Origin of the sequence: Komagataeibacter xylinus (genome assembly GCF_009834365.1) — a bacterium.
Classification (GTDB): Bacteria; Pseudomonadota; Alphaproteobacteria; order Acetobacterales; family Acetobacteraceae; genus Komagataeibacter; species Komagataeibacter xylinus_D.
Window position 1 is genome coordinate 1,835,001 of sequence record NZ_CP041348.1, and the last position, 115,343, is coordinate 1,950,343.

Below are 115,343 nucleotides of genomic sequence, written 5' to 3' on the forward strand. Positions count from 1 at the left end.
GAAGAAGCAGAACGGAATGGAAAGTCCGGCCAGAGCGGGTGATAGCCCCGTATGCGTAGTGTCAGGAACAGTCCTTGAGTAGGGCGGGACACGTGAAATCCTGTCTGAACATGGGGGGACCACCCTCCAAGCCTAAATACTCCCTGGTGACCGATAGTGAACAAGTACCGTGAGGGAAAGGTGAAAAGCACCCCGACGAGGGGAGTGAAATAGACCTGAAACCGAATGCCTACAAGCAGTCGGAGCCTCTTATGGGGTGACGGCGTACCTTTTGTATAATGGGTCAGCGAGTTTCTGTTTGCAGCAAGCTTAAGCCGTTAGGTGTAGGCGCAGCGAAAGCGAGTCTGAACAGGGCGACGAGTTGCTGGCAGAAGACCCGAAACCGAGTGATCTAGCCATGGCCAGGCTGAAGGTGCGGTAACACGCACTGGAGGGCCGAACCCACGCCTGTTGAAAAAGTCGGGGATGAGCTGTGGCTAGGGGTGAAAGGCCAATCAAACTCGGAAATAGCTGGTTCTCCGCGAAATCTATTGAGGTAGACCGTCGAGTATTACCCCGGGGGTAGAGCACTGGATGGGCTAGGGGGGCCCAAAGCCTTACCAAACCTAACCAAACTCCGAATACCCGGAAGTATGAGCTCGGCAGACAGACAGTGGGTGCTAAGGTCCATTGTCGAGAGGGAAACAGCCCAGACCACCAGCTAAGGCCCCCAAATCGTGGCTAAGTGGGAAAGGATGTGAGGATTCCAAAACAACCAGGAGGTTGGCTTAGAAGCAGCCATCCTTTAAAGAAAGCGTAATAGCTCACTGGTCTAATAGAAACCTTGCGCCGAAAATGTAACGGGGCTCAAGCCACGTGCCGAAGCTGTGGGTGCATTCTATGAATGCGCGGTAGCGGAGCGTTCCGTAGGTCTGTGAAGGAGACGGGGTGACCCTCTCTGGAGATATCGGAAGTGCGAATGCTGACATGAGTAGCGACAAACAGTGCGAGAAACACTGTCGCCGAAAGTCCAAGGGTTCCTGCGCAAGGTTAATCCGCGCAGGGTGAGCCGGCCCCTAAGGCGAGGGCGAAAGCCGTAGTCGATGGAAACCGGGCAAATATTCCCGGGCCTGCCAGAAGTGACGAATACAATATGTTGTCGGGTCTTATCGGATTGATCCGGCTTTTGGAGTATTCCAGGAAATAGCTCTGGCATATAGACCGTACCCGAAACCGACACAGGTGGACTGGTAGAGAATACCAAGGCGCTTGAGAGAACGATGCTGAAGGAACTAGGCAAATTACTTGCGTAACTTCGGGATAAGCAAGACCCGTCAGTGGGCAACCATCGGCGGGTGGCACAGACCAGGGGGTAGCGACTGTTTAGTAAAAACACAGGGCTGTGCGAAGTCGAGAGACGACGTATACGGCCTGACGCCTGCCCGGTGCCGGAAGGTTAAGAGGAGGTGTGCAAGCACCGAATTGAAGCCCCGGTAAACGGCGGCCGTAACTATAACGGTCCTAAGGTAGCGAAATTCCTTGTCGGGTAAGTTCCGACCTGCACGAATGGCGTAACGACTTCCCCGCTGTCTCCAGCATCGGCTCAGCGAAATTGAATTCCCCGTGAAGATGCGGGGTACCCGCGGTCAGACGGAAAGACCCTATGAACCTTTACTGCAGCTTTGCAGTGGCATCAGAGACATTCTGTGTAGGATAGGTGGGAGGCTTTGAAACCGGGGCGCCAGTTCCGGTGGAGCCATCCTTGAAATACCACCCTGACTGTTTCTGATGTCTAACCGAGGCCTGTTAGCCAGGTCCGGGACCCTGCATGGTGGGCAGTTTGACTGGGGCGGTCGCCTCCCAAAGTGTAACGGAGGCGCGCGATGGTGGGCTCAGGCCGGTCGGAAACCGGCTGTCGAGTGCAATGGCATAAGCCCGCCTGACTGTGAGAGTGACAGCTCGATCAGAGACGAAAGTCGGCCATAGTGATCCGGTGGTCCCGCGTGGAAGGGCCATCGCTCAACGGATAAAAGGTACTCTAGGGATAACAGGCTGATCTCCCCCAAGAGTCCACATCGACGGGGAGGTTTGGCACCTCGATGTCGGCTCATCACATCCTGGGGCTGGAGCAGGTCCCAAGGGTTCGGCTGTTCGCCGATTAAAGTGGTACGTGAGCTGGGTTTAGAACGTCGTGAGACAGTTCGGTCCCTATCTGCCGTGGGTGTTGGAGACTTGAGAGGATTTGTCCCTAGTACGAGAGGACCGGGATGAACATACCTCTGGTGCACCGGTTGTCGCGCCAGCGGCACAGCCGGGTAGCTAAGTGTGGACGGGATAACCGCTGAAAGCATCTAAGCGGGAAACCCACCTCAAAACAAGGTCTCCCCAAGGGCCGTGATAGACCATCACGTCAATAGGCCAGGTGTGGAAGCGCAGTAATGCGTGCAGCTGACTGGTCCTAATCGCCCAATAGGCTCATTCCAAGGCCCCTTAAAAGGGCAACACACATGCACAGCAGTCATCCACTCTCAACACAAAATCATACACACCAACCCATCCACTTCCAGTCCAACCCCATACCGGGGAGACTGGATGACCTGGTGGCCATGGCGGGGAATGATCCACCCGATCCCATCCCGAACTCGGCCGTGAAAACCCCCAGCGCCCATGATACTGTGCCTTAAGGCACGGGAAAGTCGGTCGCCGCCAGGTCTTCCAGTCTCCCCCACAACCGCGGGGTGGAGCAGCCCGGTAGCTCGTCAGGCTCATAACCTGAAGGTCATAGGTTCAAATCCTATCCCCGCAACCATATATAAGTGTCTGAAAAGACAAGAGAAAAGCCACCCTTAAGGGTGGCTTTTTTTGTGCCCAAATCCGTCGTAGGATGCACATAGGATGCAAATGGGAGTGAAAATGCAGCGTAGTTTGGGCTGATCGCAGGTGTTTCACGATCGCGTGTTGGGTGTGATGGAACCCGGCGACGGTCAGTGGTGCGATCCCATGTTACGGTGGATCATGGTGTCTGATCCTCTCGATTCCGCGCTGGCAGGAGAGTCCCGTTGAGCGGCGCGGCTGCGTCGTCCGAGGCGCTGGCCGGCCTCGTGGAGCGGGTGACGTTCCACAACGCCGAAAATGGTTTCTGCGTCCTGCGCGTGAAGGTGCGGGGGCAGCGCGACCTGGTCACCGTTGTCGGCCATGCCGCCATGATCTCGGCGGGCGAGTTCGTGCAGATGTCGGGCCGCTGGTTCAACGATCACACCCACGGCCTCCAGTTCAGGGCCGAGTTTCTCAAGGTCAGCCCGCCGACTACGGTCGAGGGCATCGAACGCTATCTCGGTTCCGGCATGATCCGGGGCATCGGCCCCGTCTATGCGAAGAAGCTGGTGAAAGCGTTCGGCGAGGCCGTGTTCGATCTGATTGAACAGGAGCCCGGCCGTCTCCGGAAAGTGACGGGCATCGGCCCGAAGCGCGCGGAGCGGATTGTGGCTGGCTAGGCGGACCAGAATGTGATCCGTGAGATCATGCTGTTCCTGCACAGCAATGGCGTCGGCACCTCGCGGGCGGTGCGGATATTCAAGACCTACGGGCAGGACGCGGTCAGACTGATCAGCGAGAACCTCTATCGGCTGGCGAAGGACATTCGGGGAATCGGATTCAAAACCGCCGACCAGATCGCCCGGAAGATGGGGATCGCGCCCGATGCCATGATCCGGGTGCGGGCAGGGATCTCCTACGCCCTTGGCGAGGCGATGGATGAAGGGCATTGCGGCCTGCCGGTCGGGGAACTGCTGACCAGCACGGCCGAACTGAACTGCCCCGGGTTTACCGGAGAGCGATTTGTTCAGCGCTCAGGCTGCGATATCAAGTCTGCTCTGATCTGCATAGAAGGCGCGTTCGGCTTCGGCGGGAGGCCTGTAGCCAATTGGTGCCAATAGGCGTCGATTATTATACCAGTCCACCCATCTGAGTGTTTCCCATTCGACCTGCGCCATGGATTTCCATGGCCCCAGATGATGGATAACTTCGGCCTTGTATAAACCGTTGATCGTCTCCGCCAGTGCATTATCATAACTGTCACCGACCGTGCCGACCGAGGCATCGATGTCAGCCAGCGCCAGGCGTTCGGTATATCGGATCGACAGATATTGTGATCCACGGTCCGAATGATGGATCAGCACCTTATTTCCTGCAGGCTTTCGTTGCCAGATGGCCTGTTCAAGGGCATCGAGCACGAACTGGGTGGTCATGGAGGTCGAGACCTTCCAGCCCACGATCCTGCGGGCGAATACATCAATGACAAACGCCACATAGACCATGCCATTCCGGGTCTGGACATAGGTGAAGTCCGAGACCCGGAGCTGGTTGGGAACCTCGGCCCGGAACTGCCGGTTGACCCTGTCATCGGGACAGGGACGCGCCGTATCCGGACGGGTCGTGATGACCTTCCTGCCCCGGATCACCCCCTTCAGGCCCATCTGCCGCATCAGGCGCTCGACAGTGCAGCGCGCGACCTTCCGTCCTTCGCGCTGCAGGCTGTGCAAGACTTTGCGCGCACCATAAACATTACGGTTGTCGTGCCAGATCCGACGGATATGCGCCATCAGATCCCTATCACATTGTGCTCGTATGCTGGCTCTGGCCGGATCTCTCGCTATGGCCGCCTGATGATAAAACGTGGAAGGGGCAATCGGCAGAACGCGACAGATTGGCTCGACCCCATAATCGGTACGACAGGCTTCAATAAACGCGATCATTTGCGAAACGGGCGGTCGAGCTCCGCCTGCGCAAAATAAGCCGAAGCTTTCTTGAGGATCTCATTGGCCTGACGCAGTTCACGAACCTCACGCTCCAATGCCTTGATCCGTGCCGTCTCGGCTGTGGTCGGTCCCGGTTGTGCACCAACATCTCGCCGCGCCTGCTTCCACCAGTCGTGCAGGCTGTCTCCCGAACAGCCAAGCTTGCCACCAATCTCCCGACAGGCTGCCGAAATGCTCGGGTAATCCGATCGATGTTCGTCCAGAAGGCGCACGGCGCGCTCACGGAACTCAGGTGAATAACGCGATGCCTTCTTCTTCTCTACCATAGGGTTCATCCTCCGAGAGTTTTACTCTCCGGCAAACCCGGGGCAGTTCACTGCCGCACGCGCAGACGTGTAAGCATGTTGGCGCGCGCTCTTGCTATGATCAAAGTCCTGATAACACAAACGGACATTGTCATGCGGGACGATACCCTTTTTTCACTTGCCGGAAGGCGGGCGCTTGTGACCGGAGCCTCCCGTGGCATTGGCCTGACCCTGGCGCGTGGCCTTGGCCGACATGGGGCAAAAATTGTGCTGAATGGCCGCCATCCCGAACCGCTGGAGGCTGCCCGCGCCATGCTGGAACGTGAAGGCGTGGATGCCGCGATTGCACCCTTTGACGTGACTGATCAGGATGCCGTCATTGCGGGGGTTGAAAAGATAGAGGCCAAATGCGGGCCAATTGATATCCTGATCAACAATGCGGGTATCCAGCGCCGTGCACCGCTGGACCAGTTCAGCCGGACGGACTGGGATGCCCTGATCGCCACGAACCTTAACGCCGTTTTCTTTGTCGGGCAGGCCGTAGCAAAACATATGCTGCCGCGTGGGCGGGGAAAGATCGTCAATATCTGTTCGGTGCAGAGCGAACTGGCACGACCGGGCATCGCGCCTTATACCGCAACCAAAGGGGCGGTCAAAAACCTGACCAAGGGCATGGCAACGGACTGGGCCCGTCATGGCCTGCAGGTCAACGGGCTTGCGCCGGGCTATTTTAAAACGGAAATGAATGAAAAGCTTGTGGCGGACCAAGCCTTTACCCAGTGGCTGTGCCAGCGCACACCTGCCGGTCGGTGGGGGAATGTGGAGGAACTGGTCGGGGCGGCTGTCTTCCTGTCTTCCGATGCCTCAAGTTTTGTCAACGGGCACGTGCTCATGGTTGACGGGGGCATAACCGCTTCCGTGTAAACGGAAGCGGGGCGTTTTGTCCATTTCCGCCAGTAAGGTCAGGCGGAAATGGGTATCGTCCTTTCAACTGTTCAGGGATAGCAGGATCTTGGCTGCCTGCCTGCGGTCTGGCGCCAGCGCAAAGGCTGCGGCAAAGTCGCTCAGGGGAAACTGCTGGGTGACCAGAATATCGGCAATTTCAGGCCGTTCAGCCAGTAAGGCAAGGGCTGCATCGAATTCCGTATCGAACCGGAACGTGCCCCTGAAATCAAGTTCACGGCTGATGATCTGGGCAATCGGCACAGCTATGTCTCCCGGCGGGAACATGCCAACCTGCACCAGTATGCCGCCGTGGCGTGTGCGGGCTATGGCCGCAGGCAGGGCGGCTGGCACGCCTGTGGCTTCAAACAGGATATCAAATTCTTCCTCCACCACGGTATGACGGGTATTGTAGCACCGGCTTGCGCCCAGCCGGGTTGCGCACTGGAGTGGAAAATCCTCCAGGTCGGTTGCCACAATCCGTTTTGCTCCGTGATGTACCAGTCCCGCCACGATTAACAGCCCGATTGGTCCGGCCCCCTGCACCATCACGCTACGTCCGCGCATATCGCCCGCGCGCGCAATGGCATGGAGGGCCACGGATAACGGTTCGGCAAGGCAGGCCCGGCGGAGCGTCAGGCCGGGAGGAAGGGAATGGAGCTGTGTCGCCTTGACCGTCATTGCCCGACGGAAGCCGCCGTCGGTATGGGGATTACGTGCTGCACTTCCCAGAAAACGCATGTTGCGACACAGGTTGCGCTGTTCGCGCGCGCATTCGGGGCAGTGACCACAGGGCTGAGCTGGATGAATGGCCACGGCCTGGCCTGCGGAAAAACCTTTTACATCGCAGCCCAGCGCATCAATGGTGCCCGAGACTTCATGCCCAAGAACCATGGGGGTATGCAGCACGGATGCTCCGACACCCCCATGGGCAAAATAATGCAGGTCCGAACCGCATATGCCGCCCCAGACCATATTCATCCGCACTTCATCGGGGCCGGGTTGAGGCAGGGGGGTGGGGTCCAGCCTCAGGTCATGCGGTGCATGGATAACCAGTGCTTCGGTCAGGCAGGAACCGATGTTTATATGATTTGCTTCAGTGTACACGTTCAGGATGCTCCCTGCCTGTAACAGGGCCACCGCTGCGCAGGCACGGCGGGCCATTTACAGGGTTTTGTTGAACCGGCATGACGGTTCTGGGCAGTGCATGGCAAAAGATAAGCGCGTGCTCACCCTAACGAGGCAGCAGAGGGTCTGGTTGCCGACATGAAAAGGATGATGTCTGTTACCATCCCGTCCGCACCACCTGCACCCTGCCGGGTGGAGCGGTTACATGGCGGCATGGCAAAGGCGGTACCTGTTCTTATAAGGCCGTGCGATAGGGGGCGATGCCGCGTCCTTCATTGTTGATATCAACTCGGTGGCCAACCATGGGCAGGGCACGGTGATGGCAGTCTTCGCGGGTGCATGCACGGCATCCCGGCCCGATGGGAATGATCATCCGCGGATCATTCAGATCCAGTCCCGCGGAATAGACAAGGTGTTCGGCATCGGTAATGGAACAGCCCAGAACCACGGCGGTCAGACGGGGGCGGTCAAGGTAGGATATGCTGCTGCGCCCGACAGTGCGGGCTATATTGAGATAGAGGGCACCATCGGTAGTCTGTGAAAGCTGGACCTGGACCTGCTGGGGCGTGCTGAATGCACGGAAAATGTTCCATAACGGGCACGGGCCGCCAAAGCGGGACTGAGTAAAGCGGTTTGCACTGAAACTCTTGAGGATATTGCCGGCAATATCCGTTTTGAGAAAGTAAAAGGGTATGCCCTGGCTCCCCGGGCGCTGCATGGTGCTGAGCCGATGGCATGCCTGTTCGAAACTGACCCCGAAATGGCGTTGCAACCGTTCCAGGTCATGGCGGACCTCACGTGCGGTAACCCGAAAGCGCTCATAAGGCAGAAGCAGCGCTCCGGCAAAATAATTGGTCAGATACACGCGCGCCAGTCCGCGCGCCTCACTTTCGCGCAGGCGGGAACGACGGATGGTACGTGCAAACACGGCCTGATGCTCGATCTGCCCCAGCGCCTGCGCCATCCAGAACGTGCTGCTCTCTGCGGGCAGGATGCGGGAAAGGAATATGGTGCGGGCCCGTCGGTCCATCCGCCACATCAGGCCCCGTTGCCCCAGGCTGAGATCGGTTTCCGTGCGTATGCCATGGTGGTCCAGAAGGTAGCGGGTAAGCTGTTCCCGGGGGCTTCCTTCATCCAGTCGCATCATCTCGAACTGGCGTTCGGCCGTGCGGTCGACTTCATCAAAATAGTTGCGCTGCAACTGCACCCAGTCATTGACGGCCTCGTAAGGCTCCACCCGATCCGGGGCATCATGGGATGGTGCGGCCGCGCCAACCAGTGGTGCCGCAGTATGTTCCTGCCGTAGCAGATAGGCACGATAGAGCCGGACAAACTCTGCGCAAAGGTCAGGTGCTGCACGCATGGCAGCCTGAATGCTGTCCAGCCTGATGGCGTTCGTATCGAATACGGGGTCGGTCAGTATTTCACGCAGTGCCTGTATGCCACGTGTTTCTTCAGTATCACTGAAATAATCCGCCCCTACCGAAAATATGTCACACAGGGCATCGAGCAGAGGCAGGGGCAGGGGGCGTATGTCGTGTTCGATCTGGTTCAGGTAACTGGCCGATATGCCAAGGCGCAGTGCGAGCGCGCTCTGTGTCATGCTCACACGGTTGCGTTGATGACGGATGCGTGACCCGGTAAAGATTTTGGTGGCGGCTTTTCTCATCTTCGCAATCTTTGCAATTCGCGGCGCGGCGTTTGCCCCTTTAAACGGCAAAACATCTTCCGCCCGCAACCGGGATTTGTCACAGTTCGTGGTAACAAAAGCAAACAAGAGCATCGCTTATGAAATGCCATGACCGGGCGCAGCCCCATACACACAGCAGCTTTGTCGTGGAACGGACAGTGTGCCGGCTCGGGTTTTGGCTCTGGCGCGGGCTGACTGTCCGGCAGGTGGGCACGCGCCCGTCATTGTGTTTTTTTCGCGTAAATTACGCGTCGCCTCTCTTTTAATTTATCGCTGCATCGTGCGTTAAGCGTGCCGGAGCAGTTAAACGACGGGGAACAGGTCCATGACCAGCAGGGTTTATGACGATGTGTTCGTTCTGCCTGCCATCGATGCGCGGCAGCATTATATGCAACCGGCCGATGACGCGGCCTCGCTGCCTTTCGATCCGCTGCCACACCATGTTTCTCCCATGCTGAATATCTCCGCCCTGTGCATTGACCGCCATCTGGGCGATCATGCGGACAAGGCGGCGATGGTCTGGACAGGATCGGGCGCACGACCGGAGGAACGGGTTTCCTATCAGGCGCTGCATGAGGAAGTCTGCCGTCTTGCCAACGCCCTGCTGGATCAGGGCGTGCAGCGTGGTGACACGGTTGCGATCCATATGCCATTGATGATGGAAAGTATAGTTGCAGTACTGGCCTGCATCCGTATTGGTGCGGTGCATGTCGTGCTGGCCGGGGTGTCCGATGTTCCATCTCTGGGTGAACGGCTGGTGCAATGTGGCGCTGCTGTCGTTCTGACAGGGCATGAAACATCACTAAAGGCCAGACTGGACAGCGCCCTGCTTGGTGCGGGTTCGCGTTGCCAGGTGCAACTGGTTCTGGTCGTGGCACCTGCCGGGGCAGGCCTGCCGATGAAGCCGGGCCGCGATCATCGCTATGATGCGGTTGTGGATTGGTACGAGCCTGATTTTCCTCCTGCAGTCATGTTTTCGGATGATCCGCTGTTTGTGCTCTATCCATCGCGCAGGCCGGGCCGGGAGCGCGGCGTGACATATACGGTAGGGCAGTACAGCCGCCTGACCCGCTACGCAATGGAAATGCTGGCGCCACAGGGCAACGAAGAAATTCCTTACAGTCTCCTCAATATGGCATGGAATGCGGGGCAGAGCGCGCTTGTGATCAGCGTGCTGGCAAAAGGGGGCACCATTACCGACCATCGGTGATGGCCTTCAGCCCCGGAATATCTGATCGGAGCCGGCATGCTCACGATTTTGTTTTCAGCCTGACAAAACTGGCCCGATGGGGCAGCGTTTTCAGTCAAGCATCACCTGTTACTGATGCTCTGAAATAAAAAATAAATAAAAATCCAACGTTCAGTTTTTTTCCATATCTGATGACACAAGACACGCTCCCTGCGGGGGCAGGCGTGTCTATTATGGAGAGGGCCTGCAATTGTCCCTGATTATCCAATGAACAGCCCTATCGGTTGGGCCCTGATTGGCGCAAGCAATGTTGCCCGGCAGTGGATTGTCGATGCCATTCGTGCGCAGCCAGACAGTCAGATCCTGAATGTGCTGAGTTCGAATGAAGAGCGAGGCGCCCGGTTTGCAACGGAAAACGGCATCCCTGCCCATACAACGGATATCGACGCGATCCTGTCAGACGGGAACGTGGATGCCGTGTATATCAGTACTGCCAACCAGTTTCATTGTAGCCAGACACTTGCTGCAGCCAGCGCCGGAAAAAATATCCTGTGTGAAAAACCGGTTGCCCTGAGTGTGGATGACGCCCGGAAAATGATGACCGCCTGCCATGATGCAGGCGTGGTTCTGGGGGTCAACCACCACCTGCGCTGCAATGCCATGCACCAGAAACTGCGGCAGCTTCTGGCAGCGGGGGAGATCGGACGGCTCAATGCCGTGCGGGTCTTTCATGCCAATTTCCTGCCTCAGGCCCTGCAGGGGTGGCGTATCAACGACCCTAACGGGGGTGGGCTGATACTCGACAGCACGATCCATGACATCGACACGCTGCGCTTCCTGATCGGGAGCAATCCGACGCATGTCATGGCCATGACGCAGAGCGGTCGTCTTGCCCATGATGGCGTGGAGGACGGCATCATGGTTGTCATGCGCTTTCCCGGTGACGTGCTGGTGCAGATCCATGGTTCCTATACCGTTCCCTTCTCTGAAGGCGGGGTCGAGTTCTATGGCAGCCACGGCGTGCTGATCGGTCGGGACTGCATGAGCCAGCGGGCCGCGGGGCGACTGTTCATGCGTCATGCCGATGGTGAAAGGGAAATACCGGTTCACCATCACAATCTCTATCACCACGCACTTGCTGCATTCAGCAATGCGGTGCGTGGCACGGGGCAACCCGCCGCAACCGGCGAAGATGGCCTTGCTGCCCTGGCCATAGCGCTGGCCATTCGTGAATCGGCCCTTACGGGCCGTCAGGTCGAAGTGGAAATCCCATGACACAAGCAGCATTCGGGGCCATCGGCGCAAATGGCCGGATAATGTCCCCCCCGGTCCGCCTTGCCCTGACGGTAAGCGAACTGCGTCGCGCGGCATGGACATGCTCGTTGGGAAGTGCGCTGGAATATTATGATTTCGCACTCTACAGCCTGGCCTCGGCACTGGTCTTCGGTCCACTTTTCTTTCCCTCGGCCACGCCGGTCACCAGCCTTATCGCCAGCTTTGCCACCTATTTTGTCGGATTTGCCGTGCGGCCCATAGGCGGAATCGTTTTTGGCCGGCTTGGGGATCATATCGGCCGCAAAAGGGTTCTGCTGATGACGGTAACCCTGATGGGGCTTTCCAGCACGGCCATCGGACTGATTCCCACCTATCAGGCAATAGGGATATGGGCACCCATCCTGCTGATTACGGCCAGAATGCTCCAAGGGCTTGGAGCAGGAGCAGAGCAGGCGGGTGCTGCCGTGATGATGACGGAATACGCTCCGCCCGGTCAGCGCGGCTTTTACGCCTCGCTGCCGTTCCTGGGCATCCAGATCGGCACGATCATCGCGGCACTGGTCTATTGCAGCCTGCTGTTCGGGGTGACGGACATCACCCATTCATGGGTATGGCGGCTGCCGTTTCTGGTGAGCGCCGTAATTCTGGTGGTTGCGCTTTACATGAGGCTGAAACTCAAGGAATCCCCCACGTTCGAGATCATTCAGCGCGAGGTGGCGGAAGAGCGTGAGTCGCTTGGTTCTCTCCTGCGGAGTTCAGGGCGCACGATCCTGGCGGGAATTGGCGTAAGAATGGCTGAAAATGGCGGTTCGTCCATCTATCAGGTGCTGGCGGTCAGCTATCTTGTCAATACGATGGGCCTGCCCGGGCTGTGGGGAACCACATCGCTGATCACGGCTGCCGTCATCGGTGGCTTTACCGTGCCCGCAGCAGGCATGCTGAGCGACAGGTTCGGACGGATAAGGACATACCGCACCTTTGCAATCCTGCAGGCCGTAACGGCGCTGCCGGTATGGTATGCCTTCAGCACCGGGCGCCCCCTGCTGGCTGTCATTGGCCTGTCCGTGGCGCTGGGTGTGACCACGTGGGGCATGTTCGGAACGCAGGCCGCAATGCTACCCGAAATGTTTGGCGCCCGGCACCGTTACATGGCCGTGTCGATGTCGCGTGAAGTCTCGGCGGTTATTGGCGGTGGCCTGACCCCGCTGGTCGGTTCGTGCATCATCAGGTGGATTGCGACCTTTTCCCCGCACGCGGTGCATCCAGGCCAGATGTCATGGCTGCCCATTTCGGTCTATGTCATATTTCTTGCCGGTATTACCATCGGAACGACTTTTATTATTCCGGAATGTCGTGATCGTGATCTCGTTGAGCAACATGATATTCTATAGTTAAAATTTATTTCATTATGGGGAATTTGTACATGAACTTTGTCATGTCATCTGATGTCGCGCACCTGCTGCAATCCGTGCGGAATGGAACGGCAACACCTCCCGCCCAGGTGCCTGACAGCCTGATTCCACGCTCCATTGAGGAAGCTTATGCCATACAGGATGAGGTTGGGCGTCATCTCGGGCCGATCGCAGGATGGAAGGTCGGATCGGAAACCCCTGATTCAGAACCGTTCTGCGCGCCCATCCACGCCGCCACCGTGTTCAGCGATGGCGCTGACATTCCGGCCGACCTCTGCCGCCACCGGGGCGTGGAAGCCGAAATTGTCTATCGGTTCGATCGTGCCCTGCCACCGCGTGCTGAGGAATGGGCCCGCGACGAGGTGCTCGACGCCATCGGCACAATCCATCCAGCCATCGAGATTCTGGACAGCCGTTTTGAAAAACCCGGTTCACAGCACAGGCTTCTGCATACGGCGGACCAGCAGAGCCATGGCGCCCTGATCGTGGGGCACGGCGTGACGCAATGGCGTCAGTTCACGCCGGTGATGCAACAGGTGAACCTGTCCATCAATAACCAGAGTGTGGCCGATCATGCTGGTGGCAATTCCGCAGGCGATCCCCTGCGCCTGCTGGTGTGGCTGGCCAACCATGCCTCGCGGCGGGAAATTGGTATCTGGGCTGGCAGTGTTGTTACAACCGGTTCGACAACCGGAACGATTTTTGTTGGGCATGATACCGAAGTCATGGCCTGCTTTCCCGGTATTGGCAGCGTGCATGCCCATCTTTCCTGAACTGGAATCCTGATATTATGAAACCCGAAATTCTGCTGATTGAACCCATGATGCCCGAAATTGAAAGGCAGCTTGATGCGGCCTATACCGTGCATCGTTTTACCTCGGTTGCGCAATTGAAGGATATTGCGGCCAATATACGCGGCATTGCGACGGGGGGCGCCACCGGTGTGCCACAGGCCGTCATGAACAGTCTGCCCGCCCTTGAAATCATAGCCATAAACGGAATTGGCACGGATGCCGTAAATCTGAAACAGGCCAGGGAGCGTAATATCCATGTTACCACTACGCCGGGCGTCTTGACTGATGATGTGGCGGATATGGCCATCGGGCTTGTCCTGTCGCTTCTGCGCGGGCTGCCCGGAGGGGACCGGTATGTCCGTGACGGAGCATGGGGCGATCAACCTGCCCTGCCGCTCGGGCGCAAGGTCACCGGCAAGAAACTCGGGATCATAGGCATGGGCCGGGTCGGGCGTGCGATTGCGCACCGCGCCCAGGCTTTTGCCATGCCTGTATCCTATACTGACCTGCGGGATTTTGAACTGAAGGATTATGCTTTTGTACCTGATCTGCTGACATTGGCGCGGAACAGTGAAATTCTGGTCATTGCGGCATCGGGTGGTGGGGGATCACGGCATCTGGTCAACCGGGAGGTTATGGAAGCGCTGGGGCCTGATGGTTTTCTGGTCAATGTTGCCCGTGGTTCGGTTGTGGATGAACAGGCGCTGATACAGGTGCTTGACGCGGGAACACTCGGTGGTGCGGCGTTGGATGTGTTCGAGCATGAACCCGACGTGCCTGCGCCGCTCCGTCATTCCGCCCGCGTGGTACTGCAGCCGCATCGTGCTAGCGCAACTGTTGAGACGCGGCTGGCCATGGGGGATCTGGTCGTAAAAAATCTTGCGGCCCATTTTGCGGATCAGGCACTGCTGACTGCCGTGATCTGAGCCGACGTACTGCTCGTGTGAGATACGCCCCGTAGCCGGGCGTATCTATCATAAACTGAAGACATCCCAGATGGCGGGCATGCTTCATGCATCTATATTTATGAATTTAATAAATAAATATTCAAAAACTGAGTATTTATTCATGAAAAATTCAAATGGAACAGGATGGATGCGTGCGTTATTGACGGTTATTATAACATTCCGCCGTCTCAAACAGGTTTTTACAACGGAAGCCCTGATCATCATCATCGTGGGGATGATGCAGTGCGGCCAGGCAGCGGCGCAGACTTTTCAGGACAACTCAAACAGTGACGCCAGGCTACGTGTGGCAACGCCGCTCATGGCCCATCCGTCACACGGGCCTGTGGTTCCGCCGTTTTCCCGGCCGGAAGCCCTGTTTACGGACCCGTTCGGCATGACATCATGGCTGCGTGCACGTGGCATTGCATTGACAATGGATAACACAAATGAATACACGGCCGCCATTTCAAAGCCGACGCCCGGTTATTCGAATTACAAGCAGGGATCAAGTAACGCAGGGCAGATGAATACCGCCCTTCATATCAATTGGGAAAAGATCATCGGCCTGAAAGGTTTTGCCACCCATGCGCTTTTCACCAGTCGTTATGGTACGACTGCCAACCGTATGATGGGAGACTGGCTTGCACACTCATCAGAAATATATGGAGGAGGGGGCAATGTAGTTGTTCATCTGGTTACGGCATATGGGGAAGAAAACCTGCTGGGTGGCCGCGTCAGTATTGCTGGCGGAAGACTGACTGAAATGAGTGAATTCAGTGCCAGTTCGCTGTTCTGCAATTTTCAGAACAACGGTTTCTGCGGGCGACCCAAGGCCGCGATCGATAATCAGTATATTACGTCCTATCCGGCTGGAGAATGGGGCTTTCGTGTCCGTGGGCGTCCATCGCGCTACATTTACATACAGGCCGGTGTTTATTTTGCCGAACGTGGAATTTACGCGAATAGCCAGCATCGCACCGGTTTTCATTTCAATTCATCCAATATTGTAGGGCAGCTGGCGCCGGTTGAGCTGGGTTGGGAGCCTCTGTTGGGGCACCAGCATAAACTGCCGGGACATTATAAGATTGGCGGCCAGGTAATCTCTGCCCCCAACCCCGACAATTACTATGATGATCAGGGGCGCCCTTATGCTCTTTCTGGCAGGACGGCCCGTAATCACCAGCAGACATGGAGTACATGGTTTGAAGTTGACCAGAAAGTCCTTCACCATTCCTACTCCAATGCCGAAGGTGGACTGACCGCAATGAGTGGGGTGATCTATAATGATCCGCGCACATCATTGCGTAATTACGAAGCTTATGTGGCATTTGTGGATCGCGGTTTTATCAGAAGTCGTCCTTATGATTCCTTTGGTGTTGTCATGACCTATGTAAAAATTGCTCCTGGTGTTTCAGATACGGATATGCTGGACTTGAGTATGGTTCCCGCCAAAACGGCACCTAACCATGCTACGGGTGTCCAGGGTCACGAAACCATATTTGAGACAAATTACCAGATTCATGTCATGCGCGGTGTGGTATTTGCTCCGGACTTCCAGATCTATTTCCGCCCTAATGCACAGAAAAATCTGAAGAACGTGGAGTTTGTGGGGTTCAAATCACAGATACAGATTCTGTAACCAGTCCGAGATCATATTTATAAAATACATACTTTTTTCTTATGTGGAGTGGGTGAGACAATTCCCGGATGTTACAAAAAACAGGTCGATTATGGCTCTGAAAGAGCTGCGCTCCGGGCAGCCTTCCTGCTTTCAGGATTTTGTCCTGGTTACTTTATAAATAAGGAATAGAAAATTTCACGATTGCTGACATGATGGTCTGCCTGAAACGGAACTGGCTTTATGTCATCCATTTTACTGGATTTATTTATCCCTTTGCTGTCAGAATATGGATGTCTGGCATGTTCGACCGGTTTAGGAACGATGACTTTCTGTTTCGTTCCCGGTTACGACAGAGCCGGGCTGACTGTTTTCTCATGATGATATTCGGTGGGATACGCCATGTATGATACTGCACAGGATACGGTTTCACTCTCACATAGATTTGGTGAGGCGGGACGACCGTGTGTACTGATTGTTATGGGGGTATCAGGTTGTGGCAAGAGTACACTTGCCCAACTGATGGCTGAACGGATGGGCTGGCCCCTTATCGAAGGAGACGACCTGCATCCCCCCGCCAATATTGCCCGCATGAGCAACGGCATTCCGTTGACCGATATGGATCGTGCGCCATGGCTTGATCTTATCGCTGGCCGAATACGGTCATGGCGTGATGCAGGTCAATGCGGCATCGTGACGTGCTCGTCGCTCAAGCGCAGTTACCGCAGACAGATCGGCGCTGACAGCGCGGATGTCTGCTTTGTCTATCTGAAAGGTAGCAAGGAAGACATCATGCCCCGCCTTGACCAGCGTACCGGCCACTTCATGCCGGTTGCCATGCTCGACAGTCAGTTCGCCACGCTGGAGGAACCCGACATGCACGAGGAAGTGGTCATGGTGCTTGATGTCAACGCCCCGCAGGTGCAACTCGCTGAACTGGCCTGCGCACATCTGGCTCAGGGGCTGTTTGAAAAGCCAGGCTCAATAATATCCTGAAATTATAAAAGTTTTTGGTGAAGCTTTTTCCAAAAAGCTTCAGAAGACGCCGCCTTTTTGAAAAAAGGCGACACTCAAAAACTTTTCTTATTTTTTTATCAATGATTTGTTTTTAAACAATCTCTCAGCTTTCTCTTTGAAAACATGGCGTGTCGTGACCGGTATGACTTCAATACCCGATACCGACACGCCTAAAACCCTGGTTCCGGCCCTGAAATGGGATGCCGCGGCCATAGCGCCCACGGATCATCCAGCCGAATGTCCGTTCTACTGATCTCGCGAAAATCAGTTGCCCGCTTCCGGCCACGCCGGTGCGCAGGCGGCATCAGAGGGGCTATACGCTCCCATTCTTCATCGGTCAGTTTGGTCCTGCGCGCCCGTCACACGCCATACGACGACACCCCTACATCATCGGCGACCAGCAGCGCGCCCGAGTTGTCAATCGTGAGACCCACCGGCCGACCGTGCACGTGCGCTTCGTCTGGTGTCAGGAAACCCGTCAGCACATCAACCGGCGTGCCGGACGGCTTGCCGTCAGCGAACGGTACGTAAATAACCCTGTCGCCACTCCTGGGACGACGGTTCCACGACCCATGCTGCGCGACAAACAGTCCATGATGCCATGCATCTGGAAATTGGGTCGCATCCCGGGAGAAGGCAATGCCGAGTGAAGCCGTGTGCGGACCGAGCGCATAATCAGCCACGATTGCCTGCGCTACTAGATCCGGACGCTGTGGCGAGAGCCGCGTATCAACATGCTGGCCATAATAGCTGTAAGGCCAGCCATAGAATGCCCTTCCTTTACCGATGTGATGTAGTCGGGCACGATATCGCTGCCAATCTCGTCACGTTCATTGACCGCTACCCACAGTGCACCGGTTTCGGGCTCAAAGGTCAGGCCGTTCGGGTTGCGCAGCCCTGTCGCATAGGGTGTCAGTTTTCTTGTGTTCAGGTCCAGCCTGTCTATTCGTGCCCGTCCTTCCTCGGCCTGCATGCCATTATCGGCGACATTGCTGTTGGAGCCTACGGTCACATACAGGAAACGTCCATCCGGGCTGGCGAGCAGGTTCTTTGTTCAATGATGGTTGTAGCCTGCCGGCAGATTCGTAACCTTGGTTCCTGGCGCGTCTATCCGCGTGTCGCCCTCATGATAGGGAAAACGGAAAATGGCGTTGGCATTGGCGACATAGAGATCATTGCCCACCAGGGCCATCCCGAAGGATGAATAGAGATGGTCAAGGAACACCGTGCGGGTATCCGCCGATCCGTTGCCCCTGGTGTCACGCAGCAGGATGATCCGGTTCGGGCTGGCCGCGCCCGCGCCGACCTTTCCCATCACGAATCCCGCGACCCGATTTTTGAGGGTCAAGATATCCGTTTTGGGTGAGTTGCTCTCGGCTACCAGAATATCGCCGTTCGGTAGTCGGTAGAGCCATTGGGGGACGGTCGAGATCCTTCGCATAAGGTGCAACCGCCAGCCCCTGAGCGGGTGCAGGCGCCTGCCCATCCGCCCAGCCTGCAGGCGATGTCATTCCGGGAACTGGCTGGCGGGAAAAGGACATGCAATGTATCGTTCAGGCGACTGTGAAAATGGGCAAAAGCTGTTTCGCATTCAGGAAAAGAATGTTTCTCATCGTATAAGGTTGCAGAAAAAAGCTGTCTCAGGCATGTCCGTTTTGGTCCAGCGCTCTTGGGAAGAGCCTGCCGGCCCAGACGTCTCCCCTGATCAGACAGACACATACGCGCCACCCTTACGACCCGACCGAAAATGAACTGATCTATTTCAGTTGGTTATTGATTGATCGGTAGCGGTAACCTGATGAGATCATGATGGCCTGGGCTGAAATCATCCGCCCTGTCATCAGGCGCGTGGCTGTTATGCTGACACATTGTTTCATGCTGTGATATGATCGTATGCATTTTTTTGTATTTATTTTCATTCACCTATATTTTATATTATTAATCAATAAAGGTGCCAGGAATTGTATATAATAATAACTGATCGCCATTCCGTATATAAATACTGAACATAGGAAATAAACATGCCTGTTGAGCAGATGCGTAAGAATATGTCGGAAAATGCCGGTTTTATCGCGGCCCTGGATCAGAGCGGTGGGTCCACGCCGGGGGCGCTGCGGCATTACGGCATACCCGACAGCGCCTACAGCACCGATGCCCAGATGTTTGCCCTCATGCATGAAATGCGGGTCAGGGTCATTACCGCCCCGGCCTTTACGGGCAAGAAGATCATCGCCGCCATTTTGTTCGAGCAGACCATGAACGGACTGGTCAAAGACACGCCCGTCCCTACCTATCTGTGGCAGGAAAAGGGGGTTGTCCCGTTCCTGAAGGTGGACAAGGGACTGGAACCCGAAGCGGGCGGCGTGCAGGTGATGAAACCCATTCCCACCCTTGAAGCCATGCTGGACCAGGCGGTGAGCAAGGGCATTTACGGCACGAAGGCGCGCTCGGTCATCCGTCTGCCCGAGCGCGAGGGCATTGCCGCCATCGTGAAGCAGCAGTTCACTCTGGCCGAGCAGGTTGCGGCACGTGGCCTTGTTCCCATCATGGAACCAGAAGTCCTGATCAAAAGCCCGGACAAGGCAGGGGCGGAAGCCCTGCTGCATGATGAACTGCACCGTGGGCTGGATGCTCTGCCGGGTGACTATCAGGTGATGATCAAGGTCTCGATCCCTGAAAAGGCCGATCTTTACCTTGACCTGATCAAGCATCCGCGCGTGCAGCGCGTGGTGGCGCTGTCCGGTGGGTACCCGCGTGATGAAGCCTGCCAGCGGCTGGCGGCCAACCATGGCATGATCGCCAGCTTCTCGCGTGCGCTGCTGCAGGACCTGCGCTACACCATGACGGATGCGGAATTCGATGCAGCCCTGGCAAAAGCCATCGAACAGATTTTCAAGGCATCGACGCAGAAGGGTTGATACCCGTCCTTCTTTGTCCCCGACAGAAAACGGCTTCCGGTGCATTCCGGAAGCCGTTTTTTTGTCCGCCTGCCGTGCCCTTCAGGCAGACGGACGTGTGGATACCGTTCCATCCTGCGGCATGGAACGTGCACCCAGGTCTCGCAGCGGCCACCCGGCAAGCAGGTGAGATTCAATATTTTCCAGCGAAACCCCTTTTGTTTCCGGCACGTAAAACAGCGTGATCACGATAAACAGCGCATTCATACCAGCAAACAGCCAGAAGGTATGGGCTTCCCCCAATGTGTCGAGCACGCTGAGGAAGGTATTGCTGACTGCCCAGTTGGTCGCCCAGTTGGTAAAGGTGGAGCAGACAATGCCAAAGTCACGACCGCGCAGAGGCTGGATCTCGGCGCATAACGTCCAAACCAGTGGCCCGGCGCCAATGGCGAAGCCCAGCACAAACACCAGCAGCGACCCGACCATGGCGATCTGAGCCGTGGTGTCATGCCCGCCATATTCAACCAGGCCGCCTGCCAGCAGCATGCTGCCTGTCATGATGGCGCAGCTGAGCAGCAGCAGCGGCCGCCGGCCCCAGCGGTCCACCGTCACGATCGCGACGCAGGTGGCGACAAGGTTGATCAGACCGATCAGCGCCGTGGCCCAGCCTGCGGCGGATGCGCCGAAATCGGCGGCCTGAAAGACTTTGGGCGCATAATACATCAGCACGTTGATGCCGGTAAGCTGCTGCATGATCTGCAACACGATGCCCAACCCGACCGAGCGGCGGAAGTTGGCGTTGTTGCGGAAAAACGAAAACCCTTCCGACCGGCCCCGGGTCAGTTCCGTGGCAATATCGGATATTTCCCGGTCAGCCTGCTGCGGGCTTGGCCGCAGGTAACGCATCACCGTGCGTGCACGCAGCCTTTCCCCCCGCATCATGAGCCAGCGCGGGCTGTCAGGCAGGAACAGACAGCCGATGAGAAAGATGGTTGCGGGCACCGTCATGAGTCCCAGCATCCACCGCCAGTGCGCACCATTTGCGAGCATGCCATCGGTTACGTAGGACAGGAAAATGCCGCCTGTCATCATCAACTGGTAACACGCGATCATGGACCCCCGCTGCGCCACGGCCGAGACTTCGGATATGTAAAGGGGGGCCGTAAAAGCCGCGATCCCCACCGCGAAGCCAAGGAAAATCCGACCGATGATGAGAACGGCGACGGACGGGGCCAACGCGCTGATCAGGGACCCGAGCAGAAAAAGAACGGACGAACCCAGCAGCGCGCGCCTGCGACCAAAGCGGAAAGAGATTGTCCCGGCAATTAGTGACCCCACGGCCGCCGCCGCCATCATGGAGGAGACGATCCATTCCTGCATGCGTGGCGATGCATTGAAATCCGTGCCGATAAAGCGCAGCGCACCCGCGATCACCCCGGTATCCAGCCCGAACATGAGACCGGCAAGGGCCGCCAGTACCCCCACCACAATGGCATGTCCCGTAGTCGATGCGGCAGGGGAGGATGCCTGACCCTGTGGGCGGGCATGTGTCATGGCGCGGGAAACCAGATCTTCTTCGGGCATGCGTGACACCTTTTCTTTTTATTTATTGGAATGCGGCTGTTCCGCTACATGATTGATGGGAAAGCTCCAGCCCGACCATCATGAACGGTCGGGTCATTACAGACGCTGATATGCATGCATCAATGCATGGATAGCCCCCTGTTGAACAACAGATATGAACCCGGTCGCCAACATTTTTCTGTGACCCGGATATCTAAAATTTTTATATAAATCTAAGAAAATCCTGATAATGGCGATAAAGGGCCATTCGTCAGGTCTGATATCCGTCACTTTCAGCATGATGGACAGGAAAATATCCCATTACAGGGTATATGGAATGTGTTATGTAAAATTCGCATTAAAGATATAAGTAAAAGTATTGTATATCTGAATAAGAACCGTATCTCTGGATTGAATCGACTCCGTGAACGTATTTTATGTTTACATATGTTATATCCATAAATTCTAAAAAAACTTCTGTTATGATTCTCTGTTATTTCTTCAATATGTAATCCTGCACATATTTTTGTGTACCGGAGCGATATCCGGACCTGTTTCAAGGTGTCTGGCACAGTCCGTGCACCCATGCGTTCCTGACTCCTGTTTTGTGCTTAAAACGGCGGAAAACAGCACATTTTCAGACTTTGACATATCTTGTTACATTCCCATAGCAGCATATAAAAAATGTATGCCCATGCGCAGAGAGAATAAATACGTATCAAGAACTCGTGAATGAGCAAGGCTGGCATTAGGGCGGAATTGGGACTTCAATGCAGGAACTGCCGCGCCGGACATGACGGCCTGTTCCATGTGAATGAACCGCAGGACTGAATTAATTACATCCAGCCCTCGGGTTATATTGGAAAGATGTCAGCGCATCAGTCCCTGTACTGTCATGGATGGCAGCAGGGTAATGGATCTCGGCACAGATATGTGACGTACGTGACATGCGGGCATGACAGGATGAAAGCCGTCCCTTCATGCAGTTTCATGTAACGCCCGGAACTCACAGGGCTGGCCGTGACAATGGAGGACGGTTTTCATGCGTTCATTATTTCCCTGTCCCGTATGGGCACCCGATGGTGCCGGCACTGCACGGGTGGATATTGATACCCTGTGCATCAATACAATCCGTACATTGGCCATGGATGCGGTGCAGAAAGCCAATTCCGGCCACCCGGGCACCCCCATGGCGCTGGCCCCGCCAGCCTATGCCTTGTGGCGCGAGGTTCTGAACTACGATCCCGCCAATCCCCTGTGGCCCAACCGCGACCGCTTCGTGCTGTCAATCGGCCATGCCTCCATGCTGCTGTATTCGCTGATCTACCTTGCTGGTATCCGTGATGTAAAAGATGGCCGCATACTGGCAGACAGGCCTTCGCTGACCCTTGCGGATATCGAGCAGTTCCGCCAGCTCAATTCCCGCACCCCTGGCCACCCGGAATACGGCCACACCGCCGGCGTCGAGACCACGACCGGCCCGCTGGGGCAGGGATGTGGCAACTCCGTCGGCATGGCCATCGCCCAGAAATGGCTGGCCGCGCATTTCAATAAACCCGGCTTCGATCTGTTCACCTACCACACCTACACATTCTGCGGTGATGGCGACAACATGGAAGGCGTATCGAGTGAGGCCGCATCCATCGCGGGCCACCTGAAGCTGGGCAACCTGACATGGATCTATGACAGCAACCATATTTCCATCGAGGGCAATACCCGCATCGCCTTTACCGAAAGCGTGCACAAACGCTTCGAGGCTTATGGCTGGTATGTGCTGGAACTCAAGGACGCGAACGATACAGGCGATTTCCGCCGCCTGTTGGCCGAGGCGAAGGCGGAAACATCCCGGCCCACGCTGATTATCGTGCATTCCATCATCGGCTGGGGTTCGCCACACAAGGCGGGCACGGCTGCGGCGCATGGCTCGCCCCTGGGGGTGGAGGAAATACGCGAAACCAAGAAATTCTACGGCTGGCCGGAAGACAAAAGTTTCTATGTGCCTCAGGGCGTGCCGGAACACTTCCAGCAGGGCATCGCCACACGCGGAGCCGCCGCCAGCAGGGCGTGGTATGATCTGCTGGCCCGTTACCGCACGGCACACCCCGACCTTGCGGCCGAACTTGACCTGATCCTGGCTGGAAAGCTGCCCGAGGGTTGGGAGCGCCAGATCAGCGATTTTCCTGCCGATGCCAAGGGTCTTGCCTCCCGCGCCAGTTCCGCGACCGTGCTCAATCAGGTGGCGGCCAGCTACCCGTGGATGATTGGTGGGTCAGCCGACCTGTCGCCTTCTACCAAGACGCACCTGACGTTTGACGGCGCGGGTGATTTCCAGCCCCCGCAATGGGGCGGAACCTATGGCGGACGCAACCTGCATTTTGGCGTGCGCGAACATGCCATGGGGTCGATCTGCAACGGGCTGGCGCTCTCTTCCCTGCGGCCCTACTGCTCCGGCTTCTTCATCTTTTCCGATTACATGAAGCCACCCATCCGCCTTGCGGCGCTGATGAAACTGCCGGTGCTGTATATCTTCACCCATGATTCCATCGGGGTGGGAGAAGACGGCCCGACCCATCAGCCGGTCGAACAGCTGGCCCAGCTTCGTGCCACGCCGGGCGTAACCCTTATCCGCCCGGCGGATGCCAACGAGGTTGCTGAAGCCTGGCGCACCCTTGTTCCGCTGGTTGATCGTCCCACCGTTCTGGTCCTGACCCGCCAGAACCTGCCCACCATCTGCCGCAAAACCTATGCCCCGGCCAGTGGTCTGGCAAAAGGTGCCTACGTGCTGGCCGACAGCAGCACCGGCACGCCTGATATCATCCTTATGGCAACAGGCAGCGAGGTCGGGCTGATCGTGAAAGCCTTCGAACAACTCAGGGCCGAAGGGGTCAAGGCCCGCATCGTCTCCATGCCGTCATGGGATCTGTTCGAAGCCCAGCCCCAGTCCTATCGCGACAGCGTGCTGCCGCCCGATGTCACCGCCCGCGTGGCGGTGGAACAGGCCGCACGGCTTGGGTGGGAACGCTATGTCGGCCTGCGTGGGGCGACCATCGTCATGCATAGCTTCGGCGCGTCCGCTCCGGCGGGTGAATTGGAGGTCAAATTCGGCTTCACGGTGGAAGCCGTCCTGGCCGAAGCCCGCGGGCAGCTTGCCGCCCAACGCTGAACGCCCGCCCCACCATAATTGCGACAGGACAGCCACCACGCGCCACCGGCCGGATGGCTGGCTGCAACACATGAAGGAAACACACCATGACCGCGTATGACGCCGGCACCAGTGAAGCCGCCAATCCGCTGAAACAGATGGCCCGCTTTGGCCAGTCCCCATGGCTGGACTTCATCCAGCGCTCCTATACAGAAAGCGGCAAGCTAAAAAAGCTGGTAGAAGAAGACGGGCTGAAAGGAGTTACCTCCAACCCGTCCATCTTCCAGAAAGCCATGGGCCACGGCACCGATTACGATCCGCAGATCCGCCAGATCCTTGAACACCAGATCGTGGATGCTGGAACGCTGTATGAAACACTGGCGATCCACGACATCCGTGCGGCGGCAAAGGTGCTGCACCCGGTCTATGAACAGACCGCGAAGGTGGATGGCTATGTCAGCCTTGAGGTCTCGCCTTATCTGGCGCGTGATACCAGCGCCACCATCGCCGAAGCACGGCGGCTGTGGCTTGCTGTTGGCGCGCCCAACCTCATGATCAAGATACCCGGCACGGATGAAGGCGCGCCCGCAGTCCGGGCCGCCATCGCCGCAGGGATCAATGTCAACGTCACACTGCTGTTCTCGCTCAATGCCTACAAGAAGGTGGTGGAAGCCCATATCGCCGGGCTGGAAGACCGCCTGAGCCGTGGCGAAAGTGTGAAGGGGATCGCAAGCGTCGCCTCCTTCTTTGTCAGCCGCATCGATGTAAAAATCGATAAGGAGATCGATGATCGTATCGCGGTGGGCGACAGGGATGCCACCGCGCTGAAGGCCCTGCGTGGCAAGGTTGCGATCGCCAACGCCAAACTGGCCTATGAATACTGGCAGGGCGTGGTGAAAAGCCCGCGCTGGCAGAAACTGGCGCAGGCCGGTGCCATGCCCCAGCGCCTGCTGTGGGCCAGCACCAGCACGAAGGACAAGACGTTCAGCGACGTGCTGTATGTGGACGGCCTGATCGGCCCGGAAACCGTCAACACCATTCCCCCCGCCACCTTTGATGACTTCCGCGATCACGGCAGGGTTGCACAGACACTGACACAGGACGTACCGGGCGCACACACGGTAATCAGCGAGGCTCGGCGTCTTGGCCTTGATCTGGATGGCGTGACACGGACACTGGTGGATGAAGGGGTGCGCGGCTTCGAGGAGGCATTCGACGCCCTGCTTGGCTCGATTGCCGCCAAGCAGGCAGCATTTCTGGGCCACAGGCTTACCACAACCACGCTCAACCTGCCTGCCGACCTTGATGCGGCGGTCAGGGCCGAGCTGGAAACATGGCGCACGCAGGGGAACGTCCGCCGCCTGTGGGAGCGCGACGCCACGCTGTGGACCGGGCATGACGAGGCAAGCTGGCTGAAATGGCTCAGTATTGTTGATGACCAGTTGCTGGACCTGTCGAAGTTCGAGGAATTCCAGGCCGAAGTGAAGGCGCGCGGCTTCCGTGACGCGCTGTTGCTGGGCATGGGTGGATCGAGCCTTGGGCCGGAAGTCCTGTCGGTGACATTTGGCGGGTATGAAGGCTTTCCGCGCCTGTATGTGCTCGACAGCACCGACCCGCAGCAGATCAGGGATTTTCAGGACAGGATCGATATCAGCAAAACGCTGTTCATCGTCTCGTCAAAATCCGGCGGCACGCTGGAGCCGAATATCCTCAAGGCCTATTTCTTCGATCAGGCGAAAAAGGTGCTCGGCGACAAGGCCGGGTCGCACTTCATCACCGTGACCGATCCCGGTTCGCACATGGAAGACGTGGCGAAGAAGGACGGGTTCTGGAAAATCTTCTACGGCAACAGACAGATCGGTGGTCGGTATTCCGTGCTGTCCGATTTCGGCATGGTGCCCGCAGCCATCGCTGGCCTGCCGCTGAAGCGGCTGCTGGATTCGGCCCTGCGGGGAGAAAAATCCTGCGCTGCATCGGTCCCGCCCGCGCAGAACCCCGGCGTGGTGCTGGGCAGCGTGCTTGGCGTGGCCGCGCGTAATTTCGGCCGGGACAAGGTCACGCTGCTGGCATCGCCTGCCATATACGACATGGGCGCGTGGCTGGAACAGCTGCTGGCGGAATCAACAGGCAAGGACGGCCGCGGCCTGATCCCCATTGACGGGGAAACCGCCGGACCCGCATCCGTTTATGGCAAGGACCGCGTGTTCATCTACCTGCGCCTGAGCGGAAAACCGTGTGAGAAACAGGATGCGGCGTTCAAAAAGCTGATCGCGGCGGGCGAGCCGGTCGTGACCATCGAACTGCATGACCGCTACCAGATTGCCGAGGAATTCTTCCGTTGGGAATTTGCGACCGCCGTCGCCGGTTCAATCATCGGCATCAATGCCTTCAACCAGCCTGATGTCGAGGCATCGAAGATCGAGACGAAAAAGATCACCACCGCCTATAACGAAACAGGCAGGCTGCCGCCGTACGAACCGTTTGCGAAAGACGGCAGCTTTGCCTTCTATGCCGACCCGAAGAATGCGGCGGCACTCAGGGTCGGCCATACGGCGGAAGGGATACTGAAGGCCCATTTTGCTCGCGGCAAGGCGGGCGATTATGTCGCCTTGCTGGCCTATATCGACCGCGACACGGCCACGCGCGAATGGCTGCAGCAGGTGCGGCTGTCGGTGCGCGATGGGCTGAAACTGGCCACGGCGGCCGAGTTCGGCCCGCGCTTCCAGCATTCCACCGGCCAGGCTTACAAGGGTGGGCCCAACACGGGCGTATTTTTGCAGATCACCTGTGATGACGCAGTAAACCTGCCGGTACCGGGGGAGAAATACACCTTCAGCATCGTCAAGGAAGCGCAGGCCCGAGGCGATCTTGAAGTACTGGGCGAACGCGGTCGTCGCGTCCTGCGCGTGCATATCCACGGTGACCTGAAATCCGGCCTTGAAAAACTGGCTCAGGCCATCAAGGCCGCCGTCTGATCGCGCGGCGCAGCAGCCCCGCCATGACCATCGGAAATGGTGGGGACCATTTTTTTATCAGCCCGAACGCAGGCTGACGATGCAGGGCATGTCCCTGCTACGGGAGCAGTAAAAATCATGCAGATTGGTATAGTAGGTCTGGGCAAGATGGGGGGCAACATCGCCATCCGCCTGACACGTCACGGGCACGAAGTGGTGCTTTATGATCGTACGCCCGCCGTGATTTCCAAAATCGCGGAACAGGCCGTAGCCGGAAAGACCATTGCTTCATCCGGCCTGAAGGACATGGTCTCCAGACTGACAGCGGAGCGGCGGATCATCTGGCTCATGCTACCCGCAGGCCCCGTGACCGAAGCGGCGGTAAAGGAACTCGGCGGCCTGCTGGACAAGGGTGACATCCTGATCGATGGCGGCAATTCCTTCTATAAGGACGATATCCGTCGGGCTGCCGAACTGGCGAAGAAGGGCATCCACTACGTCGATGTCGGCACATCGGGCGGTGTGTGGGGGCTGGAACGCGGCTACTGCATGATGTATGGCGGCACGAAGGATGCCACCGACCATATTGACCCCATCCTGTCAGCCCTTGCACCCGGAATTGGCGATATTCCCCGCACGCCGAACCGCGACAAACCCGGTTTCAACCCGCGTGCAGAACAGGGCTACCTGCATTGCGGGCCTGCGGGGTCCGGCCATTTTGTAAAGATGGTCCATAATGGCATCGAATACGGTATCATGCAGGCCTTTGCCGAGGGCTTTCATGTCATGAAGTCCAAGAATTCCACCGACCTTGCCGAAGACCAGCGGTTTGAACTGAACATGGCCGATATCGCTGAAGTCTGGCGGCGCGGCAGTGTGGTTTCGTCTTGGCTGCTCGACCTTTCGGCGCGTGCGCTGGCGGGCAACCCGGACCTGTCCAATTACAAGGGCGACGTGGCGGATTCCGGTGAAGGTCGCTGGACCATAGAGGCGGCGATCGAAGAAGCCGTTCCCGTACCGGTCATGACGGAAGCCCTGTTCACGCGTTTCCGTTCCCGCACGGGTAACAACTTTGCCGAAAAGATGCTGTCTGCCATGCGTTTCGGCTTTGGTGGCCATATCGAAGGCACGAACAACTGATGTTTCGCGCCTGATAACGCACCCGGCAGGCCAGACCACGTTGGCACCATAACGACCACGGGCGGTCTGGCCGGGTTTTACACGCTGAAAAAAGTTCAGGGAGAAGCAAGATGGAGAGCATTGTCGCATCCGCGTCCTCGCAGATTGACGACACCCGGCATGAAAACGTGCCGCGTCGCGGGCCACCAGGGGTCTTTGTCATATTTGGCGGGGGCGGGGACCTGACGCACCGCCTTCTTGTGCCGGCACTCTACAACCTGGCTAGTGCGGGGCTGCTGGACAGCCATTTCTCCATCATTGTGGTGGACCGGGCCGATGTCTCGGCTGCCGACCTGCGCCAGAGCTTTCATGCGTCATTGGAAAATTTCGTAACCAGTCGCGGGACCGAAGCCGTCACCCTGCATGATGATGTATGGAAGCGCCTGTCCTCCAGCATCGACTATGTGCGTGGCTCATTCGAGGATAACGCGACATACGATGTCCTTGCCCGGAAAATCGGCAACCAGAACTGCATTTTCTATCTTGCGGTGGCCGCCCGTTTTTTTGGCACGATCGTGGACCAGCTTGGCGTATCGGGCCTTGCGAAGGAAAGCGGGAAAGCCTTTCGCCGGGTCATTATCGAAAAGCCCTTCGGCAGCGACCTGCAATCCGCCATCGCGCTGAACGAACGGCTGCTGCGCACGCTTGATGAAAGCCAGATCTACCGGATCGACCACTATCTGGGCAAGGAGACGGTGCAGAACATCCTTGCCCTGCGCTTCTCCAATGGTTTTTTTGAGCCCCTGTGGAACCGCGACAATATCGACCATGTGCAGATCACCGCAGCCGAGACGGTGGGGGTGGAACAGCGCGCGCGGTTTTATGAAAGCACGGGTGCAGTGCGCGACATGGTGCCCAACCATGTCATGCAGCTATTGGCCATGACGGCCATGGAAGCCCCCATTTCATTCGATGCCGACGCCGTACGTGATGAAAAGACCAAGGTGCTCAAGGCGATCCATACCGTGCAGCACCATGACGTGGTGCGCGGCCAGTACGCGGCAGGCAGCATCAAGGGAAAGCCAGTTGCCAGCTATCGTGACGAACCCGGCGTGGACCCGCATTCCCACACCGAAACCTATGTTGCGATGAAGCTCATGATCGACAACTGGCGCTGGGCGGGAGTGCCGTTCTATGTGCGCACCGGCAAGCGCCTGGCCGCGCGCAAGACGGAAATCGCGGTGCATTTCAAGTCAGCACCCTATGCTTTGTTCCGCGACACGCCGGTGGACAAGCTGACCCCTAATATCATGCTGCTGCATATCCAGCCGACCGAAGGGGTAACGCTACAGTTTTCCGCCAAGATTCCCGGTCCCACGGTGCATCTGGGTGGGGTGCGTATGAAGTTCGACTATTCCGAATGGTTTCACGAGGGGCCAAGCACCGGCTACGAAACGCTGCTGTATGACTGCATGATAGGCGATGCGACCCTGTTCCAGCGTGCGGACAATATCGAGGCCGGATGGCGCGTGGTCCAGCCCGTTCTGGACTGGATGCACGCCCCTGTGGGACTGGATTTCTACGCCGCCGGCAGCGAGGGGCCGAAGGCCGCCGATGACCTGCTGGCCCGCGATCACCGGCACTGGCTGAAAATCGGGTCCTGACGGAATCTGACGCGCGCCCAAAAATTGACTGATATAACGCTGACAGGAGGACACGGCTGTGTCTGCCCCCGAAATACGTCTTGTACTGGCCGATGTGGATGGCACACTGGTCACGAAGGACAAGATCCTGACCCCACGCGCCATCCGCGCGGTCGAGCGCCTGCGTGAGCGGGGCATACTGTTCACCATTACCAGTGGCCGGCCGCCCAAGGGCATGAAGATGGTGATCGATCCGCTGAAAATTTCAGAGCCGATCGCGGGCTTCAATGGCGGCATGATGGTCAAACCCGATTTTACCGTGATCGAGGCCCGCACCCTGCCAGTCGAGACCGCGCGCAAGGTGATCGGCATCATCCGCGACCACAAGGCCGACCCGTGGGTGTATAACGGCAATGACTGGATCGTCTCCAAACTCGACGCCCCGCACGTGGCGCGCGAGCAGTGGACGGTCAAGTTCCCGCCCGTGGTCGGCAATGTCGAGGCGAAGCTCGATCAGGTGGTCAAGATCACCGGGGTGAGCGATGACCTTGAGCTGATGAAGCGCCTCGAGCATGACCTGCAGCAGGTGCTGGGTGATACGGCCTCGGCCGCGCTGTCGCAGCCGTACTACGTGGACGTGACCAACAGGGATGCCAACAAGGGCGGCGTGGTGATGACGCTCGAACGCCTGCTGGGCATTCCCGCCAGCCAGATGGTGACACTGGGCGACCAGCCCAATGATGTGCTGATGTTCCGCAAGAGCGGCATGTCGATCGCCATGGGGCAGGCAAGCCCCGAGGTGCAGAAGCAGGCGACCTATGTCTCCACCTCGTGCGAGGAGGAAGGATTCGCCAATGGAATCGAGAAATTCGTGCTGGGGGATGCGTGAGATGACCGGTGGACATGATGTGAAAACGGGCGCGATGGTGGTGCTGCCCGATGCCGAGGCCATTGCCCAACACATGGCGAAGTGGCTGACCGGACAGGCGCTGGCCAAAAAGGATGGCCCGTTCGTGCTGGCCCTTTCTGGCGGGTCCACGCCCAAGCGGCTGTACCAGATCCTGGCGTCTGCTGAATATCGTGATCGCTTCCCGTGGACGAACACGCAGTTCTTCTTTGGCGATGAGCGCTTCGTGCCCGAAAGCGATGCAGCCAGCAATTACAACATGGTCGAGACCGAGATGCTGGCGCACGTAACGGTGCCGCCCGCCAACGTGCACCCCATGCCCACCTCGGGCGACCCGGTGCAGGCGGCGGCAAGGTATCAGGCGGAGCTTGAAGCGGTTTATGGTGGCAGGGTGCTGGAACCCGGTCGCCCGTTATTCGATGTGGTGATGCTGGGGCTGGGCGATAACGGGCATACCGCCTCGCTCTTTCCGCGCCAGCCCGTGCTGGAGGAGAAAAAGCTCTGGGTCTCGACCTGCGTGCCTGATGATGCGCCGCATACACGTCTTACGCTCACCTATCCCGCCATCCATTCCAGCCGGCATGTGGTGTTCATGCTCGCAGGCGCAGGCAAGCGTGAAGCCTTTGCAAAAGTGCGCGCGGGCGATCCGGCGGAGCCTGCCAGTCATATCACGACCGAGGGTGAACTCATCTGGCTTATGGACAAGGCGGCGGCGGGGCAATGAACGCCGTGAACACCGCCGCGCCTCCAGCGGGGTACGAAAAGGATACAGCCAGCCAGAAGGACAGCAGGAGCCCGAACATGACAGGCCAGACAAGTGACCCGCGTGAGAAACAGAAACGCCTTGCCGCGATCGAGGCTGCATCCATGGTCAGGGACGGGATGGTGGTTGGCCTCGGCTCGGGTACCACGTCAGCTTACATGATTGATGAACTGGGCCGCCGCTGGGCGGAAGGGCTGCGGTTTGCCGCCATTCCTACATCGGAGCATTCGGCCGAGCAGGCGCGTTCGCATGGCATAAAGCTGGTGACATTCGCCACCCACCCGCAGATTGATCTTGATATTGACGGGGCGGATGAAGTGGAAATGGGCACGCTCAACCTGATAAAAGGGCGGGGCGGGGCGCTGTTTCGTGAAAAGATCGTGGCGGCCGCCTCGCGCCGTTTTGTGGTGGTGGTGGATGAAAGCAAGCTGGTGCCACGGCTGGGCCACCACATGCCCGTGCCGGTGGAAGTTACGACATTCGGCTGGGAACTGACGGCCTCCCGGCTGCAGGATCTGGGCGCATGCCCCACCTTGCGGGTGGAGCCGGATGGCACGCCCTTCAATACTGATGGCGGCAACCTGATCCTGGATTGCAATTTTGGGGAAATCGCTGATTCCGTGGCGTTGGCACGTCGGATCCGTTCTATTGTGGGCGTGATTGAAAGCGGTCTGTTCATTGGCCGTACATCCGAAGTTATCGTGGCGGGGAGGGATGGCCTGAAGCACCTGATGGCCGGATAACCATAGCTTTTACGTGTGGCGGCGGAGAATAATCATGTTTGTCGGGATTGATCCGGGCATGACGGCCCTCAAGGCCGTGCCGGTAGATGGCAGGCAGCTGGCGCCATAAGTGGCCTCCATCCGGGGGACATGGCTATCGCCACCGGTATCGGCCTGCCCGTCTGGCAGCATGGCGTGATGCTGTCGGCCATGCATATTAACGTGCAGCACCGGAATGTGCGGAATTCGCAGCTTGAATCCTCCCTGTGGCAGAAGGGACACGAACTCGGCAACCGGAAGGGATCGACGCTCGATCATGAATTACAGCCGCCATGCACGTGCTCGCTGTCGCGTTTCAGGGGGCGAGATATGGATAGGAGGATCTAAAACAGAAGACGTACAGGAAACTGTACGGTATAGTGAAAGTGGAGGACCGATCATGACCTGTGTTTCCTATACCGACCTGCGCCAGAATCTGGCGCATTATCTGGATGAAGCCGTAAACAGCCGCGCGCCGATTATTGTGACCCGCAAGACCGGGAAAGGCAGTGTCGTGCTGATGTCGGAAGAAGAATTCTCCGGCTGGCAGGAGACCGTGCATCTCCTGAGCAGCCCGCGCAACGCGGAGAGGCTGTTGCGGAGCATTCGTGACATTGAGCGTGGGGCAGCGACCGAGCGTGATCTTCTGGAGCCGCAGGATGAGCCGTCGGCGTGAAAGTCGTTTTTCACGAAGATGGCTGGGAAGATTATCTTTCGTGGTTCCGGTCAGACAATGCGGTTCTTGAGAAGGCCAATGCCCTGATCGAGGATGTAAGGCGACATCCATTTCAGGGGCTGGGCAAGCCGGAACCGCTGAAAGGTCAGCTTTCCGGGTGGTGGTCCCGTCGGATTACGGGAGAACATCGTCTGGTCTACCGGGTTCAGGGGCGTGCGGGGGAGGATCAGCGGATCGAGATTGCCCAATGCCGGTTTCATTACTGAAGTAGGGGCGTCATGAGCGGGACAGATCCGGCAACCCATGCATTTGAGGATCTGTACGCTGAAATGACGGTGCTCCGGCGCAGCGTGGATGAACTGCCCCGGGTTTACCGGAGAGTAAAACTCTCGGAGGATGAACCCTATGGTAGAGAAGAAGAAAACATCGCGTTATTCGCCTGAGTTCCGTGAGCGCGCCGTGCGCCTTCTGGACGAACATCGATCGGATTACCCGAGCATTTCGGCAGCCTGTCGGGAGATTGGTGGCAAGCTTGGCTGTTCGGGAGACAGCCTGCACGACTGGTGGAAGCAGGCGCGGCGAGATGTTGGTGCACAACCGGGACCGACCACAGCCGGGACGGCACGGATCAAGGCATTGGAGCGTGAGGTTCGTGAACTGCGTCAGGCCAATGAGATCCTCAAGAAAGCTTCGGCTTATTTTGCGCAGGCGGAGCTCGACCGCCCGTTTCGCAAATGATCGCGTTTATTGAAGCCTGTCGTACCGATTATGGGGTCGAGCCAATCTGTCGCGTTCTGCCGATTGCCCCTTCCACGTTTTATCATCAGGCGGCCATAGCGAGAGATCCGGCCAGAGCCAGCATACGAGCACAATGTGATAGGGATCTGATGGCGCATATCCGTCGGATCTGGCACGACAACCGTAATGTTTATGGTGCGCGCAAAGTCTTGCACAGCCTGCAGCGCGAAGGACGGAAGGTCGCGCGCTGCACTGTCGAGCGCCTGATGCGGCAGATGGGCCTGAAGGGGGTGATCCGGGGCAGGAAGGTCATCACGACCCGTCCGGATACGGCGCGTCCCTGTCCCGATGACAGGGTCAACCGGCAGTTCCGGGCCGAGGTTCCCAACCAGCTCCGGGTCTCGGACTTCACCTATGTCCAGACCCGGAATGGCATGGTCTATGTGGCGTTTGTCATTGATGTATTCGCCCGCAGGATCGTGGGCTGGAAGGTCTCGACCTCCATGACCACCCAGTTCGTGCTCGATGCCCTTGAACAGGCCATCTGGCAACGAAAGCCTGCAGGAAATAAGGTGCTGATCCATCATTCGGACCGTGGATCACAATATCTGTCGATCCGATATACCGAACGCCTGGCGCTGGCTGGCATCGATGCCTCGGTCGGCACGGTCGGTGACAGTTACGATAATGCACTGGCGGAGACGATCAACGGTTTATACAAGGCCGAAGTTATCCATCATCTGGGGCCATGGAAATCCATGGTGCAGGTCGAATGGGAAACACTCAGATGGGTGGACTGGTATAATAATCGACGCCTATTGGCACCAATTGGCTACAGGCCTCCCGCCGAAGCCGAACGCGCCTTCTATGCAGATCAGAGCAGACTTGATATCGCAGCCTGAGCGCTGAACAAATCGCTCTCCGGTAAACCCGGGGCAGTTCACCTGGGAAAGAACGGCCGCAGACGCTCCATCTGTTCATCCATCAGCCAAAACAGGTCGCTCATCTTCAGTCTCCTTGCAGAGCCTGAATCAAAATTCCCTACACAAATCAAATAGGTCCTGAGCCTAATAAATTAAGATATAACTAATTGTTATATAACAATATTTATGAATCTAATATTCCATTGATATTCTTGTTGAAATTTACAAAGATATTCCTATACGATCCTGAAACGAATTTGGTCACCCAGCGGAGCGTAACAAATGTTTTCCTGTCCGAGCATGCACGTTTCCGACCACCTTTCCCCTGCGGATATCATGGCATGCACGGATGCCTTGCAACATGTCGCCAATGCAGCAGGCGTTGCGCCCCGTCACGCGCAGCACTTAGCCCTCCGCAAGTTCTATTACCCTGACACGCTGGACTGGAAAGAGCTGGTTATTGCGCGTGGGCGGCAGGTCATTCAGCAGGCGCTCTGCGGTCTGGCGCAGGAAAGCGAGGTATGAAGATGCAAGCCACATCCCATGATCTGGTCATCCGGGGCGATATCGTCCTGAGCGACCGCATCCTTCATGATGGCTGGATCGCCATCACCGGCGACACGGTCGTCGCCGTCGGCACGGGGGAGGCTCCCCCGGCCCGGAACTGCCATGACGCAACGGGGGACTATGTCATTCCCGGCGCGGTCGATGGCCAGACCCACGCCACCAGCTATGGCGGCCTGCCGGGCATTGAATCCACAACGCGCTCCGCCTGCGCGGGGGGCATCACCACGCTGGTGGACATGCCCTACGACAATCCCGCCCCCCTCAACAACCTTGAAAAGTTCAACGCCAAGAAAGAGGCGATCGAGCAGGTGTCGTATTGCGACATCGCCCTTTACGGCACCGTCCTGCCCGGACAGGGCACCGCCGACATGCGCCCCCTTGCCGAGGCCGGCGTCGTGGCCTTCAAGATCTCCAGCTTCCAGAGTGATCCCGACCGCTTTCCCCGCCTGCCCGCAAGCGACATGCTCGAGATCCTGCGCGAGGCAAAGGCCATCAACCTGCCAGTCGGCCTGCATAACGAGGATCAGGAAATCGTCGAGGCGACCATCGCCTCCCTCAAGGCGCGGGGGCTGACAACGCCCGAGTGGCACGATCCCAGCCGCCCCATCGCCGCCGAGATCGCCGCAACGGCCGCCTTCCTGGCTCTCGGCGCCGATACGGGGGCCCATGTCCATATCGTCCATGCCTCCTGCAAGGCCGTGCTCGACCTCGTGGCCCATTACCGTGACATGGGCGCGCAGGCCACGGCGGAAGTCTGCTGTCATTACCTGCATTTCGAACCCGCCCAGGACATGCAGCGCCTCGGCGCGCGCATCAAGGTCAGCCCGCCCATCCGCACCCACATGCGCGAGACCATGTGGAACGAGTTCAGAAAAGACCGCATCGCCTTCATCTCGTCAGACCATTCCAGCTGGCCCCTGTCGCGCAAGCTGACGGACTCCATCTTCGATGCCGGCGCCGGCATTCCCGGCCTCGAAACCCTCGTCCCCTCCTTCTACACCGACCTGCAGGGCCAGGTCGAAACGCCCGTGCGCGCGCTGGTCGAGTATCTGTGCGAACGCCCCGCACGGTTCTTCGGCATCTGGCCACGCAAGGGCCAGATCGCACCCGGCGCCGATGCCGATATCGTCATCCTCAAAAAAGGCCCCGTGCGCTTCGATGAGGCCAAAACCCATGATGACCTCAACTGGAGCCCCTATCATGGCGAGACATTCGCCGTCTCCATCGCCGCAACATATGTCCGCGGCACAAGGGTCTGGGATGGAGATAACATCACCGCAAAGCCGGGCACGGGAACATATATCCCAAAAATGTTGTAGATGTGAAACTAATGCACTGTTTCAGATGATTTATTTTTTGTTTATTTCGTTACTGTCGCCAAGGTAATAATGATGTCCGCCTTCAAGCATCTTTTTGAACCCATCACCATTGGCGGCCTGGAAATCCGCAATCGTATCACGTTGACAGGGCACGGTACGGGCATGGGCCGTGATTTCAAGCCAGATGGACGGATGCTGGCTTATTATGAGACCCGGGCCAAAGGCGGCACGGGTCTCATCATGCTGGGTTCACAGCAGGTACATCCGTCTTCACCCGGTCTGACGGGATTGCTGTGCAATTATGATGATACCATCATTCCTGGCCTGAGGAACGTGGCTGCCGCCATCCACAGGCATGGTGGACGTGTGTTTGGCTACCTCTCCCACATGGGGCTGGCTTCCAGTTCCAGGCCGCATCCGCTTTGGTCTGCCTCCAATGCCTACGAGCAGCGTTATGGCGAAGTTGCGCATGCCATGACAGTGGAGGAAATAGACACCATTGTCGCGGCGTTTGCCGCTGCCGCCCTGCGCTGCCTCGAGGCGGGCATGGATGGCATTCAGGTCCATTGCGGGCATGGGCTGCTTCTGCAGCAGTTCCTTTCTCCGCTAACCAATTTTCGTACGGATGAATATGGCGGCTCCTTTCTCAACCGCCTGCGTTTCCCGTCCGAGGTTCTGCGTGCGGTGCGTGCGGCGATAGGCGACAACGTGCCTCTGGGCATCCGCTGTTCGGGCGATGAGCTGGTAAAAGGCGGCCTGACGGTTGAAGACATGCGTCTGATCGTGCCGCATCTGGTTGCGGCGGGCAGGCTGGACTATGTCGATGTCAGCGCGGGAACCGATGGTGACCTGGTCAGCAACATGATGCATGAACCCCCGATGGGCAGACCCTTTGCGCCTTTTGCTACGATTGCAAGGCAGATAAAGGAGACCATCGATGTTCCCGTTATTCATGCTACACGGGTGCATACGGCGGAAATGGCGGAAGAAATCCTGGCGCGCGGTGATGCGGACATGGCGGGTATGTGCCGTGCCCTGATTGCTGACCCCTATCTGCCGAACAAGGCCAAGAGCGGGAACCTGTCCCATATTATTCCGTGCGTCGCCTGTGAGCAGGCCTGCTTTGGCCGGTTGCATCGTGGTCGGCATATCAGTTGTGTGGGCAACCCCATGACCGGCCGTGAAGTGACATATGCGGACAGGCCAGAGCCCATCCGAAAACTGAAGGTTATTGTGGTTGGTGGCGGCCCGGCGGGGCTGGAGGCGGCCCTGCGCTCGGCGCAGCGGGGGCATGAGGTTACACTTATTGAACGCGATGCCACCCTTGGCGGTCGGCTGCGCAAGGCCAGCCTGCCGCCTGGCCGGCACGAATGGCAGCGCCTGCTTGAGCACAAGATACAGGCGCTCCATGATGCCAATATCACGCTGCGGCTTGATGAAACTGCCGATACCGACACCCTGCTCGCCCTGAAGCCTGATGTTGTCATATTATCAACGGGTTCGACCTTCCGCGCCCCGACCCTGCCGGGCATGAAATCCGCGGATTTCGTATCTGTTGATAATGCCGTCAGCAATCCGGATGCGCTGGGCCATAAGGTTCTTATCCTTGACTATCTCGATCGCCAGCCCGCAATGGCGGCAGCCACGCTGCTTGCGCGGGAAGGGCGCGCGGTAACGATTGCAACGGCGTCGCTCCATGTCGGTATCAAGCTGGAAATGCAGAACCTGACCGAGTTCTACCGCAGGGCGCATGCCGGCAATGTTTCCATGCGCCCACTGGCATCGCCTGTTTCTTTCGCCGACGGGAAGGTCACGTTCCGCAATCCGCTGACCGGATACCAATGGGAAGAGGGGCCGTTCGATTCCATTGTTGTTGTAGGCCCCGGCAGGCCGAATGATAGCCTGTCCGCGCCTTTAACCCAGGCGGGGATAACCGTAAAAATCATCGGAGACGCCTACGCGCCACGCGATGTTGAAGCCGCCACGCTGGAGGGCTTCGAAGTCGCCTATTCCCTTTGACATCCCCGGCAACATGCTGCCTGATTAACGTTGCGGACTCAAAACAACCGGATGCCGATCGATGATGCTTATGTCCCAGCACGGATCCTCCTGCATTTTTTTCGTAAGAATGGGTCGCTATCGCGCGGCCCGCACAAGCAGGCTTCATGGCGCATTGCGTCTGGTCCGGCAAAAGGCCACATGGTTACGCGGATCATCGGGTTTTCTACTGGCGCTGGTCTTTTCGTGCGGCCTGCTCGTATCGACTTTTTCAACCGCGCGGGCCGCGCCTGAAAAGGGCATGACGGGCATCGACCTGCTGCTCCCGCATCCCTGGCCCATGCACAATCTCGTCAGGAGCGGCACGCTGACGGTTGCCACAACAGCCAAGGACCCGCCACGGACTTTTGTCAGGCCGGACGGGGAACTTGATGGCACACGTGTCACCCTTTTCCGCCAGATTGCCCATGACCTGGGGCTGCATGTCGAGTTTGTGCGGATTGACTGGGCAGCCATTCTGCCCGGGCTGCTAGCCAACCGTTTTGATATGGCATGCGAGGGCGTGCAGTGGTCTCCAGATCGCCTGGGCGCGGGAGGATTCCTGTTAACGCGGCCTGTCACCGTCTCGCATGTGGTTGTTCTGGTGCCCAGGGCAGGACCGGTGAAGGCATGGTCAGACCTGAATGGCAGGCGGGTAGGGGGTATCCGTGGCGAAACCGAATTCATGGTTGGCATTGCCGCCCTGAAACAGGCAACGCCCATTGCGCTTATCGGGCAGCAGGAAGGCGTGCTGGCGGTTATGAACAAGCAGGTCGAAGGGCTCATTATTGATGAAACCTCGGCCACGGCGCTCCTCAAACAGAATGATCCCGATCATACCTTGCAGATCATTCGCGCCGACCTGCCCACTGCACCGGAAAGCCTGTGCGTTAATGCACGTGAGCCGGAACTGCTTGAGGCTGTGGACATCCTTCTTACGAAATACCGCGTGGAGGGACTGTTGGCCCGGATCAATACCGATTATGGAGCCGCAGACGATATTGATGCCCTCGGTGCGATCGGTTACTGAAAATGCATTATACAATCCTGTCATCACTGCTTTTTATATTGCGCGGGGCCGTCTCGACGGTTGAAATCGTGGTGTGCGTCATGCTGGTTTCCCTGCCTGTGGCGCTGCTGATTGCCCTCGCGCAGCTTCGTGGCTCCAGGATTGTCGAGCTGTCACTGGTCGTGCTTGGTGCCATCATGCGTGGATTGCCGCCGCTGGTCATTTTGTTCATGTGTTACTTCATGTCGCCGCTGCTTGGGCTGTCATTATCGCCGTTCGTATCGGCTGTGGTGGCTCTGTCGCTCTATATCGTATTCTATTTCTCGGAATGTTTCCGCAGCGGGCTCCTGGCCATTCCACAAGGACAGTATGAAGCCATTACCGCCATGGGTTTTACGCCGTTCCATGCCTTTTGCAGGATACTGTTTCCGCAGATCATACCGAATGTGATGCCGACCCTGAGCGGGTATGTCACTGAGGTGATCAAGACAAGTTCGCTGGCCTCCACCATTTCGGTCATGGAACTCACGTCCAATGGATACCAGATGATGATGTCAAGCGGGCGCCCGTTTACAATATTGGCTGTTGTTGGTGCTTTATATGCTTTTCTCGACCTTGTATCCGCCTATCCGCAAAGAATGATCGTGCGCCATTTTTCCGTCCGCTCATCAAGCTGAAGGATAGCCATGTTCTTCGATCCTGAAATCGTGCTGCGATACAGTAATGATATTTGCAGGGCATTTGTGCTTACCCTTCTGCTATCTGTCATAACGATCGTGATCGCCACCCCATTCGCGTTGACGATTGCCCTGGTGCGGCGTACGTCAGATAACGGTATTGCGCGGCTGTGCATATATTATGTCGCCATTTTCCGCAGTGTGCCGACGCTCCTGACGCTCTATATCATCTTCTTTGGCCTGCCGACCGTCGGCATCTCCCTTTATCCGTTTACCGCAGCCATCATCGGTCTGTCCCTGGTCTCCATTGCCTATCTTTCGGAGGATCTGCGTGGTGCCCTCATGTCAGTGCCCGATGGGCAATGGCAGGCCATGCGTGCATTGGGGTTTCCGTTCATGCATGGAATACGGCGCATTATCCTGCCGCAGGCCTATCGTTATATTTTCCCGACCTACATGGCGCGGCTTATCATTATTGTAAAATCGACATCACTGGCGAGTAGCGTTTCGGTTAATGAACTGACTGGTGAGAGCTACGCCCTGATTTCAATGACCTATCATGCAACTGAATTTCTTGTAACGACAAGTATTCTTTATCTTCTGATAAACCTGTCGTTATCTGTTGTTCAGCATTTTATTGAAAAGCGCCTGAAATAACATAAGAATTCGGGGTCACAAGCCATGTCCAGCACACCGCTCCTTTCTGTTTCCCATCTTGAAAAATCCTTTGGTGACATCAAGGTCCTGGATGACATTAATCTTGATGTCGCAAAAGGCGAAACGGTTGCGATAATCGGGCCGTCCGGGTCGGGCAAATCCTCCCTGTTACGGTGTATCAACCATCTTGAGACGCCAGATGCCGGTACGATCAGGCTGGATGGTGAAGTCATCAGCACGCCCACGGGGGGCTGGCGCAAGGCGTTGCAACAGCATGCACGCCTGCGTGGCCAGCGCACCCAGATTGGTATGGTCTTTCAGCATTACAACCTTTTTCCCCATATGACCGCGCTGGGAAATGTAACGGAAGGACTGCTTTATATCCGTAAACTGCCGCCAGCCGAAGCAAGGCAACGTGCGCTCGACCTGCTTGAACGTGTCGGGCTGGCAGAGAGGGCCAATCTTTATCCTAAAAACCTTTCCGGCGGCCAGCAGCAGCGGGTGGCCATTGCGCGTGCCATGGCCATGGAACCCAAACTCATGCTTTTTGATGAAGCGACAGCGGCGCTGGACCCGGAACTGGTCAAGGAAGTGCTTCAGGTCATGCGCTCACTGGCGGAGCAGGGCATGACCATGCTGGTTGTAACACATGAAATGCGTTTTGCTCGTGAGGTCGCCGATACATGCATTTTCATGGATCAGGGGCGCATCCTTGAACATGGACCTGCGCGGGATATATTCGATAATCCTCGTAATGAACGTATGCGTCGGTTTCTGTCTCATATTTGAAACGGATTTTCAAACGTAGCGTCTTCAGATGTAATCGTGAAAATTTTTGCAGTAATATGCTGATGCATATAGCAAAAATTTTTCAGGCGTTTGAATGTTAAGAAAAGCAGCATCAAAAACGCCCATTCATTTTCAGACTGTTCTGAATGGCCCTTTATATTTTAAAAACTGAAGCGGGCACGATTCTGAACTGGTCGGCTTGGCCTTGATTTTATGGGTTTTCTGTAAAAAATAATCTTAACTTATTGAAATTCATGAAATAGGCTTTTCCGTTTAATAATTACTTAAAAATATGCTCACTGATTCGTTTCGGTATCGTGTAGGATATCTGTGGTGCCATCAGTAAGATATTACTGATATCTCTGAAAACCGGATAACTTCCAGGGGGAGACCTGTATGTTCCGTCACAGATTACTCTTCGCTCTAGGGGTTACGGACCTGGTTATCGGTTCGTGCCTGTCCATTTCCGTCCCTGCTCACGCACAGGAGGCAACGACCACAAGTAACCTGAAAACCCAGCAATCCCCAAAGGCGGCAGGGGCCTACAAGGCCAGTACACCTGCCAGAAACGGGTCGGAAGCGGAAACGCTTATCGTTACCGGAACACGCTCCGTAAATAACCGCGCGCGTGATGCCACCAGTCCGGTTACCGTGCTTTCGGCGGCCACGCTCCAACGCTCGGGCCAGATGAACCTCGCGGATGAAATCACCCGGGTTGATCCGTCCATTACAACCCAGACGATGGGCAATGATACAAACTCCCTGACATCATCCATTCGCATGCGGGGACTGAACCCGGATGAAGTCCTGGTGCTGGTGGATGGCAAACGTCGGCATACGACGGCCAATATTGTGGTGGATACCGGGCCGCAGCAGGGATCGACCCCTGTTGACCTGAACATGATTCCCGCCAATGCCATTGATCATATAGAAATTCTACGTGATGGCGCTGCGGCCCTGTATGGGTCGGATGCGATTGCGGGTGTGGTCAATATCATCCTCAAGAAAAAGCCACAGGGCATTCATCTCAGCACCCAGACCGGAGCCAACGCCTATACGGGCGATGGGTGGAATTATCAGGTGGGTGCCGATGGCGGGCTGTCATGGGGCCATAATGGCTATCTGTTCCTGAGCGGGCAGGTTTACCATACCGACCATATGGTGGTGAATACGCATGATGTCAGGACCATACCGGGCAATGCGGAATATGGCGGGTTCAACGTACCGCAGAATTCCAACAAGGTGGCCAGCACGCCCGAGGAAACCCGGGAAAACCTGTCGATAAAATTCGGGCAGGACCTGACGAAGGATATCCAGGGTTATGGATTGATCACCTATGCCCACCGTCATGCCGAAGGCTATCAGAACTATCGCCTGCCTTCCGTGGCCCCCACCTATGCGCCCAATGGTTTTTCCCCAATCGAAACGATTGAAGAAAACGACTATGCCGCCACATTAGGGCTCAAGGGGCAGAATTTCTTCGGCTTCAACTGGGATCTGAGCACGACATACGGTGCGGATGAAGACAAGCTGGGGAACAAGAATACCATCAATTCCAGTCTTCTGGAGTCGACTGGTGCAAGTCCGCGCAAGGTACATGCCTCGACATCCCGCCTGGCCCAGTGGACCAATAATTTCGACATGCGCCGGCAGTTCCGTATTGCGAATACCGTGCCGGTGCTGCTGGCTTTCGGGGCGGAGCACCGTCTTGAAACATATAACCTTGGCGCTGGCGAATATGCTTCCTATGCAGGGGGTGGTACGGCGGCCTATGCCGGCCTCATGCCGCAGAATGCGGGCCAGTGGCAGCGCGATGTCTGGGCCGGTTACGTTGATGCCGATTTTCATCTCCTGCCCCATTGGGATCTGGATTTTGCTGGCCGGTTTGAACATTATACCGATGTCAACAATACAGAAAACGGCAAGATATCGACCCGTTATGACATTACCAGACGGGTCGCGCTACGGGCGACCATCAGCAACGGATTCCGTGCGCCTACACTGGCGGAAGAACACTATAGTGCCCTGAATCTTTCCCCCACCGGTGCAAGTGCGGTATTGGGAGCGGACAGCGCGGCTGCAAGGAGCCTGGGGGCTTCGCGCCTTAAACCGGAGCGTTCCACAAACGTGGAAGGCGGGATTATTGTTGAACCCATCAAAGGGTGGCATGTTTCCGCGGATGTGTACCAGATCGATATCCGTGATCGTATATTTGGAAGCCTTGCAGTAAACGGGGCGCCGGCGCTCAGCGGAATCAATGAGATGGGTGGCACGGTACCCAGTTCCGCCACAATATCGGATGTCAGTGCGAATTACTTCGCAAACGTTGGCAGCACGCGCACGCAGGGGCTGGACATACAGTCCGATTATACTTTCCGTTTCCGTACCATGGGTCGACTGATGCTGTCGATGGGGCTGAATCTAAACAGGACACGTGTCAATCACATCAATACGGATTCCTTCGGTAATCCATTCCTGAATGCCCAGAACAAAGCCTATCTGGAATCTGCCGCGCCGCGGAGCAAGATCATCCTGAATGCTTACTGGACGGTAGGGAAATGGGACATCAATGTCCGCCAGACCCGTTATGGCGAGACGGTTTCCCTGCTTTCGTATCAGGACCAGACCCCGGCGGGGCTGACATGTGGTGGGCAGGCCCTCCAGTATTCCACGACATGCTTCAACCAGTTCAAGAATACACCTTTGTGGACGACGGACCTTCAGATTGGATACCATGTAACACCCATGATCCATGTTAGCGTTGGTGCCAACAACATCTTCAACGTAAGGCCACGCAAGGTTCCTGCCTGGAACAACTATCTTGGCGCCTACCCTTATGACATCAATGCAGCAGGTATCGGCTTTGCTGGCGGGTATTACTATGGACGTGTCGATGCTACGTTTTAAAAAAACATCATCATCGCATTCATGAAGAAAGCTGTTTTGTGATGAGGTGATATCGGTCTGCTCTTTTCGTGTGCCATCCTGGTGTCAGATGCAGGGCATACGGAAGGGCAGCCAACGGGCTGTCGTTGGCACCATGACTGTCCGGTACGTGAACATGTGACGAAGACTGTGCTTTTCGTCTGCTTTTCAGAACAGTATCCTGGAACAATGCAATTTTCAGGTGCAGTCCTGTTTCAGGACAGGCGGTGTTAGCGGATGCTTTTTGATAAAAGCCTCTCCCGGAACGTCTTTTGATTTCTGGGCACCGTCGTAAGCAGGCTTTTGCAAAACGCTTCTGGCAGATGTGGACGACTTACCAGACAAAAAAGAGCCCTGTTGCCTTACCGGATTAGCGGGTTGGGCTGACAGGGCGTTTGTCCAGAATGACCGGATGGTTTGATGCATGTGCGAATGTATGATGATTTGTCGTGTCTGGTGGCAGGCGCCCATAAGCATGATGAAGAACATGCAGGGCAGGTCGGCGACCATGCCATCATTCCAGACCTGTCACGCCACGGAGCGCCGTGGGCAGAGAGCTCATCTATCCTGCTGGATGTGAGTGATGGAAAAAAGAACCTGTAATGAACGCGGGAGCGCAAAGCCTGCGTGCAGCCAACATGAATAAAGAGCCATTCCCGCGCCATCACGGGGCGGGGACGGCTCTGTTTGGCAAGACCCGGGGAGGCGCTGGGTCATATCCCAACCCGCTGCCGTCCGGGCCGATCCTCATATTCTTTTTGCGATAAATTTTTCCATCAGGCTCTGAAGAACACCAACAATGCTTGTCAGCGCCAGGTACCAGATACAGACAACAATCAGCAGAGGAATTGTCTGGAAATTGCGTGAATAAATGTTCTGGGCTGAATACAGAAGGTCCGACATGGAAATGACGCTGACCAGCGACGTCGTTTTCAATACACTGATCGCCTGGTTACCCATTGGGGGCATGATGATGGCCAGGGATTGTGGAAAGACAATCCGGCGTATGACCTGTGATTTTGTCATGCCCAGTGAGCGGGCCGCTTCTATCTGCCCCAGGTCTATGGACGAAATGCCGGAGCGCATGATTTCAGCCATATAGGCGCCTTCATTCAGGCTAAGCCCCAGTATGGCGGCAGAAAATGGAGTAATGAGGTCGTTGACTGACCCCTGTAAAATATAATGTTGCGTAAAAGGAATATGCAGCCCGTAAGTCGGGTAAAGGACAGCAAGATTATACCAGAACAGGAGCTGCACCAGCTGGGGTGTTCCCCTGAATATCCACAGATATATGTTGGCGATCGCTCTGGCAGCCACATTGCCGTAAACATTCATGAATGACACGATGGTTCCGATAACGAAACCATAAAGGAGCGATAAGACTGTCAGGGTCAGCGTTACGTTGATACCTGAGAGTATTTCAGGCGCAAACAGGTAATCCCAGACGACATTCCACTGGAAATTAGGGTTCTTGCGCATCGAGTTGAGCACCGATGCCGCCAGAGCTACCGTTATGAGCGTAATGACGATGTTGTGGCGATGGGTCTGCAGGAACCGAGAATGTTTTTGTGCGGCAGGGGGCAATTTCAACTCTACACTCCGCTATTGCGAGTAACTGATGCGCGCGTGAAGTTAAATCACTGGCTTTTCTGGTTTTTGGTGGCCCCGTTCATGACCGGCGGCATGCTGAGCATTTCCGTGTGCCATTTTTTCATGATCTGGTCATAGGTGCCGTCCTGCTGGATCTGTTGCAGTGCGGCCAGCCAGCTCTGGGCAAGCTTGGTATTGTCCGGTTTCATGATGGCGCCAATCATAAGATTGGGAATGCCCACATCAAGAACCTTGATCGGACGACGGGATGCCTGGCGTATTTCTTCTACGGCTCCTCCATCATCAAGCACAAAATCCACCCGTCCCGATCCGAGGGCCAGAAGCACGGCGGCCGTGGAATTGAATTGTGACGCCGCAATGGGAGAACGCCCCTGGGCTACGCAGCGCTGGGAAATATCCGCCACCGAGGCGCTGAAATCAGTGCCAATCTGGGTCGCGGCTTTCATGCCGCACAGGGAAAGCGGGTCCCTGGAAATGGTCTGATTGGATTCCAGGGCAAAGATCAGCGTGCTGGCGTAGCCGTAATCGACAAACAGGACCTGCTTTTCACGCTCTGCGGAATCAGAAATGCACTGCATGGCGATATCGAAGCGCTGGCTCTGTATGCTTGGAATCAGCCCATCAAAATCAATGGAAACGGGCTTGATGGTAACACCAAGCCGTTTTCCAATTTCATTCCATAGGTCCGGTTCAAAACCGATCATCTCACCATGTGGGCCACCAAAATATTCACATGGCGGATGATGGGCATCCGTGGCCAGCATAATGACTTTTGACTGCTTGATGCTGTCGGGCAGGAGGGCATGCAGGTCGGATGAAGCAGGAGATGTGTCCTGTGCCATGCCCGGCAACGCAGATGCCGCGAGCATTGAAACCGTCATGCAGAATATTTGACCGGCGCGGAGCCACGGTGCGGATCGTGCGTTCATGTTGGATATTCTCCGACGCCGGATAACCGGCAGGATACGAAGGTGAGATGTAGATATTATACTGAATTCAGGAACATGCAGGTACGGGGCTGGGTGCTCTGGCTGAATATGTATTCAGGAGACCCCTGATCAACGATTGTTCCATCTTCCATCAGCACAACCTTGTCGGCAATTTTTTGTGTAAATGACATTTCATGTGTCACAACAATCATCGTCAGGTTCTGCATCCGCAGTTTTTCAATAATTTCAACCACGCCCCGCACCAGTTCAGGATCCAGCGCGCTGGTTGGTTCATCGAGCAAAAGCAGCCGTGGTTGCATCGCCAGGGCGCGCGCAATGGCTATGCGCTGCTGCTGGCCACCGGACAGTTCCCGTGGAAAAGCCGTACTACGCTGTGCCAGGCCGACCTGTTCCAGCAGGCCCATGGCAAGATCGACGGCTTCCGCGCGCTGCATTTTCTTTACGACCAGAGGGGCCTCGATCAGGTTTTCCAGCACGGTTTTATGAGAAAACAGATTGAATTTCTGGAAAACCATTCCGATATGCGAACGCTGCGCCGAGAGCTGCCGGTCTGGCAGGGCATGGGCGCGCCCGGTATTGTCCACGCGCTCGCCAATACGCTCGCCAAACACTTCTATGCTTCCATGCTGGTATGTTTCCAGCTGGTTTATACAGCGCAGGAATGTTGACTTCCCGGCCCCTGATGGACCGATAAGCGCATGGACCTCCCCTTCCATCACATCCAGTGAAATGCCTTTGAGAATTTCTGTTTTGCCGTGATGTTTGCGTAGGTTGGAGGCACGCATCGCAGGAACTGTCATCATGACCTCACGGAAGCGGTTTCATTATCTAGTATTCCATTTTCCGTAGCGGGTATAGGAATGTTTCACATTTACAACATTTTTGGGATATATGTTCCCGTGCCCGGCTTTGCGGTGATGTTATCTCCATCCCAGACCCTTGTGCCGCGGACATATGTTGCGGCGATGGAGACGGCGAATGTCTCGCCATGATAGGGGCTCCAGTTGAGGTCATCATGGGTTTTGGCCTCATCGAAGCGCACGGGGCCTTTTTTGAGGATGACGATATCGGCATCGGCTCCGGGTGCGATCTGGCCCTTGCGTGGCCAGATGCCGAAGAACCGTGCGGGGCGTTCGCACAGATACTCGACCAGCGCGCGCACGGGCGTTTCGACCTGGCCCTGCAGGTCGGTGTAGAAGGAGGGGACGAGGGTTTCGAGGCCGGGAATGCCGGCGCCGGCATCGAAGATGGAGTCCGTCAGCTTGCGCGACAGGGGCCAGCTGGAATGGTCTGACGAGATGAAGGCGATGCGGTCTTTTCTGAACTCGTTCCACATGGTCTCGCGCATGTGGGTGCGGATGGGCGGGCTGACCTTGATGCGCGCGCCGAGGCGCTGCATGTCCTGGGCGGGTTCGAAATGCAGGTAATGACAGCAGACTTCCGCCGTGGCCTGCGCGCCCATGTCACGGTAATGGGCCACGAGGTCGAGCACGGCCTTGCAGGAGGCATGGACGATATGGACATGGGCCCCCGTATCGGCGCCGAGAGCCAGGAAGGCGGCCGTTGCGGCGATCTCGGCGGCGATGGGGCGGCTGGGATCGTGCCACTCGGGCGTTGTCAGCCCCCGCGCCTTGAGGGAGGCGATGGTCGCCTCGACGATTTCCTGATCCTCGTTATGCAGGCCGACCGGCAGGTTGATGGCCTTTGCCTCGCGCAGGATCTCGAGCATGTCGCTTGCGGGCAGGCGGGGAAAGCGGACGGGATCACTCTGGAAGCTGGAGATCTTGAAGGCCACGACGCCGGCCTCGGCAAGGGGGCGCATGTCGGCGGTGCCCTGTCCGGGCAGGACGGTGCCGTAAAGGGCGATGTCGCAATACGACACCTGCTCGATCGCCTCTTTCTTGGCGTTGAACTTTTCAAGGTTGTTGAGGGGGGCGGGATTGTCGTAGGGCATGTCCACCAGCGTGGTGATGCCCCCCGCGCAGGCGGAGCGCGTTGTGGATTCAATGCCCGGCAGGCCGCCATAGCTGGTGGCGTGGGTCTGGCCATCGACCGCGCCGGGAATGACATAGTCCCCCGTTGCGTCATGGCAGTCCCGGGCCGGGGGAGCCTCCCCCGTGCCGACGGCGACGACCGTGTCGCCGGTGATGGCGATCCAGCCATCATGAAGGATGCGGTCGCTCAGGACGATATCGCCCCGGATGACCAGATCATGGGATGTGGCTTGCATCTTCATACCTCGCTTTCCTGCGCCAGACCGCAGAGCGCCTGCTGAATGACCTGCCGCCCACGCGCAATAACCAGCTCTTTCCAGTCCAGCGTGTCAGGGTAATAGAACTTGCGGAGGGCTGCCTTGACCGTCTGGCACTCGCTGCTGTTCCAGTCCATCGGGTAATAGGCGTGATATACGTGTTCGGCCCGCAGGGCGCGCGCACCGATATCAGGCACATAGGTGCCGAATTCGAGGGCGACGAATGTCAGGCTGTCGTTCCCGATGCAACGGTCCCACGCATATTGTGTCAGGCCTGCAATGGGCAGCGAGAATGATTTGCCCAGAAGCGGTTCACCCAGGCTGTCTCCATACCATTTCCGGCATCGTGCCTGCCCTGGCGTGCCGGGTTTGTGGCCACAGATCGGCTCCCCGGAACCATAGGGGCCAAGGCCGGTATGGAAATCAATCAGACCGACGGAGCGGCGTTCTGAAAGGCGAAAGTCCTGGCAGATCTTTCCGATGGTCTGCATGGACCATGTTGGTGCGGTGCCACCATAAAAGATACCTTCCGGATGGTCGTACTGCCCGGAGCTGCGTGCAGTCTCGAAGGCGGTTTCACCATGTGCCGCGCGCCATTCCTGCAGTTTTTCGTCCGCTGCATCGAAAGCCGCGTCATCAAGCGTCTGCGGGACCAGCTCGGAAGCCAGCAGGCTGTAACCTTCATTGGTGGGAAGGGGCGTTGTATCAAAATCAATACTGTTACGATTCAGGTCCACGCCTTCTTCAGTGGTCCTGCGCAACCATGCAAATCCATATGGATTGATCGCGTGTACCAACATAAGGGCTGTATTGCGCGGAATGGTGTAGTCGGCGCGGCGCGCGATCCAGTCCAGCTGCGCGCCGGAACCGCAGAAACCCTCAACACCATGGGTTGCGGATACAATGACAAGTACATTTTCAGCATCGTCAGGACCAAACCAGGCGACATCTGTCGCAAGGTCTTCCCCGCCGGGCCCCTTGTTGGGGTTGGCATAGGTTGTAACGGCTGCACCTGCATCGGCGGCACGCTGGAGGAAGCGTCTGCGAGCGGTACCATAATCAGGGGAAAAGCAGTCGGAAACATTCACGCTCAGGCCAGGAATCATTCGCTACTCTCCGTAAGGTATCTGGAACTGGTGCCCAAATTCATTTCGAGATCGTATAAGAATATCAGTGAGAATAGCAATAAGAATATCAAAAGAATTCCAAACAAAAAAAACGTTTAAAAACAGATTGGTATGCAAAGCTTAGCGTAATTTTTTCTTTTTTTGAAAAAAGAAAACGATAAATTCATATTGAATTTTTCGGCCTCGGTCGGGTCAATATAAAAACAGAATCGAAACAAAAATTCGTTGACTCCGGCCTGACTTGATGTAGTGTATTTACTGATACATCACGTAAAACACCAGTGGACGTATCAAGGCCAGGTGTCGTGGTATCCTCCAGGTGATGGCCGCCTAACCGCAACAATCCGGCTAAAGTGAGAATTGATATGGTTTGGAAGAGGTATCTTATAGGATCGGTGTCTCTCGTATCCCTGTGTTCCATTATCGACAGCAGCAGGGCGTGGGCGGCAGATGCTCATGTGGCAACCGCAGGACAGGTTGAAAACCCGAAGGCGGCGGTAGCGCAGCAGGGGGCCGCACGTCGTACCACGCTTGCGCACGGAAAAGGCGCATCGGGCGGCGAAGACGAACAGATTATCGTTACGGGCACGCGCGATCCGCACCAGACGGCCCGGCACAGCATGAGCCCGGTCACGATTGTAAGCGGTGCGCAGCTGCGTGCCACGGGGCAGTCCGACCTGCGTGACGCCCTGACATTGATCGCACCCTCCATTACGCGCCCGGACATGGCGGGTGGTAATGCCAATCTGGTTGATGCGCTGAGCCTGCGCAGCCTGTCGGCGGACCAGACACTTGTGCTGGTCAATGGCAAGCGGCGGCACACGACTGCAATCGTGGCGGATTACATGGGGCCGCAGACTGGCACGACCCCGGTTGACGTGGACATGATTCCGCTCAGCTCGATCGACCATGTCGAAGTGCTGCAGGACGGCGCTGCCGCACTGTATGGTTCTGACGCCATTGCCGGTGTGATCAACATTATTCTAAAAACGTCATCCTCTGGCATCACGGCGCAGGCCATCAATGGCGGGTATGAGGAAGGTGACGGCTTTACTACCGGTGAAACCCTGAATATGGGCTTCAAGCTGGGAAAGAAGGGCTTCTTCAACCTTGGCATGGAAGTAAAGCACCAGGCACATACGGTCCGTGTCGGTATAGATGATCGTGTGGGAACGTATGCCAATAAATTTGTCGGCAATCCCAATTCCACGCGTGAAACCATTTCATACAATGCCGGCTATGACATAACGCCCCGTATCCAGCTTTATTCGTTTGCTACATACGGGCACCGTTATGGGCAGTCGTTCCAGAACTACCGTACGCCTTCTGTGCTGCCCCAGGTCTACCCGGAAGGCTTCTCGCCGCAGATTACGCTTAACTCAAATGATTTCCAGGTTGCTGCCGGTATCAAGGGGCATGATTTCTGGGGTTGGGGCTGGGATCTCAGCACGACCTATGGCGCGGAATATGACAGTATCGGCATGATCAGTTCGGCTAACGTCGACCTGTATAACGATACGCACAGCACGCCCCAGAACTTTCACATGATGTCCTTCAGTGACTCGCAGTGGACATCGGGGCTGGACGTCCATCGCTCCTTCGCGGTTCCTGTTCTGGCGGGGCCGGTGAATTTTGCCATGGGCGCGCAGTACCGTTACGAGACCTATAATGTCGGTGCAGGTGAGCCTGCGTCCTATTACGGCGCTGGTGCGGAATCGGAAGATGGCCTGTCGCAGCTGAGCGTTGCCCATGCCGGGCGTGACGTGACCGCCGGGTATGTCGATGCTTCCACCTACCTGCTGAAGAACTGGCAGATCGATTTTGCCGGTCGCGTCGAGCACTATACTGACTCGGGCAATACCGAGACAGGAAAAGTCTCGACCCGGTATGACTTTAACAAGTATTTTGCGCTGCGTGGTGCGATCAGCAACGGGTTCCGTGCTCCCAACCTGGCCGAACAGCATTATACCAGCCTTGGCGTGCTGCCGACTGGTGCGCAGGGTATTCTGGCGGTCAACACGGTGGCTGCGCAGATGTTGGGGGCGAAGGCTCTCAAGCCTGAACGCTCAACCAATTTCAGTGCAGGCTTCCTGCTCAATCCGGTAAAAAATCTGCATATCAGCGTCGATGCTTATCAGATTGCCATCAAGAACCGTATTGTGCTTGGCGGCAACTATAATGGCGCCACAGCCGAAAACGCGCTCAAGGCGCAGGGCATCCAGTTGTCGGACAACGTGATTCCGGCTGATGTCAGCGCGCAGTATTTCTCGAATGCTGCCAATACCCGCACGCGCGGCGTTGACATAACGGCGCAGTACCGCACCAATGTTGGCCGCTATGGCTACATTACGTGGGATGCATCGTTCAACATGCAGAACACTGACGTAACGCACGTCAACAGTGACGAAAATGGCAACTTGCTGCTGAACCGGCAGGGTATGGCCTATCTTTCCACCTATTTCCCCAAGAACAAGCTGATCTTTGGTGGCCACTGGTATAATGGCCGGTTTGACCTTGCCATCCATGAACTGCGCTATGGTTCCACCACATCGCAGTTGCAGTACACATCTGGCCCGCTGGCCTATTCGAACACGCAGTTCCTTGAATTCGTGAATACACCCAAATTCGCGACGAATATCCAGATCGGATACAAGGTGACGCCGCAGCTCCGCCTGGCGCTGGGTGCCAACAATATTTTCAACAAATACCCCCGCGAAATTCCCACGGATACACGTTATCTCGGTGTTTACAAGTATGATTACACATCCGAACAGATTGGCGTGAATGGTGGATTTTACTATATGCAGGCCAATCTGGCGATGTAATATGGTGACGTAACTCGTTCGAAACGATTACAGTTTTTACGGTCTCAATAGCAAAAAAAGGATAGCACTATGGGCGACAAGATCATGTGGAGCCGACAGGAAGATGTTGAACGGGTATGGGTGCATGAGGGGCGTGAATTCAGCCATCGGCTGATTACAAAACAGCATCAGGGTTCCTCTTTTTCGTTCCACATCACCACATATATGCCCTTTTTTGACACGATTGTTGAAGGTGATGGCGAACATGAGGTGGTTCTGTACTGCCTGCATGGCTGGTCAAAGCAGAAGGATCTGTCCGACGGGCGCGAGCGCATGTTCAAGCCGGGCGATGCGATCTACCTACCCGTCAATTACCGGTATCATCACGTCATTGGCGATGCCGGGCTGATTGTCGCAGTTTCATGCACGCCTTCTCGGGCACCGCTGGAGGTCTGATAGTACTGTCGGCCCGGGCGTCGGCAGTAGTGTGATATGGCCGGACCGGTAAAACATGGAATTCAGACTGGGAAGAAAAATATCGTGGCTAAATTGTTGACCGGTCAGGAGCAGGGCGTATTTGCCATTTCCGTTACGCCAATGGAAAATGATGGCAGTATCTGCGAAGACAACATTCCTGCTCTTGTCAATTTCTATATTGATGCAGGGGTGTCCGGTATTACCATTCTGGGGATGATGGGAGAGGCACAGAAGCTTCTGCCAGAAGAATCCCGCCTGATGATCGACCGCGTCCTGAGCGCGGTTGATGGTCGGGTGCCGGTTGTGGTGGGCGTGAGTGCAGCGGGTTTTGCGCCGCTGCATGCGCTTGCGGTCTATGCCATGCAGGCCGGTGCGGCAGGGGTAATGGTCGCGCCGCCATCAACGCTGAAGCATGATGCGGCAGTCTATGACTATTATCGCGCTGTTGCTGATCTCCTCGGGCCCGACATTCCCATCGTGGTGCAGGACTTTCCCCTGTCGACGGGTGTGGAAATTCCGGTCAGCGTGCTCGGGCGCCTGATTGCGGACTGTCCGTCGATCGTCATGCTCAAGCATGAAGCCTGGCCTGGCCTGACAAAGCTGCAGGCCACCCGCCAGCTCGAACATGATGGCGGGCGGCATATCTCGATCCTTACAGGCAATGGCGGTCTCTTCCTGCCACAGGAAATGGCGCGCGGGGCTGATGGCGCCATGACCGGCTTCGCCTACCCCGAAATGCTGGTCGGTGTGGTTGAAAATGCATCAGCAGGTCGGCGGGAAGCGGCTGAAGCCCTGTTTGATGCCTTTCTTCCCCTTGTCCGCTACGAACAGCAACCCGGGGTGGGGCTGTCCGTGCGTAAGGAAGTTCTGTTTCGTCGTGGCGTGCTGAAAACACCTGCCCTGCGGCGCCCCTTCTATCGTCTGAACAAGGCCGACCATGCCGATCTCGATGGCATGATCGTGCAGTTGCGCCACAGGCTGCCAGCCATTGATGCTGCCATTGCGGCACGGGTTTTCTCCTCCGCATCGGCCTGACAGCCGGGTATGGGGCGCAGACCAGACATGTTTTGATCGGAAAAGGAAGAAAGTACAGTGGATTTGGGTCTTAAGGGCAAACGCGCCCTTGTGCTGGGAGCCTCACAGGGGCTGGGGCGTGCCATTGCCACCGAACTGGCGCAGGAGGGGGCTGATGTTGCGCTGATGGCACGGCGAGAGGATGTGCTGCAGCAGGTCAAGACGGAACTCGATGCCCTTTCCGGTGGCGGGCGCATCATGGTGGCGCAGGCTGACCTGGCAGATGAAGCATCTGTAAAAACAGCGTATCAGGCCGTGCAGGGCAGCTTTGGCGGGGTGGATATTCTGGTGCTGGTCAGCGGTGGTCCGCCCCCGGGTGGCGCGGAAGCTCCATCTAGCGAAGTGTGGCGACAGCAGTATGAACTGTTGATGCTGGCCCCCATGGCGCTGGTGAAGATGGCCCTGCCCGGCATGAAGGCAAACCATTGGGGGCGGATCATAACGGTTGCCTCTTCCGGTATTGTCCAGCCCATTCCCCGGCTGTCCATTTCCAACACATTGCGCAGTGGTTTTGTCGCATGGAGCAAGACGCTGGCCAGTGATGTCGCGGCCGATGGCATTACGGCAAACGTCATCGTGCCGGGGCGTATCGCGACCGATCGCGTTGCACAACTGGATCAGGGCAATGCCACGCGCTCCGGTATCACCGTGGATGAGGTGAAGGCGCAGTCCCGGGCGAAGATTCCGATGGGGCGGTATGGCGAACCGCGTGAATTCGCAGCCATGGCGGCTTTTCTGGTGAGTGAGCGCGCATCCTATGTCACCGGGTCAATCGTGCGGGTTGATGGGGGACTGATTACGGCGATATGACCCCAATATCGTCAAGCACAGCGCTCACACCCGGCAAGAAACAGCAGTAAGTAGTACAATAGAAAAGAAGTACCGAAGGAATGGTGTCGTGACGAATCCTTTTGTTGAACATTGCGAAGATCGCTCCGGTCTTCTGCCTCCACCATTTCCTGATCCGCATCCCGATGCGCAGTTGCGGTTAAAAGCCCTTTCGGCGCGGGTCAGGCATGACCTGGAAATCATGGTGTACCCCAAGGATGAATGGGTTATCCCGCGCACGCGCCCAGATGGTGAGCATGTCTATGACGTGGTGATCGTGGGCGGTGGGCAGTGCGGCCTTACAACCGCCTTCGCTCTCCGGCGTGAACGGGTTGGCAATGTGCTGGTGCTGGACCAGGCCCCCAAGGGCAAGGAAGGCCCGTGGGTCACGTATTCCCGCATGTGGACCCTGCGTTCGCCCAAGCATCTGACCGGGCCGGATCTTGGTATTCCCTCGCTTGCCCCCCGTAGCTGGTTTGAAGCCGTGTACGGTGAGGAAGGCTGGGAGATGCTGGACAAATGGCCGCGCCATGTCTGGCAGCATTACCTGGACTGGTACCGTGAAGTGCTGGATCTGCCGGTGTGGAATGATGCCTGTGTGACCAAATTCGATCTGGACGGGGCGCAGGTTGCGGTCACGCTGGCCGATGGCCGTCGCGTTTTTGCGCGCAAGGTCGTGCTGGCAACCGGGCTGGAAGGCATGGGCGGCTGGTATGTGCCCCCCATTGTCAAATCCCTGCCCAAATCTCGCTGGACGTTGTGCACGGATGATGTGGACAGCCTGGAATGGCGCGGCCAGAGAGTTGCCCTGCTTGGGGCCGGTGCTACAGGATGGGACCGCGCGGCCGACCTGCTGGAACTTGGTGCGAAGGCCGTTACGATCTACATGCGGCGCAAGCATGTCCTGAGTTCCAACCCGTTCCGTTATCTGGAAAAGGCGGGTTACCTGCGGCACTTCCAGTCCATGTCGGATGAAGACAAGTGGCGCTGGATTACCGAGGTGCTGAAGTTCGGCCAGCCGCCCACCCAGGATGGCGTTGACCGTTGCGCGGCTTTCCCGAATTTTGTTCTGCACCCCGGTGCGACATGGGCGGCGGTCAAGGACACGCCCAACGGGGTTGAGGTGACTGGCAGCGACGGATCGGTGGAAACATTCGATCACCTGTTTATCGGCTGTGGCTTCTCGATTGATGCGCATAACCGTGAGGAACTGCGCCCGTTTGCCGATAATATCCTGACATGGGAAGATGTCCTCCCGCCGGAGGCCTCCCAAAAGGATCCCTGGCTGAAGACCTATCCGTATCTGAGTTCTGATCTCAGATTCCAGGAAAAGACACCAGGCAAGACGCCGATCCTGAAGGATATTTTCTGCTTCAATTACGGCACTCTTGTCTCGAACGCACATTCTGGTGCATCCCTGTCGGGCATTCTGTACGGTATTGGCCCGCTGATCCACGGCATTACTTATGCATTGTGGGTTGAGGATGAACCTACGCATTATGCCGCCACCCAGAACTGGACGGAAATCGACACCGATCCGGCCGTGCTGGCAAACCGGATGTGGAAACCGTCCGTAGCCGCAGGCATGGCTGATGCGGATGCCGGGGCAAGCACGCGCAAGCCATAATGGATGACTGGCGGGGGCATATGGTGCCCCCGCCAGACATGACCGCCCATGCAGGCCGGATGAAATGGCCGGAGGGCGGAAGAAAAAATGGAAAGAACAGGACCAGTAACCGGCCCTGCTTCAGGAAGTAATATCATGACAGACAAAGATGTGCAGTTCGTGGTCCATGGGCCACCGGGCAGCGCTCCACCTGTTCTGGCGCAGGCATTCATGAAGGCTGTCGCCCAGTCCGGTTGCGACAGCAGGCCGTGGGATATCATAGATCGGGGTAATGACCCTGGCGTGGATGCACTGGCATACCTGATGGAGCATGCGGGAGAGGACAATGTACTGTCCACCTGCACGCCGGTCTTCATCCAGGCACCGATCATTCGTGGCATGCCGGTCAGTGTGCGCGACACGACGCCGCTGGCGCGTCTTGTATCCGATACCTTTTTTCTGGTGGTGGATACCGCGCGTGGCCTTCGCTCCATAGAGGATGTGGTTGCGACCATGCGCGGCCGCAAAACCCGTTCTGCCGGTTATTTCCTGGGCGGGATCAACCACCTTCTGGCGCTTGCGCTGACGCAGGCCGTGGGGGCGGAACTCGATTTTACCGTGGTGCCGGATGAGCCGACCGTATGGCGCAATCTGGTCGCCGGCCGGATTGACTGGGGCTGTGGCGTCATCGCGGAAATCCAGCCTTATCTTGAATCGGGCGAACTGACCGTTATCGGTGCGTTCTCGCCCGAGCGTTCGCCGCGCATGCCTGATGTTCCCACCTTCTCCGAGGCGGGACTGCCCGTAACCTTCAGCATGTGGCGTGGCATTGTCGGCCCGCCTGGCCTGAGCGCAGAACAGTGTGCGCGCTGGGACACGATCATCCGCAGCGCGATCGGTACCCCGGCATGGCAGGCCTATCTTGAAGATAACGGGCAGGCCGATGCATTCCTGCCATCAGAACAGTTCCGTCATTTCCTGCAACAGGAATGGGACTGGTATGACCATCACCTGAAACTGGCAGGCGTGGTTAAATAGAAATTATGCAGCGCAAGACGGTGTTCCTGCGCATCCGGTACAATAACGGATCACAATTGTAATTGTGGCGCTGCGCCCGGGTGAGATACGGGGTGGGTAAAGGAAAATAAGCAATGACGAGTGCAGGAGACGCTGTATCTTCACCGCGTATGGCACGGTTTCTGAACAGTCTGGCAGATATTATTTTTCCCCCTGGCAAGGATACGCCCGGTGGGGGTGATATCGGAGCGGGAGATTATATTAACCGTGCGCTTGGCGGTGCCTATCAGGCTTACAGGCCTTTTTATGCCAGCCTTCATGCAGCATGTGATGCGGCCTGCACATCCCGGGATTTCCTGACAGCGCCCCTGGCCGAGCAGCAGTCCTGTGTTGCCATGCTGGAGGCGGGCACCCTGCCTGGTATCGACCTTGGGGAGGACAGTCCTTTCCGCATGCTGATGCGGCATATGCGCGAGGGGCTTTTCTGTGATCCGTCTTATGGCGGCAACCGGGATTTTGCGGGGTGGAAGGCCGTTGGTTTTCCTGGCGTGCGCACGTCTTATACCGCGCAGGATCAGGAACTGGACGCCATCCTGCCCTATCCGCCGCAGGGACTGCCCGAACCACAACCCACGCCATCGGTCGCGCCTACGAGCTGTGCCAGTTTCAATCAGGTGCCGCGGGCTGGTTCTGCCGAATATGTCATTGTTGGCAGTGGCCCGGCGGGTCTGCTCGTCGCTCACGCGCTGGTCATGGCGGGGCATCATGTCACCATGCTGGAAGCCGGACCGGACCGGAGCGGACGCGAGCATGTCATGGATGAACTGGCCGGCACGTCAGCGCGTAACATGGGCGGAATGGCGAAATTCAACCACGAAATCCCAGCCTGGCGGCGCCATCCGGGCATGACTGCACAACGCAGCGCATTCTACCAGCATCTTGAAACGGCCTTTGGCGGAAATGCGATCGCGTGGGGTGGCATCACCATGCGGTTCTACGAAAACGATTTCCGCATGCGGAGCCTGATTACCGAAAAATACGGGGCCGGACGCATACCCGCTGATTCCACCCTGATGGACTGGCCACTCAGCTATCGCGATCTGGAACCGCATTATGACGTGGTCGAGAGCCTGCTCGGCGTTGCGGGCCCGCAGGAAAATGACAACCCGTTTGCAGCACCCGGCCGCCGCCCGTATGACATGCCACCCTTGCGGACCAGTGGCCTGGGCAAACTGTTTGCCCGGAGCGCAAAAGGGCTGGGGTATCATCCCTTTGCACTGCCGGCTGCCATTGCAACGCAGGACAGGCCCGGCCGCGGGGCGTGCACCTATTGCAGTTTCTGTTCGCGTTTCGGCTGTCATGTCGAGGCCAAGGCCTCCGTGCAGAATACGCTGCTGCGTGAAAGCATGGAGACCGGGCGCCTGCGTATCATGACGGATACGCGGGTCCGTGCCATCCAGACCGATGACAGCGGCCGCGCGGTTGGTGTCCGGTATGTCGGGCGGGAGGGGGACGCGCAGTTTCTTGAAGCCGGCACGGTCGTGCTTGCGGCCTATACGTTTGAAAACGTACGCCTCATGCTGAACTCACGCAGCCATCGGCATGAGCGGGGTGTGGGCAATGCAACCGGGCAGGTGGGGGCGCATTACATCACGCGCCAGCAACCCGCAGTCTATGCCACGTTCGATGACCATCTCCTCAATCGCTTTACCGGCCCGACCGCGCAGGCCATGGCGATTGCCGACCTGTCGGGCGACCATTTCGATCATGCCGGCATGGATTTCATCGGTGGGGGGCGGATTGCGGCCTTCAACCAGTACCTGCCGATCGAGGCATCGGGCATCGTGCCGCCAGACATACCGGCATGGGGCGCGGGCTGGCGGGATTTTGTCACCCATGCTTTCAACCGTACCGCCATGCTGTTCATCGACCCGGAAATCCTGCCTTATGCCCATAACCGTATTGACCTGGATCCCGACCGTGCCGATCGGTATGGCGACCCGCTGGCACGCATCACGTTCGACATAGGCGACAATGACCGCAACCTGATCCGCTTCCTGCAGGAGCGGGCAGAAGCCATTGCCTACGGCATGGGGGCATCACGCGTATGGAAACGCGACGCGCTGACCGGCCCGATCAGTACGCATGACGTAGGTGGCACACGCATGGGCGTGGATGCCCAGTCCTCGGTCGTCGATAGCGTGGGGCGCGTGCATGACACGCCCGGTCTTGTCGTGGTGGGAGGATCGACTTTCGTGTCGCTGCCATCCGTCAACCCCAGCCTGACCCTGCTCGCCCTTGCCCGCCGCACGGCAGATGCATTGCTGGGGAAAGTCCCGTCATGATGTACGATACGATTGTTATCGGGGCCGGAATCATTGGTGCATCGGTTGGCTATCACGTTGCCCGCGCGGGCGGGAGGGTCGCCATCATTGATCCCGGCATGGGCCCCGTTCAACCGACAGCAAGCTGGGCGAGCGCGGGTGGCCTGCGGGCGCAGGGGCGCAGCCCGGCGGAAGCGGCAATCGCCCATGCCGCGCAGCAGCGCTGGCAGGTGCTGGAGGATGAGCTGGAAGCGGATATGGAAGTCCGGTTTGGCGGCCATCTGCACATTGCAGAAAATGCGGTTCAGGCTGAACGTATCCGCAAGCGCGTCAGTGAGGCACAGGATGCTGGGATTGAAGCACGGCTTCTTGCCGAGGCGGAAATACACGATATCGCGCCGGGCCTGGCCAGGGCAGCCCGACTGGCATGCTTTACGCCACAGGATGGGCAGGCCAGCCCGATCCTTGCTGCACGGGCCTTTCTGGCAGCGGCCGTTCGGCTTGGTGCGACCCTTGTGCCGCAAAAGTGTGCCTCAATCCCTGTAGAGCAGGGCCGTGTCAGCCGTATCGTGCTGGGTGATGGAACATCCCTGTCTGCAAGGACCGTTGTCGTGTGTACGGGGGCATGGAGCATCAGCATGCTCGATGCGCTTGGGCTCCGTTTTCCGTTACGCTGGCGGGTCTTGCAGATGATGACCACCGAGGCCCAGCCCGGTGTGACACTGGCGCCGACCGTAACCGGGGAGGGGCGTAATCTGTCCCTTAAACAGATGCCGGACGGGAATTACATGATTGGTGGGCGCTGGTTTGGCAATAGCCCCGACGGTCTTCTGTCCGCCTGTCCCGATGAGCGGCACCTTGCATGCCAGTTACAGACGGCGCGCGAAGTATTCCCGGCAATGCGGCACGCACCCGTGCAACGGACATGGGCTGGCTGTGAAGCGCAGACCATTGATTCACTGCCTCTTATTGGTCACTCCGCATTGGCCGGGCTTTACCTTTCCGTTGGTTTTTCCAACCATGGTTTCCAGATCGCGCCCGAAATCGGGCGGCTGGTCGCGCAGGATATAACAGACGCATCGCCTGATGCCCTGCATCCCTTTGCACCAGATCGGTTTGAACGACAGGTCTCGGCCAGCAGGGTGGAGGCATTCATTACTGAAACCACCCGACTTGCCCTTCACTGAGTGGCAAGGGATTTTACGGGTATGGGCACCAGTGGCCTGCGTAGGCCGGGATGCCCGTAATCCCTGACCGGCCTGCGGCCGTCATCCGTCAGACAGGTGCCGGAGGGAGGCTGGTGTCAGAGGAAGATATGCTCAGGGCCGCCACTGTCCTCTACTTCTCGTAAAGACAATGTCCCATCAAGTCCCGGGACTGAACATCTGGCAGGTAGCCAGAGACCATTTCCGGCCCGACATGTAAGGATGTGGCGTTGGTGCGAACAGGCCCGGTGGCTGGAGCCTGTTCGCACCCACGCGTGTCATGCGCCTTATTCGGGAACGTAGCCCAGCGTCAGCAGGCCGACCATGCGGGCGACCGCAGCCTGCACGGGATCAATGACAGGAATGCCCAGCTCCTTTTGCAGGGCAGGACGATAGGCACCCATACTGGCGCAGCCAAGGATAAGGGAGCGTGCGCCATCAACATCGCGCAGCGTGCGGCCTACTTCGATCAGGCGACCGATGGAACTTTCCTCATCGAGCAGTTCCTGCACACCAAGGTTGAGGGGACGGTCAGCCGCCAGAAAATCCATGAGTCCGTACTGGTGCAGCGCGCGCATGTGACGACCGATTGACCCCTGCTTGATGGCCATTATACCAAATCGTCCCCCAAGGCTCATGCCTGTCAGGAAAGCGGATTCCGCGATTCCCACAACCGGAACATCAAGTTCCTGCCGGCAGAGATACAGGCCGGGATCGGAAAAACATCCGATGACATAACCTTGCGCAGGATTGGCCTTGAAGTGGTCGCATGTGGGAATGGTGACCTCTTCCACATCCCTCTGCGTTTCAATGCCGGGGGGCGCGACCGCCAGCGTGTCGAACTGTACGCTGTATGGACCCGTTGCAGGGCACAGGGCGTAGCTTGCCGCAATCTTGTCCGTAACGGCAGTGCTGCTGTTCGGGTTCAGGACCAGGATTTTTTTCAAGGGATTCTTGCCTTTTTGATATAATTATCGAAACGATAAATTGTATACAATCCATCTGTTTCGTAGCCTGAAAGGGCGACTGATCCTCTGTGGCGCAGGAACTGAAGTTTCTCACAATTATCTGAAACGAAATGGATTATTTCGTTTTAGGCGAAGCCGGGTTGGCACACAATATTTTTGTGCTATTCTTTGTAAGATATCTATGGTGTCTTACATCCAAGAGTGGCAATGGCCGATCAGGTGTGACCCAGCCAAGAGGGAACCAGTATTGATGGTGGGGCAGGTTGAGATGTTTTCGCGGACATTATGGTCCGCCATTACCCCAGCGCACTCTCCTGTGCCGCCCCTGCATGGCGCATTGCGGGCAGATGTCACGGTTGTTGGCGGGGGATTGCTGGGGCTGTCCATCGCACTGGGCCTGGCGCGCCGTGGGGCTTCTGTCATATTGCTCGAAGGGCAGAACATTGCTTTCGGGGCTTCGGGGCGCAATACCGGCTTTGTGGTGCCGGGCCTGAAGGGCAGCCTGAGTGTGGATGCAGTACGTGCGCTGGTTGGTCCCGAAAAAGGGGATGCACTTCTGACCCTGATCGGGCAGGGCGGTAATTATGTGTTCGATCTGATCAAGACGCTGGGCATAGAATGCTCGGCTGAACAGCGGGGCTGCCTGCAGCCTGTTCCCATGTCGGGTGACATGGCCCAGATCGAAAAAATGGTGAAGTGGAACCAGGCCGCCGGCATCGAGTCCGAAATACTGGATGAGCGCCAGATTACGCAGGTCAGTGGCATAAAGGGCTATCGTGGCGCGCTGCTGCTGCCAACAGGGGGGCAGATCAATCCGCTGGCCTATGCGCTCGGGTTGAATGATGCCATCGTCCGCCATGGTGGCCGCGTCTATCTGGGTCATGCCCGCAGGCTGAAACGATATGGCAGGACATGGTGTGTGGAAGTCAGTGGCGGTGCGTCCGTCCAGTCCGATCAGGTCATTGTCGCAACAAATGCCCTGACGGGTGACCTCCTGCCAAAGGTCGCGCGCAGTATCATTCCCGTATGGGCCTATCAGGTGGCGACACAGCGCATGGATGCCGGGGTCCGTGAAAGGATACTGCCGGGACACCAGACCTTTGTTGACCTGCGGCTGCATCCTTTCGCCGTAAGATGGAGTCCCGACGGTCGGTTGATTACCGGGGGCGCGGCCAAGATACATGATCCCGGCGCAGTGGACCGGATGGCAAAGGCGTTCCTGCGGCGGCTGGCCCGGTTTATTCCTGATCTTCCGCCCCTGCAGGCGGAATATGCATGGAATGGCCGTATTGCGGTAACCAATGACTTCATGCCACGTTTGTGGAATGTGGATACCGGTCTTTACGCTCCCATTGGCTGCAATGGCCGTGGCGTTGCCCTGACTTCCGTATTTGGCAGGGCGATCAGTGATTATCTTGTCAGCCGGGATGAAAAGGACTTACCTTTGCCCATAACCCAACCAAAGCCTTATCCCCTGCACGGTGTCGTGAGGCATGCGCCTTCGGCATGGTTGGCGCAGGCCCAGCTTAGGGATTGGATTGGCGGGTGAGCACAAATCAGGTATATATGGGCTGCAACGCTGACAATGGTAACGTGCCGCGACAGTGTGGTTAGATTGTTGGTGGATGGGAAAATGGCAGACGTAAGTTTTCATCCACTCTTTTTGGTATGCCGTTAAACAGACGGATAAACAAGTAGGTTCATTATGGCAACCAAGCCTCGCCGTGTAGCGCAGTCCCTTACGAATAAGATTTACTTATTGCTAAGGAACGAAATTCTTTCCTGCCGGATCAGGCCAGGAGCCGAATTGTCGGAGGGAACGCTTGCCGAGCGGTACAACACCAGCAAGACCCCCGTGCGTGAAGCGCTGTCGAAGTTGCGGGCGGAAGGGCTGGTCCAGAGCTTTCCACGGCGTGGATATCAGGTCGCGCATGTGACTTTTCAGGACATGAATGAGCTCTTCGAAGTCCGTAACATGCTTGAAGGGCGTGCAGCGGAACTGGCCAGCCAGAACATATCTGAAGGCGATGCAAAAAAACTCGAAGAACTGGCCAACATTCTTTACGATTCCTCCGAGCATGTGAGTGTCGAAAACTTTGTTCAGGCAAACAGGTCTTTCCATGAAGGCATAGCCCGCGCATCTGGTAACAATCGCCTGTTCCATATGGTGATACAGGTTCTTGATGAACTGCAGCGCTTTTTTGTCATTGGTGCGCAGAACCGCGACATCAGTGATGAGACCAAGGACCTTCATATCCAGATCGTGGATGCGCTCAAGGCCCATGATCCCGTGGAGGCCAGAAGGATTATGATCCTGCACAATACAATCACGCAACGTGGTCTGTTGAGTGCGCTGACCGAAAGCCAGAACAGTTCAATCCATTTCATGCCCGTGCTTGATCCTGTTGGTTAGAGCCTTGCGGGAGGTTCATGCAACTGAATGCCTCCTGCATTTCTGAACGTCATGACTCCACAGGAGGCGTTGATGGAGCAGATCGATTTCAGTGGTGGGTTCAGGCGAGGTATGGTGGCGCTGATCACCGGACAGGGATATCCGGTAGCGGAAGTTTCGTTGCAGTTCGGGATTGGCAATTTGCGCAGATGGTATCGGGCGCTGTGACACGGATGCCGATATCCGGCAGTATCTTGAAAAAGCCATCGCGTATTTCGCCAGGCATGCAAAGTGAGATACACTTTTATTGCCGAGCACTGCGATCGGTTCGAAGTTCAGGCGATGTGCCGAGCCTGACTGAAAGAGATGTTGACCTGACAGGCCTGCGAAGACGCCTGATAAACCAGGTTGATCTGTCATGCACGGAACAGCAGCGGCAAAGTCATGGCTAACGCAAGTTACGCGATGATCTGCTCGATCAGGATGAGACCTGCTGCCCAACCCGCGTGGCGTGGCTGACAGAACTGGCGGGTATCAAGGCACAGATTGGCTCCCTGATGTCGAGGCAGCCGAGACAAGGCATGGGTCAAAGACATTTCCTATATCCGCAGGGCTTTTTCTCATCGCTCAAGCGCATCCTGCGCCAGACAGGATGTTTTTGATTATATCGAAATATTGTACAGAAGCACATGCTGAATGCTCAAGGCGTCTGGAAAACCAGGGGCTGTCCAATTCGGTAGCGTAGGCTGCAAACGCCTCAGAGTGCATGTGCTTTCAGTATTCTAACGCAAAAATCACATGTTTTTTGCTCATATGATTACAGTCATCCCTTAAACTGGATTAGGTTTATCAAATAAGCGTGTTCTGTATACAGAACATGCGTTTTGTGATGACTTGCGTCTGTTTTAAGATAAAAATTTGTCAGTTCTTAAATAAATAATCGAACATATATCATTGATTGTTTTTATATCAGATTATATTTAACAAACTATACTTTCTATCAGAGTATTTTTGTGAGGTGTGTTTCAGATGACCCAGACCTTTTTCGGCCAGATCAACCCACCTGCCCGGCTGCTCATGGGGCCGGGGCCGGTCAACGCGCACCCGCGCGTGCTGCGCGCCATGGCGGCCGACATGCTGGGCCAGTTCGACCCCGAGATGACCGACTACATGAACCAGACGATGGAACTCTACCGTCAGGTGTTCATGACCAACAACCGCTGGACCCTGCTGGTTGATGGCACGGCGCGGGCCGGGATCGAGGCGGCGCTGGTCTCGCTGGTCGAGCCGGGCATGAAGCTGCTGATCGTGCGCGCGGGGCGTTTTGGCCTGCTTCTCTCCGAGATCGCGCAGCGCATCGGCGCCGATATCGTGACGCTGGACCTGCCCTGGGGCGAGGTCGCGAGCCTTGAACAGATCGAGGATGCCATCGTGACCCATCGCCCGCACGTGCTGGCGTGCATTCATGGCGATACGTCCACCACCATGGCCCAGCCGCTCGATGGGGTAGGCGCGCTGTGCCGCAGGTATGACGTGCTGTCCTATGTCGATACCACGGCCACCCTGGGCGGCATGGAAGTGGCCACCGACCGCTGGGGCGTGGATGTGGTGAGTTCGGGCCTGCAGAAATGCATGGGTGGCCCGCCGGGTTCCGCGCCCATCACCATCTCAGACCGCGCGGCCGAGCACATTTTCGCCCGCCGCCATGTCGAGGCCGGCATCCGGGGCAGCGACACGACCGATGGCACGCGCGTGCGCATTCCGTCGAACTATTTCGATCTGGCCATGGTCATGGATTACTGGTCCGAAAAGCGCCTGAACCATCACACCGAGGCCACCACCATGCTCTACGGCGCGCGTGAAGCTGCCCGCGTGGCGCTTGAGGAAGGGCTGCAGGCCCGCTTCGCGCGCCATGCAGCAGCATCGCGCGCGGTCTGCGCCGGGCTGCGCGCCATGGGGCTGGAACTGTTTGGCGGCGATGAACACCGCATGACCAACGTGACCGGCGTGTACATTCCCAAAGGTATTGACGGGGAAAAGGTGCGCGCGCGCATGCGCGAGGATTTCGAGATCGAGATCGGCTCCGCCTTCGGCCCGCTGCAGGGCAAGATCTGGCGCATCGGGGCCATGGGCTACAACGCTGAAAAGCACAAGGTGCTGCTGACCATGGGCGCGCTTGAAACCGTGCTGCGCCATGAAGGCCACGGCTTTAGCGCAGGCAGCGGCGTTGATGCTGCCCTTGCCGCCTATAACGACTGATATTCTTATCTGTAAAAGTGCATCCAGGGCTGGTTGTCGGGCAGGAATGCTGGCAACCAGCCTTTTTTGATGGAACGTGGCAGCCTACAGAATGCGTTCGAGAAAGTTGCGTGCCCGATCGCTGCACTGACCCGAGAAGAAATCGGCCGAGGGCATATCATCTATGATCTCTCCCTGATCCACGAACAGGATGCGCGTGGCCACCTGGCGGGCAAATGCCATTTCATGGGTTACGCACATCATGGTCATGCCCGCCTGTGCCAGTTCTGTCATGACCGCCAGTACTTCCGCCACCATTTCCGGGTCGAGGGCAGAGGTCGGCTCATCGAACAGCATCACAACCGGGTCCATGGACAGGGCGCGGGCAATCGCCACACGCTGCTGCTGCCCGCCTGACAGGTTGACCGGGTATTTCATGGCATGGTGCGCAAGGCCCACGCGTTTGAGCAGCTTCAGGCTCCGCGCGCGCGCATCTTCCGCGCTGCGATCAAGCACGACACGCTGCGCAAGCATGATGTTTTCCAGCACGGTCATGTGGTGGAACAGTTCAAAACCCTGAAACACCATGCCCGCCCGTGCCCGCAGGCGCGGCAGGGACGTGGCAGGATCGCGCACGGGCGTGCCATCAACAAAGATCTGCCCGCTATCGAAGCCTTCCAGCGCATTGACGCATTTGATCAGCGTGGATTTGCCGGAACCGGAAGGGCCACAGACGACCACAACCTCGCCACGGCCTATATCGGCGCTGCAATTCCTGAGCACCTGAAAGGAGCCATAGGACTTGCATACGTTTTCAAATCTGATCATGGCGTCCTGTCCGCAAAGCGTGCCATCGTGAAGGGCGAAATATCGGTGGGCGTGGAACGGTTTACGATCAGGTCGGCCGTGATCCGTCCCATCATGGGGGCGAGGGTGTAGCCGTTGGCTGTAACGGCATTATAGAAATTGGGGCAGTCGGGATGTTCCCCCAATATGGGCGCGCCGTCGATATCAATATTCATCGCAGCCCATGACCTGATGATATGAAGCCGGTCAAGACCCGGCAGCAGGGAGCGCGCCACCCACAGGTTGCCTTCCAGGCTATCGCGTTGCGGGCGGGGATGGGCATGGACCGGGTCCAGCCCCGCCGTCCATCCGCCCCCGATCAGGATGGAACCATTCACGGCCTGTTTGACTGTCAGGTGACGGCTGGCATGGGCAATCAGGTTATGGAGCATGGGCGCAACCGGCTCGGTTACGATCATCTGCAGGGGCGCGCCGTGAACGGGCACATCGAGCCCCAGCAACTGCCCTATGCGCGCGGCAAAGGAGCCGGCGGCGTTGACGACCGTGCCCGTCGACCATGTTCCGGCCGTCGTTCCAACAGTATACCCGTCGCCCGTGCGGGTGATGGCACGGACATCGGCCATTGGCACGATCTGTACGCCATGCCTGCGTGCGGCTGACAGAACGGCGAGGGTGGCTGAAAGCGGGTTGATCTTGCCTTCATCGGGGCACCATGCGCCACCAAGGCATTGCGGTGTCAGGGCTGGTTCCAGCCTGCGCAGTTCATCGGCCCCTACAAGCGAGCAGTTGACGCCAATGGACTGTTCAACCGCAACCTTCTGCCGCATCCGCTCCAGGTCAGCCTCGCTCTGCGCGATCATGAGGCCGCCTGTACGTTTCATTTCTATGTCGCGGTCGAAGGAATCACGCAGGCTTTCCCATAGCGCGATCGAAGCCTTCTGTAACGGCATGGTGCGTGCCGCGGGCGAAAGCCCCTGTGTCGGTGCGCCGTAGTCAAAGGAAAGCAGTTGGGCATGCAGGCTGCCTGCATTGCCGCCCGATGCCATGGCGCCAGGGTGCCCCCGATCCAGCAGGGTGACGCGCAGGCCGGACTGCGCCAGGAACAGGGCCGTAAAGGCACCCACAACGCCTGCACCAACCACAACCGCATCAGCTGTCTGTGCGGGGGTGGCGCGTATGGCTGCAGGCCTGTCGGTTGGCAGGACGGTGCGGCGATGGCCTTTCCACTCCGGCTTTTCGCGCGCCAGGGCGGCCAGTGGCACCGGGCGCACGGGCATCTGGGGGGCAACGCACTCTTTTTCCGTTGTGATATGACCGGTCAGGCTGGCAACGCTTGCGCTGCAAAAGCGCCCCTGACACCGGCCCATGCCACAGCGCGTGGCGCGTTTGAGGGTTGCGGGGTCGGTAATGCCATCCTGTTCGATACGGGCGCGGAGCGTGCCCAGTGTAATGTTTTCGCACCGGCAGATGATCTGGTCATCAGGCAGGGTTGCGGGCGAGGGAGGCGGAGGGGCTGCATAAAGCTGCCACAGGGCCTTCTGGAAGGCGCGCGCGCGGGTGGTTTTACGCGCCCATGGCGTAGCGGATGCGACCGGGCGCCCCATCAGGCGCAATATGGCCTGGGCTGAAAGATGACCCTGGCCCCATGCGATATCGGCCCCGCCAAAGCCGCCTGCTTCACCAATGACGAATGTATCGGCCTGTGATGTCGCGCCATTACCGTCACGGCGCACCGTCAGGTGCGGCATGGGGATGGCACGGAAATCATGTATGCAGCCAAGCAGGCGCGGCAGTTCGTTGGCGGGCACGAAGCCATCGCCAATGCACACCGTATCTGTTGCGATACGGGTTTCGTTGCCCCTGGCATCGACCACAATGGCGGCCTCGACCCGGTCCTGTCCTTCAATGCGCACAAGTCGGTGTGACCACAGAACCGGTACCCTGTTGCGCCGCAGGGCCGTAATCTGGCTCAGGCCGGTCAGGGCAAGGCGCGGGTTGAGGGTTGCCAGGCGGGTCGCCTCGGCCGGACGGCGGAAAGGAGCCGCCGCCGCCTCGACCAGTGCGGCAACATGGCCGCCGCGCCGCAGGATTTCACGCGCGACCTGCAGGTTGAGGGGGCCATTGCCGGTAATCAGGATATTCTGGCCGGGCAGGGCATCATTGGCGCGCATAAGGGTCTGGCAGGCACCGGTGGTGATGACGCCGGGCAGGGTCCAGCCCGGTATGGGGGCAGGGCGTTCCTGTGCACCCGTCGCGATAACTACAAACCGGGGGCGGATATACAGCGCCTCCCCATTACGCAGGGCGCCAATGACCAGTCCGTCCTTTTCACGAAAGGCGCCCCAGATGAGTGTGTCGGTCCAGCATTGCGCGCCTGCTTCCTGCATGGCGGCCAGAGCCTGCTGGCCGCGGCGCTGCTGTTCATCACAGGGTGCGCTGCCAAGCCCATCCTGCTTGAAGAACTGGCCCCCTGCCATATGGCGTTCATCCGTTACGATAACCCGGACATCTCCCTGCGCCAGTGCGGTGGCGGCGGCGATGCCCGCAGGCCCGGCGCCGATCACCAGCACATCGCATGTCGTGGTGAGTATGGGCTCGTCAGGGCAGGCGGCCAGCGGGGCGGCCTGGGTCAGGTCCGGCCGGGCAGGCAGGCGGCGCACGTCCATGCCCTGCGTTACGGTGGTCATGCAGCCGCGCTGCGCAATGCGCCCGTCAATCTGCAGCAGGCATTCATTGCAGGCGCCAATGCCGCACAGGGGGCCACGCGGGGTGCCATCCGTCGTGATGCGATGGGTCATCTTGCCATGCTGCAGGAGGGCTGCGGTTACACTTTGCCCCGTCCGGGCCGTAACGGTCTGGCCTTCAAACAGGAAACTGATCTGCTTGCTCATGAGGTCACTGCTATATTGGCTTCGGGTTCCAGCAGGACTGGCGAGGCCGTGCGCTGGTAGGGACGATTGACGTAGTTCTCAAGGCGGCGCTGGATCATGTCCCACGCGCTTGTCATGGCCAGGTAGTATATGGCGGTGACCGTAAACAGTTCCAGCACCATGAAATGTTCCTGCACCAGCAACTGGGCGCGCCGCAGCAGTTCCTCCATGGAAATGACGGATGTGATGGAGGTTGTCTTGAGCAGTCCGTTGACCGAGTTGCCCAGGGGCGGCACGATAATGCGCAATGCCTGCGGAAAGGTGATGTACCGGGCAATCTGGCCTTCTTCCAGCCCCAGCGCGCGGGCTGCTGCAATCTGTCCCGGTGAGACGGCATCCAGCCCCGCACGGATGATTTCGGCCAGGTAGGCGGCTTCGTTCAGGCTCAGTCCGATCAGGGCGGCCGTGGTGACATCGAGCCGGATGCCGAATTTTGGCAGGCCGGTATAGATGATGATCAACTGCACCAGAAGCGGCGTGCCCCGGAACAGCCAGATATAAAAGCGCGCGGGTAGCGACAGGCCTTTATGCCGTGACCGTTTCATGACCGCCACCACGGTGCCCAGCACGAAACCGGCACAGGTGGCAAAGACTGTCAGCATCAATGTAACAAGTGCACCACGGAATATGAAACCGCTGCCCAGATACATGAAAAAGCCGTGCCAGTTCCATATCTGCATTAAAATGTTCCCTGTAGGTAAGGCGCCTGTGACAGGACAAAACGGAACGGCCATGCGCCCCGGTTCACCTGTATGATCCGGTTAGGGGTTGGTTGCATCTGTCTGTGGGCCATACAGCCTGATTTCACCAGGTGGCGGGTGAATTCCATAAGGCTGCATGATGCGTTCAAGCGTGCCGTCAATGCGCATGTCATTGAGAACGGTTGTAATGGCCATGGCCAGCGCATGGTCATGCACGGCCAGGACAACCGGGGTCGGGAACAGGCCGGACAGCGCGGGGTGCAGGCCGCCTTCCTGTGCCATGCGGGTCGCGACCGCATCGATTGACGTGACAGCCGCGACCTGGCCTGCGCGCAGGGCCATGAAGGCAACCGAGAAATCATCAAAGGTGTGGATCTCGAGCCCCTTGTGTCCAGCGGCCCGTAACTGACGGTCAATGTCGCGTGTGCGCTGTTCTTCAAAACCACCAAGTTCCACGCCCACGGCCATGCCCGCCATATCCATGATGTTGCTGACATGGTGTGTATCGGTATCGGCCATGCTGACGCTTATGGACTGGATCTCGTAGGGGATCAGTTCGAGCATGCGGGCGCGTTCATGTTTATAGAACATGCCGGTATCAACCACATCCCACCGGCGCTCGAGCAGGCCGAGGATCATGGTGGAAAAGGCCGTGGAAATGTAGGTGGGCCTGAGGCAGAGCCGCCGGGCGATTTCTGTGCCCAGTTCGATACGCATGCCATGCAGGTGCCCGTCGATGCGCATGTACTGCAGCGGCGGCAGGGAGGGATTGGTGGCCATGACCAACTGCCCTGGTGATGCCATGGCATGGGTGTCCAGCCCCGTCGGGCAGGCCGCAAGGGCCTGCCCGGCAGGTGCTGCCACAACAAGTGACAGCATGCCGAAAAAGGACAGAAAGCGCCGTGGCATCATGCTGGCGTGTAAGCCAGCTTGTACTGGCGCACCAGTTCAGCGGCCTGCTTGTCCAGTGCTGCAGGCAGGGGCAGGCGGGGCGCGCGCGGCTGGCCTACTTTAAGACCCATGTGGTGCAGCAGCGCCTTTGAACCCGCAACATAGGCCTGCCCGCCCACAAAGCGGATGAGCGGGGTGTATTCATAATACAGGTCACGGGCCGCGGCGATGGTCTCGGCCTTCTGGCACAGGTTGAAGATCTGGCTCATCTGTGTCGGTGCCGCATTGGAGGCCACGGCCACCCAGCCCACGGCGCCTTCAATAAAGCTTTCAAAGCCCATGATGCCGCCAAACACGTCCAGCCTGTCGCCACACAGGCGGATGATGTCACGCACGCGCGTCACATCCATGGTGGATTCCTTGATCATGGTGCAGTTGTCGATTTCCGACAGGCGGCTGACCAGTTCGGGCACCAGATCCACATTGGCCGTGGCCGGGTTGTTGTACAGCATGATGGGAATGTTGATGGCGCGTGCAATGCGGTCGTAATGCACGAACAGTTCGTCATCGGTGGGCGTGGAATAGAAGGGCGGGATGATCATGACACCATCAGCACCCATCTGTTCAGCGCTTTTGCTGTAACGGATGACATCAAGCGTATTTTCCGCACCCGTGCCAATCAGCACCGGCACCCGGCCCGCGGCCTGATCGATGACGGTCTGGGCCACCAGGGCGCGTTCATCATCGGTCAGTGACAGGAATTCCCCCGTGGAGCCAAGCGGCACGAGGCCGTGGATGCCACTTTCAATCTGCCAGTCAACAAAACGGCGCAGGGCCGGAATATCAACGGCGCCCTGTTCATCGAACGGGGTGATCATGACTGTGTAAGTGCCACGGAATTTCATTGTTTTCATGTCCATATTTCATCATTTCGGGGCATCGGTTCTGCCAGGCCCCATCGCGCGCAGCCTGCGCGCATGTTTCAGATCGTATGCTTTAACCTGTCTTACATGGGCGGTTGCCTTCCTGTTACGCTTGATGGGCTTCGGCTGCCATGAAGCGGGCAATCGCGGCATTGTCGTCCTGGTCCCGTTTCGGGCTGGCAGTAGCGGCAATGCGACCGTCGTGCATCAGCACGATACGGTCGGAAAGGGAGCGGACCACATCCATGTTGTGCGAGACCTGTATGATCGTCACACCCTGGGCCGCAAGTTTCCCGAACAGGTCTGACATGGCGGCGATACGGATGGGGTCCAGCGCGGAAGTCGGTTCATCCATCAGCAGGATTTCCGGGTGAAGCATAAGGGCGCGGGCAATGGCGATGCGCTGTTTCTGCCCGCCTGAAAGCTGGGGCGGGCGCTTGCCTTCATGGCCCTGCATGTCGGTCAGGCGCAGGACTTCGTGCATTTCCTCGAGCAGGGGGGCGCGCTTCTTTTTACCTACCACCGTGGGGGCGAGCAGCAGGTTCTGTTCTACGGTCAGATGGTCGAACAGGCCAAAGCTCTGGAACACCATTGCCATGCGACTGCGCACCGCGCGCAGGCCAGCCTTCGTGGCGTAATCGATCGGTTTGCCCTCAAGCCGTATTTCCCCCCCCGAAAGCGGCGTCAGGCCGATCAGGACGCGCAGCATGGTGCTCTTGCCCGAGCCGGAGGGGCCGATCAGGCTGACGATTTCACCCTTTTCGATATCCAGATCAACGCCGAGCAGGATGGGGTTGGCGCCGTAACTGGCCTGCACGTTCCTGAACTCAAGATATGACAAGTTTCTTCTCCATTTTCTGGATCATGACCGTCAACGGAAATGAAATCACGAAATACAGGATCAGGATGGTGAAAAAGACATGGAAGGTTGGCAGGCCCCGGTTGGTCAGGATGATGCCGGCCTGGTTCAGTTCAATGACCCCGATCTGGGATGCAAGTGCCGTGTCCTTGATGAACAGTACAAGGTAGCCCAGCATAGGCGGCACGATGAGCGGCAGGCTCTGCGGCAAAATGACGTGCCGGAGGATGGCCGCGCTGCCCATGTTCATGGTCCGGGCGACTTCGATCTTGTCAGCCCCCACGGCACGCAGGCCGCCCTGCACGATCTCGGTAATATACGTGCTGCCGATCAGGCCGATGGCCAGGATCGAGACCGTGACGGCGGAAATATCCAGCCCGCTCATGCCTGATACGTAAAACACCAGATACAGCACGATAATGAACGGGATGCGGCGGACGACCGTGCACCCGCCGCCCACCACAAGCCGCAGCGGCGCGAACAGGCGTGCGCGTGAGAAGCAGATCAGTCCCATGCCCGTTCCCCCCGCAATGGCCAGCGCGCCGCCACACAGCGAGAGGTAGAATGTTGTCAGGAAGGCATGCCACAGCAGCAGCACATCATAGGACGTGAAGGGCTGGGTCATGATCTAGACCAGCCGCCGCAGGGACATGAGAAAGCGCGAGGCCAGGAACGACATGGCCACATACAGCACCGCCGTGATGGACAGGACCTCGAACGAGCGGAACGTGACGGAGGCAAGGTAATAGGCCCGCCCGGTCAGTTCCTCCACACCAAAGATGGACGCCATGGACGTGCCCAGCAGCATGATGACGAAATGGTTGTTAAGCGCCGGATACATGATGCGCAGCACATGAGGCACGATGATGCGCATGTATTTCTGGCGCAGGTTCAGCCCCAGTGTGTCGGCGGCTTCATGATAGATGCGCGGCGTCTGCCCGATGCCCGCCACCAGGATGTTGGACAGGTAAGCCGAGGCATTGAGGGTCATGCCCAGCAGCACGGACACGAAAGGCGACAGATTGATGCCCGCCATGGGGAGGCAGTAGAACATTGCAAAGATCTGTGAAAGTTGCGGCGTGTTGGTAAAGAAGATGACAAAGCCCGATGCCGCCGGGCGCAGGCCGCCGCCAGATTCCATGCGTGCAATGGCCAGCCCCAGCCCGAGCACCAGCGCCATGAGGAAGGCCATGAGCGCAAGCATGACACTCTCCCCCGCGCCACCGAGCAGGTAGGGGAGTGCCTGCAGCACGCGCTGATAATGCAGTCCGTGCCCCATGGATCAGAAAGCCGGAGACATGTGAATCGGGTGCGGATCGTCCAGGCCAAACCATTTCCTGTAGGTGCCCTCGATCACGTGCGTGTCGTGCAGCGTGAAGATGGCCAGGTTCAGCCAGCGTCGCAGGCTGTCGTTGCCCCGTGCCAGGCCGATGCAGTCATAACCCAGCGCCACATCGGCGGGGTTGGCGGTCTGCCATGCGACTGCGGGGTGCGTACGTGTATAGGGGGCCATGTATTCCATCACGTCAACCAGCGCGTCGGCCCGGTTCTGGGCCAGTACCATGATGGCATCGGCATAGCTGTCGAGCAGCAGCAGCTGCGCCTTGGGCATGTTGGCCTGTACGAACGGCAGGGCGGATGAGCCGCGTACGCCAACAAGGCGCACGCTCTCGCTGTTGAGGTCCGTGAAGTCCTTATAGTCATGTCCCTTTACGCTCAGTATGCCAAAACCCTCGGCATAGAGCGGAGCGGTGAAATCGATGACGAGTGCCCGGTCAACCGTGCGGGTCATGCCGCCGAGCACGATATCGATCTTGTTGGCCAGCAGGTAGGGAATGCGGTTGCCTGATGTAATGGGAATGAAGTTCGCCTTCACGCCCATCAGGTGCGCAATCTGGTCTGCCATATCGATGTCGAAACCTTCAGGCGTGTTTGTGGGGCCATAAGCCCCGAGTGGGGGCAGGGCAAGGTTGACCCCCACATTCAGAACGCCATCCGAAATGATTCGGTCAAGATCGCGCGCATGGAGTGTGGTTGGGGCAAAGAGAGGCCCCGCAAGGCAGAATGCGGCGATATACAGCATTTTTTTCAGCTTTTTCTGCACTTCTGGTGTCATGCCCGCCGTCTTTTATATTTTGGTTGCCATCATACTGCGTTCAGGTTAGGCATGATATGCGAGTTGTATACAAAGGCAACTTTTTTATGTCGATATCGCATCTTTCCGGGATACTGAATTGAAAAAAACCTCTGGAAAATCAGGTGATCTGCCAATTTCGTTCTGGTTTGATGGGCAGGAAATCCGTGCGGCGGAAGGCGAATCAGTCGCTGTATCATTGCGGCGGAATAATATTCTCACTCTTGGTCGTTCCCCGGTTGATGATGCGGCGCGCGGTGTGTTCTGCATGATGGGCGTGTGTCAGGAATGTGTGGTTCGCATTGATGGAAAAACCGCGAATGCCTGCCGCCAGATCGTGCGGCAGGGCATGCGTGTCGAGACAGGCCTGAACGAACAATGAAACACGACTGCGACTGTATTATCGTAGGGGCCGGTGTTGCGGGCGCCATGACGGCGCTCGTGGCGCAGCGCCACGGGCTGCATGTCATCGTGGTGGATGACAATGCCACGCCGGGCGGGCAGGTCTACCGCCAGCCTTCACCTTATGCCCGCGCCCATGTTCCTGCCGATGCCGAAAGGCGCGAAGGCGACCACCTGCGTGACAAGCTGCGTGCATCGGGCATCGAGATCCGCAGCGGCCATGGCGTATGGTCGGTCACGGCGGGTTTCCGGGTGGAGCTGTGCCATGACGAGGCGATGGCCTCGCTGTCGGCGCCCGTGCTTGTGGGGGCGACAGGAGCTACCGAGCGCTTCCATCCGTTTGAAGGCTGGACCGACCCGGCAGTCACGGGGCTTGCCGCTGCCAGCATCCTGCTGCGCGCGGGCGGCATCCTGCCCGGACAGCGCACGGTTGTGGCGGGCAGCGGGCCGCTGCTGTTTTCTGTCGCGCACCAGATCATGGAGCTTGGCGGCGAGGTCGCAGCCATTGTCGATACGGCAGGCACTGCGCAATGGGCCCGCATGGGCGCAACCCTTGTGCTTGATGCCGCGCGCATGGGGCAGGGCCTTGCGTGGATGCGCGAGATCCGGCGGCGCAAGATTCCCATCCATCATCGTGCCTGCGTGCGCTCTGTCACGCGGCGGGGCAACGTGGTGGATGTCGCCATCCGCTCGCTTGCGGGCAAAGACCGCGATGTGACCATCGAGGCGGATGCCGTGGCGTGCGGGTATGGCCTGCGTCCTTCCACCGACCTGTCGCGTCTTTTGCATGCACGCCATGATTATGACGCGGCGGCCGGGTACTGGCAGTGCGCGGCAGACCCGTACGGGCGGTCGAGCATCAGCGGGTTTTATGTCTCGGGTGATGGCGCAGGTATTCGTGGTGCATCGGTTGCCCGGCTGCGCGGCATCCTGAGCGGACATGCCATTGCCCATGACATGGGGCGGATCGACAGCGCTACATTCGCCGATCTGTGCCGTCCTGTCCTGAGCCGCCTGCGCAGGCTGGATGTCGTATCGCGGCAGATGGTGCGCCTGATGAATCCCGGCAGCATCGTTCTGGCCAATACCGAGGCGGATACGCCGGTCTGCCGCTGCGAGCGTGTCAGTCGTGCCACGATCGAGCAGGCCATTGATGATGGCGCGCACGAGATCAACCAGGTCAAGTCATGGACCCGCTGCGGCATGGGGCCGTGCCAGGGCAGGATGTGCGAGGATAGCGTGCGGCAGCTGCTCGCGCACCGCACGCACCAGAGCCCTGATGCCGTCGGGCATTACACGACCCGCATGCCCCTGCGGCCCCTGCCTGTACAGGCCGTGACCGGGACCTATACTTACGCGGACATTCCGCTGCCCAAGGCTGCACCGCTATGAGCGTACGGACTTCTTCCACCCATCGTTATGATGCCGTGATCATCGGGTCCGGCGTGATGGGGGCCACCACGGCGCTCATGCTCGGCCGTGCCGGGCTGAAAACCGCGCTGGTGGACCGGCGCTCCATTTTCCGCGAGGCATCGGGTGTCAATGCCGGCACGCTGACCCTGCACATGATCCGTGCGGGGCTGATCCCCCATGCCATGCGCGGGCGTGAAATGTGGCTCAACGCGCGTGAGTGGCTGGGGCGTGACGTGGGGGCCACGGCAACGCCGGGCCTGTCACTGGCCTTTACCCCGGCTGAATGTGAACTGGTTGAACAGCGCGCGACGGTTCGCCGGGAAATGGGTGCGCCGATCGAGGTGATATCGGGCGCGCGGGCGCGCGAAATCGAACCCGGCGCCAATCCTGACGTGCTCGCGGCGGCCTATTGCCCGCTGGATGGCTTCATCCCGACCTATGTGGTGGGGCAGGCCTATGCGCGCGCGCTCGCGCAGGCCGGTGTTGACGTGCTTGAAGACTGCCCCGTGAGCGATGTCAGGCCCTGTGATGGTGGTGGTTATGATATCGTAACGGGTGGCCGCGCGGGCGTGGTGCATGGCACGCGCGTCGTCTTTGCCGGCGGTGTGTGGCTGCAGCGCATGCTGGCATGGCTGGGCCTGAATGTACGGATACGCTGCCTGATCAACCAGCTGGTGGTGACCGAGCGCATGCCACCGGTCATGAATAACGTGATCAGTATCGCCAATGGCCTGCTTTCCCTCAAGCAGTTCCAGAATGGCACCGTGCTGATTGGCGGCGGCTGGCAGGGCGAGGGCAACATCGACGAGGGTGGCACCCGCGTCATTCCTGAAAACCTGCAGGGCAACGTCCGTCTGGCGCGCCACACCATTCCCCGCCTGGATCAAAGCCGCATCGTGCGCGTGTGGCTTGGCCTTGAATCGGAAACCGATGACGCAATGCCGATCATTGGTTCCATCCCCACTTATGACAACGCGTTTGTCATTGGCTGTGTCCATTCCGGCTTTACCAGTGGTCCGTATATGGGCGCGCTCCTTGCGCGGCACATACTGGGCGAGGATGTGGACCTTGCTGCCTTTGATATCGGCCGCTTTACCGCAATGGCCAGTCCCGTTTCCCAAGAGGAAAAATAATGCTTCCCAGTAAGGCGTTTCCCTTTCGCGGTATTTATGCAGCCACGCTGCTGCCCCTTGATGCTTCCGGTGCCATTGAACCGGACCGGCTGGCGGAGCACCTGCGCAGCTGTACCGCGCCTGACGGGATTGTTGGCGTGCTGTGCAACGGCCATGCGGGCGAGGTGCATCTCCTGACCCGTGCCGAGCGCCGGCAGGTGGTGGAGATTGCATCAGCCACGATCGGGGCGAGCCGCATCATCGTTTCTGGCGTGCTGTCGGAATCGCTTGATGAAGCCGTGGCCCATGCCCGCGACGCACAGGATGCTGGCGCAGATGCCATTCTGGTGTTCCCGCCGTTTTCATGGAGTGTGGCGCAGGATGCGGCCGTGATCGTCGCCCATCATGAGGCGCTGGCGCGTGCGGTTGATATTCCGGTGGTGCTGTACCAGTCCTCTGTCGGGAGTGGGGGCATGGCTTATAGCGCCGCCATTCTTGAGCGGCTGGTGCGCATTCCCGGTGTTGTTGCGGTCAAGGAAGGCAGTTGGGAAAGTGCGACCTACGACCGAAACCTTCGCCTTGTCCAGCGCGTGGCACCGCAGGTCGAGGTCATGGCATCGGGTGACGAGCACCTGCTGCCCTGCTTTGCCATTGGCACCACGGGCAGCATGGTCAGCCTTGCCGCGGTCATTCCGCAGGCCATTGTCAGGCTCAAGGCAAGCATTGACAGCGGCGATATTGAACAGGCCCGCGTGATCAACGAGCACATTCAGCCCCTCGCCAACCTTATCTATGGCTGCGCACCCGGTAGTCGGGCTAGTCTCCGGCTCAAGGCATGTCTGGTTCATCTCGGGGTGTGGCCATCGGCGCGGACGCGACGGGAAGCCGAAGTTCTTTCGCCCGAAGAAAATCGCGTGCTGGGGGCGGCTTTGGAAAAAGCCGTTCGCTGGGAAGGTTGATAAGGGACAGGAAAACGGTGACAGAGCGCGAATTGAGCCTGGCTGAGCAGGCATACGACCAGATACGGCGTATGATCCTGGAACGCGAATTGCCAGGGGGGATGTCGGTGGTGGAAAACCGGATGGTTGACCATCTGGAGATTTCCCGCACGCCCATCCGTGAGGCACTGATGCGTCTTGCGGCAGAAGGATTGCTGGTCAAGCGGGGGTCGCGCTCTTTTGCCGTGCGGGGTGTATCGGCCGCCGAATTCTTCCAGAGCATCCGTATCCGTGAAATTCTGGAATGTGAAGCGATCACGCTTGCCCATAACAAGATTGACAAGGACCGGATACTGGCGCTGCGCCGTTCGGTTGTGGAACTGGGCAAATACCCCGAGCAGACCGCGGCGCACTGGAAGCTGGATGATCAGTTGCACCAGATGTTTGCCAATGCATCGGGTAACATCGTGCTGTCACGCACCATAACCGACCTGCGCACATCGACCCGTTTGTGTGAGGTAACGAATCCCCTGGGCCGCGTGCCCGCGTCGACCGCAGAACATCTGGCCCTGCTGGATGCCTTTCTGGATGAGGATGTGGAAAGCGCCAAGACCGCCATGCTCAATCACCTGCGCAATGTCGCATCGGACTGTGTCGCCACGCTGCGCGGCATGTAGCGCCTGCCTGTGGCATTGCCGTCCTGCGCGCCCGCGGCGGGTTGTTGATACAATTTTGTCGGGAGCGGATTTTCCCTGCCCGGGCGCTGGCAGGGCAGTCCATTCCGGCTCCTTCCGTCTGACAGGATCATGACATGACATATGATATTGTAATTCGTAACGGCACCATCGTTACGGCAGATGCAACCTTTCGTGGCGATGTAGGCATCAATGGCACGCAGATCGCAGCCGTGGGGCAGCACCTTGAAGGGCGTGAGACGATCGATGCGCAGGGACTGCTGGTCATGCCCGGTGGTGTGGATGGCCATTGCCATATCGAGCAGGACGAAGCCGATGGCAGCGTGCATGAGGACAGCTTCAGCACCGCCAGTGCATCAGCACTTGCGGGAGGCACGACAACGGTTGTCTGTTTCTCCGCCCATCTGCCCAATGGGCGGTCGCTTGTCGACCAGTTCGAAACATATGTGGAAAAGGGACGGCGCTCACGGATCGATTACGCCATCCACCAGATCATTACGAACGCGGATGAACAGACCATTGCCGAAGGTATCCCCGAAGTGGTGCGCCGGGGTGTCGCGGGGCTGAAGGTCTTCATGACCTATGATGACTTCCATCTCGGCGATGGTGATTTTCTGAAGGTGCTCGAGGCCGCGCGCAATGCTGGCACGATCGTGTCGGTACATTGCGAGAATTATGAAGCGATCAGCTTCATGATCAAGGAATGTCTTGCCCGTAACGAGACATCACCCCGTTATCATGCCCTGTCCCGGCCGCCGTGCCTGGAGCGTGAGGCCACGTATCGCGCCATGGTCCTTGCCGGGCTGATCGAGCAGAAGATCCAGATCTTCCATGTATCCTGCCCCGAAGTGGTGGAAGAGATTGACCGTGCCCGCAAGCGCGGCGTGCCCGTGGTGGCTGAAACCTGCCCCCAGTATTTTGTCCTGACAGGCGCGGATATGGACCGTCCCGGCTTTGAAGGCGCACGGTACATGTGCAGCCCGCCGCCGCGCACCAAGGCAGATTCCGCTGGCCTGTGGTCCTATGTGCGGCGTGGGGTGATCGATGTGATTTCATCCGATCACTGCGGTTACAGCTATGATGGCCCGCTCGGTAAATCACGCTTTGGCCGTGATGCGCCTTTCTCCCTCGTGCCGAATGGCATACCGGGACTGGCAACGCGTCTGCCGCTCATTTTTGATGAGGGCGTGAACAAGGGCAACATTACGCTCAACCAGTTTGTGGCCCTTGTTTCCACCAATCCGGCCCGCCGGTATGGGCTGCACCCGCGCAAGGGCACGATCGCGCCCGGCGCCGATGCGGATATCGTGCTGTGGGACCCCGAAAAGACGGTGACAATCACCAACAGCCTTCTGCACCATGCCATTGACTACACGCCGTATGAGGGGCGTCAGGTCAAGGGCTGGCCGGTCATGACCCTTTCTGGCGGCAGGATCGGCATGCGTGACAATGCCATCCTCGCTGCAGAAGGCGATGGCAGCTTTGTTGCCCCGCTCAAGGGGAACTGACGGGTATTTGCAGGAGCGGACGCCGAGCCTGCTCCTGCTGCCCGTACCTACGTATAATTTGTAGAATTACAGTACAAATATCCCTCCCCTGTGGCGTTTAGGTCACTCTTGGGGAGGGATTTTTTTTGTACATTCCATGGTGTAGCAGGGCGCAATAGCCCTTTCCTGCCGAATCTCGCTGCCGATGCTCAGATTCGTTCCGACTTGTACATTGATTATAAATAAAAAGGCTATTTTTGGCCGATATGACCTTTTCATTTCGCTTTACACGTTCAGATATGAAAGGTATACAATTCGCATACCCACCCTGTCGGCTGCATGTATGTCACGAGCACCGGAGGGAGGTGGGGTCCGGGTTGGTGCAGACTAGATTTGTGCCGTGAATGTAACAATTGACCGAATTCCTTAATTCTACTGAAGAATTGGGAGAGATTGCATGAGCCGCATGAATTACGTTCGCGACCTTGAGCTTGAGATCGACCGGGAACACCGCACGCGGCAGATACCGTTTCTGCAGGAACTGGTACGGGTTCCGTCTGACAATCCGCCGGGTGACTGCGCGCCCCATGCGCTCGTGGCCGCCAGCCTGATCGAGGCGCTGGGGTTTAAGGTCGAACGTCATCCCGTTCCGCAGGAACAGGTTGCGCGTTATGGCATGAAAACCGTGACCAACCTGATTGTCCGCCAGCGTTTTGGCACGGGCGAGGGGCCTGTAATCGCCCTGAACGCCCATGGTGATGTCGTGCCGCCAGGAGAAGGGTGGCACCATGACCCGTATGGCGGCGAGATTGTGGATGGCGCGCTTTATGGGCGTGGCGCTGCCGTCTCCAAGGCGGATTTTGCCACCTATGTCTTTGCGCTGCGTGTCCTGGTCAAATGCTGTCCTGACCTGAATGGCACGGTTGAACTGCACTTTACCTATGATGAGGAAACCGGTGGCCTGCTCGGTCCGGGCTGGCTGCTGGAGCAGGGGCTGACAAAGCCGGATTACGTGATCAGCGCCGGTTTCACCTACGCGGTCATGATCGCGCATAATGGCAGCCTGCAGCTTGATGTGCACCTGGCAGGCAAGGCCGCGCATTCCGCATGGCCTGAAACCGGGCATGACGCTCTTGAAGCCGCCAACGCCGTGCTGTCGGTGCTCTATGCATGGCGCAAGGAAATCGCTTCGAATGTCTCCGCCATCGACGGGATTGACGGGCCTACGCTGGTTATTGGCACGATTCAGGGCGGCGTTGCGGCCAATGTCGTGCCCGAGCAGGCCTCTTTCCGTCTTGAGCGGCGTATTCTGCCAGATGAAAGCCCTGAAAACGTTGAGCGGGAACTGCGCGATGTGATTGCGCATGCTCTGGCTCCGTATCCCCATATCCGCTTTCAGATCGATCGCTGCCTGCTGGCCCGTCCGCTGGTGCCGGTTGCCGAGCAGAAAGTTCTGACGGATGCAATCCGCCAGGCGGGGCAGGAAGTTCTGGGCGAGGAAATTCCAATAAAGGGAATGCCGCTTTTTACCGATGCGCGACTGTACAGCGCAGCCGGATGCCCGACCGTGCTGTATGGCGCAGGGCCGCGGAAACTACAGGATGCCAATGGTCACCGTGCTGATGAACACGTCATGCTGGATGATCTGAAGCGGGCGACTTTGATAGTTGCAGAATCGTTACGAATTATATTATCAAATAATTCCAAGTAAAAAAATCCCGATACGTAGTAACAAAGTAAAGGCGGGTCGATATATCCGTTCATGCCGAAGGACAGAATTGACATGGTATTCCGACGACAGCTACTCGCAGCCACCATATGTGTGACCGGATGTTTCGATGCGGTGCACGCATTCGCCCAGACTGCTGCTGAACCTGCAGCCAAGCCCAAGCCTGTGCGGCATGCTGCCACCAAGGCCGCCACGCCCAGCCGTGCCCAGCATACACTTGCTTCGGGTGGCCGCGCCGCCACCGACGCGCCTGAAGTCATGATCGTGACGGGAACCCACTCCAGCAACAAGCGGGCGCGTAACAGCACCAGTCCTGTTACTGTCGTATCGGGGGCAACGCTGCGCCGTTCGGGCCAGATGAACCTTGCGGATGCGCTGACGCGTACCTATGCCTCGATCAATGTCAGCACCATGGGCACGGATGCGGGCGCACTGACATCGGCCATCCGCATGCGCGGCCTCACACCCAACCAGGTGCTGGTGCTCGTTGATGGCAAGCGCCGCCACACGACCGGTAACATCAACGCTGACGCAGGCCCCGACTTCGGTTCAACCCCGGTTGACCTGAACATGATTCCCGCCAACTCGATCGACCATATCGAGGTGTTGGAAGATGGCGCTGCCGCCATGTATGGCTCGGACGCCATTGCAGGTGTGGTGAACATCATCACCAAGAAGCAGGACCATGGCTTTGATGCCAGCTTCCAGACGGGTGCCAACGCCTATAACGGCGATGGCTGGCAGTATCAGGTCAATGCCGATGGCGGCATGAAGCTCGGCGAGAACGGCTTCCTGCACATCAGCGGGCAGGTTTACCATACGGATCACTTCGTTACGAAGGCGATGGACAACCGGCTGAATGGGTACACGCCTCCGGGTGCTGCCAACGAGCAGTATACCGGTAACGTCAAGGTCTCGCCCTATTCCAACCAGATCATGAGCACGCCGGAAGAAACGCGCGAGAACCTGGGTATTGAATGGGGCAAGCAGTTTACGCCCGGCATCAACTTCTATGGCCTGATCACCTATGCCCATCGGCATGCGGAAGGGTATGAAAACTATCGTCTGCCTTCGGGGGCGTCCAACAGCGTGCCGGCATATTATCCCGAAGGGTATTCGCCGCTGGAAACCAACGAGGAAAACGATTACGCCGCGACCCTTGGCCTCAAGGGCGACAACTTCATGGGGTTCAACTGGGACCTGAGCACCACCTATGGTGCGGATGAAGACAAGATCGGCGTCAAGGATACCGTCAACCCCAACCTGTACGCTGATACCGGTTATTCGCCCCAGAAGGTGCGTGCCGCGTCCTATCGCATGTCGCAGTGGACAAATAACGCCGATTTCCGCCGTCATTTCAATATTGGCCATGCCGTGCCGATGACGCTGGCCTTCGGCGCCGAGCACCGGCTGGAAGAATACCAGATCAAGGCAGGTGATCCTGCATCCTACATCGATGGTGGCAGCCAGGCACTTGCCGGTCTGACCCCGCAGGATGCCGGCAAGTGGGACCGTGACGTCTGGGCCGGTTACATTGATGGTGACTTCAAGCTGACCCGTAAGTGGGATCTTGATTTTGCCGGCCGTTTTGAACATTACACCGACGTGGGCAACACCGAGAACGGCAAGGTCTCGACCCGCTACGATTTCAACCGGCGTGTCGGTATCCGTGGCACCATCAGCAACGGCTTCCGCGCGCCCACCATGGCGGAGCAGCACTATAGCGCCGTCAACGTGGGTCCGACCACGGCGCTCGGCCTGCTGCCGGTCAATTCGCCCGAAGCAATCGGGACCGGGGCATCCAAGCTCAAGCCCGAGCGTTCGACCAGTGTAAGTGGCGGTATCGTTCTGGAGCCGGTTGATGGTTTCCATATCGAGGCCGATGTTTACCAGATCAATATCCGTGACCGTATCGTGCAGGGTGGCGTGACAACAGGTGAGGCCGCCGTCAATGCACTGCAGCAGATGGGTGTGAGCCTGCCTGCGTTTGATGCCCAGTCCGCCAACTCCGTGCAGACCTATTACTTCACCAATGGTGCAAGCACGCGCACGCAGGGCCTGGACATCAAGGCTGATTACATGTTCCGTATGCACAAATACGGCAACCTGATGCTGTCCATGTCGCTTGATCTGAACAGGACGCGCCTGCACCATAACGGTACGTCAAGCACGGGTGATGCCCTGCTGAATGCGGAAAATACCGCGTGGCTGACCACGTCCTATCCGCGTAGCAAGATCATCCTCAATGCCTTCTATACTTACAAGAACTGGGACTTCAACATCCGTCAGACGCGTTATGGCGAAACGACTGACATGATGCAGTATCAGGACTGGACCCCGACCAATGCAACCTGCGGTTCGCAGGCGCTTGAAAACTCCAACCAGTGCTTCTACCAGTTCAAGAACACCCCGCGCTGGCTGACCGATATTGAAATCGGTTATCAGGTGACACCGCGCTGGCATGTTGCGGTTGGTGCGAACAACGTGTTCAACATCCGCCCCCGCAAGGTGCCCGGTGTGGTCAACCAGCTTGGTGCCAACGTGTATGATTCCATGTCGTCTCAGGTGCCGATGACCGGTGGCTATTATTACGGTCGCATCAACTTCAAGCTCTGATCCAATACTGTTGCACGTGCTCTTGATGGGCATGTGCATTTTTGTTCTGCTGTTACCTGATCTCCTGCCCCACGCATGACGGGGGCAGGGTCAACAGTTGCCCTGCATGGCTTATTGCCCCGGCAACTGTATCGGCTTCGCCTGCCTGTGTTTTCCTGGTGGAAGCAAAAAGCGTAAACCAATAATCCGTTAAGCGCCGCATGTGCCGGTAAACACGCTGCTTCTGGCACCCAGGACCGGGCATGGCTTGCCCTGCGCGCTATCGCGCTGCCGCAGCAGGTCATATTGGAGTGCGTGGCCTGTATCTGGTATCTTGCCTTTCACTGTAGTGAGGAGATACCCGCGATGCCCAGAACGGTTATTGTGCAGCCGCCCGGCGGCTTCGATCATGTTACCATGTCTGACCAGCCTGCCCGCGCGCCGGGCCATGGTGAAATCAGGGTCAGGCTGCATGCCTCCTCGCTGAACTATCATGATTATGCGGTTGTCAGCGGCATGTGGGCACCCACGGTGCCGCGCATCCCCATGGCCGATGGCGCGGGTGAAGTGCTGGAGGTAGGCGCGGGCGTAAGCGAATTCGCACCCGGTGACCGTGTTGTCAGCACGTTTTTCCCCACCTGGCTTGGTGGCGCGCCAGAGGTGATCGGCTTCACCACCGTGCCGGGTGATGGCGTGGATGGCTATGCACGCGAGGACGTGACCGCGCCCGCCACCTCCTTTACCCATGCGCCGCGCGGCTGGTCGCATGCCGAGGCGGCAACGCTGACCACGGCGGGGCTGACGGCATGGCGCGCGCTGTTTGTTGATGATGCCGTAAAGCCCGGTGATACGGTGCTGGTGCAGGGCACGGGCGGCGTGTCGATCTTCGCACTGCAATTTGCCAAGATGGCAGGGGCTACGGTCATCGCCACCTCATCGAGCGCTGCCAAGCTCGAGCGCCTGCGCGCCCTTGGCGCAGACCATGTCATCAATTACCGCGAAAACCCGCAATGGGGTGCCACCGCATGGGAACTGACCGGCGGCCGGGGCGTGGACCATATCATCGAGGTCGGTGGCCCTGCCACGCTGGCGCAGTCGATGGCGGCCATCCGGGTCGCGGGCCATATTTCCGTCATTGGTATCCTGACAGGTGTTGCAGGGCAGCTTGAAGTGGTGCCCATGCTGCTCAAGCAGTTCCGGCTGCAGGGCGTGCTGGTGGGCAGCAGGGCTGACCAGCGTTCCATGGTGCGGGCCTTTGAGGGCAATGGCATTCGCCCGATCATCGACCGCAGCTTTGCGCTTGAAGATATTGTGGCGGCTTTCCGTTATCAGGAAAGCAACCAGCATTTTGGCAAGATCTGCCTGGAGTTCTGAAAAACAGGTCAAAAGAGTAAAACGCGATCGGACGCCGCCTTTATTTCAAAAGGCGGCGCTTTTTCTGTAACGCCTGTGCAGGCTGCTTGCTAGATCAGGCCATAACGGGAGAGCAGGTCGCCAATTTCCGTGCCCTCGGTCATGTGGTGCACCACGCCCGATGCGGGGATCTTGCGCGCATCGCGCAGTTCGGCTGCGGCCTGTAGCAGCATGCGTACATCGTAAACGCTGCCAAATACTTCCGGCACGGCACGGTCAATGTCGAGCAGCGTATAGACCGCCTCCATTGCGGTGCGGACCGAATATTCGGTCGTGAACACCGTATCGCGCGGGGTTTCCGCAAACTGGCCCAGAAAAGCGAGGTTGATGCTGCCCTCGGGCACCACCTTTGGCCGGTCGCCTGCCGCGCGTGGCATGAACTGCGCGGTGATGAAGGGCATCATGCACGGATGGGTGGTGGCACCCGTTGCAGCCATGTCGTCAATCTTGTCTTCCGGCACACCCATGTGGAACAGCCATTCGCGCGTGATTTCCTCGCCGGTGCATTCCTGCATGGGTTTCTTGACGTAATTGCCCGGCACGTCGCTGAACAGGCCGTACAGCCACGCCACCATCTGCCCTTCAGGCTGGCCCTTGAAATGCGGCTGCCGGCTGACCACCCAGCTCATCAGCCACGCAGAATCGCGGATGGTGATCGGCCCGCCCGTAACCGTGCGGCCAGAGAAGGGATCGCGCCCCGTGACCTTGCGCACGAGATCTGGAATGCGCGCATCGCGCGTGGTGACGGTAGCGGACTCCCAGCGTGATTTCGTGGTGTCGCCACAGAACACGTCAGGCCGCCCGAAAGCAGGGTCCTGTGCCGCGATGTTACGCCACAACTGCCAGATATTGCCCTCGGCAATGCCGGTTTCGATCGGGGCAGGGGTATGGTGGTCGCCCCAGCGGGAGTTTTCCACCATGGAGCCATTGGTCACGAACACCAGATCATCCGCCTTGATGTCGATCCCATTGGACTGGCCATTCTCGAGCAGGTCGATGCGGGTTGCGACCTTTCTCCCGCCTGCCGTATCGACACGCACATTGGTCGCCTGCACGCCATGGCGGAACACCACGCCCTGCTCGGCCAGCCACGTGGCGAGCGGCTTGCTGAGGGATTCCTGCTGGTTGAAACGGGTGAATTTGAGCGTGTGCAGGTCTTTGAGGCCCAGGATCTGATGCACGAAGCGGGCGAGGTAGCGCTTCATCTCGATGGCGCTATGCCATGTCTCGAACGCGAACATGGAGCGCCAGAACAGCCAGAAATTCGATTTCATGAAATCGGCTGACAGTACATCGCTGATCATCTTGCCATCGAGCCTGTCTTCATCCGTCAGGATCAGGGTCAGGATTTCGCGCCGTGCCTTGCCGGTCAGGGTCAGGCTGTCACGGTCGGGCAGGGGCTGGCCGCGCTCCTGCATGGCGCGGATGGGGCTGCTGCTGGGGTCGGCGCGGTTGAGGCGGTAGAACTCATCAAGCACGGAGGCGCCGGGCACTTCGAGCGACGGGATCGAGCGGTACAGATCCCACAGGCACTGGAACTGCTCTTCCATTTCCCGCCCGCCGCGAATGAGCCAGCCGGTCTCGGCATTGCCCGTGCCATCAAGCGCGCCGCCATTGTCGCCTGAGGCTTCAAGAATGGTGATGCGTGCCGGGGGCATGCCCGCATCACGGATCAGGAAGGCGGCGGCGGCCATGCCACCAAGGCCGCCGCCTATGATCCAGGCTGCGCGGGTCTCAATCCCGGCGGGCTTTTCGGGGCGGACGAATGCTTCAAAATTGCTATGGGCATATCTCATGGAATTTGCGCCTTGTTGGAGCCATGCATCACGGCCCTGCCTTTTCCCCCGATGGGAAAGTCTGCTGAACATAGCGCGATTTTTGGACATTGATGTCGTTGATATTTATCAATCCGCAAAGCAGGGATACACGGGCCGGATACGGCGCCCGTGGCAGCCTGTGCGGCGCGGGGAGAGCGGGTTGGGCGTGCCCTTATGGTTTTGGAGCACATGGCTGAGCGCAAGAATTTATACAGATATTCGTAGATAAAGAAGAGAGCATGAAAAGCATTATTATAGCCCTTCTCTGTATTGGCCTGACAACGCCGGTTTATGCCCAGTCGCATATCGATGTCGGTTTCTCGCCCGAAGGATCGGCAACTGAGCTGGTGCTGAACGTGATCAGGAGTGCAAAGAGCCAGATCCGCATGATGGCGTTCTTCTTCAGCGCCGATAATGTGGTCGATGCCCTGATCAAGGCCAGGCAGCGCGGGGTGGATGTGGCAATCGTGCTTGATGAGGAAGGCAATCAGGGCAAGGGCAACCAGATGGCCATCGCACGGGTCAGGGATGCCGGTATTCAGGTCAGGATGGATGATGTCTACGCCATGCAGCACGACAAGGTCATCATTACCGATGGTCGGAATGTCGAGACCGGTTCATTCAATTTCACCAAGGGTGCGCAGCGCAAGAATAGTGAAAACGCCCTGGTGATCTGGGATGATCTTGCCCTTGCGCAGGCCTATCTGGCGCATTGGCAGAACCGGTGGGATCACGCCCGCCAGGCATGGCGTTTCAGCCTGCCTCCCGGCCAATAAGGGCCAGCAGGGCTTCCGCCGCCGGGCTACGGTAGCGTTCCTTGTGGCGTAGCCCGTAAAAGGCGCGCAGGCCGAGTTCGCGCGGCACGGCATGCAGCGTGCCCGCCTGCAATGCGGGGGCGATGACCAGCGAAGACAGCGCGCCAATGCCAGCCCCGGCTTCGATCGCAGTGCGCACGCCTTCGTTGGAGGGTAGGACAAGCCCGATTTTCAGTTCTTCCGGCGCAATGCCCCACTGGCGCAGCTGGTGCTCCAGTGTGGCCCGTGTGCCCGAGCCCGGCTCGCGCATGACCCATGTGGCCGTGCGCAGCCACTGCGTGCCGGCATGGGCGGGCGGGCAGGGGGCGGCCTGTATCAGGGTCAGGCGGTCGGTGCCCAGAGGCCACTGGGCCAGGGCTGGGTCATCGATCAGGGCCTCGACAATGCCAAGGTCAACCACGCCATCACGCACCCGTCCTGCTGCTTCCTCCGTGTTGCTGATGGCGACGTCAACGACAATGTGCGGATAGTGCTGGCGGAATGACACCAGAAAGCGCGGGAGCCAGTAGGCCGCAATGGTCTGGCTGGCCACCACGCGCAACGTGCCCCGCTTCAGGCCACTGAATTCCTCCAGCATGTTTTCAGCCGCTGCCGCCTGGGCCAGCACTGCCCGGGCTTCGGGCAGGAACAGGCGGCCGGCTTCCGTCAGCCTGATGCCGCGGCCGATGCGGTGGAACAGCTTGATGCCATGGCGCTCTTCAAGTGCCGCGATGGCGGCGGACACGGCGGATTGCGTCACGTTCAGCGCCCGACTGGCAGCGGTGACGTGCTCGCGTTCGGCCACGGCAATGAAAAGGCGGAGCTGTTCAAGGGTCATGTCCCAGCCCTACCACAACCAATCATAAAAAACGATTGAAACAAGAAAAACTATGCATTTGATTGATTGAATATCCGCCCCCTAACCTGCGTGGCGAAAGGGAGGATACCGTGACGACCATGCCATGCAGACCGCTGTTCCCGTTGCGAAACATTGATTTTCCAGCGCGTGTCGCGCCGGGTATCGGGCTGTGCCTGGCCATCGGCGCACTCGCCATCGGGCTTGAAAGGGCGCAGGCGGCGCTGTTTGGCAAGTCGTGGCTCGAAGCCCTTAACCTGGCCCTGCTGCTTGGCGTGGGCGTGCGCGCAATCTGGCGGCCCAGGCCTGCGTGCCTGCCCGGCATAAGCTTTTGTGCCCGCACCCTGCTCAATATCGCCATCGTGCTGCTCGGGGCCGCGTTCAGCGTGGGGGCGGTGCGCGCGATCGGACCGGGGCTTGTGGCGGGAGCCGTGGGCATCGTGGCGTTCGGTCTGGTTTTTACCTGCTGTGTGGGCTGGCTTGCGGGGTTACCCGCGCGGCAGACGCTGCTGGTGGCCTGCGGCAATTCCATATGCGGCAATTCGGCCATCATGGCAGCCGCCCCGATTATCGAGGCCGATGATGACGACGTGGGCGCAAGCATTGCCTTTACGGCAGCCGGTGGTCTTGTGGTGGTGCTGGGGCTGCCGTTGGTGGTGCCCTTGCTGGGGCTGCCCAAGGGCGCGGAGGGCGCGCTTGCGGGGTTGACGGTTTATGCCGTGCCGCAGGTTGTGGCAGCGGCAGCACCTTTTGGCGTGGCGGCCGTGCATGTCGGCACGCTGGTCAAGCTGGTGCGGGTGCTGATGCTCGGGCCGGTATGTGTTGTGCTGGCCCTGATTGCCAGCGCATGGCGCGCGCGTGAGGCGGCGCAGGGCGCATGCCTGCCGCCCGTGACCCGGCTGGTGCCGTGGTACATCATCGGTTTTGTGGCCATGATGGCGGTGCGGTCGGCGGGGGGAATTCCGGCTTGGCTTGTCATGCCGCTTAACTATTGGGCCACGTTTCTGACCATCCTCGCCATGGCGGCCCTCGGGCTGGGCGTTGAACTCCGGGCCGTTCTGCGGGCTGGCAGGGCTTTGATGGTCACGGTCAGCATTTCACTGATCGGGCTGCTTGGCGCGAGCATGGCGCTGGTGCGGGTCATGCTCGGGGGTAGGCAGGTGCAGGATGGAAATTCTCCATCCTGCACGGCAGGGTCAGTCCTGGTCTTTCAGGGCCTTTGCCTCTTTCTCGCGCGTGGCGAAGGGCACTTCCTGTTTGTCATCAAGTTCATCCATGCTGCCGCCGGAATTGCCAAGATTTTCCTCCAGCCAGGCCTGCTCGATGGGCTCTCCGTTGGCATCGAGCGGCACGGGTGAGTCAACGGGGATCTGGCCTGCATCGGGGTTGCTTTCCATCCCGATCAGTTCCGATGCGGCTTCACGGTAGGCAGCAGCACCACAGCCGGGCTTGCCGTCGGCTTCCCACAGTTCCTGGGCTTTGGCGGTGATGCGGGCTTCGGTTTCGGGTGTTGTGGCCAGGGGGTTCTGCATGATCATGTCCTTGAAAGCGTATTCGGTTTGAAATCAGTCGAGGGCGACGGCTGCCTCGCTGGTCAGCACCCGGAAGATAAAGCTCTCCTGCAGGTAAAGTTCGACCGTGTCAGCCGTATGGGACAGATAGCCGATCGAGAAATCCTGCCCGATATCAAGCTGCAGGTCACCGCCGCGCAGGGAGATGACAAAGGCCCCTTCAATGGCGGGCGCCCAGACCAGCTTGCCTTCAATCAGGCTCTCGATGTGTTTGCGCACCGGGTAGCCTGCATCATCACCGCCGCTGACCGCCTCATACGCCTTGGCACCAAGCACGATGGCATAGGGGCCGTTAACGCCCGCAAGGCGCAGTGCGCCAAGGGCATCGGCAATGGCATGCGGGTAATCCTTGACCGATGCGGGCAGCTTGACATGCGCGTTCGATGTCGCCTGCGCGATCCCGGCCATGCCGGCTGCGGTGTAGCCTGTAAAAATGGCACGATCCTCGGCAAAGGCGATTTTCTTTGCCGCATCCTTCACCGGCTGCCAGTCGGCATCGCACGCACCGCGTTCGACTGCATCGATTTCCGCGCGTGACAGGGTAAAGGGCACACGCAGTTCCACCACCGGCAGCACGTCGCGTATTACGGCCTGCACGCCGTCGGTCGGGGCATCGATGCGCCGCTCGCGCCCCGTGCCCACGGCAGAAAAGGCCGTGCCCTTGGGTTCGGAAACATCAACCACGCGGCGGCCGGCAAGGTGGCGGCGCAGGGTGCGGGTGGCTTCGTCCTCGATTTCGGTCCACGCGGCGGATGAAACGGGGGCAAGGTGTCTGTGCAGGTTGTTCATGTCTGGTGTCCTTTATTTCAGTGATCCGATGCTCAGCGAACCGGCCGGAGCCGCCACGGGCTGCGGCGCTGCGGCCACGGGGGGCTGTGGCGCGGGCAGGTCGGGTGCGGCATCAAGAAAATCAGAGGTGGGAATGAAGAACAGGTTGCCGGTCACTGCCGTGCTCACATCAAGCAGCCGGTCATAATTGCCCGGCGGCAGGCCTACGAACATGTTGCTGAGCATGCGCTCGATGCGCGCGGGCGAGCGGGCATAGCCGATGAAATAGGTGCCGAACTCGCCCGTGCCCACCGTGCCAAAGGGCATGTTGTCGCGCACGATCTGGAGCTGCTGGCCGTTTTCTTCAATATTGGTCAGCACGTTATGGGCGTAGCTGGGCTTGGCGGCCTCGGGCAGTTCAATGTCCGATACCTTCCTGCGGCCAACGATGTGCTCCTGCACCTCGGTGGGTATGGCATCCCATTTTTTCAGGTCGTGCAGGTATTTCTGGATGATGACATAGCTGCCGCCCTTGAAGGCCGGGTCTTCATCACCGATCAGGGTTGCATCACGGGCGGGCTGGTCGACCGGGTTTTCGGTGCCATCGACAAAACCGAGCAGGTCGCGGGCATCGAAATACTTGAACCCGTGCACTTCATCCACCACCGTGGCCACACCTTCAAGCCGCGAGACGATGGCGGTGGCGAGTTCAAAGCACAGGTCCATCCGCGTCGCGCGGATATGGAACAGAAGATCGCCCGGGGTGGAGGGGGCATGGTGCACGCCATTGATCTCGGCAAACGGGTGCAGGTCCATCGGGCGCGGTGCGCCGAACAGGCGGTCCCACGCCTGTGAGCCTATGCCGGTTATGCAACTCAGCCGACCATCATCAATACGGAATCCGACACCGCGTACAAGCGAGGACAGGTCTCCCATCAGGTCGCGCACCTGCGGGCCGACTTCGGTGTCGGCGCTGAGGGTCAGGACAAGAAAAACCGCGGCCTGGGTCAGCCTTGTGTCAATGGGTTGTGGTGTGGCCAATGCTCTCGAACTCCCTGCAGACAACGCCTGTAGCGGCCTAGCATAGGCAGGTGGCGGGGCGTGGCAAGATGGCGCGGCAGGGGGCAGATAGGCGGATTGAACACGCGGCAGCCCCGGTCAGGTGCTTGCGGGCCCTTAAAATATTTCCATGATTTTATGCCGGTCGAGCACGATGCGCTGTGACGAGAGGCGTTTGATCAGCCGCATGTCTTCCAGTTCCTTGAGCATGCGGCTTGTCGTTTCAACGGCAAAGCCCAGGTAATCGGCAATATCCTTGCGGTCCATGGCCAGGGTCAGGATATTGGAGTGCCGGTCATAGAAATCGGCCTGCTTGCTGCATTCAAGCAGAAAACCCGCCAGCCGCTTGACCACAAGCGGGTAGGTGGCCAGCAGCAGGTGGCGCTGTGCTGCCTTGGTGTAATTGAGTGCCTGCTGCAGGAACAGGGTCTGGATGCGTGGATGGATCTCGATCAGCTTGAGCAGGGCGGCATAGGGGATCTGGAACAGGTAGGTATCCACCAGCGCAATGGCGGAGGCGGGATAGACCCCGTCTTCAATGGTGCCGAACATGTCGCCGGGCCATATGAAGGCGAAGATATGGTTACGGCCATCGTGCAGGTGATGTTCCAGCCGCACGGCGCCTGAACGGATGCGGTAGACATATCTGCCCGCCTCGCCCTGGGTATAGATACGGCGCTTCGCGGGCTTGTGTATTTTCGTGGAGATCGCGTTCAACGCCTCCCGTTCTTTGTCAGTAAGCGTGAAATCTCTGAACATCATGAACATCTATATGCAGGGGCGCGTTGTTTTTGTGTGTTCGTCAAGGATTTGCCCCCATGCCGGGCGGCGTTGCATCCTGGTGTTCCAATGTGGGCAGCCATCAGCCGGTGCGCGCCGTTTCTGACCATCAGGATCGCATTGGTCGGCACCACCCTCATTCCATCTTGTGGCTACCCGGCAAGGGTACGTCATTTTAACGCTTATATATACGATACCGTATCGTATCTCAATATAACATGGAGGAAACCCCTATAAAAAACGATCTGTCGCGGTGTTTGAAAAGAATCAGGACAATGCCGCCTTCCCGAACAAAAAGGCCGCACCCCGAAACCTTATTTCTCCCGGATGCAGATGCCTGAAGTAAAGATCTGCCATGCGCGTTCAAAAAAGCGCGCGCGTGTCTGCGGATCATGCAGTTTGTTCAGGCGCAGCATGGTGTTCTGTAGCGGCCAGCCCAGGAACAGGCTGATCAGGATGCGGGTCGTCTCTTCATGGTCGGTGGAGTGGATGCGCCCGGCATCGGCCGCGGCCTTGATCAGACGGCTCAGCGTGGCCACGAAGGGCTCCGCGATGGTGTGCATCATGTCATCCACGACAGAAGCGATGCGGTGCCCGTCCGCAATGACAATGCGGTAGGCTTCAAGCGTTTCGGGCCGCAGCATGAAGTCAAGGAAGAACTGGCTGATTTCGCGCGTGGCAACCAGCGGGTCGGTAGAGGAAGCCTCGACCGCGCCTGCCGCCTCGAGCAGCAGCTTGCCCCGCGCCGCCACCACCGCGCGGAACAGGTCTTCCTTTGATGCGTAGCGTCGGTACAGGCTGGCCTTGCTGCACTCCGCCACGCGCGCGATCTGCTCCAGCGATGTGGCGGCGTAACCCTGCTTGATGAACAATGCCGTTGCAACTTCAAGAACATGCCGGTCGAGTTGCGCCGAGCCTTCAGGCGTCGGGCGTCCGCCCGTATGTGGCGGTCTTGATGATACGTCAGACATTCTTCGTCCCTTAACTCCAGTCATCAGTCAGTCACATTATGTCACGAAGCATAACATGATATGCGGGCCTGGTGTCATTCAGCCGTGCAATCCTGCCTGTTGCCATGGGGATGCCAGAATGGGGGCGCGTGTTCAAATGGTCATTGCAAATGGGTGGCGCCTCCGGGTTCCGGGCTACATGCCGCCCTTGAGGCGAAAGGTAAGCCGCGCGATCTGCCCGGACAGGAAAGCGCCCCGGGTATTTGCTACGAGATTGATGTCCACGCCCCGGCCATTTTCCATGACAAGACCAGCCGTGCCATGATGGATGGTGGCCGTGCCGCCCACGCTCCAGTACGTGCCATTGAAATCCTGCAGGCGGCCAAGGTTGCGCACGCAGCCCTGACCTGACAGCGCCATGCCACCCACGCTCAGCATGCCGCCGCCCCGTATGGTGAAGGGATAGGCGTGCGTGCCGTCATACAGCGTGCCCCGGCCCCAGACGTAACCAACCCCTGCCGCGATATGGCGCGCCGAGAGTTCGATCCGGGCATCGGTGGCCTCGCACGCGGCCTGCGCCGTGCCCTGAAAGGCCAGAAAGCTGGCGAGGGCCACAAGGCCTGTATGCCGGAAGTGGTTCATCACATGATCCAGTGAAAGGAGAGCAGGGGCATTCGTTTCCTTGAACGGAACGGTTCAGTTTCGTTTAATTGAGGGCAAAAGGCCCGTCAATGACAAAACAGCCCTACCCCGTCGCTTCCCTGTGCCGGGCCTGATAGTCCTTGAACGGCAGCAATATAATATTTTGGAATTATAAAATTTTTGGTGAAGCTTTTCCCAGGAAGCTTCGAAAGACGTCGCCTTTTTGAAAAAAAGGCGACACCCGGAAACTATTCTTTTTTTGATTGATGATTTGTTTTTAAACAGTCTCCTGCAGTTACATCATGGCATCCGGCTTCAGTTTTACCGGGTGTCACGGCGCAGTTCATAAGCGCGCAGGTTCAGGTCCGTCAGGTCGAGGATGGGAGTGGCAATGCCATGGGCACGCGCGCGGGCGACAAGATCGCCAATAATCTGCTGTGCTTCAACCGGCGCGCCCTGCGAGAGGTCACGGAACATGGAAGATGTCAGCGTGGAGTCCGGTTGCGTCAGTCTTTTGGTAATGGCGTTGATGGTATCAGGCGCGAGGGGATAGCCGACGGCTGCGGCAGTCGTGGTGCATTCCTTGATCGTGGCATGCACGAAATCGGTGCCACCGGGCAGGCGGGCCACCTCGCCCACGCTTGCGCGCATGAGGCAGCATAGCGTGCCCAGCGAGGCCAGGAGCGTCCATTTGTTCCACATATCCTGCAAGATGTGCGGCGAGGGCACCGTCTCGAACCCCGGCGCGCTCAGGGCATCGGTCATGGCATTGGCGTCCTGCCCCGCCACCAGCGGGCCGAATACCAGTCGGGGGGTAACGCCAGCCTGATGGATGCGGCCTTCGCCGTCGAGACTGCTGACAATGAAGCAGGTGCCCCCCATGACCGCCTCGCGGCCAAAGCGGCTGGCCAGCACATCAAGGTGCCGCATGCCATTGAGCAGCGGTATGATGCGCGTCTGCGGGCCGATGGCAGGCGCCATGTCCACCATCGCGGCGGCAAGGGAATAGGCTTTTACGCTCAGGATGACGATGTCGTAGGGGTGGATGATCTGATCCGCCGTGATCATGTGCGGGGGCAGCGTGGCATCACCCAGCGGGCTGACAAGGCACAGCCCTGTTGCGCTGAGTTGCGCCTGCCGCCGTGGGCGCACGAGAAATGTCACGTCATGGCCTGCTGCCGCCAGGCGCGCGCCAAAATACCCCCCCACGGCCCCGGCGCCGACAACAAGGATCTTTGGAGTCATCATGGTGTTTCCCGCCTGTATCCGGTCATGCATTGCGGCGTGACTGTGATCCCGTCTGCCTCGCACGGTCAAGCCAGCCTGCGTGCGGAGCGCTTGACGCCGCGCGCTTCACGGCCATGCGCGTCCTGTCCATGCGGCACGGACCGCGGCATGGGGCAGGGACGTTGTGCCGCTCCCCCTTGTGGCCGGTTATTTTTCAGGTAAGGGCATGGTCCGGGCCTGTCCGGTCATGCCGTGCCGGAGGGTATGCAGGAGGGTGACATGGCCAGCGTGCCAAAACGGATCCAGTCCATCGTGCGCGCCGCCGCCATTCTGGAAATCATGGCGCAGGCAGGTGGCAGCGCGCGGCTTGGCGAGATCGCTGCCAGGGCGGGCATGGAAAAAACCACCGCCCATAACATTCTCCAGACCCTCGACCACCTTGGTTACGTGCAGCGCCGTCCGGGCGACATGCGCTACCATCTGGGCGGGCGCATTCTCAACCTGTCGCGCATCATGGGCGATGACCATGGCCTGCGTGCGCGCATGCGCCCCACGCTTGAAGCCATTGCGCGGCACAGCGGGGCAACCGTGCACCTGGGCGTGCCCAGCGGGGATGAAGCCGTTTATCTGGACCGGGTGGACCCGCACGCCCCCGAGGATTCTGCCACGGCCGCGCGCGGCGCGAAACCATCGAGCGGTGGGGCGTTCCTGGCCTTTGTGCCCGGCATGGGCCAGCGCGTGCTCAGCACCCGCGCCCATGCGCTTGACGGGGGCGCGCGACCAGATCGAGGCCGTGCGCCTTAAGGGTTACGCGCTTGACCTTGAAAGCTACCGCCCCGGCCAGAACGCGGTGGCCGTGCCGTGGCGCGAGCACGGCGAGGTCCGGGCCGCCATTGCCCTGACCGGCTCCTGCGCCGACCTGCCACGCCCGTCTGGTGCGGCTGGCATGGATGATGATGACGCATGTGGCGCGCGCCACGGTTCAGCAATGTTGAACAAATCGGGATTTTGGTAATTGGTGCGTTACGCCCGCACTGGGCAAGGCTAGGCTGCGCTTTTTATGCAAGCCGTGGAAGCCGACATGAAACTGACCGATGCAATGACCATGATGGAGGCCGCCTGGCCGAGGCGCGAAAGCGCGGGTTTGGCGTGTGCATTTCCATCGTTGATGCTGCCGCCTGGCCTTGGTCTTTACCCGCATGGATGGCGTGCCGCTGGGCCTGATCGATGTTGCAACCAAAAAGGCGCGCACGGCGGCCCTGTTCCATATGGACAGCGCCGATCTGGCCACGATCGCCCGCCCCGATGGCGGCCTACACGCTGGAAAACACCAATGCGGCCTGACCAGTTTTGGCGGTGGTCTCGTGCTCAGGGGCGCGCATGGCAGCGTGGTCGGCGCGATTGGCGTCTCTGGCGCGCCTACGGAAGATGATATCGCGATCGCCCGCATCGCCGCCAACACGCTCGGGGCCTGAGCGCCTCCTTTATCTGACCTGGACCTGCCATCATGACCCAGACCGCACCCCCCGCAGGCGGGGTCGCCCCCATTGCGGCGCCCCATGGCGCGAAAGCTGCTTTCTTTATCCTCACCTTCGGCACGTTCGTGGTCGGCACGGGTGAGTTCGCCATCATGGGCATGCTGCCCGAATTCGCCTCCTCGCTCGGGCTGTCCGCCTCTGATGCGGGGCATGCCATCACGGCCTATGCGCTGGGTGTTGTGGTGGGCGCGCCGCTCATCACCATCCTTGGCGCGCGCCTGTCGCGGCGCGAGCTGCTGCTGATCCTGTTTGTCCTGTTCTGCTGTGCCAACCTGCTCAGCGTGGCCATGCCCACGCCGGGGCTGGTGGAAGTGGCCCGCTTCATCACCGGCCTGCCGCATGGCGCGCTGATCGGCATCTCGGCGCTTGTCGGGGCCTCTATGGTGGAGCGTGCGCGGCGTGGCTGGGCCGTGGGGCGCATCCTGTCGGGCATTGCCATTTCCACCCTGGTGGGTGCGCCGTTCTCAACGTTTGCCGCCGATCATTTTGGCTGGCGCATCGCCTATCTCATCATCGCGGCACTGGGGCTGCTGACGGTGGCAGGCATCTGGCGCTATATCCCCGCCGATCCGCCCAACCGCAAGAACTCCCCGCTCAAGGAAATCCGTGCGCTGGCCAATACGCAGGTGCTTCTGACGCTGGTCACGGCGTCGATCGGCTTTGGCGGCATGTTCGCAATCTACACCTACCTGACCAGCGTGCTGCTCAACGTGACGCATGTGCCTGAATGGCGCATCATGATCTACATGATCGTGTGCGGCGCGGGCATGCTGATCGGCGCGAATGTGGGCGCGTGGATCGTGGACCGCAACCTCGACCGCGCCGCCCTGCTGGCGCTGGCAGGCAGTGCCATGGTCATGCTGGCCTTTCCGTTTGTGCTGCATAATGAGCCGGCTCTCATGCTCGATGTGCTGCTCGTGCCCGCCTTCGTCAATGCGCTGGGCCGGCATTGCAGACCCGGCTGATGGATTTCGCGGGTGATGCGCAGACGCTTGCCGCCTCGCTCAACCATTCGGCCTTCAACATTGCCAATGCGCTTGGCGCGTCACTGGGCAGCGCCCTGCTGGCGCGGCAGTTCGGTTATGGCGCGTTGGGCGTTGGCGGGGCGGTGCTGTCAGCCGGTGGGCTGGTGGTCTATGTGCTGGCCATGGCCCTGCTCAGGCGTAGCGGGCAGACGGAGGTGCGGGGCGATATCGAGTGAGCGCCTAGCGCATGCCCAGCGCCTTCATCTTGCGGTAGAGCGTGGCCCGGCCAATGCCAAGATGCCGGGCTGTGGCCGTAACATTGCCATGCGCGAGTGCGAGCGCCGAGCGGATGACATTTTCTTCCGCCTTGCGAAAGCTCACCCGATCCTCCACCTCAAGGCGGTGCAGCAGGTTGGGGTGGGTGCGGATCATGTCATCCGTCCAGCCGGTCAGGCTGCGGGCGGCATGGGTGGCCCCGGTCACTTCGCCCTCGGCATTGATGGCGACAAGCGGGGCCGAGCATCCTTCGGCCAGGCCCAGCGTCAGCACCCGTGCACCTTCATGGTATTCACGAAAGAGCTGCTCCTCGATCCGGCGGCCTGATTGCAAAAGGGTGTCGAGCACGAGCGGAGCAAGCCTGCGCGAGGTATCGCCATTGAAGGCGGCAAGGTTGATCGCGCCTGCAACCTGACCATGCGCGTTGAAGACCGGCACGGCATAGCTTGCCAGCAGCGAGAAGCAGAAGCGCCAGTGCTCGCCTTCACCCAGAAAGATGGGACAGCCATCCTGCACCGCCGTGCCAATGCCGTTGGTGCCCGCCATGCGTTCGCTCCAGACAGCACCTTCGCGCAGGGCAAGCCTGCGGCACAGGCCCATATGGGCTTCGTCTATGTTGCGGGCGAGGATGGTGGCATCAGGATCAGCGAGCAGCACCATGAAGTCGAGCCCCTGCACAAGGCTGAACAGGCGCTGCATTTCCGGCATGGCGATACGGAGCAGGCTGGCGGAGCGGGTGCTGACATGCCGCAGTTCTGCGCCTGAAAGCACATCGGCCTGCCACCCCTGCGCGGGGTCGAGATTATAGGATGCAACGCAGCGCTGCCAACTTGGCGACTTCTGTTGCGCCAGCAGGGCGCAGTGTCTGGCCCATGAGGGGCGGCCGGGCGGGGGGCAGGGGCTGCATGGCGCGGATGGGGCTGCTGCTGGGGTCGGCGCGGTTGAGGCGGTAGAACTCATCAAGCACGGAGGCGCCGGGCACTTCGAGCGACGGGATCGAGCGGTACAGATCCCACAGGCACTGGAACTGCTCTTCCATTTCCCGCCCGCCGCGAATGAGCCAGCCGGTCTCGGCATTGCCCGTGCCATCAAGCGCGCCGCCATTGTCGCCTGAGGCTTCAAGAATGGTGATGCGTGCCGGGGGCATGCCCGCATCACGGATCAGGAAGGCGGCGGCGGCCATGCCACCAAGGCCGCCGCCTATGATCCAGGCTGCGCGGGTCTCAATCCCGGCGGGCTTTTCGGGGCGGACGAATGCTTCAAAATTGCTATGGGCATATCTCATGGAATTTGCGCCTTGTTGGAGCCATGCATCACGGCCCTGCCTTTTCCCCCGATGGGAAAGTCTGCTGAACATAGCGCGATTTTTGGACATTGATGTCGTTGATATTTATCAATCCGCAAAGCAGGGATACACGGGCCGGATACGGCGCCCGTGGCAGCCTGTGCGGCGCGGGGAGAGCGGGTTGGGCGTGCCCTTATGGTTTTGGAGCACATGGCTGAGCGCAAGAATTTATACAGATATTCGTAGATAAAGAAGAGAGCATGAAAAGCATTATTATAGCCCTTCTCTGTATTGGCCTGACAACGCCGGTTTATGCCCAGTCGCATATCGATGTCGGTTTCTCGCCCGAAGGATCGGCAACTGAGCTGGTGCTGAACGTGATCAGGAGTGCAAAGAGCCAGATCCGCATGATGGCGTTCTTCTTCAGCGCCGATAATGTGGTCGATGCCCTGATCAAGGCCAGGCAGCGCGGGGTGGATGTGGCAATCGTGCTTGATGAGGAAGGCAATCAGGGCAAGGGCAACCAGATGGCCATCGCACGGGTCAGGGATGCCGGTATTCAGGTCAGGATGGATGATGTCTACGCCATGCAGCACGACAAGGTCATCATTACCGATGGTCGGAATGTCGAGACCGGTTCATTCAATTTCACCAAGGGTGCGCAGCGCAAGAATAGTGAAAACGCCCTGGTGATCTGGGATGATCTTGCCCTTGCGCAGGCCTATCTGGCGCATTGGCAGAACCGGTGGGATCACGCCCGCCAGGCATGGCGTTTCAGCCTGCCTCCCGGCCAATAAGGGCCAGCAGGGCTTCCGCCGCCGGGCTACGGTAGCGTTCCTTGTGGCGTAGCCCGTAAAAGGCGCGCAGGCCGAGTTCGCGCGGCACGGCATGCAGCGTGCCCGCCTGCAATGCGGGGGCGATGACCAGCGAAGACAGCGCGCCAATGCCAGCCCCGGCTTCGATCGCAGTGCGCACGCCTTCGTTGGAGGGTAGGACAAGCCCGATTTTCAGTTCTTCCGGCGCAATGCCCCACTGGCGCAGCTGGTGCTCCAGTGTGGCCCGTGTGCCCGAGCCCGGCTCGCGCATGACCCATGTGGCCGTGCGCAGCCACTGCGTGCCGGCATGGGCGGGCGGGCAGGGGGCGGCCTGTATCAGGGTCAGGCGGTCGGTGCCCAGAGGCCACTGGGCCAGGGCTGGGTCATCGATCAGGGCCTCGACAATGCCAAGGTCAACCACGCCATCACGCACCCGTCCTGCTGCTTCCTCCGTGTTGCTGATGGCGACGTCAACGACAATGTGCGGATAGTGCTGGCGGAATGACACCAGAAAGCGCGGGAGCCAGTAGGCCGCAATGGTCTGGCTGGCCACCACGCGCAACGTGCCCCGCTTCAGGCCACTGAATTCCTCCAGCATGTTTTCAGCCGCTGCCGCCTGGGCCAGCACTGCCCGGGCTTCGGGCAGGAACAGGCGGCCGGCTTCCGTCAGCCTGATGCCGCGGCCGATGCGGTGGAACAGCTTGATGCCATGGCGCTCTTCAAGTGCCGCGATGGCGGCGGACACGGCGGATTGCGTCACGTTCAGCGCCCGACTGGCAGCGGTGACGTGCTCGCGTTCGGCCACGGCAATGAAAAGGCGGAGCTGTTCAAGGGTCATGTCCCAGCCCTACCACAACCAATCATAAAAAACGATTGAAACAAGAAAAACTATGCATTTGATTGATTGAATATCCGCCCCCTAACCTGCGTGGCGAAAGGGAGGATACCGTGACGACCATGCCATGCAGACCGCTGTTCCCGTTGCGAAACATTGATTTTCCAGCGCGTGTCGCGCCGGGTATCGGGCTGTGCCTGGCCATCGGCGCACTCGCCATCGGGCTTGAAAGGGCGCAGGCGGCGCTGTTTGGCAAGTCGTGGCTCGAAGCCCTTAACCTGGCCCTGCTGCTTGGCGTGGGCGTGCGCGCAATCTGGCGGCCCAGGCCTGCGTGCCTGCCCGGCATAAGCTTTTGTGCCCGCACCCTGCTCAATATCGCCATCGTGCTGCTCGGGGCCGCGTTCAGCGTGGGGGCGGTGCGCGCGATCGGACCGGGGCTTGTGGCGGGAGCCGTGGGCATCGTGGCGTTCGGTCTGGTTTTTACCTGCTGTGTGGGCTGGCTTGCGGGGTTACCCGCGCGGCAGACGCTGCTGGTGGCCTGCGGCAATTCCATATGCGGCAATTCGGCCATCATGGCAGCCGCCCCGATTATCGAGGCCGATGATGACGACGTGGGCGCAAGCATTGCCTTTACGGCAGCCGGTGGTCTTGTGGTGGTGCTGGGGCTGCCGTTGGTGGTGCCCTTGCTGGGGCTGCCCAAGGGCGCGGAGGGCGCGCTTGCGGGGTTGACGGTTTATGCCGTGCCGCAGGTTGTGGCAGCGGCAGCACCTTTTGGCGTGGCGGCCGTGCATGTCGGCACGCTGGTCAAGCTGGTGCGGGTGCTGATGCTCGGGCCGGTATGTGTTGTGCTGGCCCTGATTGCCAGCGCATGGCGCGCGCGTGAGGCGGCGCAGGGCGCATGCCTGCCGCCCGTGACCCGGCTGGTGCCGTGGTACATCATCGGTTTTGTGGCCATGATGGCGGTGCGGTCGGCGGGGGGAATTCCGGCTTGGCTTGTCATGCCGCTTAACTATTGGGCCACGTTTCTGACCATCCTCGCCATGGCGGCCCTCGGGCTGGGCGTTGAACTCCGGGCCGTTCTGCGGGCTGGCAGGGCTTTGATGGTCACGGTCAGCATTTCACTGATCGGGCTGCTTGGCGCGAGCATGGCGCTGGTGCGGGTCATGCTCGGGGGGTAGGCAGGTGCAGGATGGAAATTCTCCATCCTGCACGGCAGGGTCAGTCCTGGTCTTTCAGGGCCTTTGCCTCTTTCTCGCGCGTGGCGAAGGGCACTTCCTGTTTGTCATCAAGTTCATCCATGCTGCCGCCGGAATTGCCAAGATTTTCCTCCAGCCAGGCCTGCTCGATGGGCTCTCCGTTGGCATCGAGCGGCACGGGTGAGTCAACGGGGATCTGGCCTGCATCGGGGTTGCTTTCCATCCCGATCAGTTCCGATGCGGCTTCACGGTAGGCAGCAGCACCACAGCCGGGCTTGCCGTCGGCTTCCCACAGTTCCTGGGCTTTGGCGGTGATGCGGGCTTCGGTTTCGGGTGTTGTGGCCAGGGGGTTCTGCATGATCATGTCCTTGAAAGCGTATTCGGTTTGAAATCAGTCGAGGGCGACGGCTGCCTCGCTGGTCAGCACCCGGAAGATAAAGCTCTCCTGCAGGTAAAGTTCGACCGTGTCAGCCGTATGGGACAGATAGCCGATCGAGAAATCCTGCCCGATATCAAGCTGCAGGTCACCGCCGCGCAGGGAGATGACAAAGGCCCCTTCAATGGCGGGCGCCCAGACCAGCTTGCCTTCAATCAGGCTCTCGATGTGTTTGCGCACCGGGTAGCCTGCATCATCACCGCCGCTGACCGCCTCATACGCCTTGGCACCAAGCACGATGGCATAGGGGCCGTTAACGCCCGCAAGGCGCAGTGCGCCAAGGGCATCGGCAATGGCATGCGGGTAATCCTTGACCGATGCGGGCAGCTTGACATGCGCGTTCGATGTCGCCTGCGCGATCCCGGCCATGCCGGCTGCGGTGTAGCCTGTAAAAATGGCACGATCCTCGGCAAAGGCGATTTTCTTTGCCGCATCCTTCACCGGCTGCCAGTCGGCATCGCACGCACCGCGTTCGACTGCATCGATTTCCGCGCGTGACAGGGTAAAGGGCACACGCAGTTCCACCACCGGCAGCACGTCGCGTATTACGGCCTGCACGCCGTCGGTCGGGGCATCGATGCGCCGCTCGCGCCCCGTGCCCACGGCAGAAAAGGCCGTGCCCTTGGGTTCGGAAACATCAACCACGCGGCGGCCGGCAAGGTGGCGGCGCAGGGTGCGGGTGGCTTCGTCCTCGATTTCGGTCCACGCGGCGGATGAAACGGGGGCAAGGTGTCTGTGCAGGTTGTTCATGTCTGGTGTCCTTTATTTCAGTGATCCGATGCTCAGCGAACCGGCCGGAGCCGCCACGGGCTGCGGCGCTGCGGCCACGGGGGGCTGTGGCGCGGGCAGGTCGGGTGCGGCATCAAGAAAATCAGAGGTGGGAATGAAGAACAGGTTGCCGGTCACTGCCGTGCTCACATCAAGCAGCCGGTCATAATTGCCCGGCGGCAGGCCTACGAACATGTTGCTGAGCATGCGCTCGATGCGCGCGGGCGAGCGGGCATAGCCGATGAAATAGGTGCCGAACTCGCCCGTGCCCACCGTGCCAAAGGGCATGTTGTCGCGCACGATCTGGAGCTGCTGGCCGTTTTCTTCAATATTGGTCAGCACGTTATGGGCGTAGCTGGGCTTGGCGGCCTCGGGCAGTTCAATGTCCGATACCTTCCTGCGGCCAACGATGTGCTCCTGCACCTCGGTGGGTATGGCATCCCATTTTTTCAGGTCGTGCAGGTATTTCTGGATGATGACATAGCTGCCGCCCTTGAAGGCCGGGTCTTCATCACCGATCAGGGTTGCATCACGGGCGGGCTGGTCGACCGGGTTTTCGGTGCCATCGACAAAACCGAGCAGGTCGCGGGCATCGAAATACTTGAACCCGTGCACTTCATCCACCACCGTGGCCACACCTTCAAGCCGCGAGACGATGGCGGTGGCGAGTTCAAAGCACAGGTCCATCCGCGTCGCGCGGATATGGAACAGAAGATCGCCCGGGGTGGAGGGGGCATGGTGCACGCCATTGATCTCGGCAAACGGGTGCAGGTCCATCGGGCGCGGTGCGCCGAACAGGCGGTCCCACGCCTGTGAGCCTATGCCGGTTATGCAACTCAGCCGACCATCATCAATACGGAATCCGACACCGCGTACAAGCGAGGACAGGTCTCCCATCAGGTCGCGCACCTGCGGGCCGACTTCGGTGTCGGCGCTGAGGGTCAGGACAAGAAAAACCGCGGCCTGGGTCAGCCTTGTGTCAATGGGTTGTGGTGTGGCCAATGCTCTCGAACTCCCTGCAGACAACGCCTGTAGCGGCCTAGCATAGGCAGGTGGCGGGGCGTGGCAAGATGGCGCGGCAGGGGGCAGATAGGCGGATTGAACACGCGGCAGCCCCGGTCAGGTGCTTGCGGGCCCTTAAAATATTTCCATGATTTTATGCCGGTCGAGCACGATGCGCTGTGACGAGAGGCGTTTGATCAGCCGCATGTCTTCCAGTTCCTTGAGCATGCGGCTTGTCGTTTCAACGGCAAAGCCCAGGTAATCGGCAATATCCTTGCGGTCCATGGCCAGGGTCAGGATATTGGAGTGCCGGTCATAGAAATCGGCCTGCTTGCTGCATTCAAGCAGAAAACCCGCCAGCCGCTTGACCACAAGCGGGTAGGTGGCCAGCAGCAGGTGGCGCTGTGCTGCCTTGGTGTAATTGAGTGCCTGCTGCAGGAACAGGGTCTGGATGCGTGGATGGATCTCGATCAGCTTGAGCAGGGCGGCATAGGGGATCTGGAACAGGTAGGTATCCACCAGCGCAATGGCGGAGGCGGGATAGACCCCGTCTTCAATGGTGCCGAACATGTCGCCGGGCCATATGAAGGCGAAGATATGGTTACGGCCATCGTGCAGGTGATGTTCCAGCCGCACGGCGCCTGAACGGATGCGGTAGACATATCTGCCCGCCTCGCCCTGGGTATAGATACGGCGCTTCGCGGGCTTGTGTATTTTCGTGGAGATCGCGTTCAACGCCTCCCGTTCTTTGTCAGTAAGCGTGAAATCTCTGAACATCATGAACATCTATATGCAGGGGCGCGTTGTTTTTGTGTGTTCGTCAAGGATTTGCCCCCATGCCGGGCGGCGTTGCATCCTGGTGTTCCAATGTGGGCAGCCATCAGCCGGTGCGCGCCGTTTCTGACCATCAGGATCGCATTGGTCGGCACCACCCTCATTCCATCTTGTGGCTACCCGGCAAGGGTACGTCATTTTAACGCTTATATATACGATACCGTATCGTATCTCAATATAACATGGAGGAAACCCCTATAAAAAACGATCTGTCGCGGTGTTTGAAAAGAATCAGGACAATGCCGCCTTCCCGAACAAAAAGGCCGCACCCCGAAACCTTATTTCTCCCGGATGCAGATGCCTGAAGTAAAGATCTGCCATGCGCGTTCAAAAAAGCGCGCGCGTGTCTGCGGATCATGCAGTTTGTTCAGGCGCAGCATGGTGTTCTGTAGCGGCCAGCCCAGGAACAGGCTGATCAGGATGCGGGTCGTCTCTTCATGGTCGGTGGAGTGGATGCGCCCGGCATCGGCCGCGGCCTTGATCAGACGGCTCAGCGTGGCCACGAAGGGCTCCGCGATGGTGTGCATCATGTCATCCACGACAGAAGCGATGCGGTGCCCGTCCGCAATGACAATGCGGTAGGCTTCAAGCGTTTCGGGCCGCAGCATGAAGTCAAGGAAGAACTGGCTGATTTCGCGCGTGGCAACCAGCGGGTCGGTAGAGGAAGCCTCGACCGCGCCTGCCGCCTCGAGCAGCAGCTTGCCCCGCGCCGCCACCACCGCGCGGAACAGGTCTTCCTTTGATGCGTAGCGTCGGTACAGGCTGGCCTTGCTGCACTCCGCCACGCGCGCGATCTGCTCCAGCGATGTGGCGGCGTAACCCTGCTTGATGAACAATGCCGTTGCAACTTCAAGAACATGCCGGTCGAGTTGCGCCGAGCCTTCAGGCGTCGGGCGTCCGCCCGTATGTGGCGGTCTTGATGATACGTCAGACATTCTTCGTCCCTTAACTCCAGTCATCAGTCAGTCACATTATGTCACGAAGCATAACATGATATGCGGGCCTGGTGTCATTCAGCCGTGCAATCCTGCCTGTTGCCATGGGGATGCCAGAATGGGGGCGCGTGTTCAAATGGTCATTGCAAATGGGTGGCGCCTCCGGGTTCCGGGCTACATGCCGCCCTTGAGGCGAAAGGTAAGCCGCGCGATCTGCCCGGACAGGAAAGCGCCCCGGGTATTTGCTACGAGATTGATGTCCACGCCCCGGCCATTTTCCATGACAAGACCAGCCGTGCCATGATGGATGGTGGCCGTGCCGCCCACGCTCCAGTACGTGCCATTGAAATCCTGCAGGCGGCCAAGGTTGCGCACGCAGCCCTGACCTGACAGCGCCATGCCACCCACGCTCAGCATGCCGCCGCCCCGTATGGTGAAGGGATAGGCGTGCGTGCCGTCATACAGCGTGCCCCGGCCCCAGACGTAACCAACCCCTGCCGCGATATGGCGCGCCGAGAGTTCGATCCGGGCATCGGTGGCCTCGCACGCGGCCTGCGCCGTGCCCTGAAAGGCCAGAAAGCTGGCGAGGGCCACAAGGCCTGTATGCCGGAAGTGGTTCATCACATGATCCAGTGAAAGGAGAGCAGGGGCATTCGTTTCCTTGAACGGAACGGTTCAGTTTCGTTTAATTGAGGGCAAAAGGCCCGTCAATGACAAAACAGCCCTACCCCGTCGCTTCCCTGTGCCGGGCCTGATAGTCCTTGAACGGCAGCAATATAATATTTTGGAATTATAAAATTTTTGGTGAAGCTTTTCCCAGGAAGCTTCGAAAGACGTCGCCTTTTTGAAAAAAAGGCGACACCCGGAAACTATTCTTTTTTTGATTGATGATTTGTTTTTAAACAGTCTCCTGCAGTTACATCATGGCATCCGGCTTCAGTTTTACCGGGTGTCACGGCGCAGTTCATAAGCGCGCAGGTTCAGGTCCGTCAGGTCGAGGATGGGAGTGGCAATGCCATGGGCACGCGCGCGGGCGACAAGATCGCCAATAATCTGCTGTGCTTCAACCGGCGCGCCCTGCGAGAGGTCACGGAACATGGAAGATGTCAGCGTGGAGTCCGGTTGCGTCAGTCTTTTGGTAATGGCGTTGATGGTATCAGGCGCGAGGGGATAGCCGACGGCTGCGGCAGTCGTGGTGCATTCCTTGATCGTGGCATGCACGAAATCGGTGCCACCGGGCAGGCGGGCCACCTCGCCCACGCTTGCGCGCATGAGGCAGCATAGCGTGCCCAGCGAGGCCAGGAGCGTCCATTTGTTCCACATATCCTGCAAGATGTGCGGCGAGGGCACCGTCTCGAACCCCGGCGCGCTCAGGGCATCGGTCATGGCATTGGCGTCCTGCCCCGCCACCAGCGGGCCGAATACCAGTCGGGGGGTAACGCCAGCCTGATGGATGCGGCCTTCGCCGTCGAGACTGCTGACAATGAAGCAGGTGCCCCCCATGACCGCCTCGCGGCCAAAGCGGCTGGCCAGCACATCAAGGTGCCGCATGCCATTGAGCAGCGGTATGATGCGCGTCTGCGGGCCGATGGCAGGCGCCATGTCCACCATCGCGGCGGCAAGGGAATAGGCTTTTACGCTCAGGATGACGATGTCGTAGGGGTGGATGATCTGATCCGCCGTGATCATGTGCGGGGGCAGCGTGGCATCACCCAGCGGGCTGACAAGGCACAGCCCTGTTGCGCTGAGTTGCGCCTGCCGCCGTGGGCGCACGAGAAATGTCACGTCATGGCCTGCTGCCGCCAGGCGCGCGCCAAAATACCCCCCCACGGCCCCGGCGCCGACAACAAGGATCTTTGGAGTCATCATGGTGTTTCCCGCCTGTATCCGGTCATGCATTGCGGCGTGACTGTGATCCCGTCTGCCTCGCACGGTCAAGCCAGCCTGCGTGCGGAGCGCTTGACGCCGCGCGCTTCACGGCCATGCGCGTCCTGTCCATGCGGCACGGACCGCGGCATGGGGCAGGGACGTTGTGCCGCTCCCCCTTGTGGCCGGTTATTTTTCAGGTAAGGGCATGGTCCGGGCCTGTCCGGTCATGCCGTGCCGGAGGGTATGCAGGAGGGTGACATGGCCAGCGTGCCAAAACGGATCCAGTCCATCGTGCGCGCCGCCGCCATTCTGGAAATCATGGCGCAGGCAGGTGGCAGCGCGCGGCTTGGCGAGATCGCTGCCAGGGCGGGCATGGAAAAAACCACCGCCCATAACATTCTCCAGACCCTCGACCACCTTGGTTACGTGCAGCGCCGTCCGGGCGACATGCGCTACCATCTGGGCGGGCGCATTCTCAACCTGTCGCGCATCATGGGCGATGACCATGGCCTGCGTGCGCGCATGCGCCCCACGCTTGAAGCCATTGCGCGGCACAGCGGGGCAACCGTGCACCTGGGCGTGCCCAGCGGGGATGAAGCCGTTTATCTGGACCGGGTGGACCCGCACGCCCCCGAGGATTCTGCCACGGCCGCGCAGCGGCGCGAAACCATCGAGGGGTCGGCGGTGGGGCTGGTGTTCCTGGCCTTTGTGCCCGGCATGGGCCAGCGCGTGCTCAGCACCCGCGCCCATGCGCTTGACGGGGGCGTGCGCGACCAGATCGAGGCCGTGCGCCTTAAGGGTTACGCGCTTGACCTTGAAAGCTACCGCCCCGGCCAGAACGCGGTGGCCGTGCCGTGGCGCGAGCACGGCGAGGTCCGGGCCGCCATTGCCCTGACCGGCTCCTGCGCCGACCTGCCACGCCCGCGTCTGGTGCGGCTGGCATGGATGATGATGACGCATGTGGCGCGCGCCACGGTTCAGCAATGTTGAACAAATCGGGATTTTGGTAATTGGTGCGTTACGCCCGCACTGGGCAAGGCTAGGCTGCGCTTTTTATGCAAGCCGTGGAAGCCGACATGAAACTGACCGATGCAATGACCATGATGGAGGCCGCCCTGGCCGAGGCGCGAAAGCGCGGGTTTGGCGTGTGCATTTCCATCGTTGATGCTGCCGCCTGGCCCTTGGTCTTTACCCGCATGGATGGCGTGCCGCTGGGCCTGATCGATGTTGCAACCAAAAAGGCGCGCACGGCGGCCCTGTTCCATATGGACAGCGCCGATCTGGCCACGATCGCCCGCCCCGATGGCGCGGCCTACACGCTGGAAAACACCAATGGCGGCCTGACCAGTTTTGGCGGTGGTCTCGTGCTCAGGGGCGCGCATGGCAGCGTGGTCGGCGCGATTGGCGTCTCTGGCGCGCCTACGGAAGATGATATCGCGATCGCCCGCATCGCCGCCAACACGCTCGGGGCCTGAGCGCCTCCTTTATCTGACCTGGACCTGCCATCATGACCCAGACCGCACCCCCCGCAGGCGGGGTCGCCCCCATTGCGGCGCCCCATGGCGCGAAAGCTGCTTTCTTTATCCTCACCTTCGGCACGTTCGTGGTCGGCACGGGTGAGTTCGCCATCATGGGCATGCTGCCCGAATTCGCCTCCTCGCTCGGGCTGTCCGCCTCTGATGCGGGGCATGCCATCACGGCCTATGCGCTGGGTGTTGTGGTGGGCGCGCCGCTCATCACCATCCTTGGCGCGCGCCTGTCGCGGCGCGAGCTGCTGCTGATCCTGTTTGTCCTGTTCTGCTGTGCCAACCTGCTCAGCGTGGCCATGCCCACGCCGGGGCTGGTGGAAGTGGCCCGCTTCATCACCGGCCTGCCGCATGGCGCGCTGATCGGCATCTCGGCGCTTGTCGGGGCCTCTATGGTGGAGCGTGCGCGGCGTGGCTGGGCCGTGGGGCGCATCCTGTCGGGCATTGCCATTTCCACCCTGGTGGGTGCGCCGTTCTCAACGTTTGCCGCCGATCATTTTGGCTGGCGCATCGCCTATCTCATCATCGCGGCACTGGGGCTGCTGACGGTGGCAGGCATCTGGCGCTATATCCCCGCCGATCCGCCCAACCGCAAGAACTCCCCGCTCAAGGAAATCCGTGCGCTGGCCAATACGCAGGTGCTTCTGACGCTGGTCACGGCGTCGATCGGCTTTGGCGGCATGTTCGCAATCTACACCTACCTGACCAGCGTGCTGCTCAACGTGACGCATGTGCCTGAATGGCGCATCATGATCTACATGATCGTGTGCGGCGCGGGCATGCTGATCGGCGCGAATGTGGGCGCGTGGATCGTGGACCGCAACCTCGACCGCGCCGCCCTGCTGGCGCTGGCAGGCAGTGCCATGGTCATGCTGGCCTTTCCGTTTGTGCTGCATAATGAGCCGGCTCTCATGCTCGATGTGCTGCTCGTGCCCGCCTTCGTCAATGCGCTGGGCCCGGCATTGCAGACCCGGCTGATGGATTTCGCGGGTGATGCGCAGACGCTTGCCGCCTCGCTCAACCATTCGGCCTTCAACATTGCCAATGCGCTTGGCGCGTCACTGGGCAGCGCCCTGCTGGCGCGGCAGTTCGGTTATGGCGCGTTGGGCGTTGGCGGGGCGGTGCTGTCAGCCGGTGGGCTGGTGGTCTATGTGCTGGCCATGGCCCTGCTCAGGCGTAGCGGGCAGACGGAGGTGCGGGGCGATATCGAGTGAGCGCCTAGCGCATGCCCAGCGCCTTCATCTTGCGGTAGAGCGTGGCCCGGCCAATGCCAAGATGCCGGGCTGTGGCCGTAACATTGCCATGCGCGAGTGCGAGCGCCGAGCGGATGACATTTTCTTCCGCCTTGCGAAAGCTCACCCGATCCTCCACCTCAAGGCGGTGCAGCAGGTTGGGGTGGGTGCGGATCATGTCATCCGTCCAGCCGGTCAGGCTGCGGGCGGCATGGGTGGCCCCGGTCACTTCGCCCTCGGCATTGATGGCGACAAGCGGGGCCGAGCATCCTTCGGCCAGGCCCAGCGTCAGCACCCGTGCACCTTCATGGTATTCACGAAAGAGCTGCTCCTCGATCCGGCGGCCT

Annotated in this window: 97 protein-coding genes, 1 tRNA gene, 2 rRNA genes, 7 pseudogenes and 2 other annotated features (2 of these 109 cut by a window edge); of the genes and pseudogenes, 65 read left to right on the forward strand and 42 right to left on the reverse strand. The window is 58.9% G+C overall.

What is annotated here, in order from left to right; all coding sequences use genetic code 11:
* From FMA36_RS08785 to FMA36_RS08800, 4 genes and pseudogenes are all read left to right on the forward strand, one after another.
* Nucleotides 1-2,461, forward strand: a 23S ribosomal RNA gene (locus tag FMA36_RS08785) (it extends 277 nt beyond the left edge of the window).
* A gap of 114 nt (nt 2,462-2,575) precedes the next feature.
* Nucleotides 2,576-2,691: ribosomal RNA gene (rrf, locus tag FMA36_RS08790) — 5S ribosomal RNA — on the forward strand.
* Between the two features lie 20 nt (nt 2,692-2,711).
* A tRNA-Met gene (locus FMA36_RS08795) sits at nt 2,712-2,788 on the forward strand.
* Between the two features lie 250 nt (nt 2,789-3,038).
* Nucleotides 3,039-3,788: pseudogene (locus FMA36_RS08800) on the forward strand (helix-hairpin-helix domain-containing protein); the annotation flags it as partial.
* 39 nt (nt 3,789-3,827) lie between these two features.
* Here FMA36_RS08800 and FMA36_RS08805 read toward each other — a convergent pair.
* A protein-coding gene (locus FMA36_RS08805) for an IS3 family transposase (protein ID WP_159262022.1) occupies nt 3,828-5,062 on the reverse strand; the annotation gives its coding sequence in 2 pieces (ribosomal slippage) (nt 3,828-4,768 and nt 4,768-5,062; 1,236 coding nt in all).
* Nucleotides 4,659-4,775, reverse strand: a sequence feature (AL1L pseudoknot). It overlaps the preceding gene by 117 nt.
* 96 nt (nt 5,063-5,158) lie before the next feature.
* Here FMA36_RS08805 and FMA36_RS08810 point away from each other — a divergent pair.
* A complete protein-coding gene (locus tag FMA36_RS08810; protein WP_159263792.1) occupies nt 5,159-5,965 on the forward strand; it encodes an SDR family oxidoreductase in 807 nt (268 codons plus the stop codon).
* A gap of 63 nt (nt 5,966-6,028) precedes the next feature.
* Here FMA36_RS08810 and FMA36_RS08815 read toward each other — a convergent pair whose 3' ends face one another.
* Both FMA36_RS08815 and FMA36_RS08820 read right to left on the reverse strand, forming a co-directional pair.
* On the reverse strand, nt 6,029-7,090 hold the full coding sequence (locus FMA36_RS08815; RefSeq protein ID WP_206065053.1) for an L-idonate 5-dehydrogenase: 1,062 nt from the start codon (nt 7,088-7,090) through the stop codon (nt 6,029-6,031).
* A gap of 256 nt (nt 7,091-7,346) precedes the next feature.
* Entirely contained in the window at nt 7,347-8,780 is a 1,434-nt protein-coding gene (locus FMA36_RS08820) for a helix-turn-helix domain-containing protein (protein ID WP_159262024.1), read from the reverse strand.
* Here FMA36_RS08820 and FMA36_RS19180 point away from each other — a divergent pair.
* From FMA36_RS19180 to FMA36_RS08855, 8 genes are all read left to right on the forward strand, one after another.
* Entirely contained in the window at nt 8,740-8,913 is a 174-nt protein-coding gene (locus FMA36_RS19180; RefSeq protein ID WP_167517988.1) for a hypothetical protein, read from the forward strand. The genes FMA36_RS08820 and FMA36_RS19180 overlap by 41 nt on opposite strands.
* Nucleotides 8,914-9,126: 213 nt before the next feature.
* Complete coding sequence (locus FMA36_RS08825; protein WP_159262025.1) at nt 9,127-10,011, forward strand: AMP-binding protein; 885 nt, start codon at nt 9,127-9,129, stop codon at nt 10,009-10,011.
* A 246-nt stretch (nt 10,012-10,257) separates the two neighbouring features.
* A complete protein-coding gene (locus FMA36_RS08830) occupies nt 10,258-11,265 on the forward strand; it encodes a Gfo/Idh/MocA family protein (protein WP_159262026.1) in 1,008 nt (335 codons plus the stop codon).
* A complete protein-coding gene (locus tag FMA36_RS08835; RefSeq protein ID WP_159262027.1) occupies nt 11,262-12,656 on the forward strand; it encodes an MFS transporter in 1,395 nt (464 codons plus the stop codon). The genes FMA36_RS08830 and FMA36_RS08835 overlap by 4 nt, the downstream gene beginning before the upstream one ends.
* A 44-nt stretch (nt 12,657-12,700) precedes the next feature.
* Nucleotides 12,701-13,450 (forward strand): 2-keto-4-pentenoate hydratase, encoded by a 750-nt coding sequence (locus tag FMA36_RS08840; RefSeq protein ID WP_240906307.1) that lies wholly within the window; start codon nt 12,701-12,703, stop codon nt 13,448-13,450.
* A 17-nt stretch (nt 13,451-13,467) separates the two neighbouring features.
* Nucleotides 13,468-14,397, forward strand: a complete 930-nt coding sequence (locus tag FMA36_RS08845) for a 2-hydroxyacid dehydrogenase (RefSeq protein ID WP_159262029.1) — start codon at nt 13,468-13,470, stop codon at nt 14,395-14,397.
* A gap of 70 nt (nt 14,398-14,467) precedes the next feature.
* Entirely contained in the window at nt 14,468-16,057 is a 1,590-nt protein-coding gene (locus tag FMA36_RS08850) for a carbohydrate porin (RefSeq protein WP_240906308.1), read from the forward strand.
* A 381-nt stretch (nt 16,058-16,438) separates the two neighbouring features.
* Nucleotides 16,439-17,032: a gluconokinase gene (locus FMA36_RS08855; RefSeq protein ID WP_240906309.1), complete on the forward strand. Its 594-nt coding sequence runs from the start codon at nt 16,439-16,441 to the stop codon at nt 17,030-17,032.
* A gap of 221 nt (nt 17,033-17,253) precedes the next feature.
* Here the strand turns inward: FMA36_RS08855 and FMA36_RS19895 are convergent.
* A pseudogene (locus FMA36_RS19895) lies at nt 17,254-17,394 on the reverse strand (IS5/IS1182 family transposase); the annotation flags it as partial.
* A pseudogene (locus FMA36_RS08865) lies at nt 17,384-18,555 on the reverse strand (PQQ-dependent sugar dehydrogenase); the annotation flags it as partial. The pseudogenes FMA36_RS08865 and FMA36_RS19895, both read right to left, overlap by 11 nt.
* 519 nt (nt 18,556-19,074) lie before the next feature.
* Here FMA36_RS08865 and FMA36_RS08870 point away from each other — a divergent pair.
* On the forward strand, nt 19,075-19,971 hold the full coding sequence (locus FMA36_RS08870) for a fructose bisphosphate aldolase (protein WP_159262031.1): 897 nt from the start codon (nt 19,075-19,077) through the stop codon (nt 19,969-19,971).
* A gap of 81 nt (nt 19,972-20,052) precedes the next feature.
* On the opposite strand, the gene FMA36_RS08875 is transcribed toward FMA36_RS08870, so the two are convergent.
* The gene (locus tag FMA36_RS08875; protein WP_159262032.1) at nt 20,053-21,534 is read right to left on the reverse strand and encodes a sugar porter family MFS transporter; all 1,482 of its coding nucleotides are present in this window, start codon (nt 21,532-21,534) and stop codon (nt 20,053-20,055) included.
* A 1,021-nt stretch (nt 21,535-22,555) separates the two neighbouring features.
* Between FMA36_RS08875 and tkt the strand changes: the two genes are divergently transcribed.
* The 20 genes from tkt to FMA36_RS08975 all read left to right on the forward strand — a co-directional run bounded on the left by tkt (nt 22,556) and on the right by FMA36_RS08975 (nt 45,101).
* A complete protein-coding gene (gene tkt / locus FMA36_RS08880) occupies nt 22,556-24,676 on the forward strand; it encodes a transketolase (protein WP_159262033.1) in 2,121 nt (706 codons plus the stop codon).
* A gap of 86 nt (nt 24,677-24,762) precedes the next feature.
* The gene (locus FMA36_RS08885; protein ID WP_159262034.1) at nt 24,763-27,630 is read left to right on the forward strand and encodes a bifunctional transaldolase/phosoglucose isomerase; all 2,868 of its coding nucleotides are present in this window, start codon (nt 24,763-24,765) and stop codon (nt 27,628-27,630) included.
* Between the two features lie 117 nt (nt 27,631-27,747).
* The gene (gene gnd, locus FMA36_RS08890; RefSeq protein WP_159262035.1) at nt 27,748-28,749 is read left to right on the forward strand and encodes a phosphogluconate dehydrogenase (NAD(+)-dependent, decarboxylating); all 1,002 of its coding nucleotides are present in this window, start codon (nt 27,748-27,750) and stop codon (nt 28,747-28,749) included.
* A gap of 110 nt (nt 28,750-28,859) precedes the next feature.
* Nucleotides 28,860-30,392, forward strand: a complete 1,533-nt coding sequence (zwf, locus tag FMA36_RS08895; protein WP_159262036.1) for a glucose-6-phosphate dehydrogenase — start codon at nt 28,860-28,862, stop codon at nt 30,390-30,392.
* A 58-nt stretch (nt 30,393-30,450) separates the two neighbouring features.
* Nucleotides 30,451-31,260, forward strand: a complete 810-nt coding sequence (locus FMA36_RS08900) for a Cof-type HAD-IIB family hydrolase (RefSeq protein ID WP_159262037.1) — start codon at nt 30,451-30,453, stop codon at nt 31,258-31,260.
* Nucleotides 31,253-32,002 (forward strand): 6-phosphogluconolactonase, encoded by a 750-nt coding sequence (pgl, locus tag FMA36_RS08905; RefSeq protein ID WP_159263796.1) that lies wholly within the window; start codon nt 31,253-31,255, stop codon nt 32,000-32,002. Before FMA36_RS08900 ends, pgl begins: the two co-directional genes overlap by 8 nt.
* A gap of 77 nt (nt 32,003-32,079) precedes the next feature.
* The gene (rpiA, locus tag FMA36_RS08910; protein WP_159262038.1) at nt 32,080-32,784 is read left to right on the forward strand and encodes a ribose-5-phosphate isomerase RpiA; all 705 of its coding nucleotides are present in this window, start codon (nt 32,080-32,082) and stop codon (nt 32,782-32,784) included.
* Nucleotides 32,785-32,913: 129 nt separating this feature from the next.
* Nucleotides 32,914-33,150 (forward strand): hypothetical protein, encoded by a 237-nt coding sequence (locus FMA36_RS08915; protein ID WP_240906310.1) that lies wholly within the window; start codon nt 32,914-32,916, stop codon nt 33,148-33,150.
* Between the two features lie 52 nt (nt 33,151-33,202).
* Entirely contained in the window at nt 33,203-33,478 is a 276-nt protein-coding gene (locus FMA36_RS08920; protein WP_159262039.1) for a type II toxin-antitoxin system Phd/YefM family antitoxin, read from the forward strand.
* Nucleotides 33,475-33,744 (forward strand): Txe/YoeB family addiction module toxin, encoded by a 270-nt coding sequence (locus FMA36_RS08925; protein ID WP_159262040.1) that lies wholly within the window; start codon nt 33,475-33,477, stop codon nt 33,742-33,744. The genes FMA36_RS08920 and FMA36_RS08925 overlap by 4 nt, the downstream gene beginning before the upstream one ends.
* Before the next feature lie 12 nt (nt 33,745-33,756).
* Nucleotides 33,757-33,921, forward strand: coding sequence for a hypothetical protein (locus tag FMA36_RS08930; protein ID WP_159262041.1), 165 nt, complete (start codon nt 33,757-33,759; stop codon nt 33,919-33,921).
* Nucleotides 33,884-35,118, forward strand: a protein-coding gene (locus FMA36_RS08935; RefSeq protein WP_159261584.1) for an IS3 family transposase whose coding sequence is annotated in 2 segments (ribosomal slippage) — nt 33,884-34,178 and nt 34,178-35,118 — 1,236 coding nt in all. Because the reading frame shifts where the segments join, the coding sequence is not laid out codon by codon here. Before FMA36_RS08930 ends, FMA36_RS08935 begins: the two co-directional genes overlap by 38 nt.
* Nucleotides 34,171-34,287 (forward strand) — a sequence feature (AL1L pseudoknot). (Overlaps the previous gene by 117 nt.)
* 357 nt (nt 35,119-35,475) lie before the next feature.
* Nucleotides 35,476-35,664 carry a hypothetical protein gene (locus tag FMA36_RS08940; RefSeq protein ID WP_159262042.1) on the forward strand — a complete coding sequence of 63 codons (189 nt, stop codon included), beginning with the start codon at nt 35,476-35,478 and terminating at the stop codon, nt 35,662-35,664.
* Nucleotides 35,661-37,025, forward strand: coding sequence for a dihydroorotase (locus tag FMA36_RS08945; RefSeq protein WP_206065061.1), 1,365 nt, complete (start codon nt 35,661-35,663; stop codon nt 37,023-37,025). Before FMA36_RS08940 ends, FMA36_RS08945 begins: the two co-directional genes overlap by 4 nt.
* A gap of 69 nt (nt 37,026-37,094) precedes the next feature.
* Nucleotides 37,095-39,044 (forward strand): oxidoreductase, encoded by a 1,950-nt coding sequence (locus FMA36_RS08950; protein WP_159262043.1) that lies wholly within the window; start codon nt 37,095-37,097, stop codon nt 39,042-39,044.
* A gap of 109 nt (nt 39,045-39,153) precedes the next feature.
* The gene (locus FMA36_RS08955; protein ID WP_159262044.1) at nt 39,154-40,092 is read left to right on the forward strand and encodes a substrate-binding periplasmic protein; all 939 of its coding nucleotides are present in this window, start codon (nt 39,154-39,156) and stop codon (nt 40,090-40,092) included.
* A 2-nt stretch (nt 40,093-40,094) separates the two neighbouring features.
* Complete coding sequence (locus FMA36_RS08960) at nt 40,095-40,748, forward strand: amino acid ABC transporter permease (protein WP_159262045.1); 654 nt, start codon at nt 40,095-40,097, stop codon at nt 40,746-40,748.
* Between the two features lie 9 nt (nt 40,749-40,757).
* Complete coding sequence (locus tag FMA36_RS08965) at nt 40,758-41,405, forward strand: amino acid ABC transporter permease (protein ID WP_159262046.1); 648 nt, start codon at nt 40,758-40,760, stop codon at nt 41,403-41,405.
* 24 nt (nt 41,406-41,429) lie between these two features.
* On the forward strand, nt 41,430-42,194 hold the full coding sequence (locus FMA36_RS08970; protein ID WP_159262047.1) for an amino acid ABC transporter ATP-binding protein: 765 nt from the start codon (nt 41,430-41,432) through the stop codon (nt 42,192-42,194).
* 396 nt (nt 42,195-42,590) lie between these two features.
* Nucleotides 42,591-45,101, forward strand: coding sequence for a TonB-dependent receptor plug domain-containing protein (locus FMA36_RS08975; protein ID WP_159262048.1), 2,511 nt, complete (start codon nt 42,591-42,593; stop codon nt 45,099-45,101).
* A 216-nt stretch (nt 45,102-45,317) separates the two neighbouring features.
* On the opposite strand, the gene FMA36_RS08980 is transcribed toward FMA36_RS08975, so the two are convergent.
* The 6 genes from FMA36_RS08980 to FMA36_RS09005 all read right to left on the reverse strand — a co-directional run bounded on the left by FMA36_RS08980 (nt 45,318) and on the right by FMA36_RS09005 (nt 51,037).
* On the reverse strand, nt 45,318-45,629 hold the full coding sequence (locus tag FMA36_RS08980; RefSeq protein WP_159262049.1) for a hypothetical protein: 312 nt from the start codon (nt 45,627-45,629) through the stop codon (nt 45,318-45,320).
* Between the two features lie 237 nt (nt 45,630-45,866).
* The gene (locus tag FMA36_RS08985; RefSeq protein ID WP_159262050.1) at nt 45,867-46,709 is read right to left on the reverse strand and encodes an amino acid ABC transporter permease; all 843 of its coding nucleotides are present in this window, start codon (nt 46,707-46,709) and stop codon (nt 45,867-45,869) included.
* 47 nt (nt 46,710-46,756) lie between these two features.
* Entirely contained in the window at nt 46,757-47,659 is a 903-nt protein-coding gene (locus tag FMA36_RS08990) for an ABC transporter substrate-binding protein (protein WP_159262051.1), read from the reverse strand.
* 56 nt (nt 47,660-47,715) lie between these two features.
* A complete protein-coding gene (locus tag FMA36_RS08995) occupies nt 47,716-48,483 on the reverse strand; it encodes an amino acid ABC transporter ATP-binding protein (protein ID WP_240906311.1) in 768 nt (255 codons plus the stop codon).
* 68 nt (nt 48,484-48,551) lie between these two features.
* Nucleotides 48,552-49,916, reverse strand: coding sequence for a dihydroorotase (locus FMA36_RS09000; RefSeq protein WP_206065063.1), 1,365 nt, complete (start codon nt 49,914-49,916; stop codon nt 48,552-48,554).
* Nucleotides 49,913-51,037 carry a M14 family metallopeptidase gene (locus FMA36_RS09005; protein WP_159262052.1) on the reverse strand — a complete coding sequence of 375 codons (1,125 nt, stop codon included), beginning with the start codon at nt 51,035-51,037 and terminating at the stop codon, nt 49,913-49,915. The genes FMA36_RS09000 and FMA36_RS09005 overlap by 4 nt, the downstream gene beginning before the upstream one ends.
* Before the next feature lie 416 nt (nt 51,038-51,453).
* On the opposite strand from FMA36_RS09005, the gene FMA36_RS09010 reads away from it, so the two are divergent.
* From FMA36_RS09010 to FMA36_RS09045, 8 genes are all read left to right on the forward strand, one after another.
* A complete protein-coding gene (locus FMA36_RS09010; protein ID WP_159262053.1) occupies nt 51,454-53,883 on the forward strand; it encodes a TonB-dependent receptor plug domain-containing protein in 2,430 nt (809 codons plus the stop codon).
* A gap of 69 nt (nt 53,884-53,952) precedes the next feature.
* The gene (locus tag FMA36_RS09015; RefSeq protein ID WP_159262054.1) at nt 53,953-54,318 is read left to right on the forward strand and encodes an ectoine synthase; all 366 of its coding nucleotides are present in this window, start codon (nt 53,953-53,955) and stop codon (nt 54,316-54,318) included.
* 84 nt (nt 54,319-54,402) lie between these two features.
* Entirely contained in the window at nt 54,403-55,374 is a 972-nt protein-coding gene (locus FMA36_RS09020; protein ID WP_240906312.1) for a dihydrodipicolinate synthase family protein, read from the forward strand.
* A gap of 57 nt (nt 55,375-55,431) precedes the next feature.
* On the forward strand, nt 55,432-56,223 hold the full coding sequence (locus tag FMA36_RS09025; RefSeq protein ID WP_159262056.1) for an SDR family oxidoreductase: 792 nt from the start codon (nt 55,432-55,434) through the stop codon (nt 56,221-56,223).
* Between the two features lie 88 nt (nt 56,224-56,311).
* Complete coding sequence (locus FMA36_RS09030) at nt 56,312-57,868, forward strand: FAD-dependent oxidoreductase (RefSeq protein ID WP_159262057.1); 1,557 nt, start codon at nt 56,312-56,314, stop codon at nt 57,866-57,868.
* A gap of 135 nt (nt 57,869-58,003) precedes the next feature.
* Nucleotides 58,004-58,885 carry a tripartite tricarboxylate transporter substrate-binding protein gene (locus FMA36_RS09035; protein ID WP_159262058.1) on the forward strand — a complete coding sequence of 294 codons (882 nt, stop codon included), beginning with the start codon at nt 58,004-58,006 and terminating at the stop codon, nt 58,883-58,885.
* A 149-nt stretch (nt 58,886-59,034) separates the two neighbouring features.
* On the forward strand, nt 59,035-61,209 hold the full coding sequence (locus FMA36_RS09040; protein ID WP_159262059.1) for a GMC family oxidoreductase: 2,175 nt from the start codon (nt 59,035-59,037) through the stop codon (nt 61,207-61,209).
* Nucleotides 61,206-62,375 (forward strand): NAD(P)/FAD-dependent oxidoreductase, encoded by a 1,170-nt coding sequence (locus FMA36_RS09045; protein ID WP_159262060.1) that lies wholly within the window; start codon nt 61,206-61,208, stop codon nt 62,373-62,375. The genes FMA36_RS09040 and FMA36_RS09045 overlap by 4 nt, the downstream gene beginning before the upstream one ends.
* Nucleotides 62,376-62,680: 305 nt before the next feature.
* On the opposite strand, the gene FMA36_RS09050 is transcribed toward FMA36_RS09045, so the two are convergent.
* Nucleotides 62,681-63,340 carry an aspartate/glutamate racemase family protein gene (locus tag FMA36_RS09050; protein WP_159262061.1) on the reverse strand — a complete coding sequence of 220 codons (660 nt, stop codon included), beginning with the start codon at nt 63,338-63,340 and terminating at the stop codon, nt 62,681-62,683.
* A 271-nt stretch (nt 63,341-63,611) separates the two neighbouring features.
* Between FMA36_RS09050 and FMA36_RS09055 the strand changes: the two genes are divergently transcribed.
* The 4 genes from FMA36_RS09055 (at nt 63,612) to FMA36_RS09065 (ending at nt 68,012) form a co-directional block, all read left to right on the forward strand.
* The gene (locus FMA36_RS09055) at nt 63,612-64,910 is read left to right on the forward strand and encodes an NAD(P)/FAD-dependent oxidoreductase (protein ID WP_159262062.1); all 1,299 of its coding nucleotides are present in this window, start codon (nt 63,612-63,614) and stop codon (nt 64,908-64,910) included.
* Nucleotides 64,911-65,066: 156 nt separating this feature from the next.
* Nucleotides 65,067-65,774 (forward strand): GntR family transcriptional regulator, encoded by a 708-nt coding sequence (locus FMA36_RS09060; RefSeq protein ID WP_159262063.1) that lies wholly within the window; start codon nt 65,067-65,069, stop codon nt 65,772-65,774.
* Nucleotides 65,775-65,846: 72 nt separating this feature from the next.
* Nucleotides 65,847-65,981, forward strand: a complete 135-nt coding sequence (locus tag FMA36_RS19190; protein WP_167518025.1) for a transposase — start codon at nt 65,847-65,849, stop codon at nt 65,979-65,981.
* Between the two features lie 801 nt (nt 65,982-66,782).
* The gene (locus tag FMA36_RS09065) at nt 66,783-68,012 is read left to right on the forward strand and encodes a pyridoxal-phosphate-dependent aminotransferase family protein (protein WP_159260305.1); all 1,230 of its coding nucleotides are present in this window, start codon (nt 66,783-66,785) and stop codon (nt 68,010-68,012) included.
* Between the two features lie 84 nt (nt 68,013-68,096).
* Here FMA36_RS09065 and FMA36_RS09070 read toward each other — a convergent pair whose 3' ends face one another.
* The 9 genes from FMA36_RS09070 to FMA36_RS09110 all read right to left on the reverse strand — a co-directional run bounded on the left by FMA36_RS09070 (nt 68,097) and on the right by FMA36_RS09110 (nt 77,218).
* Complete coding sequence (locus FMA36_RS09070) at nt 68,097-68,819, reverse strand: amino acid ABC transporter ATP-binding protein (RefSeq protein WP_159262064.1); 723 nt, start codon at nt 68,817-68,819, stop codon at nt 68,097-68,099.
* Nucleotides 68,816-71,689, reverse strand: a complete 2,874-nt coding sequence (locus FMA36_RS09075) for an FAD-dependent oxidoreductase (RefSeq protein ID WP_159262065.1) — start codon at nt 71,687-71,689, stop codon at nt 68,816-68,818. Before FMA36_RS09075 ends, FMA36_RS09070 begins: the two co-directional genes overlap by 4 nt.
* Nucleotides 71,686-72,408 carry an amino acid ABC transporter permease gene (locus FMA36_RS09080; RefSeq protein WP_159262066.1) on the reverse strand — a complete coding sequence of 241 codons (723 nt, stop codon included), beginning with the start codon at nt 72,406-72,408 and terminating at the stop codon, nt 71,686-71,688. The genes FMA36_RS09075 and FMA36_RS09080 overlap by 4 nt, the downstream gene beginning before the upstream one ends.
* Nucleotides 72,409-72,489: 81 nt before the next feature.
* Entirely contained in the window at nt 72,490-73,341 is an 852-nt protein-coding gene (locus FMA36_RS09085) for a transporter substrate-binding domain-containing protein (protein ID WP_159262067.1), read from the reverse strand.
* A complete protein-coding gene (dapA, locus tag FMA36_RS09090; RefSeq protein ID WP_346766519.1) occupies nt 73,338-74,240 on the reverse strand; it encodes a 4-hydroxy-tetrahydrodipicolinate synthase in 903 nt (300 codons plus the stop codon). Before dapA ends, FMA36_RS09085 begins: the two co-directional genes overlap by 4 nt.
* Nucleotides 74,241-74,349: 109 nt before the next feature.
* Nucleotides 74,350-75,084, reverse strand: coding sequence for an amino acid ABC transporter ATP-binding protein (locus FMA36_RS09095; protein ID WP_240906314.1), 735 nt, complete (start codon nt 75,082-75,084; stop codon nt 74,350-74,352).
* Nucleotides 75,071-75,727, reverse strand: coding sequence for an amino acid ABC transporter permease (locus tag FMA36_RS09100; protein WP_159262069.1), 657 nt, complete (start codon nt 75,725-75,727; stop codon nt 75,071-75,073). Before FMA36_RS09100 ends, FMA36_RS09095 begins: the two co-directional genes overlap by 14 nt.
* Nucleotides 75,728-75,730: 3 nt before the next feature.
* A complete protein-coding gene (locus FMA36_RS09105; RefSeq protein WP_159262070.1) occupies nt 75,731-76,381 on the reverse strand; it encodes an amino acid ABC transporter permease in 651 nt (216 codons plus the stop codon).
* A 3-nt stretch (nt 76,382-76,384) separates the two neighbouring features.
* A complete protein-coding gene (locus FMA36_RS09110) occupies nt 76,385-77,218 on the reverse strand; it encodes a transporter substrate-binding domain-containing protein (RefSeq protein WP_159262071.1) in 834 nt (277 codons plus the stop codon).
* Between the two features lie 118 nt (nt 77,219-77,336).
* On the opposite strand from FMA36_RS09110, the gene FMA36_RS09115 reads away from it, so the two are divergent.
* From FMA36_RS09115 to FMA36_RS09155, 9 genes are all read left to right on the forward strand, one after another.
* Entirely contained in the window at nt 77,337-77,618 is a 282-nt protein-coding gene (locus FMA36_RS09115) for a (2Fe-2S)-binding protein (RefSeq protein ID WP_206065065.1), read from the forward strand.
* Complete coding sequence (locus FMA36_RS09120; RefSeq protein WP_240906315.1) at nt 77,615-79,030, forward strand: FAD/NAD(P)-dependent oxidoreductase; 1,416 nt, start codon at nt 77,615-77,617, stop codon at nt 79,028-79,030. Before FMA36_RS09115 ends, FMA36_RS09120 begins: the two co-directional genes overlap by 4 nt.
* Nucleotides 79,027-80,184 (forward strand): NAD(P)/FAD-dependent oxidoreductase, encoded by a 1,158-nt coding sequence (locus FMA36_RS09125; protein ID WP_159262072.1) that lies wholly within the window; start codon nt 79,027-79,029, stop codon nt 80,182-80,184. The genes FMA36_RS09120 and FMA36_RS09125 overlap by 4 nt, the downstream gene beginning before the upstream one ends.
* A complete protein-coding gene (locus FMA36_RS09130) occupies nt 80,184-81,122 on the forward strand; it encodes a dihydrodipicolinate synthase family protein (RefSeq protein WP_159262073.1) in 939 nt (312 codons plus the stop codon). The genes FMA36_RS09125 and FMA36_RS09130 overlap by 1 nt, the downstream gene beginning before the upstream one ends.
* A 17-nt stretch (nt 81,123-81,139) precedes the next feature.
* Complete coding sequence (locus FMA36_RS09135) at nt 81,140-81,778, forward strand: GntR family transcriptional regulator (protein ID WP_167517989.1); 639 nt, start codon at nt 81,140-81,142, stop codon at nt 81,776-81,778.
* 134 nt (nt 81,779-81,912) lie between these two features.
* Entirely contained in the window at nt 81,913-83,304 is a 1,392-nt protein-coding gene (hydA, locus tag FMA36_RS09140; RefSeq protein ID WP_159262075.1) for a dihydropyrimidinase, read from the forward strand.
* 436 nt (nt 83,305-83,740) lie between these two features.
* On the forward strand, nt 83,741-84,994 hold the full coding sequence (locus tag FMA36_RS09145; protein WP_159262076.1) for a M20/M25/M40 family metallo-hydrolase: 1,254 nt from the start codon (nt 83,741-83,743) through the stop codon (nt 84,992-84,994).
* Between the two features lie 72 nt (nt 84,995-85,066).
* Nucleotides 85,067-87,628, forward strand: a complete 2,562-nt coding sequence (locus FMA36_RS09150) for a TonB-dependent receptor plug domain-containing protein (protein WP_159262077.1) — start codon at nt 85,067-85,069, stop codon at nt 87,626-87,628.
* Nucleotides 87,629-87,973: 345 nt separating this feature from the next.
* A complete protein-coding gene (locus FMA36_RS09155) occupies nt 87,974-88,981 on the forward strand; it encodes a zinc-dependent alcohol dehydrogenase family protein (protein WP_159262078.1) in 1,008 nt (335 codons plus the stop codon).
* Between the two features lie 89 nt (nt 88,982-89,070).
* Here FMA36_RS09155 and FMA36_RS09160 read toward each other — a convergent pair whose 3' ends face one another.
* The gene (locus FMA36_RS09160; protein ID WP_159262079.1) at nt 89,071-90,816 is read right to left on the reverse strand and encodes an oleate hydratase; all 1,746 of its coding nucleotides are present in this window, start codon (nt 90,814-90,816) and stop codon (nt 89,071-89,073) included.
* A gap of 260 nt (nt 90,817-91,076) precedes the next feature.
* On the opposite strand from FMA36_RS09160, the gene FMA36_RS09165 reads away from it, so the two are divergent.
* Nucleotides 91,077-91,613: a phospholipase D family nuclease gene (locus FMA36_RS09165; protein WP_159262080.1), complete on the forward strand. Its 537-nt coding sequence runs from the start codon at nt 91,077-91,079 to the stop codon at nt 91,611-91,613.
* Here the strand turns inward: FMA36_RS09165 and FMA36_RS09170 are convergent.
* Entirely contained in the window at nt 91,591-92,469 is an 879-nt protein-coding gene (locus FMA36_RS09170) for a LysR family transcriptional regulator (RefSeq protein ID WP_159262081.1), read from the reverse strand. The genes FMA36_RS09165 and FMA36_RS09170 overlap by 23 nt on opposite strands.
* A 119-nt stretch (nt 92,470-92,588) precedes the next feature.
* On the opposite strand from FMA36_RS09170, the pseudogene FMA36_RS09175 reads away from it, so the two are divergent.
* Nucleotides 92,589-93,632, forward strand: a pseudogene (locus FMA36_RS09175) (YeiH family protein); the annotation flags it as partial.
* A gap of 51 nt (nt 93,633-93,683) precedes the next feature.
* Here FMA36_RS09175 and FMA36_RS09180 read toward each other — a convergent pair.
* The 7 genes from FMA36_RS09180 to FMA36_RS09210 all read right to left on the reverse strand — a co-directional run bounded on the left by FMA36_RS09180 (nt 93,684) and on the right by FMA36_RS09210 (nt 99,502).
* Entirely contained in the window at nt 93,684-94,019 is a 336-nt protein-coding gene (locus FMA36_RS09180; RefSeq protein WP_159262082.1) for a DUF2934 domain-containing protein, read from the reverse strand.
* A gap of 33 nt (nt 94,020-94,052) precedes the next feature.
* Complete coding sequence (locus tag FMA36_RS09185) at nt 94,053-94,847, reverse strand: family 1 encapsulin nanocompartment shell protein (RefSeq protein WP_159262083.1); 795 nt, start codon at nt 94,845-94,847, stop codon at nt 94,053-94,055.
* Between the two features lie 12 nt (nt 94,848-94,859).
* Complete coding sequence (locus tag FMA36_RS09190) at nt 94,860-95,867, reverse strand: Dyp-type peroxidase (RefSeq protein ID WP_159262084.1); 1,008 nt, start codon at nt 95,865-95,867, stop codon at nt 94,860-94,862.
* 135 nt (nt 95,868-96,002) lie between these two features.
* Nucleotides 96,003-96,602 carry a Crp/Fnr family transcriptional regulator gene (locus tag FMA36_RS09195; RefSeq protein WP_240906316.1) on the reverse strand — a complete coding sequence of 200 codons (600 nt, stop codon included), beginning with the start codon at nt 96,600-96,602 and terminating at the stop codon, nt 96,003-96,005.
* 377 nt (nt 96,603-96,979) lie between these two features.
* On the reverse strand, nt 96,980-97,636 hold the full coding sequence (locus tag FMA36_RS09200) for a TetR/AcrR family transcriptional regulator (RefSeq protein ID WP_159262085.1): 657 nt from the start codon (nt 97,634-97,636) through the stop codon (nt 96,980-96,982).
* 174 nt (nt 97,637-97,810) lie between these two features.
* Nucleotides 97,811-98,257, reverse strand: a complete 447-nt coding sequence (locus FMA36_RS09205; protein ID WP_159262086.1) for a hypothetical protein — start codon at nt 98,255-98,257, stop codon at nt 97,811-97,813.
* A 321-nt stretch (nt 98,258-98,578) separates the two neighbouring features.
* Nucleotides 98,579-99,502 carry a ketopantoate reductase family protein gene (locus tag FMA36_RS09210; RefSeq protein ID WP_159263814.1) on the reverse strand — a complete coding sequence of 308 codons (924 nt, stop codon included), beginning with the start codon at nt 99,500-99,502 and terminating at the stop codon, nt 98,579-98,581.
* Nucleotides 99,503-99,763: 261 nt separating this feature from the next.
* Between FMA36_RS09210 and FMA36_RS09215 the strand changes: the two are divergent.
* From FMA36_RS09215 to FMA36_RS09225, 3 genes and pseudogenes are all read left to right on the forward strand, one after another.
* Nucleotides 99,764-100,479, forward strand: a pseudogene (locus tag FMA36_RS09215) (IclR family transcriptional regulator).
* Nucleotides 100,480-100,668: 189 nt separating this feature from the next.
* Nucleotides 100,669-100,959 (forward strand): GlcG/HbpS family heme-binding protein, encoded by a 291-nt coding sequence (locus tag FMA36_RS09220; RefSeq protein ID WP_408885608.1) that lies wholly within the window; start codon nt 100,669-100,671, stop codon nt 100,957-100,959.
* Nucleotides 100,960-100,991: 32 nt separating this feature from the next.
* Nucleotides 100,992-102,223 (forward strand): annotated as a pseudogene (locus FMA36_RS09225) (MFS transporter).
* A 4-nt stretch (nt 102,224-102,227) separates the two neighbouring features.
* On the opposite strand, the gene FMA36_RS09230 reads toward FMA36_RS09225, so the two are convergent.
* Both FMA36_RS09230 and FMA36_RS09235 read right to left on the reverse strand, forming a co-directional pair.
* Nucleotides 102,228-103,223, reverse strand: a complete 996-nt coding sequence (locus tag FMA36_RS09230) for a helix-turn-helix domain-containing protein (protein WP_159262087.1) — start codon at nt 103,221-103,223, stop codon at nt 102,228-102,230.
* A pseudogene (locus FMA36_RS09235) lies at nt 103,156-103,548 on the reverse strand (oleate hydratase); the annotation flags it as partial. The pseudogene FMA36_RS09235 and the gene FMA36_RS09230, both read right to left, overlap by 68 nt.
* 260 nt (nt 103,549-103,808) lie before the next feature.
* On the opposite strand from FMA36_RS09235, the gene FMA36_RS09240 reads away from it, so the two are divergent.
* Nucleotides 103,809-104,345, forward strand: coding sequence for a phospholipase D family nuclease (locus tag FMA36_RS09240; protein ID WP_159262080.1), 537 nt, complete (start codon nt 103,809-103,811; stop codon nt 104,343-104,345).
* On the opposite strand, the gene FMA36_RS09245 is transcribed toward FMA36_RS09240, so the two are convergent.
* On the reverse strand, nt 104,323-105,201 hold the full coding sequence (locus FMA36_RS09245) for a LysR family transcriptional regulator (protein WP_159262081.1): 879 nt from the start codon (nt 105,199-105,201) through the stop codon (nt 104,323-104,325). The two genes, FMA36_RS09240 and FMA36_RS09245, sit on opposite strands and share 23 nt — an antisense overlap.
* Nucleotides 105,202-105,320: 119 nt before the next feature.
* Here FMA36_RS09245 and FMA36_RS09250 point away from each other — a divergent pair, with 119 nt between their 5' ends.
* Complete coding sequence (locus FMA36_RS09250; protein WP_159263816.1) at nt 105,321-106,376, forward strand: YeiH family protein; 1,056 nt, start codon at nt 105,321-105,323, stop codon at nt 106,374-106,376.
* A gap of 40 nt (nt 106,377-106,416) precedes the next feature.
* Here FMA36_RS09250 and FMA36_RS09255 read toward each other — a convergent pair whose 3' ends face one another.
* The 7 genes from FMA36_RS09255 to FMA36_RS09285 form a co-directional block, all read right to left on the reverse strand.
* The gene (locus FMA36_RS09255) at nt 106,417-106,752 is read right to left on the reverse strand and encodes a DUF2934 domain-containing protein (RefSeq protein WP_159262082.1); all 336 of its coding nucleotides are present in this window, start codon (nt 106,750-106,752) and stop codon (nt 106,417-106,419) included.
* A gap of 33 nt (nt 106,753-106,785) precedes the next feature.
* Nucleotides 106,786-107,580, reverse strand: a complete 795-nt coding sequence (locus FMA36_RS09260) for a family 1 encapsulin nanocompartment shell protein (RefSeq protein WP_159262083.1) — start codon at nt 107,578-107,580, stop codon at nt 106,786-106,788.
* 12 nt (nt 107,581-107,592) lie between these two features.
* Nucleotides 107,593-108,600 (reverse strand): Dyp-type peroxidase, encoded by a 1,008-nt coding sequence (locus tag FMA36_RS09265; protein ID WP_159262084.1) that lies wholly within the window; start codon nt 108,598-108,600, stop codon nt 107,593-107,595.
* Between the two features lie 135 nt (nt 108,601-108,735).
* A complete protein-coding gene (locus FMA36_RS09270; protein ID WP_240906316.1) occupies nt 108,736-109,335 on the reverse strand; it encodes a Crp/Fnr family transcriptional regulator in 600 nt (199 codons plus the stop codon).
* Nucleotides 109,336-109,712: 377 nt separating this feature from the next.
* Nucleotides 109,713-110,369: a TetR/AcrR family transcriptional regulator gene (locus FMA36_RS09275; protein ID WP_159262085.1), complete on the reverse strand. Its 657-nt coding sequence runs from the start codon at nt 110,367-110,369 to the stop codon at nt 109,713-109,715.
* A 174-nt stretch (nt 110,370-110,543) separates the two neighbouring features.
* Complete coding sequence (locus tag FMA36_RS09280) at nt 110,544-110,990, reverse strand: hypothetical protein (RefSeq protein WP_159262086.1); 447 nt, start codon at nt 110,988-110,990, stop codon at nt 110,544-110,546.
* A 321-nt stretch (nt 110,991-111,311) separates the two neighbouring features.
* A complete protein-coding gene (locus tag FMA36_RS09285; RefSeq protein WP_159263814.1) occupies nt 111,312-112,235 on the reverse strand; it encodes a ketopantoate reductase family protein in 924 nt (307 codons plus the stop codon).
* Between the two features lie 261 nt (nt 112,236-112,496).
* Between FMA36_RS09285 and FMA36_RS09290 the strand changes: the two genes are divergently transcribed.
* From FMA36_RS09290 to FMA36_RS09300, 3 genes are all read left to right on the forward strand, one after another.
* Nucleotides 112,497-113,228 carry an IclR family transcriptional regulator gene (locus tag FMA36_RS09290; protein WP_159262088.1) on the forward strand — a complete coding sequence of 244 codons (732 nt, stop codon included), beginning with the start codon at nt 112,497-112,499 and terminating at the stop codon, nt 113,226-113,228.
* Between the two features lie 86 nt (nt 113,229-113,314).
* Nucleotides 113,315-113,713 (forward strand): GlcG/HbpS family heme-binding protein, encoded by a 399-nt coding sequence (locus tag FMA36_RS09295; protein ID WP_159262089.1) that lies wholly within the window; start codon nt 113,315-113,317, stop codon nt 113,711-113,713.
* 32 nt (nt 113,714-113,745) lie between these two features.
* Entirely contained in the window at nt 113,746-114,978 is a 1,233-nt protein-coding gene (locus FMA36_RS09300; protein WP_159262090.1) for an MFS transporter, read from the forward strand.
* Between the two features lie 4 nt (nt 114,979-114,982).
* Here the strand turns inward: FMA36_RS09300 and FMA36_RS09305 are convergent, their stop codons facing one another.
* Nucleotides 114,983-115,343, reverse strand: partial view of a helix-turn-helix domain-containing protein gene (locus FMA36_RS09305; RefSeq protein WP_240906564.1) — the 3' portion only. The gene runs 551 nt beyond the window's last position; the window shows 361 of its 912 coding nt (coding positions 552-912); the start codon falls outside the window, past its right edge; the stop codon is at nt 114,983-114,985.

Coding starts and splice junctions, on each gene's coding strand:
- FMA36_RS08810 (WP_159263792.1), top strand. CDS start 5,159: ATGATCAAAGTCCTGATAACACAAACGGACATTGTCATGCGGGACGAT.
- FMA36_RS19180 (WP_167517988.1), top strand. CDS start 8,740: ATGCGTGACCCGGTAAAGATTTTGGTGGCGGCTTTTCTCATCTTCGCA.
- FMA36_RS08820 (WP_159262024.1), bottom strand. CDS start 8,780: ATGAGAAAAGCCGCCACCAAAATCTTTACCGGGTCACGCATCCGTCAT.
- FMA36_RS08825 (WP_159262025.1), top strand. CDS start 9,127: ATGACCAGCAGGGTTTATGACGATGTGTTCGTTCTGCCTGCCATCGAT.
- FMA36_RS08830 (WP_159262026.1), top strand. CDS start 10,258: ATGAACAGCCCTATCGGTTGGGCCCTGATTGGCGCAAGCAATGTTGCC.
- FMA36_RS08835 (WP_159262027.1), top strand. CDS start 11,262: ATGACACAAGCAGCATTCGGGGCCATCGGCGCAAATGGCCGGATAATG.
- FMA36_RS08840 (WP_240906307.1), top strand. CDS start 12,701: ATGTCATCTGATGTCGCGCACCTGCTGCAATCCGTGCGGAATGGAACG.
- FMA36_RS08845 (WP_159262029.1), top strand. CDS start 13,468: ATGAAACCCGAAATTCTGCTGATTGAACCCATGATGCCCGAAATTGAA.
- FMA36_RS08850 (WP_240906308.1), top strand. CDS start 14,468: ATGGCGGGCATGCTTCATGCATCTATATTTATGAATTTAATAAATAAA.
- FMA36_RS08855 (WP_240906309.1), top strand. CDS start 16,439: ATGTATGATACTGCACAGGATACGGTTTCACTCTCACATAGATTTGGT.
- FMA36_RS08870 (WP_159262031.1), top strand. CDS start 19,075: ATGCCTGTTGAGCAGATGCGTAAGAATATGTCGGAAAATGCCGGTTTT.
- FMA36_RS08875 (WP_159262032.1), bottom strand. CDS start 21,534: ATGCCCGAAGAAGATCTGGTTTCCCGCGCCATGACACATGCCCGCCCA.
- tkt (WP_159262033.1), top strand. CDS start 22,556: ATGCGTTCATTATTTCCCTGTCCCGTATGGGCACCCGATGGTGCCGGC.
- FMA36_RS08885 (WP_159262034.1), top strand. CDS start 24,763: ATGACCGCGTATGACGCCGGCACCAGTGAAGCCGCCAATCCGCTGAAA.
- gnd (WP_159262035.1), top strand. CDS start 27,748: ATGCAGATTGGTATAGTAGGTCTGGGCAAGATGGGGGGCAACATCGCC.
- zwf (WP_159262036.1), top strand. CDS start 28,860: ATGGAGAGCATTGTCGCATCCGCGTCCTCGCAGATTGACGACACCCGG.
- pgl (WP_159263796.1), top strand. CDS start 31,253: ATGCGTGAGATGACCGGTGGACATGATGTGAAAACGGGCGCGATGGTG.
- rpiA (WP_159262038.1), top strand. CDS start 32,080: ATGACAGGCCAGACAAGTGACCCGCGTGAGAAACAGAAACGCCTTGCC.
- FMA36_RS08915 (WP_240906310.1), top strand. CDS start 32,914: ATGGCTATCGCCACCGGTATCGGCCTGCCCGTCTGGCAGCATGGCGTG.
- FMA36_RS08920 (WP_159262039.1), top strand. CDS start 33,203: ATGACCTGTGTTTCCTATACCGACCTGCGCCAGAATCTGGCGCATTAT.
- FMA36_RS08930 (WP_159262041.1), top strand. CDS start 33,757: ATGAGCGGGACAGATCCGGCAACCCATGCATTTGAGGATCTGTACGCT.
- FMA36_RS08940 (WP_159262042.1), top strand. CDS start 35,476: ATGGCATGCACGGATGCCTTGCAACATGTCGCCAATGCAGCAGGCGTT.
- FMA36_RS08945 (WP_206065061.1), top strand. CDS start 35,661: ATGAAGATGCAAGCCACATCCCATGATCTGGTCATCCGGGGCGATATC.
- FMA36_RS08950 (WP_159262043.1), top strand. CDS start 37,095: ATGATGTCCGCCTTCAAGCATCTTTTTGAACCCATCACCATTGGCGGC.
- FMA36_RS08955 (WP_159262044.1), top strand. CDS start 39,154: ATGGGTCGCTATCGCGCGGCCCGCACAAGCAGGCTTCATGGCGCATTG.
- FMA36_RS08960 (WP_159262045.1), top strand. CDS start 40,095: ATGCATTATACAATCCTGTCATCACTGCTTTTTATATTGCGCGGGGCC.
- FMA36_RS08965 (WP_159262046.1), top strand. CDS start 40,758: ATGTTCTTCGATCCTGAAATCGTGCTGCGATACAGTAATGATATTTGC.
- FMA36_RS08970 (WP_159262047.1), top strand. CDS start 41,430: ATGTCCAGCACACCGCTCCTTTCTGTTTCCCATCTTGAAAAATCCTTT.
- FMA36_RS08975 (WP_159262048.1), top strand. CDS start 42,591: ATGTTCCGTCACAGATTACTCTTCGCTCTAGGGGTTACGGACCTGGTT.
- FMA36_RS08980 (WP_159262049.1), bottom strand. CDS start 45,629: ATGGTCGCCGACCTGCCCTGCATGTTCTTCATCATGCTTATGGGCGCC.
- FMA36_RS08990 (WP_159262051.1), bottom strand. CDS start 47,659: ATGAACGCACGATCCGCACCGTGGCTCCGCGCCGGTCAAATATTCTGC.
- FMA36_RS08995 (WP_240906311.1), bottom strand. CDS start 48,483: ATGATGACAGTTCCTGCGATGCGTGCCTCCAACCTACGCAAACATCAC.
- FMA36_RS09000 (WP_206065063.1), bottom strand. CDS start 49,916: ATGAAGATGCAAGCCACATCCCATGATCTGGTCATCCGGGGCGATATC.
- FMA36_RS09005 (WP_159262052.1), bottom strand. CDS start 51,037: ATGATTCCTGGCCTGAGCGTGAATGTTTCCGACTGCTTTTCCCCTGAT.
- FMA36_RS09015 (WP_159262054.1), top strand. CDS start 53,953: ATGGGCGACAAGATCATGTGGAGCCGACAGGAAGATGTTGAACGGGTA.
- FMA36_RS09035 (WP_159262058.1), top strand. CDS start 58,004: ATGACAGACAAAGATGTGCAGTTCGTGGTCCATGGGCCACCGGGCAGC.
- FMA36_RS09040 (WP_159262059.1), top strand. CDS start 59,035: ATGGCACGGTTTCTGAACAGTCTGGCAGATATTATTTTTCCCCCTGGC.
- FMA36_RS09045 (WP_159262060.1), top strand. CDS start 61,206: ATGATGTACGATACGATTGTTATCGGGGCCGGAATCATTGGTGCATCG.
- FMA36_RS09055 (WP_159262062.1), top strand. CDS start 63,612: ATGGTGGGGCAGGTTGAGATGTTTTCGCGGACATTATGGTCCGCCATT.
- FMA36_RS09060 (WP_159262063.1), top strand. CDS start 65,067: ATGGCAACCAAGCCTCGCCGTGTAGCGCAGTCCCTTACGAATAAGATT.
- FMA36_RS19190 (WP_167518025.1), top strand. CDS start 65,847: ATGGAGCAGATCGATTTCAGTGGTGGGTTCAGGCGAGGTATGGTGGCG.
- FMA36_RS09065 (WP_159260305.1), top strand. CDS start 66,783: ATGACCCAGACCTTTTTCGGCCAGATCAACCCACCTGCCCGGCTGCTC.
- FMA36_RS09070 (WP_159262064.1), bottom strand. CDS start 68,819: ATGATCAGATTTGAAAACGTATGCAAGTCCTATGGCTCCTTTCAGGTG.
- FMA36_RS09075 (WP_159262065.1), bottom strand. CDS start 71,689: ATGAGCAAGCAGATCAGTTTCCTGTTTGAAGGCCAGACCGTTACGGCC.
- FMA36_RS09080 (WP_159262066.1), bottom strand. CDS start 72,408: ATGCAGATATGGAACTGGCACGGCTTTTTCATGTATCTGGGCAGCGGT.
- FMA36_RS09085 (WP_159262067.1), bottom strand. CDS start 73,341: ATGATGCCACGGCGCTTTCTGTCCTTTTTCGGCATGCTGTCACTTGTT.
- dapA (WP_346766519.1), bottom strand. CDS start 74,240: ATGGACATGAAAACAATGAAATTCCGTGGCACTTACACAGTCATGATC.
- FMA36_RS09100 (WP_159262069.1), bottom strand. CDS start 75,727: ATGACCCAGCCCTTCACGTCCTATGATGTGCTGCTGCTGTGGCATGCC.
- FMA36_RS09105 (WP_159262070.1), bottom strand. CDS start 76,381: ATGGGGCACGGACTGCATTATCAGCGCGTGCTGCAGGCACTCCCCTAC.
- FMA36_RS09110 (WP_159262071.1), bottom strand. CDS start 77,218: ATGACACCAGAAGTGCAGAAAAAGCTGAAAAAAATGCTGTATATCGCC.
- FMA36_RS09120 (WP_240906315.1), top strand. CDS start 77,615: ATGAAACACGACTGCGACTGTATTATCGTAGGGGCCGGTGTTGCGGGC.
- FMA36_RS09125 (WP_159262072.1), top strand. CDS start 79,027: ATGAGCGTACGGACTTCTTCCACCCATCGTTATGATGCCGTGATCATC.
- FMA36_RS09130 (WP_159262073.1), top strand. CDS start 80,184: ATGCTTCCCAGTAAGGCGTTTCCCTTTCGCGGTATTTATGCAGCCACG.
- hydA (WP_159262075.1), top strand. CDS start 81,913: ATGACATATGATATTGTAATTCGTAACGGCACCATCGTTACGGCAGAT.
- FMA36_RS09145 (WP_159262076.1), top strand. CDS start 83,741: ATGAGCCGCATGAATTACGTTCGCGACCTTGAGCTTGAGATCGACCGG.
- FMA36_RS09150 (WP_159262077.1), top strand. CDS start 85,067: ATGGTATTCCGACGACAGCTACTCGCAGCCACCATATGTGTGACCGGA.
- FMA36_RS09155 (WP_159262078.1), top strand. CDS start 87,974: ATGCCCAGAACGGTTATTGTGCAGCCGCCCGGCGGCTTCGATCATGTT.
- FMA36_RS09160 (WP_159262079.1), bottom strand. CDS start 90,816: ATGAGATATGCCCATAGCAATTTTGAAGCATTCGTCCGCCCCGAAAAG.
- FMA36_RS09165 (WP_159262080.1), top strand. CDS start 91,077: ATGAAAAGCATTATTATAGCCCTTCTCTGTATTGGCCTGACAACGCCG.
- FMA36_RS09170 (WP_159262081.1), bottom strand. CDS start 92,469: ATGACCCTTGAACAGCTCCGCCTTTTCATTGCCGTGGCCGAACGCGAG.
- FMA36_RS09180 (WP_159262082.1), bottom strand. CDS start 94,019: ATGCAGAACCCCCTGGCCACAACACCCGAAACCGAAGCCCGCATCACC.
- FMA36_RS09185 (WP_159262083.1), bottom strand. CDS start 94,847: ATGAACAACCTGCACAGACACCTTGCCCCCGTTTCATCCGCCGCGTGG.
- FMA36_RS09200 (WP_159262085.1), bottom strand. CDS start 97,636: ATGTCTGACGTATCATCAAGACCGCCACATACGGGCGGACGCCCGACG.
- FMA36_RS09205 (WP_159262086.1), bottom strand. CDS start 98,257: ATGAACCACTTCCGGCATACAGGCCTTGTGGCCCTCGCCAGCTTTCTG.
- FMA36_RS09210 (WP_159263814.1), bottom strand. CDS start 99,502: ATGACTCCAAAGATCCTTGTTGTCGGCGCCGGGGCCGTGGGGGGGTAT.
- FMA36_RS09230 (WP_159262087.1), bottom strand. CDS start 103,223: ATGAGTTCTACCGCCTCAACCGCGCCGACCCCAGCAGCAGCCCCATCC.
- FMA36_RS09240 (WP_159262080.1), top strand. CDS start 103,809: ATGAAAAGCATTATTATAGCCCTTCTCTGTATTGGCCTGACAACGCCG.
- FMA36_RS09245 (WP_159262081.1), bottom strand. CDS start 105,201: ATGACCCTTGAACAGCTCCGCCTTTTCATTGCCGTGGCCGAACGCGAG.
- FMA36_RS09250 (WP_159263816.1), top strand. CDS start 105,321: ATGCCATGCAGACCGCTGTTCCCGTTGCGAAACATTGATTTTCCAGCG.
- FMA36_RS09255 (WP_159262082.1), bottom strand. CDS start 106,752: ATGCAGAACCCCCTGGCCACAACACCCGAAACCGAAGCCCGCATCACC.
- FMA36_RS09260 (WP_159262083.1), bottom strand. CDS start 107,580: ATGAACAACCTGCACAGACACCTTGCCCCCGTTTCATCCGCCGCGTGG.
- FMA36_RS09275 (WP_159262085.1), bottom strand. CDS start 110,369: ATGTCTGACGTATCATCAAGACCGCCACATACGGGCGGACGCCCGACG.
- FMA36_RS09280 (WP_159262086.1), bottom strand. CDS start 110,990: ATGAACCACTTCCGGCATACAGGCCTTGTGGCCCTCGCCAGCTTTCTG.
- FMA36_RS09285 (WP_159263814.1), bottom strand. CDS start 112,235: ATGACTCCAAAGATCCTTGTTGTCGGCGCCGGGGCCGTGGGGGGGTAT.
- FMA36_RS09290 (WP_159262088.1), top strand. CDS start 112,497: ATGGCCAGCGTGCCAAAACGGATCCAGTCCATCGTGCGCGCCGCCGCC.
- FMA36_RS09295 (WP_159262089.1), top strand. CDS start 113,315: ATGAAACTGACCGATGCAATGACCATGATGGAGGCCGCCCTGGCCGAG.
- FMA36_RS09300 (WP_159262090.1), top strand. CDS start 113,746: ATGACCCAGACCGCACCCCCCGCAGGCGGGGTCGCCCCCATTGCGGCG.